The 115,343-nt window shown below is 37.9% G+C and carries 93 protein-coding genes and 2 pseudogenes (2 of these 95 only partly in view); 37 read left to right on the top strand and 58 right to left on the bottom strand.

The annotated features are described in order from the left end of the window. A protein-coding gene (locus CPS_RS08660; protein ID WP_011042779.1) for a Cd(II)/Pb(II)-responsive transcriptional regulator crosses the window boundary here: on the top strand, positions 1-279 show its 3' portion. It extends 108 nt beyond the left edge of the window; only the last 279 of its 387 coding nucleotides appear in the window; its start codon lies off the left edge, out of view; the stop codon is at positions 277-279. 53 nt (positions 280-332) lie between these two features. On the opposite strand, the gene trpB is transcribed toward CPS_RS08660, so the two are convergent. Then, positions 333-1,535 carry a tryptophan synthase subunit beta gene (gene trpB, locus CPS_RS08655; protein ID WP_011042778.1) on the bottom strand — a complete coding sequence of 401 codons (1,203 nt, stop codon included), beginning with the start codon at positions 1,533-1,535 and terminating at the stop codon, positions 333-335. A 410-nt stretch (positions 1,536-1,945) separates the two neighbouring features. On the opposite strand from trpB, the gene CPS_RS08650 reads away from it, so the two are divergent. The 5 genes from CPS_RS08650 to CPS_RS08630 all read left to right on the top strand — a co-directional run bounded on the left by CPS_RS08650 (position 1,946) and on the right by CPS_RS08630 (position 6,761). Continuing rightward, complete coding sequence (locus CPS_RS08650; RefSeq protein WP_011042777.1) at positions 1,946-2,683, top strand: DUF1538 domain-containing protein; 738 nt, start codon at positions 1,946-1,948, stop codon at positions 2,681-2,683. Next, complete coding sequence (locus tag CPS_RS08645) at positions 2,683-3,519, top strand: DUF1538 domain-containing protein (protein WP_011042776.1); 837 nt, start codon at positions 2,683-2,685, stop codon at positions 3,517-3,519. The genes CPS_RS08650 and CPS_RS08645 overlap by 1 nt, the downstream gene beginning before the upstream one ends. Before the next feature lie 34 nt (positions 3,520-3,553). Continuing rightward, entirely contained in the window at positions 3,554-3,904 is a 351-nt protein-coding gene (locus CPS_RS08640; protein WP_011042775.1) for a P-II family nitrogen regulator, read from the top strand. Continuing rightward, positions 3,901-4,296, top strand: a complete 396-nt coding sequence (locus CPS_RS08635; RefSeq protein ID WP_011042774.1) for a CBS domain-containing protein — start codon at positions 3,901-3,903, stop codon at positions 4,294-4,296. The genes CPS_RS08640 and CPS_RS08635 overlap by 4 nt, the downstream gene beginning before the upstream one ends. 500 nt (positions 4,297-4,796) lie before the next feature. After that, positions 4,797-6,761, top strand: a complete 1,965-nt coding sequence (locus CPS_RS08630; protein WP_011042773.1) for a sensor domain-containing protein — start codon at positions 4,797-4,799, stop codon at positions 6,759-6,761. A gap of 57 nt (positions 6,762-6,818) precedes the next feature. On the opposite strand, the gene CPS_RS08625 is transcribed toward CPS_RS08630, so the two are convergent. The 3 genes from CPS_RS08625 to CPS_RS08615 all read right to left on the bottom strand — a co-directional run bounded on the left by CPS_RS08625 (position 6,819) and on the right by CPS_RS08615 (position 9,179). Further along, entirely contained in the window at positions 6,819-7,274 is a 456-nt protein-coding gene (locus CPS_RS08625) for a CoA-binding protein (RefSeq protein ID WP_011042772.1), read from the bottom strand. 1 nt (position 7,275) lies between these two features. Then, complete coding sequence (locus CPS_RS08620; protein ID WP_011042771.1) at positions 7,276-8,088, bottom strand: enoyl-CoA hydratase; 813 nt, start codon at positions 8,086-8,088, stop codon at positions 7,276-7,278. A 599-nt stretch (positions 8,089-8,687) separates the two neighbouring features. Further along, positions 8,688-9,179: a helix-turn-helix transcriptional regulator gene (locus CPS_RS08615; protein ID WP_011042769.1), complete on the bottom strand. Its 492-nt coding sequence runs from the start codon at positions 9,177-9,179 to the stop codon at positions 8,688-8,690. Positions 9,180-9,339: 160 nt separating this feature from the next. On the opposite strand from CPS_RS08615, the gene CPS_RS08610 reads away from it, so the two are divergent. From CPS_RS08610 to CPS_RS08595, 4 genes are read left to right on the top strand one after another with little or no spacing between them, the layout of a single operon-like run. Then, positions 9,340-10,416 carry a hypothetical protein gene (locus CPS_RS08610; RefSeq protein ID WP_011042768.1) on the top strand — a complete coding sequence of 359 codons (1,077 nt, stop codon included), beginning with the start codon at positions 9,340-9,342 and terminating at the stop codon, positions 10,414-10,416. Beyond that, on the top strand, positions 10,417-13,491 hold the full coding sequence (locus tag CPS_RS08605) for an efflux RND transporter permease subunit (RefSeq protein ID WP_011042767.1): 3,075 nt from the start codon (positions 10,417-10,419) through the stop codon (positions 13,489-13,491). Next, positions 13,484-13,786: a DUF3240 family protein gene (locus CPS_RS08600; RefSeq protein ID WP_011042766.1), complete on the top strand. Its 303-nt coding sequence runs from the start codon at positions 13,484-13,486 to the stop codon at positions 13,784-13,786. Before CPS_RS08605 ends, CPS_RS08600 begins: the two co-directional genes overlap by 8 nt. Positions 13,787-13,814: 28 nt before the next feature. Next, the gene (locus CPS_RS08595) at positions 13,815-14,534 is read left to right on the top strand and encodes a cytochrome b/b6 domain-containing protein (protein WP_011042765.1); all 720 of its coding nucleotides are present in this window, start codon (positions 13,815-13,817) and stop codon (positions 14,532-14,534) included. Between the two features lie 72 nt (positions 14,535-14,606). Here CPS_RS08595 and CPS_RS08590 read toward each other — a convergent pair whose 3' ends face one another. The 3 genes from CPS_RS08590 to CPS_RS08580 form a co-directional block, all read right to left on the bottom strand. Then, entirely contained in the window at positions 14,607-15,800 is a 1,194-nt protein-coding gene (locus tag CPS_RS08590; RefSeq protein ID WP_011042764.1) for an EAL domain-containing protein, read from the bottom strand. Continuing rightward, positions 15,790-19,800: a PAS domain S-box protein gene (locus CPS_RS22850; protein WP_049757813.1), complete on the bottom strand. Its 4,011-nt coding sequence runs from the start codon at positions 19,798-19,800 to the stop codon at positions 15,790-15,792. The genes CPS_RS08590 and CPS_RS22850 overlap by 11 nt, the downstream gene beginning before the upstream one ends. 94 nt (positions 19,801-19,894) lie before the next feature. Continuing rightward, entirely contained in the window at positions 19,895-20,467 is a 573-nt protein-coding gene (locus tag CPS_RS08580; RefSeq protein ID WP_011042762.1) for a response regulator, read from the bottom strand. Positions 20,468-20,687: 220 nt separating this feature from the next. On the opposite strand from CPS_RS08580, the gene CPS_RS08575 reads away from it, so the two are divergent. Then, positions 20,688-22,676: a methyl-accepting chemotaxis protein gene (locus tag CPS_RS08575; RefSeq protein WP_011042761.1), complete on the top strand. Its 1,989-nt coding sequence runs from the start codon at positions 20,688-20,690 to the stop codon at positions 22,674-22,676. A gap of 534 nt (positions 22,677-23,210) precedes the next feature. Next, on the top strand, positions 23,211-24,074 hold the full coding sequence (locus CPS_RS08570; protein ID WP_011042758.1) for a mechanosensitive ion channel family protein: 864 nt from the start codon (positions 23,211-23,213) through the stop codon (positions 24,072-24,074). 48 nt (positions 24,075-24,122) lie between these two features. Here CPS_RS08570 and CPS_RS08565 read toward each other — a convergent pair whose 3' ends face one another. From CPS_RS08565 to CPS_RS08525, 10 genes are all read right to left on the bottom strand, one after another. After that, positions 24,123-26,201, bottom strand: coding sequence for a sensor domain-containing protein (locus CPS_RS08565; protein WP_011042757.1), 2,079 nt, complete (start codon positions 26,199-26,201; stop codon positions 24,123-24,125). Between the two features lie 267 nt (positions 26,202-26,468). After that, positions 26,469-27,128, bottom strand: coding sequence for a response regulator transcription factor (locus tag CPS_RS08560; RefSeq protein WP_011042756.1), 660 nt, complete (start codon positions 27,126-27,128; stop codon positions 26,469-26,471). A 255-nt stretch (positions 27,129-27,383) separates the two neighbouring features. Then, positions 27,384-28,565 (bottom strand): porin, encoded by a 1,182-nt coding sequence (locus tag CPS_RS08555; RefSeq protein WP_011042755.1) that lies wholly within the window; start codon positions 28,563-28,565, stop codon positions 27,384-27,386. 417 nt (positions 28,566-28,982) lie between these two features. After that, positions 28,983-29,771: an ABC transporter ATP-binding protein gene (locus CPS_RS08550; RefSeq protein WP_011042754.1), complete on the bottom strand. Its 789-nt coding sequence runs from the start codon at positions 29,769-29,771 to the stop codon at positions 28,983-28,985. Then, positions 29,764-30,531 carry an ABC transporter permease gene (locus tag CPS_RS08545; protein WP_011042753.1) on the bottom strand — a complete coding sequence of 256 codons (768 nt, stop codon included), beginning with the start codon at positions 30,529-30,531 and terminating at the stop codon, positions 29,764-29,766. Before CPS_RS08545 ends, CPS_RS08550 begins: the two co-directional genes overlap by 8 nt. Positions 30,532-30,608: 77 nt before the next feature. Then, positions 30,609-31,607 carry an ABC transporter substrate-binding protein gene (locus tag CPS_RS08540; RefSeq protein ID WP_011042752.1) on the bottom strand — a complete coding sequence of 333 codons (999 nt, stop codon included), beginning with the start codon at positions 31,605-31,607 and terminating at the stop codon, positions 30,609-30,611. Positions 31,608-31,656: 49 nt separating this feature from the next. Next, complete coding sequence (locus CPS_RS08535; protein ID WP_138140259.1) at positions 31,657-33,804, bottom strand: TonB-dependent receptor; 2,148 nt, start codon at positions 33,802-33,804, stop codon at positions 31,657-31,659. A 132-nt stretch (positions 33,805-33,936) separates the two neighbouring features. Beyond that, positions 33,937-36,276 carry a TonB-dependent receptor gene (locus CPS_RS08530; RefSeq protein ID WP_011042750.1) on the bottom strand — a complete coding sequence of 780 codons (2,340 nt, stop codon included), beginning with the start codon at positions 36,274-36,276 and terminating at the stop codon, positions 33,937-33,939. A gap of 269 nt (positions 36,277-36,545) precedes the next feature. Beyond that, positions 36,546-36,710, bottom strand: a complete 165-nt coding sequence (locus tag CPS_RS23265; protein ID WP_081428709.1) for a CCGSCS motif protein — start codon at positions 36,708-36,710, stop codon at positions 36,546-36,548. Between the two features lie 166 nt (positions 36,711-36,876). Next, positions 36,877-37,926 (bottom strand): NAD(P)/FAD-dependent oxidoreductase, encoded by a 1,050-nt coding sequence (locus CPS_RS08525; protein WP_011042747.1) that lies wholly within the window; start codon positions 37,924-37,926, stop codon positions 36,877-36,879. 656 nt (positions 37,927-38,582) lie between these two features. Between CPS_RS08525 and CPS_RS08520 the strand changes: the two genes are divergently transcribed. Further along, entirely contained in the window at positions 38,583-38,897 is a 315-nt protein-coding gene (locus CPS_RS08520; RefSeq protein WP_011042746.1) for a c-type cytochrome, read from the top strand. A gap of 94 nt (positions 38,898-38,991) precedes the next feature. Here CPS_RS08520 and norR read toward each other — a convergent pair whose 3' ends face one another. The 4 genes from norR to CPS_RS08500 all read right to left on the bottom strand — a co-directional run bounded on the left by norR (position 38,992) and on the right by CPS_RS08500 (position 41,914). Continuing rightward, positions 38,992-40,530, bottom strand: a complete 1,539-nt coding sequence (gene norR, locus CPS_RS08515; protein WP_011042744.1) for a nitric oxide reductase transcriptional regulator NorR — start codon at positions 40,528-40,530, stop codon at positions 38,992-38,994. Between the two features lie 62 nt (positions 40,531-40,592). Continuing rightward, positions 40,593-40,850 (bottom strand): cytochrome C oxidase subunit IV family protein, encoded by a 258-nt coding sequence (locus CPS_RS08510; RefSeq protein WP_011042743.1) that lies wholly within the window; start codon positions 40,848-40,850, stop codon positions 40,593-40,595. Between the two features lie 8 nt (positions 40,851-40,858). Then, a complete protein-coding gene (locus CPS_RS08505; protein WP_011042742.1) occupies positions 40,859-41,473 on the bottom strand; it encodes a cytochrome c oxidase subunit 3 family protein in 615 nt (204 codons plus the stop codon). 81 nt (positions 41,474-41,554) lie between these two features. After that, entirely contained in the window at positions 41,555-41,914 is a 360-nt protein-coding gene (locus CPS_RS08500) for a hypothetical protein (protein ID WP_011042741.1), read from the bottom strand. Between the two features lie 413 nt (positions 41,915-42,327). Between CPS_RS08500 and CPS_RS08495 the strand changes: the two genes are divergently transcribed. Together CPS_RS08495 and cueR are read left to right on the top strand one after the other, a co-directional pair. Then, positions 42,328-44,703: a heavy metal translocating P-type ATPase gene (locus tag CPS_RS08495; RefSeq protein WP_011042740.1), complete on the top strand. Its 2,376-nt coding sequence runs from the start codon at positions 42,328-42,330 to the stop codon at positions 44,701-44,703. 1 nt (position 44,704) lies between these two features. After that, positions 44,705-45,115 (top strand): Cu(I)-responsive transcriptional regulator, encoded by a 411-nt coding sequence (gene cueR, locus CPS_RS08490; RefSeq protein WP_011042739.1) that lies wholly within the window; start codon positions 44,705-44,707, stop codon positions 45,113-45,115. Between the two features lie 26 nt (positions 45,116-45,141). On the opposite strand, the gene CPS_RS08485 is transcribed toward cueR, so the two are convergent. The 6 genes and pseudogenes from CPS_RS08485 to CPS_RS08460 form a co-directional block, all read right to left on the bottom strand. Beyond that, positions 45,142-46,155: a hypothetical protein gene (locus CPS_RS08485; protein WP_138140257.1), complete on the bottom strand. Its 1,014-nt coding sequence runs from the start codon at positions 46,153-46,155 to the stop codon at positions 45,142-45,144. A 138-nt stretch (positions 46,156-46,293) separates the two neighbouring features. Continuing rightward, a complete protein-coding gene (locus CPS_RS08480; protein WP_011042737.1) occupies positions 46,294-46,608 on the bottom strand; it encodes a cupin domain-containing protein in 315 nt (104 codons plus the stop codon). 131 nt (positions 46,609-46,739) lie between these two features. Beyond that, positions 46,740-47,429 carry a hypothetical protein gene (locus CPS_RS08475; protein WP_011042736.1) on the bottom strand — a complete coding sequence of 230 codons (690 nt, stop codon included), beginning with the start codon at positions 47,427-47,429 and terminating at the stop codon, positions 46,740-46,742. A 112-nt stretch (positions 47,430-47,541) separates the two neighbouring features. Further along, positions 47,542-47,676: pseudogene (locus CPS_RS24070) on the bottom strand (excalibur calcium-binding domain-containing protein); the annotation flags it as partial. Between the two features lie 323 nt (positions 47,677-47,999). Next, positions 48,000-48,605 carry a glutathione S-transferase gene (locus CPS_RS08465; RefSeq protein WP_011042734.1) on the bottom strand — a complete coding sequence of 202 codons (606 nt, stop codon included), beginning with the start codon at positions 48,603-48,605 and terminating at the stop codon, positions 48,000-48,002. Beyond that, complete coding sequence (locus CPS_RS08460) at positions 48,602-49,822, bottom strand: YbfB/YjiJ family MFS transporter (protein WP_011042733.1); 1,221 nt, start codon at positions 49,820-49,822, stop codon at positions 48,602-48,604. Before CPS_RS08460 ends, CPS_RS08465 begins: the two co-directional genes overlap by 4 nt. 199 nt (positions 49,823-50,021) lie before the next feature. Here CPS_RS08460 and CPS_RS08455 point away from each other — a divergent pair, with 199 nt between their 5' ends. Further along, complete coding sequence (locus tag CPS_RS08455; RefSeq protein WP_011042732.1) at positions 50,022-50,900, top strand: LysR family transcriptional regulator; 879 nt, start codon at positions 50,022-50,024, stop codon at positions 50,898-50,900. 169 nt (positions 50,901-51,069) lie between these two features. Here the strand turns inward: CPS_RS08455 and CPS_RS08450 are convergent, their stop codons facing one another. Then, a complete protein-coding gene (locus CPS_RS08450; RefSeq protein WP_011042731.1) occupies positions 51,070-51,543 on the bottom strand; it encodes a LysR family transcriptional regulator in 474 nt (157 codons plus the stop codon). 127 nt (positions 51,544-51,670) lie between these two features. Between CPS_RS08450 and CPS_RS08445 the strand changes: the two genes are divergently transcribed. The 6 genes from CPS_RS08445 to CPS_RS08420 all read left to right on the top strand — a co-directional run bounded on the left by CPS_RS08445 (position 51,671) and on the right by CPS_RS08420 (position 59,947). Beyond that, a complete protein-coding gene (locus CPS_RS08445; RefSeq protein WP_138140256.1) occupies positions 51,671-52,237 on the top strand; it encodes a cytochrome b in 567 nt (188 codons plus the stop codon). A gap of 52 nt (positions 52,238-52,289) precedes the next feature. Then, positions 52,290-53,057, top strand: coding sequence for a glutathione S-transferase family protein (locus CPS_RS08440; RefSeq protein ID WP_011042729.1), 768 nt, complete (start codon positions 52,290-52,292; stop codon positions 53,055-53,057). Between the two features lie 31 nt (positions 53,058-53,088). Continuing rightward, positions 53,089-53,991, top strand: a complete 903-nt coding sequence (locus tag CPS_RS08435; RefSeq protein WP_011042728.1) for an MBL fold metallo-hydrolase — start codon at positions 53,089-53,091, stop codon at positions 53,989-53,991. A 69-nt stretch (positions 53,992-54,060) separates the two neighbouring features. Beyond that, positions 54,061-55,608, top strand: coding sequence for a glutamate synthase-related protein (locus CPS_RS08430; protein ID WP_011042727.1), 1,548 nt, complete (start codon positions 54,061-54,063; stop codon positions 55,606-55,608). A 564-nt stretch (positions 55,609-56,172) separates the two neighbouring features. Then, positions 56,173-58,560 (top strand): TonB-dependent receptor, encoded by a 2,388-nt coding sequence (locus CPS_RS08425; protein WP_041736829.1) that lies wholly within the window; start codon positions 56,173-56,175, stop codon positions 58,558-58,560. An 88-nt stretch (positions 58,561-58,648) separates the two neighbouring features. Continuing rightward, positions 58,649-59,947 carry a hypothetical protein gene (locus tag CPS_RS08420; protein WP_011042725.1) on the top strand — a complete coding sequence of 433 codons (1,299 nt, stop codon included), beginning with the start codon at positions 58,649-58,651 and terminating at the stop codon, positions 59,945-59,947. Positions 59,948-60,116: 169 nt separating this feature from the next. On the opposite strand, the gene CPS_RS08415 is transcribed toward CPS_RS08420, so the two are convergent. From CPS_RS08415 to CPS_RS08375, 8 genes and pseudogenes are all read right to left on the bottom strand, one after another. Further along, the gene (locus CPS_RS08415) at positions 60,117-60,398 is read right to left on the bottom strand and encodes a hypothetical protein (protein ID WP_011042724.1); all 282 of its coding nucleotides are present in this window, start codon (positions 60,396-60,398) and stop codon (positions 60,117-60,119) included. 113 nt (positions 60,399-60,511) lie between these two features. Then, the gene (locus tag CPS_RS08410) at positions 60,512-60,889 is read right to left on the bottom strand and encodes a hypothetical protein (protein ID WP_041736827.1); all 378 of its coding nucleotides are present in this window, start codon (positions 60,887-60,889) and stop codon (positions 60,512-60,514) included. Positions 60,890-61,419: 530 nt separating this feature from the next. Continuing rightward, positions 61,420-62,193: pseudogene (locus tag CPS_RS08400) on the bottom strand (IS3-like element ISCps9 family transposase); the annotation flags it as partial. A gap of 35 nt (positions 62,194-62,228) precedes the next feature. Continuing rightward, on the bottom strand, positions 62,229-62,702 hold the full coding sequence (locus tag CPS_RS08395; RefSeq protein WP_011042719.1) for a GNAT family N-acetyltransferase: 474 nt from the start codon (positions 62,700-62,702) through the stop codon (positions 62,229-62,231). Positions 62,703-63,114: 412 nt separating this feature from the next. Further along, positions 63,115-63,897, bottom strand: a complete 783-nt coding sequence (locus CPS_RS08390) for an ABC transporter permease (protein WP_011042718.1) — start codon at positions 63,895-63,897, stop codon at positions 63,115-63,117. Further along, a complete protein-coding gene (locus tag CPS_RS08385) occupies positions 63,897-64,625 on the bottom strand; it encodes an ABC transporter ATP-binding protein (protein WP_041736825.1) in 729 nt (242 codons plus the stop codon). The genes CPS_RS08390 and CPS_RS08385 overlap by 1 nt, the downstream gene beginning before the upstream one ends. Further along, positions 64,622-65,626, bottom strand: a complete 1,005-nt coding sequence (locus CPS_RS08380; protein WP_011042716.1) for a YVTN family beta-propeller repeat protein — start codon at positions 65,624-65,626, stop codon at positions 64,622-64,624. The genes CPS_RS08385 and CPS_RS08380 overlap by 4 nt, the downstream gene beginning before the upstream one ends. 29 nt (positions 65,627-65,655) lie before the next feature. Then, positions 65,656-66,882: an ABC transporter substrate-binding protein gene (locus CPS_RS08375; RefSeq protein ID WP_011042715.1), complete on the bottom strand. Its 1,227-nt coding sequence runs from the start codon at positions 66,880-66,882 to the stop codon at positions 65,656-65,658. Between the two features lie 341 nt (positions 66,883-67,223). On the opposite strand from CPS_RS08375, the gene pedF reads away from it, so the two are divergent. From pedF to CPS_RS08340, 7 genes are all read left to right on the top strand, one after another. Continuing rightward, the gene (pedF, locus tag CPS_RS08370; RefSeq protein ID WP_011042714.1) at positions 67,224-67,664 is read left to right on the top strand and encodes a cytochrome c-550 PedF; all 441 of its coding nucleotides are present in this window, start codon (positions 67,224-67,226) and stop codon (positions 67,662-67,664) included. After that, positions 67,654-68,544, top strand: a complete 891-nt coding sequence (locus CPS_RS08365; protein ID WP_011042713.1) for a substrate-binding periplasmic protein — start codon at positions 67,654-67,656, stop codon at positions 68,542-68,544. Before pedF ends, CPS_RS08365 begins: the two co-directional genes overlap by 11 nt. 274 nt (positions 68,545-68,818) lie before the next feature. After that, entirely contained in the window at positions 68,819-70,582 is a 1,764-nt protein-coding gene (locus CPS_RS08360) for a PQQ-dependent methanol/ethanol family dehydrogenase (protein WP_011042711.1), read from the top strand. Positions 70,583-70,871: 289 nt separating this feature from the next. After that, a complete protein-coding gene (locus CPS_RS08355) occupies positions 70,872-72,392 on the top strand; it encodes an acetaldehyde dehydrogenase ExaC (RefSeq protein WP_011042709.1) in 1,521 nt (506 codons plus the stop codon). A 105-nt stretch (positions 72,393-72,497) separates the two neighbouring features. Continuing rightward, positions 72,498-74,645 carry a 4Fe-4S binding protein gene (locus tag CPS_RS08350; RefSeq protein ID WP_011042708.1) on the top strand — a complete coding sequence of 716 codons (2,148 nt, stop codon included), beginning with the start codon at positions 72,498-72,500 and terminating at the stop codon, positions 74,643-74,645. A gap of 447 nt (positions 74,646-75,092) precedes the next feature. Further along, positions 75,093-76,241 carry a nitric oxide-sensing protein NosP gene (gene nosP, locus CPS_RS08345; protein WP_011042707.1) on the top strand — a complete coding sequence of 383 codons (1,149 nt, stop codon included), beginning with the start codon at positions 75,093-75,095 and terminating at the stop codon, positions 76,239-76,241. Continuing rightward, the gene (locus CPS_RS08340; protein ID WP_011042706.1) at positions 76,234-78,798 is read left to right on the top strand and encodes a PAS domain-containing hybrid sensor histidine kinase/response regulator; all 2,565 of its coding nucleotides are present in this window, start codon (positions 76,234-76,236) and stop codon (positions 78,796-78,798) included. The genes nosP and CPS_RS08340 overlap by 8 nt, the downstream gene beginning before the upstream one ends. Positions 78,799-78,918: 120 nt before the next feature. Here CPS_RS08340 and CPS_RS08335 read toward each other — a convergent pair whose 3' ends face one another. The 6 genes from CPS_RS08335 to CPS_RS08310 are packed head-to-tail and all read right to left on the bottom strand — an operon-like array spanning position 78,919 to position 86,080. Beyond that, positions 78,919-79,500, bottom strand: coding sequence for a Tll0287-like domain-containing protein (locus tag CPS_RS08335; RefSeq protein ID WP_011042705.1), 582 nt, complete (start codon positions 79,498-79,500; stop codon positions 78,919-78,921). 29 nt (positions 79,501-79,529) lie between these two features. Then, positions 79,530-81,329, bottom strand: a complete 1,800-nt coding sequence (locus CPS_RS08330; RefSeq protein WP_011042704.1) for an amino acid ABC transporter ATP-binding/permease protein — start codon at positions 81,327-81,329, stop codon at positions 79,530-79,532. After that, a complete protein-coding gene (cydD, locus tag CPS_RS08325; protein WP_011042703.1) occupies positions 81,326-83,104 on the bottom strand; it encodes a thiol reductant ABC exporter subunit CydD in 1,779 nt (592 codons plus the stop codon). The genes CPS_RS08330 and cydD overlap by 4 nt, the downstream gene beginning before the upstream one ends. Before the next feature lie 51 nt (positions 83,105-83,155). Continuing rightward, entirely contained in the window at positions 83,156-83,287 is a 132-nt protein-coding gene (gene cydX / locus CPS_RS08320) for a cytochrome bd-I oxidase subunit CydX (RefSeq protein WP_011042702.1), read from the bottom strand. Positions 83,288-83,328: 41 nt separating this feature from the next. After that, positions 83,329-84,483 (bottom strand): cytochrome d ubiquinol oxidase subunit II, encoded by a 1,155-nt coding sequence (gene cydB, locus CPS_RS08315; protein WP_011042701.1) that lies wholly within the window; start codon positions 84,481-84,483, stop codon positions 83,329-83,331. A 10-nt stretch (positions 84,484-84,493) separates the two neighbouring features. Continuing rightward, positions 84,494-86,080, bottom strand: a complete 1,587-nt coding sequence (locus tag CPS_RS08310) for a cytochrome ubiquinol oxidase subunit I (RefSeq protein ID WP_011042700.1) — start codon at positions 86,078-86,080, stop codon at positions 84,494-84,496. 399 nt (positions 86,081-86,479) lie between these two features. Here CPS_RS08310 and CPS_RS08305 point away from each other — a divergent pair, with 399 nt between their 5' ends. After that, positions 86,480-87,784, top strand: coding sequence for a sigma-54 interaction domain-containing protein (locus CPS_RS08305; protein WP_011042699.1), 1,305 nt, complete (start codon positions 86,480-86,482; stop codon positions 87,782-87,784). Between the two features lie 50 nt (positions 87,785-87,834). Here the strand turns inward: CPS_RS08305 and CPS_RS08300 are convergent, their stop codons facing one another. Next, complete coding sequence (locus CPS_RS08300; protein WP_041736821.1) at positions 87,835-90,882, bottom strand: DUF748 domain-containing protein; 3,048 nt, start codon at positions 90,880-90,882, stop codon at positions 87,835-87,837. 415 nt (positions 90,883-91,297) lie between these two features. Between CPS_RS08300 and CPS_RS08295 the strand changes: the two genes are divergently transcribed. Then, on the top strand, positions 91,298-91,573 hold the full coding sequence (locus CPS_RS08295) for an HU family DNA-binding protein (RefSeq protein ID WP_011042697.1): 276 nt from the start codon (positions 91,298-91,300) through the stop codon (positions 91,571-91,573). 65 nt (positions 91,574-91,638) lie between these two features. On the opposite strand, the gene CPS_RS08290 is transcribed toward CPS_RS08295, so the two are convergent. The 10 genes from CPS_RS08290 to CPS_RS08245 form a co-directional block, all read right to left on the bottom strand. Continuing rightward, a complete protein-coding gene (locus CPS_RS08290) occupies positions 91,639-93,393 on the bottom strand; it encodes a Mur ligase family protein (RefSeq protein WP_011042696.1) in 1,755 nt (584 codons plus the stop codon). Positions 93,394-93,441: 48 nt separating this feature from the next. Further along, a complete protein-coding gene (cphA, locus tag CPS_RS08285) occupies positions 93,442-96,261 on the bottom strand; it encodes a cyanophycin synthetase (RefSeq protein WP_011042695.1) in 2,820 nt (939 codons plus the stop codon). 253 nt (positions 96,262-96,514) lie between these two features. Then, positions 96,515-97,339 carry a cyanophycinase gene (locus tag CPS_RS08280; protein WP_011042694.1) on the bottom strand — a complete coding sequence of 275 codons (825 nt, stop codon included), beginning with the start codon at positions 97,337-97,339 and terminating at the stop codon, positions 96,515-96,517. A gap of 8 nt (positions 97,340-97,347) precedes the next feature. Further along, the gene (gene iadA, locus CPS_RS08275) at positions 97,348-98,535 is read right to left on the bottom strand and encodes a beta-aspartyl-peptidase (protein ID WP_011042693.1); all 1,188 of its coding nucleotides are present in this window, start codon (positions 98,533-98,535) and stop codon (positions 97,348-97,350) included. A gap of 313 nt (positions 98,536-98,848) precedes the next feature. Continuing rightward, positions 98,849-99,880 (bottom strand): PTS sugar transporter subunit IIC, encoded by a 1,032-nt coding sequence (locus tag CPS_RS08270; RefSeq protein ID WP_011042692.1) that lies wholly within the window; start codon positions 99,878-99,880, stop codon positions 98,849-98,851. 668 nt (positions 99,881-100,548) lie between these two features. Then, on the bottom strand, positions 100,549-101,313 hold the full coding sequence (locus CPS_RS08265) for an NRDE family protein (RefSeq protein ID WP_011042691.1): 765 nt from the start codon (positions 101,311-101,313) through the stop codon (positions 100,549-100,551). A gap of 161 nt (positions 101,314-101,474) precedes the next feature. Further along, a complete protein-coding gene (locus tag CPS_RS08260; protein ID WP_187148294.1) occupies positions 101,475-102,722 on the bottom strand; it encodes a sensor histidine kinase in 1,248 nt (415 codons plus the stop codon). Positions 102,723-102,739: 17 nt separating this feature from the next. After that, positions 102,740-103,411: a response regulator transcription factor gene (locus tag CPS_RS08255; RefSeq protein WP_011042689.1), complete on the bottom strand. Its 672-nt coding sequence runs from the start codon at positions 103,409-103,411 to the stop codon at positions 102,740-102,742. A 28-nt stretch (positions 103,412-103,439) separates the two neighbouring features. Next, positions 103,440-104,879: an ArnT family glycosyltransferase gene (locus CPS_RS08250; RefSeq protein ID WP_011042688.1), complete on the bottom strand. Its 1,440-nt coding sequence runs from the start codon at positions 104,877-104,879 to the stop codon at positions 103,440-103,442. Next, positions 104,872-105,870, bottom strand: a complete 999-nt coding sequence (locus CPS_RS08245) for a glycosyltransferase family 2 protein (RefSeq protein ID WP_011042687.1) — start codon at positions 105,868-105,870, stop codon at positions 104,872-104,874. The genes CPS_RS08250 and CPS_RS08245 overlap by 8 nt, the downstream gene beginning before the upstream one ends. Before the next feature lie 147 nt (positions 105,871-106,017). Between CPS_RS08245 and CPS_RS08240 the strand changes: the two genes are divergently transcribed. Both CPS_RS08240 and CPS_RS08235 read left to right on the top strand, forming a co-directional pair. Further along, the gene (locus CPS_RS08240; protein WP_011042686.1) at positions 106,018-106,410 is read left to right on the top strand and encodes a GtrA family protein; all 393 of its coding nucleotides are present in this window, start codon (positions 106,018-106,020) and stop codon (positions 106,408-106,410) included. Positions 106,411-106,827: 417 nt separating this feature from the next. Then, complete coding sequence (locus tag CPS_RS08235) at positions 106,828-107,904, top strand: cytochrome-c peroxidase (protein WP_011042684.1); 1,077 nt, start codon at positions 106,828-106,830, stop codon at positions 107,902-107,904. A gap of 80 nt (positions 107,905-107,984) precedes the next feature. Here CPS_RS08235 and CPS_RS08230 read toward each other — a convergent pair whose 3' ends face one another. The 5 genes from CPS_RS08230 to CPS_RS08210 all read right to left on the bottom strand — a co-directional run bounded on the left by CPS_RS08230 (position 107,985) and on the right by CPS_RS08210 (position 113,360). After that, positions 107,985-108,959 (bottom strand): c-type cytochrome, encoded by a 975-nt coding sequence (locus CPS_RS08230; protein WP_011042683.1) that lies wholly within the window; start codon positions 108,957-108,959, stop codon positions 107,985-107,987. Between the two features lie 231 nt (positions 108,960-109,190). After that, positions 109,191-111,242, bottom strand: a complete 2,052-nt coding sequence (locus tag CPS_RS08225; protein WP_011042682.1) for a TonB-dependent receptor domain-containing protein — start codon at positions 111,240-111,242, stop codon at positions 109,191-109,193. Positions 111,243-111,385: 143 nt separating this feature from the next. Next, positions 111,386-112,189, bottom strand: a complete 804-nt coding sequence (locus CPS_RS08220; RefSeq protein ID WP_011042681.1) for a DUF4198 domain-containing protein — start codon at positions 112,187-112,189, stop codon at positions 111,386-111,388. A 147-nt stretch (positions 112,190-112,336) separates the two neighbouring features. Next, positions 112,337-112,771 carry a DUF2271 domain-containing protein gene (locus CPS_RS08215; protein ID WP_041736818.1) on the bottom strand — a complete coding sequence of 145 codons (435 nt, stop codon included), beginning with the start codon at positions 112,769-112,771 and terminating at the stop codon, positions 112,337-112,339. Between the two features lie 55 nt (positions 112,772-112,826). Beyond that, a complete protein-coding gene (locus CPS_RS08210) occupies positions 112,827-113,360 on the bottom strand; it encodes a PepSY-associated TM helix domain-containing protein (RefSeq protein WP_011042679.1) in 534 nt (177 codons plus the stop codon). Positions 113,361-113,526: 166 nt separating this feature from the next. Here CPS_RS08210 and CPS_RS08205 point away from each other — a divergent pair, with 166 nt between their 5' ends. From CPS_RS08205 to CPS_RS22845, 4 genes are all read left to right on the top strand, one after another. Further along, entirely contained in the window at positions 113,527-114,198 is a 672-nt protein-coding gene (locus CPS_RS08205) for a response regulator transcription factor (protein ID WP_011042678.1), read from the top strand. Positions 114,199-114,287: 89 nt separating this feature from the next. Next, positions 114,288-114,899 (top strand): MotA/TolQ/ExbB proton channel family protein, encoded by a 612-nt coding sequence (locus tag CPS_RS08200; protein ID WP_011042677.1) that lies wholly within the window; start codon positions 114,288-114,290, stop codon positions 114,897-114,899. Between the two features lie 10 nt (positions 114,900-114,909). Beyond that, positions 114,910-115,320 carry an ExbD/TolR family protein gene (locus CPS_RS08195; RefSeq protein WP_011042676.1) on the top strand — a complete coding sequence of 137 codons (411 nt, stop codon included), beginning with the start codon at positions 114,910-114,912 and terminating at the stop codon, positions 115,318-115,320. Next, on the top strand, positions 115,292-115,343 hold the 5' end (the start) of the coding sequence (locus CPS_RS22845) for a biopolymer transporter ExbD (protein WP_138140255.1). Its footprint extends 380 nt past the window's final position; 52 of the gene's 432 nt are visible here — the first part of the coding sequence; its start codon is at positions 115,292-115,294; its stop codon lies off the right edge, out of view. Before CPS_RS08195 ends, CPS_RS22845 begins: the two co-directional genes overlap by 29 nt.

The following is a 115,343-nucleotide window of genomic DNA, read 5'->3' as shown; positions in this document are numbered from 1 at the left end:
CGAGAGTACCGTTCTAGCGATGTCGATAATTTGATTTTTATTCGCCGATGTCGAGAGCTACAAATTCCTCTTGAGAAAATAAAAATTTTAATACAAGTACAAACAGACACCTCATCCTCGTGCAGTGAAGTAGACCTACTTATTAAGCAGCAATTGGAGAATGTTCGTGAGACGATAAACGAATTATCATTATTAGAGAAAACGTTGCATACGTTAGCAAAATCTTGTTCAAATGATATTGTTGGGGAATGTGAAATTTTGAAGAATTTGAAACAGTAAATTAGCTAAACAGGCAACAATAAAATTATTACCTGTTTTTGATAACTAATACTTTATTCAGGTAAACCAAAGGTATCAACAACGTAATCGAGATCTTTATCTCCTCGACCACTTAGATTAACGAGTACAGATTTTTCAGGGAATTTCTGTGCAAGCTTCATGGCGTAAGCAACCGCATGGGCACTTTCTAAAGCGGGAATAATTCCTTCTAATCGACTCAATTCATAAAATGCATCAATACACTCTTTATCGGTAATACTGTCGTAGGTCACTTTATTCATATCCTTCAACATACTGTGCTCTGGACCAACGCCTGGGTAATCAAGTCCACTGGCAATTGAATGCACTGGTGCTGGCTCACCATTTTCATCCTGTAAGATATAACATTTAAACCCATGGATGAGACCAGGCTTACCGAGAGTCATAGTGGCGGCATGTTCTCCCGTTTTAAAAGATTTCCCTGCAGGTTCAATACCAAACAATTGAGTCTCATCATCTTCTAAAAAAGAAGAAAATATTCCCATTGCATTACTACCACCACCAATACAAGCAACAACGCTGTCAGGTAACTCACCTGTCATATCTAAAAATTGTTCCCGCGCTTCAATGCCAATAACACGTTGAAAATCACGTACTATCATTGGAAATGGATGTGGACCCACAACTGAACCGATGCAATAAATGGTTGAAATAGGATCTTTAAGGTACGCTTCAAAAGCACTATCTACCGCTTCTTTTAAAGTTTTCAAACCATGCGTTACGGGGATAACAGTTGCCCCTAATACTTTCATGCGCAGTACATTAGGGTACTCTTTTTTTATATCAACTTCGCCCATATGTATTTCGCACTCTAAGCCAAAATAAGCCGCTGCGGTAGCCAAGGCAACACCATGTTGTCCTGCGCCCGTTTCAGCAATTAGTTTCTTTTTACCTAAGTGTTTAGCGAGCAATGCTTCACCCATACAATGATTTAACTTATGAGCACCAGTATGGTTTAAATCTTCTCTTTTTAAATAAATTTGGCCACCATATTTTTCTGATAAGCGTTGGCAATGATAAACAGGAGTCGGACGACCTTGATAATATTTTCTAATATCACGAAGCTCTGAAATAAATTTATGGGACTTACTAATAGCAAAGTAAGCATCATTAATTTTTTTCATTTCTTCTTCTAAATTTGGGGGAATAAATGCACCGCCATATTCATTAAAAAATCCGTCTTTGTTTGGGTACTTTTTAAAATAATTCTCTTTCATTTTATTCCTTTATGATTATGGGAAGAGTAAAAATAATAACCAGCGATAAATAATACCGCAAGGATAAATCTGCCTATTATCCCAATCTAAATCAAATAAATGGGAAAAATTTCATTAGGTAAAAAACTGGATGAAGTTTTTTAATTTTTAAATAATATTTATCAGAGTATTTTGGATGACATATAGATTATCTCAACGATTACTCTTTCCCTCTCCTTAAAATTAGTCGTCATAAGATGGTGCAATTACAGTGTTTTAGCCCAATTGTAAGTGCATTAAATCAGTGACTGGCAGTAAAGCCCAAAAAACACCTACTTTTAATGTTAATTAAACAATTACCTTGTGTTGAATCAAAGTAATTGTTTTAATTAATTTTATAATATCAGGTAATCCCCATTAATTTATTATTTATGAATCATCAGTTTATCGTTTTTCTAAAAGCATTATTAGGTAGTTGTAAAGACTTGTTACCTATTATCCTCGTTATTGCATTTTTTCAATTTGCTGTGCTGCAACAACCCATGCCTAATATTGGCGATATTTTAGTTGGTCTCGCATTAGTCGTTCTCGGATTAACCTTCTTTATTTACGGTTTAGAAATGGGCTTATTCCCCATTGGTGAATCGATGGCGCAAGCATTCGCCAAAAAAGGCAGCATTAGCTGGTTACTGACTTTTGCCTTTTGTTTAGGATTTGGCACCACTGTGGCTGAGCCTTCCTTAATCGCCGTAGCTAAAGAAGCAGCAATTGTTGCAGCATCCGGTGGAATTATTGCTGATACGTTAGAGTCACAACTTTCTTATGCCAATGGTTTACGTTTTACCGTTGCCTTTGCTGTTGGTTTTGCCATTGTTATTGGTGTATTACGCATAATTCGTGGTTGGCCTATACAATATTTAATTTTGGGCGGTTATGTTGTTGTGGTATTGATGACGTTAATTGCTCCTAGCTGGATTATTGGTATTGCCTACGATTCTGGCGGTGTTACTACGTCAACGATTACCGTCCCCTTAGTAACAGCATTAGGTGTTGGTTTAGCCTCAGCAATAAAAGGTAGAAACCCGATGATTGATGGCTTTGGTTTAATTGCTTTTGCCTCATTAACACCAATGATTTTTGTGATGATTTACGGCATGGTGATCAGTTAATGGATTTATTATTTGAATTTTTGACCACCTTAAAAAATACTGTTATTGATGTATTACCTATTCTGTCGATAATTTTAGGCTTTCAGTTGCTGGTTATTCGCAAACCTATTCCGCACATTAAACAAGTAGGTTTCGGTTTTATCTATGTACTTATTGGTTTAGCGTTGTTTTTGCTTGGTTTAGAAAAAGCCTTATTTCCGCTCGGAAAAATGATGGCAGAACAGCTAACCGCACCAGAGTTTATTCATGCTGGCGAGCAAGTGTTAACCAGCATTCATTGGACAGATTATAAGTGGGTTTATATTTTTGCCGCAGCTATTGGTTTTAGTACTACCATTGCAGAGCCCTCACTTATCGCCGTAGCCCTTAAAGCAGAAGAAGTTTCCGGTGGAGCGATTAATGCGAATAGCCTGAGAATTTCAGTGGCTATTGGCGTTGCTTTTGGTATCGCTTTAGGGAGCTACCGCATCGTCGTTGGTCATCCTATTCATTATTATATTATTGCCGGCTATATTGTCGTGGTCATTCAAACTTTTTATTGTCCTAAACTTATAGTGCCATTGGCATATGATTCAGGTGGTGTAACAACCTCAACCGTAACCGTTCCTTTGGTAGCTGCTTTGGGGTTAGGTTTAGCCAGTACTATTCCGGGACGTAGTCCTTTGATTGACGGATTTGGTTTAATCGCTTTCGCTAGTTTATGTCCAATCATTGCCGTAATGGCTTATGCGCAGCTTACTGAAGCCAAAACACATCGGACGAATAAAAAATTAGAAAAAAGAAAAAGAATTAAAGAAGAGAAACGTAATTTAAACAGAAATAACGAGGCTCCTTAACAGAGTCTAAAAGATAAATAAAACAGGTGATCATATGCAATTCAAACTAATTGTTGCCTTTGTTGACGACGCTGTAACAGACGACGTTATGAAAGGTGCAAGAATGGCCGGCGCAACAGGCGCAACCATAATAAACAATGCCCGAGGCGAAGGTGTTAAACGCCAGCGCACTTTTTTTGGCATGCAACTTGAGACACAAAGAGATGTATTGCTTTTTGTTGTTGAACAGCACTTAGCGAGAAAAATTCTTGAGCGAATTAGTAATATTGCTGGTTTTGATGAAGATCCAGGTAAAGGTATTGCTATTCAATTAAATGTCGAAGATGCAGTAGGAGTAGCTCATCAGGTGGAGCGCTTAAAAGGTAAAATTGAGGAAGAGTTATGAGCCATAAGTTTGTACAAGTTAAAGATGTAATGACCACCAACAACTATCAATTTGCTGATGGGATGATGACCGTTGCTGAAGGCATTAAATTAGCCAAAGAGCACAATATTAGTGCGCTAATTATTAATAAACGTAATGAACAAGATGAATACGGTTTAGTTATGCTTGCTGATATTGCCAAAGAAGTACTGGCAAAAGATCGTTCTCCAGATCGCGTGAACTTATATGAAATAATGACAAAACCATTGGTCAGTGTATTACCTGACATGGATGTAAGATATTGCGCACGATTATTTGAGCGCTTAAGTATTCACCTTGCACCCGTTATTGAAAATAAAAACATTATTGGTATGGTTGATTATACCAATATGGTTTTTAGCCAAGTTGAATAACGTTAGCTAAGACGGATAGTTTCCACAGCATTGTTGCAGTAATGTAGAGGCTCAATAATGCTCAAAAACCAATCTTATAGATAACTTAAATACAGTTCTCTTAGCAATCAAAAACCTATATTTGATTGCTAATGTTTTCTATGTCTTTCAATTTTCATACCCCATCATAACCAGTTCCACTTAGTTTTCAATTCCAAAACACCCAGTGATATTTCCTCGTGCTGAAAACAGTCGTTCTTGTATCTGTACACTTCCTCAATCGCGATCGTTTTGATAGAAAATTGGCGATAATAATTTAGAAGACGTTGCTCTTTTGTTGGCTTTTTATAGTTATGCGGTTGATCAAGGTCAACATGACAATGTGAAACTTAATTCATAATAATAAAGCTCATTATTGTTGTATCTAAGGGGAGAAATACTTTGGAATTTTCTGATGAGGAACTATTTGAACAAGGACCTGTTATTTTGTTTACCTGGCAACTTACGCCCGGGTTGGCCTGGTGGTAAAAATAACGAATAATGTTCATCAATTTGGCTATGAACCAGCGGAGTTCTTATCAAAAAAGCTAACATTTACTGACATTGTCCACCCTGAAGATTTAGATCGTATTGTCAAAGAAATGGTCGCTTTTTTAAAGAACGATATCGTTTATTTTGAACAGGACTATCGAATATTTACCAAAGGTGGTGATATTCGTTGGGTCTATGAAAAAACGATATTGAAAACAGATGATACAGGATTGCCAACTCTCGCTAAAGGTTATCTGCTTGATATAACTGAACGTAAACTAGCAGAGCAGCAGTTACGTGAATCCTCAGAAAAATACTACCAGTTGTTCGATAAAAACAAGGCGATTGAGTTACTGATAGATCCCAATACTCAAAAAATCATCAAAGCAAATGGTGCTGCTGAAATATTCTACGGCTATAACGAACAAGAATTTAAGAACTTATCTATCAGCGATATCAATATACTGTCAGTTGACAAAATAGAAGCGGAAATAGAACTAGCACTAACCGAAAAGCGTGACTATTTTAATTTTAGACATCAGCTTAAAAACGGCGAAATAAAGGATGTTTGTGTCTATTCAGGCCCTATAATAATGGCTGGCCGTAAGGTACTTTATTCAATTATCCATGATATTACCGATCAGCGTCAGGCCGAAAAAGCCCTTTTAGAAAGCGAACAAAAATTCCGCTCATTTATAGAAACAACCTCTGAAGGATTTTTAATTCTTACACCACAATTAGATATCAACTTTTCTAATACCGCTATTTGCCAACTAGCCGGTTATTCATTAACTGAAATGCAGGGAAAATCAGTATTAGTCTTCGTCACCTCTGAATCCCGTAAGCAATTACGTCAACAGTTGATTATGGCGCGTTCTCACTCGCACCTAGCCGCCGAGTTAACCCTAATGCACAAAAATGGCCATCATGTATTTATTCGATACAAGGCGACAGTTATGGCCGATGGTAACGGTTTTTTTACTTATATTACTGATATTACCGAACGAAAGCTGAAAGAAGTAGAACTAAGAACATTAAACAGTGCAGTAAAACATAGCGCCAGCTCAATTATTATCACTGATAAAAACGGTATTATTGAATACGTTAATCCTCGGTTTTGCGTGGTAACTGGTTACAGTGAACAAGAAGTTATTGGTCAGACACCAAGCTTAATTAGTACCGCGAAGACACGAACAGAACTACATACCGAATTGTGGAAAACAATTCTTGCCGGTGATGATTGGCATGGAGAAACCTATAACTGTACCAAAAACGGTGAATTTTATTGGTCGATGATGTCAATTTCACCCATTAGGAATGAGAATGGAGAAATAAGTCAGTTTGTTAGTGTTAGTCAGGATATAACTGAACATAAATCCAAGCATTTAAAAATGGAAGAATTAGCCCTCAGAGATCCCTTAACGGGTTTAGCTAATCGCCGTTTGTTTGATGATCGCCTTAACCAAGCGATTCAAATAATCAGCTATCAAAATAGAAATGGTATTGGAATTATTATGCTTGATCTTGACCATTTCAAAGATATCAATGATACCTATGGTCATGACGTCGGTGATTTAATATTAAAAGAAGTCGCACGCAAATTACTATTGTCTACTCGTAAAGAAGATACCGTCTCTCGTTTTGGAGGCGATGAGTTTATTATACTGTTACAGGATGTTAGTAAAGTCTCTGATGCTCAACGAGTGGCAGCAAATATTCTTAAGACTTTATCAGAGCCAATAGATGTAGGCGAGCATACTTTTTCTATCACCTGTAGTTTGGGTGTTTGTCTCGCACCTCAAGATGGCTGTATTCCAACTCAACTGTTAAAAGCCGCAGACCTTGCGTTATATCAGGCAAAAATAGCGGGTCGTAATAACATACAATTTTATAACACAGGTATGCAGCAATTGAGCGAAAGCAATAAACACTCAGAACAACTAATCTCTTCATAGCGTTAGGTGTTCTGTTTTTTACTTTCTATGCCAAGGTATGAGTTTATCTGGGCTATTTCAATCGGTATCAAGGGAAAGCTTTAATCGAGGTATTTCTATGGCTGGGCAGCGATTTACAATCATGGTGATACCGCTTTTTATCGCCAATAGCTCAGCACTTGCCTCAGTCACCCCCAGTTGAGTCCATATAGTGGTTATATTGGCTTGTGTAGCCTCAACAACTATATCGTACAGATATTTCGATTGGCGGAATACATCAAGCATATCAATAGGTGATGGTACCTCGCCTAAACAACCATAAACCTTTTGCTCCATGATTGTTGTTCCCGAAAGAAGTGGGTTGATAGGGAAAACTTGATAACCTTCATTTATCAAAAAAGACATCACCTTATAACTGTCGCGTTCTGGTTTTGAACTGGCACCAATTAAGGCAATCGTTTTAACCTTTTTTAACGTTTCAACAATTTTATGGTCTTCAAGATCATACCTATCATGAATAAGTTCAGTACTCACATTAAAGTCCTTGCCATTGCGGTGCTCTTTTATCAAAAAATGCACTGACACCTTCTTCACATTCATCAGACAACATAGCCTGCAACATAGCTTGACTTGCTGAAGTGTAAGCATCTTCAATTGACTCTTCTATTTGCTGATAGAAGGCAAGTTTACCTGAATGAATTCCAACCGCTGACTTTTGAGCTATCTTATTCGCTAACTTTTCAGTTTCGTTTTTTAAGTCTTCTATTTTTACTACTTTATTGACCAAGCCGAAACGCATGGCATCCTCTGCACTAAACATATCACCTGTTAATGCTATTTCCATGGCATGCTTACGATGCATATTACGACCAATGCCTACCAGTGGAGTGGTACAGAATGTTCCTATATTTACCCCAGGTGCACAAAATTTAGCTTGGTCTTGAGTAACCGCTAAATCACACATAGACACTAACTGACACCCAGCAGCACTTGCCGTGCCTTGTACACAAGCAATAATTGCTTTAGGAGATTTAATGAGTGACATCATCAATTGTGTGCAGTCATCTAAAACGGCTTTAACGCGTTTTTCATTATCAGGTTCACAGTGCTCTTTTCTGCCTGACATTTCTTTTAAATCATGACCCGCTGAAAAAACCCCACCTTCGCCTGTAATCACAATGACCCGAATGTCATCATTCTCACTCGCTTCTCTTATACGCCCATATAACGCCCGTAACATAGCTGAAGATAATGGATTTCTTTCTTTCGGACGATTCATAGATAACCAAAGCACATGATTATTGGTGTTTACTAACACATAAGGCTGATTTTCATTAGTTAGAGTCATGACATTCCTATTTATGTAAATTATTCCGTTTGATTACTTAATACTAAATCTGAAGCTGAATTCGAAAGTTAAACATTAAAACAAGTGTGATCACTACGCCTCTTTAGGCAGCTAAAAACAATGAACTTAACTGAGCGTTAAACCAGAAAACATGAGAATTCAACATCGTTTTTATACACATTATCATACATAACTTTAGCTTACATTGAATAGCGCAATCAATTCAAGTGACTGGTTATATACCCATTACCATTCAAAGTGCAGGATTTCAGTGGGATTTAAAATCATTTTAGGCAAGGAAAATAATTTAAGCATAGTCAGTCTATGGTTAAGTTATTTAACACGGCATAAAGTGATTTTAAACCCATCGAAGAAGCGCTTGAGCCATATCACTTCATCGTTGCAGTGACTGATAATGGAACAACCATTATCAGTCACAGCGCCTTGAATTGAAATTGCTCAAGCACTCTGAAACCTGCATCTTGATTGGTAACGGGTATAGTAGCCTATAGGGTCTCATTCAACGTCTCTAACAAAACGAACAATACTTCAAATTATGTGCTATTCCGCGTAGCCAACCAATAATAAAAGCCATTAATCTAGCCCATAAAGTCTTCTAAAAACCATGCAGCAAACTCATGTCGCCCTTCTACATTTGCTTTACTATAGATAACAGAGGCTTGTTGTCTAACCGTCTTTTCTTTGGTATTCCTAACGCCACTTATTTCTTTAAAACTGAGTCCCTTCAGTAATAACATGGCAACGTCTTGCTCACTAGGCGTTAAGACCCATTGTTCAAACTGTGTATGAATAACATTGCTATATTCATGACGAGCGCTTCTCATCTCTTCAGAGATATCTCTCAATTTATTATCTGAAAATACTAACTCTTGTTTTAATCGAATAGTATTTAATGTTCGAGCACGCATATCCCTTATTAAAAACAGTGCACCAAAACCTGAAACAAGAACAATGAGGCTTTCAGAGACAATATGCCAATTGGGTACGCCTAACGATATATCGGTGATCACATCAGAAAAATTTAATAACATTATTATTATCAAAACCAACAGTATAACTTTGTCCTTCATAAAACCTCTTTTAAATCAGACCATTGAGAAATCAATGGACATATGTACCATACGTAAGAATAAGTATAAATTCATTAGATTACGACCTATGCCCAATGACCTGGCATTTCAATTTAGTAATAATTACTCTACAAAATTTAATTACCACTGAACTTATTATATGCCGTTTTTACAGTTAAAAAAAACACCAAATGTTTTTACTAACAACTTTGTATTATTAACTTTGTTTTTTATTGCACTATGTCAAATACCATCAGTATTCGCTTTTGAGAAAAAGGAAATTATTGAGCTATCTGTACTGGGTGATTTTGAAATTAAATTTTCAACAATAGAAAAAGAAACATTGAAAGTCGGTCAAAATTTAATTGGAGAAGTAACCTACAAACCTGGGGAGAACTATTCTGTTGTACTACCGTTTGATGTTCAAAAAGTTACTTACCATATAAAAAATGGCAGTTATGTAGAACTCGGTGCAACCATTGCTACTGTAGAAGGATATGATGTCCATCACTTTCTCGACGAGTTTGAGTCAGCTAAAATAATACTGGAAGCGTCAGAAAATCATTTTCAAACCAATAAAGCTTATTTTGAGAATAAAACCATAAAAAGCACCCAATGGATTGAAATTACCAAAAGCTATTTCAAAGCTAAATTAAATTTTGAACATTTCCAACATCAAATGTCTTTTTTACATATTGATAAAAATGAAAAAATCACCCTTATTAGCCCTAAAAATGGCATAGTGAAAATACCTAGCTTTCAGAATATAAAGTCAGCAGGAGATCTCGCTTTTGATGTTATAAGTACTAATTCGGTAAAAGTAAAGATCACCACACCTTTGTCCTACTCTGCCAACTTATCCCATTTTATTATGTCATCGACTTGTGAGCTTGAAATTAACAGCTTTGAAAGTATTGTCGATAAGTATCACCAAACAGTATGGGCTTCCCCGAAGTCTGAACAGTGTAAATTAACATTGGGTCAATCGGTAAAGCTGACCCCCATACTCAATTTTGTTGGTTATAAAGTCCCTAAAAAATCACTTTTTGAGCTCAATGACAAAGACTATATTGCCATAAAATCTAAAGATAAAATCTCACTTACTTCTATCGTTATTGTTGGATCAAACAATAACGAGTATTACGTTACCGCTAAAGAGGATATCAGTAATAAGAAAGCACTTGTTAGTTCCGTAAGTATCCTTCAGGGAAAATTACTTGAGTTAGGGGCTGAATAAATGCTGAACTTCCTTATTAAATTTTCTCTCACTCAACGCTTGTTTGTCTGTATCTTTGTGGTAATTACTCTATTGGTTGGTGCTAAGTCTTGGTTAAGTATACCTATAGATGCCTTTCCAGAGATATCACCTACACAAGTTAAAATTGTGCTTAAGTTACCAGGAATGAATGCCTTAGAAATTGAATCTCAAGTAACACGAGTGATTGAAACAGAATTACTCGGTATACCATCACAAGAAATGCTTCGTTCAACAACAAAATATGCAATCACGGACATCACGATTGATTTTGAAGAGGGAACTGACATTTATTGGGCAAGACAACAGGTAAATGAGCGTTTGGTAAATATTCTCCCTTCCCTACCTTCAAACATAAGTGGCGGTATGGCGCCAATGAGCACACCATTAAGTGAAGTGTTTATGTTTACTGTAGAGAACCCTACTTTGTCACTTACACAAAGAAGAGAACTATTAGATTGGCATATTCGCCCATTATTACGAACGGTTTCAGGTGTCGCAGATGTAAATAGTTTAGGCGGCTATGTTAAAGCTTATGAAATAACACCTGACATATTGCTAATGCAACAATACAACATTTCTTTTAACGAGTTAGAAACGGCTATAACAGCCACAAACCAAAATGGCGGCGTTGGTCGTCTGGTAAAAGGTAATGATACCTTAATACTTAGAACCGAAGGTAAATTTGAAAACATTGATTCATTAAAAAATGCAGTGATAAAAACAACTAATAATAAGGTCATTAAATTACACAATATAGCGACGGTATCGATAGGTAGTTTAACGCGTTATGGTGGCGTTTCTAAGAATGGTGAAGAAGCAGTCCAAGGTTTAATTATTGCGTTAAAAAACAGTAATACCGCTAAGGTAGTTGAGAATGTAAAAAGTAAGCTGCAAACGATTGAGGCATCTTTACCTACAGGAACAAAGATCAACGTTTTCTATGACAGATCTAATCTTATCAATACCGCAATTAATACCATTACCAATGCATTAAGCCAAGCCGTTATATTGGTCATCGTATTGCTTGCCATTTTTTTAGGTGATATTCGCTCATCATTAGTCGTTGCACTTTCTTTACCAATGTCAGCATTAATGACCTTTATACTGATGAAAGAATTTGATTTATCCGCTAATTTGATGAGTTTAGGCGGGCTAGTAATCGCTATAGGCATGTTAGTCGACTCTTCTGTAGTGATCGTTGAAAACATTGTAAATCGACTCTCAAGTAATCAACATTTACCTCGATTACATGTCATATATCGTGCATGCAAAGAAGTCGCAACCCCGGTATTTTCTGGCACCATTATTATCATTATAGTCTTTTCACCTTTACTGATGCTTTCTGGCTTAGAGGGAAAATTATTCACCCCTGTCGCCTTGACGATTGTATTTGCCATGTTAAGCGCCCTACTTCTATCCTTAACTATTATTCCAATACTGGCGTCTTTATTATTAAAAAATGAGCCGGTTAAACAACCCAAAATAGTCACTTTACTGCAGCATTTTTATTCAAAAACACTTCGTAAAACCATCAACAAGCCAGCAGCCATCCTTGTGTTATCGGTAAGTACTTTCATCATTAGCATTATTCTTTTTCAAGGCTTAGGTAAAAGCTTTATGCCGGTACTTGATGAGGGCGACATCATAGTTCAACTCGAAAAATCTCCTAGTATCTCTTTGTCTTCATCTGTTGATATAGATGAACAAATTGAGAAAACGCTTTTAAAAAGTACGCCTGAAATAATACAGATTGTCGCTCGCACAGGTTCAGACGAGCTAGGCCTAGATCCAATGGGGTTAAACGAGACCGATGTATTTATGGAGTTAGCACCAAAGTCAACATGGCGGTTTAACACTAAATCCGAGCTTATTGAGGATATTCGCAATACACTGACCAATTATCCCGGCATGAATATAGGTTTCACTCAGCCAATTCAAATGCGCGTATCAGAAATGCTAACCGGTGGTACTGGAGATATTTCTATCAAAGTCTTTGGCAATGACATTGCCATACTGACCTCCCTTGCTGAAGAAATATCAGGGTTGGCAAATAAAATCCAAGGCGCTTCAGATGTGCAAATGGCCTTAATTGAAGGGGGGAAATACGTAAATATTAAACTTATTCCTGAAGTAGCAAGTCAGTTCGGTTTATCCACCCAAGCCTTAAGTCATTACTTGAAATATCAATTAGAAGGATTGCAAATTTCATCCTTACTTGATGGAAATCATGCGATTCCTATCGTATTTAATCGCGCAAAAGAAACATCATCTACTGCTGATGAAATATCGTCCATTCATGCACTAAAACAAAAGCTAATTTTAATGCCTAGTAACGTTTTACTCCCCCTTGAACAAGTTGCCAATATCAGCATGAAAAATGGTCCACTATTAATTGAAAGAGAAAAAGGCAACCGATTTTCCTCGGTAAGTGCAAATGTTGTTAACAGAGACGTTGTTAGCTTTGTTGATGAGTTAAACATGAAAATCCAGAATGAAATAACACTGCCTAGTGGCTATACTTTAACCTTTGGCGGTGAGTTTGAAAGTCAGCAACGCGCGACAAAAAATTTATTATTATTAATTCCTATCGCGCTTATTTTGATCTTTATAATATTGTTCACCACCTTTAATTCTCTTTCTAAATCGAGCCTGATTATTGCCAATATCCCTTTTGCCTTAATGGGAGGCGTTATTGCGTTATATGTGAGTAACGAATATTTATCCGTACCTGCTTCCGTTGGTTTTATTGCATTGCTCGGTATTGCGGTACTAAACGGTATTGTGATGATAAGTTATTTTGAACAAACCAAACAGTTTGCCGAGAGTTTGCATAACCGGATTATTGACGGAGCAAAGCGCCGACTTAGACCTGTTTTAATGACCGCAACCACAGCAATGTTTGGTTTATTACCCTTAGTTTTTGCAACGGGTCCTGGCGCAGAAATTCAAAAACCATTAGCGATTGTTGTTATCGGCGGCTTAATAACATCAACCGTCACCACCCTATATCTATTACCACTATTTTACTGCTGGCTGGAGAAACGAAATGCCTGAACAAGTAATATTTACCTTAAATGTACCAACGGATTTAAAAGATGATGTCGTTGATAAATTAATCACCTTTTCAAGCATTACCGGATTTAATTTAAAAACAATAAGTGGCTACAGCAAAGAACATAGTCAATTTGATATCGCTGAACAAGTCGAAGGGTATAGAGCTTTTTATCAAATAGAGGTGCTGATACCTTTAACAGATATTAAACAACTTAAGGCAAGTCTCAATCCTATTTGCCAACCAGCCAAGTTAAAGTATTGGCTTACACCCGTTATAGAAAGTGCACACTTTTAATCCTGTATAAAATAAAAGAGAGGTCGATATGAATATCAAAAGAGAACAGGTTTTCGTATGGAGTGGTAAAATTAGACTTTTTCATTGGATAAATGTTATTGCCATTTTATTGCTGATTGTTATCGGTGTTGTCATATTAAATGGCAAACTTTTTGGTGTAAGCACTGACGGAAAAATATTATTAAAAACAATACACGTGATTGTTGGTTATGTTTTTGCTACAAATTTAATTTTCCGTTTAATCATTGCTTTTATAGGTAAAACATATGAAAAATGGGGCAAGATGTTACCTTTTAACAAAGGTTTTACTGAGGAGTTAATTGAGTTTACCCAACAAAAAAGATTAACGTACAAGGGGCATAACCCAGCAGGTAAACTGATGGTATTAGCGCTGTTATCATTCATGAGTGTTCAAATGATTTCAGGCCTTGTCATCGCCGGTACTGATATTTATTATCCCCCCTTTGGTAACTATTTCATCCAGAGCATAGCTATTGATAAAGACAATTTAGCGGTGATAAAACCTTATTCAAAAGAAAATATCGATGAAGCCTCTTATCAAGCAATGAGAGATTTTCGAAAACCCTTTATTACCGCGCATGTGTATTCTTTTTACTGTCTTTTATTTCTCATTCCATTGCATATTATCGGAGTCATTGTTGCTGAAAGACGAGAACGAAGCGCTATTGTTTCTGCGATGTTCAATGGTTATAAGTATCTCCCTAAAGATGAGCCAACTGATCACTAGACATGGCAGGTAAATATTGACGATGCTCACTACAAAAATCGAAGAATTAACGTAGTGGGCATATCAAACTAATTATTCGTTAAACTGCCATTTATCAAATTGATCCGCAGGCATAGGTCTGGCGATATAGTACCCTTGAGCTATGTCACACCCTTCGGCCGATAATAAATCCCATGTTTCTTTATCTTCAATACCTTCAGCAACCGCTTCCATATTAAGCTTATGCGCTAACATAATGCAGGTTTCGACAATTGCCATGCTTTCCTTTTCTTGCTTCATATTAGTAACGAACGATTGGTCAATTTTTAATTCGGTAAAAGGTATTTTGTGTAACTGCGATAATGATGAGTATCCCGTACCAAAATCATCAATGGATAGTTGAAAGCCCTTTAATCTAAAACGAGTAAAAATATCTAATGAAGTCACTTCACTATCCATTAATGCACTCTCTGTTAATTCTAAAACGATCATAGAAGGGTCAATTTCATACTTTTTAACCAGCATTCTTAGCTGCTCAGGCAGTTTCAAGCTGGTGATGTTTTGTGCAGATATATTAATAGATAATCGAGTCGCTCTATTTAGTTTTTGCCAATGGACACTTTGTTTGATCGCTAAATGGATTACTTCTTCAGAAAGCTGTTCAATTAAGCCTGTTTGCTCTGCGAGTGCAATGAATTTATCAGGGTAAATCAATCCAAACTCAGGGTGTAACCAACGCACAAGTACTTCTGCGCCATGGAGACATTCGGTTTTCATATTAATTTGTGGCTGGTAATATAATATTAGCTGTTTTTTATCAATCGCTTCACGTAAGTCTTGTTCCGTTGGAATGAAGTCAAACTTACCTTGATTTGCTTTATCATTATTGAAGCTAACAAGTTCTCTTTGTGCCTGCCTATTCGACAGAGAGGTCAAAAAGCACGTCAATACCTCGGTATTAATTGGTTTGGTAAAAGTGTTAATAACATTCAGGCCACAACTTAGCGCTAATGTTTCAGCCGAGTGCAATACACCACTATCGTAACCACTGATTAAAATCAAACTTGCCGGTGATTTATGCTCTGCTAAGTGACGAATCACTTCAATGCCATCCATATCAGGCATCATTAAGTCTAATATAATAATATCTTGCTTGTTCAAGCTTAACGTTAAAAATGCGCGTGGATGCTGAAATGCTTCAACATTTCCAAAAATAGGCTCAACGATAGTTTTAAGTAAATTGCACGTTAAGGTATCATCATCGACTATAAAAACTCTATTCATCATACATATAACCCTCGGTATTTCCTTTTAAACCGCTGCCTACTTGCTCTTTGTGTTTCAAAATATACTTATGCAAAGGTTTATCCATTTCCATGATATGTTCAACTAGCCAAGTGCTCATATCGGTAATTAGCCACCTTAGAATTTCTTTGTCTGAACAGACCAAAACCTTTTTGCTTAATTGTTTAGCAATCATGCGGTGAACATCACAATGATTTTTAGCATAGGGATAGTTGATGTTATTCATCAATAATTCTTCGTTAACAAAATGGTCTTGAGTGTATTGCACTATCTCAGTAATAATTGCTTGTGCAGATTGGTGATCATCTTGCTCTTCTAACAATTCTTGACAACGATTGAGTAAAGAAAACATAAACTTATGGTCTTCATCGAGTTCGCCGCCATCATCAATGCTCATTTCATTCGTCCATATTATTCTTTTTATTGGTGAGCTTTTGGGGACGATTAGGTTGTTATTTTGATTACTCCCTTGAATAGTCTTGGCATCTTGTTTATCTAGGCACTCCCTGATGATACGAAGTAAACATTTGTTCTCGTAAGGCTTAGCTATGATAGGTTCATCCAAAATGATGTTGTTATCAATTTGATTACCTTGAAAGCCACTCGCTAATAATATCTTCAATTCTGGATACAGTTTTTGCGCTTTTTCAACCAAAATATAACCGTTCATTTTAGGCATAATAATGTCTGAAAACATCAAGTCTATTGAATTTTCTTCTAATACAGCTAACGCCTCTATACCATTTGTTGCGGTTAACACTCGGTAACCTTTGGCGGCTAAAATTGTTTGAGCTAAAGCACGAAGTTGAGGTTCATCGTCGACAACAAGAATGGTTTCATTGCCAAAAACACTAGATTGCTCTTCTTTATCTTCTACTTTATTTTCTGCTTTATAATCTTGTTTAGGTATGGGTAAATAAAGTGAAAACCTTGTTCCTGATCCTAGCTCTGAATACACATTAATAGCGCCCATAGAGGATTTAATGAATCCATAGACTTGTGCAAGACCAAGCCCTGAGCCCTGATCTCCTTTGGTAGAAAAGAAAGGTTCAAAAATTTTATCTTGTATCGCTTTACTCATCCCTTCACCATTATCTTCAATCGATAACTGTACGTACTTCCCCTGTTCAATATTAAAGTTAGCTGCTTGTTCTTTTGATAACTCTACTTCACAAGTGGATAAGTTCAATACTCCACCATGGGGCATGGCATGCATTGCATTAATTGCCATATTTAATAGTGCATCTTCAAAAGAGTTCCGATCAATATTAATCTTGTGAATTGCATCATCAAGGTTGAGCCTTAAATCAACCGACAATAGAGTCTTGCGCAGTACGTCTTTATTATTTTTAATAAGCCGATTGATGTCTGACTCTTGACTCGCATCAGGTGTTTGACGAGAGAAAGAAAGTAATTTACGGGTGAGTTGGGCTCCTCTATCGCCCGCTTGATGGATTTGTTCAACAAAATTAAGCAATCCAGGTTGATCTTTTAGCTGGGTTTTTAAAATATCACTATAGCCAATAATAACGCCGAGCATATTGTTATAATCATGAGCAATACCACCGGTAAGTTGCCCAAGCGCTTCCATCTTTTGAGTTCTATTTAGCAGTTTTTCATGCTGTTTCGTCTTTGATAAATCATGACAAACCCCGACAAATCGTTTTCGCTCATCTTTATTTTTAGGGAGCTCAGCAATGGTTAAATGTAAAGGAAATGCCTTCTGATCTTTATTTTTACCTACAAGCTCTCGACCTCTTCCTATTATTTTATTTTCACCGGTTAACAAGTAATTATTAATGTATTCATCATGTTGGGCAGCTAACTTTTCAGGCATAAGTAAACTAACATTGTTGCCAACTAATTCCTCTGCTGCATAACCAAACATGAGTTCTGTCGCCCTATTACAACTTAGTATTAAACCTGATTCATCAATGGTAATAACCGCATCAAATATAGCGTCAAGTGTTTGCGATAACTCCTTTTGTTGTTTAGATATTTTAGCAAGATTAGCAATATGTTCAGTCACATCATGACCAATCCCTATCACTCCACCAATATCACCATTTTCATTTCTTAAGGGAAACTTTGAGGTCTCAAGTACTTTATTGCCATCAAGCGGTCGACGGCTTGGCGTAATAACACAGCTCCCATGCAAGACTTTCTCATCTTGCATTTTGAAGTTATTTATTTGCTCGTCGGTATAATTAAACTGTTGATCCGTTTTTCCAATTAATGACTGCGATGATTGCTTTAAAGAGTGGGCAAAAGCATTATTCGCTAATATATATTGATGTTCTGTATTCTTAGCAAAAATTAAATCTGGTGTTGAATTAATAACATTTTGTATGATTGCATTAGATTGCTTTAATTTAAGTTCTACTTGTTTTTTTTCTGTTATATCAATAACAATACCTTGATAAAAAGCAACGTTATTATCTTCACCTCGTTCAATGGTTGTTCTATCTTCAACCCAATACATTGCTCCTGAAGGAGAAACAATACGGTATTCATGAATAAATTGTTTTACACCTTTTTCAGTAAAAGACCTAACTTCTTGCATCACACGAGCTAAATCTTGCGGATGCACCATATCGGTATATTTAGTTTTCCCCGAGAGTAAATCACTTGCCTTAACCCCCAATAAATCAACATTGCTTGATACATGTTCTACTGAGCAGTCGGGCTTCCAGCGAAAAGCAATAACTCTACTATTTTCAATAACAAGCTTTGATTTCTCGAGGTTGTCTTGATAGTGCTTTAGTTCGGTAATATCACGCGCATTTACCATAACACCATAAATATTACCGTCATTTTGATAATAGGGCGACATTTCTATATCGATAAACCATGCCTGACCCGAAGAGGATCTCATCCACTTTTCTAACTTAATAATTTCTCCTGCTAAACAACGCTCACTGTAAATTTTAAGCTCTGACTCAAAATAACCTTTACTATAAATATCACGAGGATGCTTACCTATAACCTGATCAATGGTTAAATTAAGTTTTTCTGCATAAGCTTGGTTCACCGCTAAATAAACAAATTTATCATCAAGCAACGCTTGCATGCCTGAAGATAAAGTCACCATAGATTTATATTGATGTAGATTTTTATTACTTTCATCTTGAAAAGACATCAATTTTTTAGTGACCAGCATGGCTATAAAACCACAAATTACCGCAAATAATATAAGAATGGTCGTCGATAAAAAAATAGAATTATTTACTGAACTGACTGCAAACATAAAGTGCTGAACGAGTCCTGTTATAAAAACACTGAATACCGTAAAAGGAGTAATAAAACGAATCAAAGCGGTAGAGGGTGACAAGTGAGTAAATGTTTTCATAAAATAATTTTTATTATCATTTACTATGAGTACTCCAGACACAGATAAAAAACCTAAACTGGTGGATAAAGCCATAGGTATTATATCTTGTGTATTATAAAAAATAGGTGAACGATAAAGGTAAGTAACTATAAATAATAAGGAAATTAACGATAGTATTGTTGTGAAAGAATTTTTTATTAGACCAATAAAATGGCTGACGTCACTCTTTTTATTGTGATTTAATAGTATGAATAAAACACAACTGGTGAGAAAAAAGCACAGCCCTGTTACTGGAGACATTCTGGCGATGGGAACACCATTTAAATCGCCATAATTCGGCACTATATAACTCTCAAAATTAAGCTCAACGCCAGTGAAATATTCAACAATTTCTAACAGCCCAAAGAGCGAAACTATTAATAACATTAAGCCAATAGACTTTTTATAACGATAAAATTGACGAGTACAGTTAACCCAAATAAACAAAGCTAAAAAAGTCACTAAAAGTAAAGCAGAAGTTGACGGGGCCATTGGAATAAAGCCTTCATCAATACTTAAGAAGAATTCAAATAAAGGTAAATATGAAATCCCCCCGAGTACAGCGAGGCTAAATATACTTGCAAACATAATTAAGTTTAATTTTTGTTTCACTTGTACTCCTTTACTTTTTCTCAAAACATCTAAAAGTTATGACTTCTTTGATATATTTTCCATCACCACAAAGCACTTATGTTCATAAAACCGATTAATTTAAAGCCAATTGTTTTAGTAAAACAGGAATATCTATCGGTTTATTTAAACAAGTTTCTGCACCAATATTTTTAAGCTTTTCAGCATCACTTTCACTAGTATTTCCAGAAATGGTAATCACCCTAATATGATTTTGAAGAGGATTTTCCTTTACCGCTTGGCAAACTTGAAAACCATCGAGACCATGCATTTTAAGATCCAACAACAGTATATTCGGAGTAAAATCGTGAAGTTTGTTCGCTGCATCGAAACCATCTAAACTAATTTCGACTTCAACATTTTCAATCTCTATTTTGAGAAGCGCCTTTAGAAATTCAGCAAAATGAATATCATCATCGACAATCAACACTTTAGGGTTTTCACTCATTTTTACATTAAGTTCTATGTTTCTTTTAGCCGCAAATTCTTTTATATCATCAAGTTTGAAGCGACGATGCCCGCCAGCAGTGACTCTTGCTTTTAAGTTCCCTTTTTCTGCCCACAAACGTACCGCGGCAGTAGAAACCATAAGTAATTCAGCGACTTCTTTAGGTGTTAAGTAGCTTTTTACTGATTTTTTCGATGACATGTAGATAACTTAATTGATAGTTGATGCATAATAATTATTCGCTAACATATAAGAAGCCCTTAAGCTTTTATATAGTTTTTTACCCTTTATGTGATGAAATGTGATCCATATCAAACGTAGTAAAGGTTTGTTGCGTTTTTTGCGATTTTTATTGTTTTTATGATTCTATTCCGTAAACTTTACTTTCATAAATAACATGAAACATTCATAGCAGGCTCTAATGAGACTTATAGATATATCCTTTAATAAGAAAATTTTTATTTTATTATTTTTTCCTCTATTGGGGTTTTTAGGGATCGGATTAAATGCCATTGTGTCTTCCCTTTCGACCAATAATGAAATGGAACAGCTGAGCAAGTACACAAAACTGTCTTCTGTGTATAGTGAACTAGTTCATGAGCTACAAAAAGAAAGAGGAATGACAGCGGGTTTCCTTGGCTCAAAAGGAGTGAAGTTCGCCTATAAATTACCAAGCCAGAGACAAAATACCTCCAGTATTGCGGGGAAACGATTAGATTACTGGCAAAATAATCAATTTGATAATAAGCAGGTTCAACAATTAAATGACAATATTAATCAGCGTTTAAATATGCTCAATCAAATTAGAAGTAATGTTGACAGTTTATCAATCCCTATCTCAGATGCATTAGCCTTCTATACCAAAACCAATGAATTACTGTTGAGTGTTTCAACAATCATTTCTTCGATTTCTACTGATGCCAAAATCACAAAAGAAACGGTTGCCTATTATAACTTCCTTCAAGGTAAAGAAAGAGCCGGTATTGAGAGAGCCGTATTAACGGGTACTTTTGCTTCAGGTAAGTTTAATCCAGGTATGTACCAGAAATTCATTCGGTTTCTTTCTGAGCAAAATACGTATTTTTATAGCTTTAATGCCTTCGCGAGTAACGAAAATAAAAATTATTTTAGTCAAAAACAAAATGCCCCTTCAATTAAAGAAGTGATAAAGCTAAGAAAAATAGCGATAGATAATGCTACTTCAGAAAACCTTAATGTAGACGCTTCTTTTTGGTTTGAACAAGCAACTAAAAGAATTGGCGTGTTAAAAGAGATTGAAGATGAATTAACACGTTCATTATTATTACTCACCAAAGAAACCCAAGGTAACGCATTCAACTCGTTAATTTATTACCTAATATCTTCATTAATGATTCTTTTGTTAGTTGCTATTTTTAGCTTCTATATTTTGAAAGAACTACATAATCAAGTGACAGATCTTACTTGCGTTATGTCAAAAGTCAGTGATGGAAATGATTTAACCGTTAGAGCCAAATTTACCGGTAAGAGCGAGTTAGGGCTCATTTCTACGGCATTAAATTTAACGCTTGAGAAGTTTGCTGGTGCCATGAGTGAAATTTCTACTTCAAGTACAATGCTTGCAGCCGCTTCAGAAGAAACATCACAAACATGTGAACATAACTCACGTTCTTTAGTTGAGCAACAAGATGAGATTACGCTTATTGCTACTGCGATAGAAGAGTTATCAGCAACGGTTAAAGAAGTTGCAGGAAATACTCAACTAGCGGCTGATTCAGCAAAAGAAGCGGATGAGCAAGCACAAGGTGGCGCGGGTGTTGTGCAAGAGTCTTACCACTCAATTGAACTTCTTGCTGAAGAAATAAATAATTTAGCGTTGAGAATAACAAGCCTTCACGAAAGTAGTAACAATATAACTAGTGTGGTTGATGTGATTAAATCAGTCGCGGAACAAACTAATTTACTAGCCTTAAATGCAGCTATTGAAGCAGCAAGAGCCGGAGAACAAGGGCGTGGATTTGCAGTTGTTGCTGATGAAGTGAGAACTTTAGCACAAAGAACTCAACAATCGACCAGTGAAATAGAAGGTTTTATATCGGCGCTACAATCAGATGCTAACTCAGCCTATAGTGTGATAGAAAAAAGTCAGAAAATGGCAGTGAGTGCAGTGGAAAATTCTAAAAATGTTGAACAAACATTAGGCGCTATCACCCATTCAGTCAGTACCATTTTTGCGATGACCGAGCAAGTTGCTGTTGCGGTAGAAGAGCAAGCAATGGTTACTCAAGATGTCGCTAAAAATGTTGTGACAATTGAACATAAATCAATGGAATCGGCTACAGGTTCAACTCAAATTACCACTACAGCCAGAGAACAAGCGATATTAGCTGTAACATTACAAGATATATCGACGATATTTAAAATATCTTAATGTTTTGACGTTAATTGATAAAGGTTGAAAGTTATTAATATTTACTAGAAATTATTGATAACTTTCACATAACTTAAATCGATATCATAGCCATTGTCCCAAGCTTGAAAATTAGCAAGTCTTAAAGCTCTCACTGTAAATCCTGCCAATAAATAACTCAATTTTCTTTTATTTATTCAGTCAGTCCCCCTACAAAAAATTATTTTTTTTGAAGGTTTTAACATACCCATAAAATAAATCTAAAGGGGCTAAACATGATATTTAAGGTTAACCTCCAAGCCACTGTTAAAACTGTATTTTTTGAGTTTTTTTCATTAAATGCTAAGCTTACCCCATTGATGGTATTATCTGTAGAGAATGTTACCTATGCAAATAGGCAAGACTAGACAGTGTATGAACAAACCAAAATTTAAGGTCGGCGTACTCAATTCACCTACGTTACTCAACACTCATAAGTGTAATTATTTGTTAGCCATACAAAGTAGTTCTTAGTTTTTTTACCCATTTTGATCATTATTCTATAAGGAGTGTCTGATGACATATGAACAACTGGTAAGTTTTTTAAACATTTCTATCGCTTCAATTGCAGAGCAACCTATTACTATTGGTGACATTTTGCTGGTCCCCACTTTTTTGATTATTGGTTTTTTCTTGACAAAATGGTCGGTAAAAATAATTACTCACCGCTTAACAACCAAAAATACCGATCCTAATATTATTCATTTACTGCAACGAGTATTCTATGTTGTGGCAATAACGATCATAGTGATCACCACGCTAGACGTTATCAATGTGCCCATCACTGCTTTTGCATTCTTATCGGGGGCTATCGCCATTGGTTTCGGTTTTGGTGCACAAAACATTATAAATAACTTTATTAGCGGTTGGATACTAATGTGGGAGCGCCCTATTCGCATAGGTGACTTTCTCGAAGTTGAAGATGCAAAGGGTATCGTTGAGCAAATTAACACGCGGTCAACACGGATAAAGCGTGTTGATGGCGTACATTTATTAATACCAAATAGTAAGTTAATTGAAAATACGGTGATTAACTGGACGCTTGTCGATAGTTTAATGAGATCAACGGTAAGAGTTGGGGTCGCTTATGGCACGTCAGCAAAAAAAGTGTCTGAACTTATTTTGCAGGCAACAACAGAGCAGTCACGAATATTAACTGATCCAAAACCTCTGGTTGTCTTTGAAGATTTTGGTGATAACGCCTTAATATTTGAAGTGAATTTTTGGATGAAGTCAAATGTTGAAGGGGGGTTGAGAGTGATGAGAAGTAACATTCGTTTTAGATTAGATGAACTATTTGAAGAGCATAATATTATTGTTGCCTTCCCGCAAAGAGATGTACATCTTGACGGTTCAATTACTATCCTAAACAAGGATTAACCAAGATATTAAGGCATTAAGGCATTAAGGCATTAAGGCATTAAGGCATTATTTATAGTGGACTGAAAAATCAAGAAGCTGCTTCGCTGGTATCGGTTTACTAAAATAATACCCTTGCACTAAGTCACATCCCAATTCCTCTAATAACGTGAGTTGCTCCTTCGTTTCAACACCTTCAGCAACCACTGTCAGCCCTAAACTATGTGCCATTGCTATGATTGTATTAACTAACTCACAATCAGCCTTATTTAGCGGTATACCACGAATAAAGCTCTGATCTATTTTCAGTACATCAAAAGCATATTGTCTTAAATAGCTTAAGGATGAATACCCTGTACCAAAATCATCCATTGATAGTTTTATACCCAACTCACTAATTTCAACTAACGCATCATGAATATGAGATTGCCCACTCATTAATACTCCCTCTGTAATTTCAAGCTCCAGATGTTCAGCAATAACATTTGTTTCACTCAGTGAATCCTTGATAAAGCCAAGTAATGTTGAATCTCTGAATTGGCAAGGAGATAAATTAACTGCCATTGTGAATTTTTGCTGATGAATATTTTGCCATTTATTTAAAAAACCGAGGGCTTGCTTAATAACAAATCGCCCAATAGGAATAATAAGCCCAGTGTGTTCTGCAATGGGAATAAACTCATCCGGCGTTACATTACCTAGTACTGAATTGTGCCACCGCAACAACGCTTCCACCCCCGTGATCTTTTGTTTTTTAACGTCAAATTGAGGTTGGTAATATAATTCAAATTCATTACGCTCCAAGGCCCCATGCATTTGTTCTTCAACTTCAAAACGACGGAGCATCATGGTATTCATTTTCTTAGAAAAAAACGAATAAGTATTTCGTCCTAAATCTTTTGCTTTATACATAGCGGTATCTGCATTTCTCAACAAATCAGAAGCACAACGGCCATTTTCAGGTGAAATGGCAACACCAATACTCAAGGTCAGCATTAATTCTCTACCATCTATTACAAAGGGTTCCCTAAAACTTTTAAGTAAATTTTCAGTAATAACTAACGCATCATGATTTTCAGTTACACCGCGTAATAGCACAATAAACTCATCACCACCCAAGCGCCCTACAGTATCTCCTTCTCTTAATACTTGCTTTAATCTATGGGCTGATTGTATGAGTACTTTATCGCCTATCTCATGACCCAATGAATCATTAATTTTCTTAAAGTCATCTAAATCAAGAAAAAGCACTGCGATTTTTTCATTATTCCTTTCAGCTTCAGTAAGCATTTGAGATAAACGGTCGAGTGCTAAGAAACGATTGGGTAATGAGGTTAATGTATCAAAATAAGCCTGATGCCGTATTATTTCGGCAGATTTATATTGTTCACTAATATCACGAATGATGAGTACTATTTGATTATACTCAGGCAAATAACTCATTCTTGCCTCAAAATGCACCAATCCATGCGGCATAGTTAACTCATATTCAAAGGTTATCATCCCCTCTTGCTGTAATATTTTATCAACATGGGTTTGAAATTTACTGACGACCTCCTGAGGTAATAAATCTGTCATACGCTTACCAATAAACTGGTGTGGCGCAACGTAGAGATTCTTTTGGTCACCCGTATGATAATCAACAATCATCCCATCTACTTCCATCAAGAAAAATAAATCAGGTATTGCATTAAAGATTGTCTCAAGCATATGCTCTTTAAATAGTGCTTGGGATTGGGCATGTTTCACATCAGCTAAATTGACGTCAATACAATACATTTGCTTTTTATTATATTGATTAGTAAATAGCGCATGACTTGAAAAAACATTTACATCATTACCATTTTTATGACATAGGGTAATTTCTGAAGCAGGGATTTCAATGCCTTTTTTGATCCAATCACTGTGCGCACCAATAACTATCTCACGCATGGGCTTAGGGATAATTAAATCTTCTAATTTTTGCCCTAGTGCTTCTTTTTGGGTGTAACCATAAAGTAATTCACTTCCGACATTCCAATAAATTACCCGACGCTGTTCATCATATCCCTGTACGGAAACAATATTTACAGCATCAAATAATTGGTGAAGTGAATCATTAAGAACATATTGATGAGTTAGTTCCTTTTCAGCTTTGCTTGATTTCATATTAAGCTAAATCCAAGAATTCCTTTACTTTTATAATAGACTTACATAATCAATTTGACACAACTAATTGATTATTTTTTCATCTACGCCAAAATATTAAAGCGCTGCCCTGCTAATCCTTTGGCGTGTAAAACTGGAGATTTCAATTGAATATTTAGAAATGGAGATAGAAATTGCTTTGTCGATTTATCAAAGCACCGAAACTTATATTTATGACATAGAATAATTGAGGTACTTACGTCCTCAATTATTGGAAGGAAAATAAAACTAACGCTTTAAATATTGATTAAAATCGATATCGCTACAGCCGAGTACTACTTTCACTCGATTAGATGCACCTAGCTTTTTAAGAATGGATGAAACATGTGATTTAACGGTTGTTTCAGAAATATGTAAATTAAAGGCAATTTGTTTGTTAGCTTCACCTTTAGTTAAGTGTTGTAACACAATCAATTCACGCCGAGTCAATAAGGAAATACTTTCAGGTAAGGCTTGAAACTCATTTTTAGTCACTGTTGAGTTCGTTGGCGAGCGCATAATATCTGATGGTAAATATACGTTGCCTTGAAAGATACTGTCTAGTGCATCGCCAATAACATCTTTCGAAGATGATTTGGCTATAAAACCAACCGCACCATAAGAAAGGGTTTGTAGAATTTTTTGTTTCTCTTGCTCTGCTGAAACAATAACAACAGGCGTTGTCGGGCATTGATTACGTAGATCTAGCAAACCGCTGAGGTTTGACATACCAGGCATATTCAAGTCTAACAATATTAAGTCAATCTCATCATTATCTTTAACGAAAGCGAGTGTCGATTCTACATCCTCAGTTTCATAGGTGGTTGAACCGGGATACTTTATGCCGATAATATTTACAATGGCATCTCTAAACAACGGATGATCGTCTGCGACTAAAATTTTATACATAAGGCTAACTACCATGCGATTAAATTAACTATTTAAACTTAACATGTTACAAGTACTTAGTTAACCCTACGTTAGTTGTAGGTAACTCATCTTTTAGTGCAACACTTACCCAACAATAGATCAATAAACACCCAAGCCATTTAAAGGTGCCTGTTGCTAATTATAGCTAAAATCTGCTTAACCATAACGCTTGGGTGTAAATTAATATTCATCACCTTCCCCACACACTAACGAGGAAGCATGATGAACTGCGCGTTAGAAAGTTACCACTGCGCCAATTGAGAAGGTGTTATTATCTTCTGCTATCAGTGAGTTAGTTGCATCAACTTCGGTATTGTTATATTCAAATACCGCTGTTACACCAGGAACAATCGTTCTAAAATAAGCCACACCGGTATTACTATGTACCGCATCACCAACAATGCCAACAACCTCAACATTACCAGCATTTGTTGTTTCAGATTCACCGTAAGTTAATACAAAACGGTTATCATCCATTGTGTAGGCTGCTTGTACTAGATAACCATCAGATTCAATCGTATCAACCCCAACAATATGATCTAAACCTGCAACATGACCTAAACCTTTTGAACTATAACCAGAAGCAGTTAATGATAAGCCTGAAAACATAACGTTAACGCCGTAGCCAATACCTGATTGATTTTGTTCAACATCATTTATTTCACTAGTTTGCGCTACACCACTAACCCAGGCTTTCATTGAACTGTTTTCATTAAAGCTTGTGTTGTACATTAATTCAGCTTCAAAACGCGGTAATTCTTCAGATGAGTCTCCCGCTGTTTTATTAGGGTCCATAATACCTACCGCTAATTTAAAGCCGTTCATTTCAGGTGTTCTATAAGTCATTTGTGCTTTTGGCATTGGGTAAGTGTAACCCGTAGCAATGTTACCGAAAGACACATTACCGCCATCAACTAAACCAAAAAAGTCAGACGTTTGACCAAAACCAAGTAACAGTTCATCACCTAAAATATTAGCACGGTTATAGAGACCAAAATCTTTACCAAGTAAAACTTCACCCCAGCTACCACTTACCGTTGCATAGAATTGACGCACATCAATTAGTGAACCTGTGCCCAAATCAGCTGGCGATGCATCACGATTATTATCGCTATCACTTAGAGAAACCCAAAATGAAGAGCGCATACCAATTTTCACATCTGATAATTGCTTAGCAAAATTAAAACCAATATTACTTGGTAGGAAGCCTGTGCGAACACGCGATTGAGTACGATCTTCTTCCATGCCAGCAGCATTGGTTGAATCAATTGAGCTGTTAGAATAAAAGACATTGACTAAGCCATCAGCACTAAATGACATGCCATCTTTTTCGTAAATTTCAACTGCTGCATTTGCGTTGAATGCTGCCATAGTCATTGTTGCTGTAATTAAGCTTAATTTAAATAGTTTAGTCATTTTCATGCTTCCCGTTTTATCGTTATTATTTAGTACATCCATGATAAAACCATCCAATAGAAAGAGAATGAGTCAACTTACCCAAATAGCTTGTTATTTAGTCGCATACAAAAGGCTTACTACTTTAGGGGGAGCAAGGATGAGAAGTGAGTAATTGCTTTTGTTAGTTGGAATAAACGGACTAATTTGAGGGAGTAATAGAGCTCTAAGCGGGAACTAAAAGACAAATAAATGAGCAATATGACGACAAGGCTGACTTTATTTAATTAAGATATTAATATTTGTTACTATGAAAAACTAAGTAAAGGTAAGTAAAGGTAAGTAAAAGTAATAACAGAGTCGACAATATTTACAGCACTGATTGTTCATCCTTTTAAATTGATCTTATTATTGCCTCACGCAAATAAATATCGCGCGTTAGTCAATTTGCCCCGCAAGTAAGCCTGGGTACTTAGATAAAAGCTTTGCTTGCCATGCTAACTCAGACACCCCAGACTCTTTACGCGGCCTAGGCAAATCAACAATGCTCTGATGAACTATGGTACTAGGAGAGTCACTCATAAAAATAATGCGGTCAGCTAAATAAACAGCTTCTTGCAAATCATGGGTTACAAACACAACGGTAGTACCTCTTTGTTCGCACAAATCAATTAACAGTTGTCGTAATCGTGCTGCAGTAGGCGCATCAAGAGAATTAAAAGGCTCATCTAATAACAGCAACTGTGGATTTATTGCAAAAGCACGCGCGATGCTTACCCGTCGTTGCATGCCACCAGAAAGTTGACTTGGAAAATACTCCCCTTCATTTGCTAAACCAACTTGCGCTAATAAATCATCAATTTTGTGAAACTGGTTCGGTTGTAATATCAGCTCAATATTCTCTCGAACGGTAAGCCAAGGCATTAACCTGGGCTGTTGAAAAATATAGCCGAGTTGATGTAACGCTTTATTACTTTCACCCTCTTCTTGCAAAGCCCGTTCATTATAAGCGTTCTCATTATAAGCGTTCTCATTATAAGAGATGTGCTGGCCCGAACAATTTTCAAGACCACTAATCATATTGAGTAAGGTCGACTTTCCACAACCCGACGGGCCTATGAGGGCAACAAACTCTCCAGGCTTCACAGTAAAATCCAATTGCGCTAATACCGCTTGGTCACTGTTTGCATAATACTTATTTTTTATAGCGACATTGAGTTCAATCAAAACGGGTTCCTCTGGCAACAAGTTTATCAAAGGGTTTAAAAATCAGCGCTTCAATGAGTAAAATAATCACAACAAAGACAAGGGTATAGGCAAGAATTCCTGCAATATCAAAAAATTGAAACAAGGTATTCAGTGCAAAGCCGACGCCATCACTTCGCCCTAGCAACTCAACCACTAATACTATTTTCCAAATTAAAGATAACCCTGAGCGGGCAGAAGCAATGATAAAGGGATAAAGTTGCGGTAAAAATACATTAAAAAAGGTTTTACTGGCTGACAGTTGGTAAATTTTAGCAACCGCCAATAAGTCTTTATCGACCGCTCGCGCTCCTTCTCGTATCATCACAACTACCGTAGGGATCTTATTAATAACCACTGCAGCAATGGCCGCAGATTCAACTAAACCAAACCAGATATAACAAAGTAAAATAGTCACCAAGGCTGGAATATTAAGCATGATAATAAGCAGCGAATCGCTTAGTTTATTAATCCGAGCATTAACCCCCATCATTATTCCAATAATGCCGCCTAACAGCATCGCAATAATAAAGCTCAGTAATACACGTCTAAGCGTAATCAAAATATTAGTCACCATCTCACCTTCATTGAGGTGAAACTGTACACTGTTAATCACGGCAAATAGTGAAGGAAAATCTGGGCTAGCAATTACCCATGCCAAGCCCTGCCATAATGCAGAGATTACAATAATAACGCCGAGCCGCAATAATAAAAATGAAAACAACTCCCTTGAAAATCTCATGGTCAAAGCGCCTTTGTGTAAAGGGATATTTTTAAAAAAGCTTTTTGGTGTTGCAACATTTTTGTTGAAAAAGAGTTTCATTGAATACTCTTAGCACGACTCGTTTTATCCAGCGTATTGTTTCGCCAGAAAGTTCCCTCGCTTAATGCCGTCGCTTTACCAACCAAAGTACTGCCGCCCTGCTCTGCTAATATCTCAAAAACCTGCTGACTCGCCGCTATTTCTTTGTCACCAAATTCACGTAACAAACCTGCGCGATAATCTTTTTTCAATAGGGTAAATACGTCTTCATTTTCAGCTTTAATCAAGGGACGAATACGTTGCCACTCTTTATCAGATGATAATAATATTTGCTTGGCTTCTAGTGACGCTTGCAAAAATCGTGTTATCGCCTCGGGATGTTCATTTGCCCATGTTTGATCAAATACCCAACCTAACAAAGGTATTTTAGTTTCAATTCCAAGTTCCGCAAGCATTTGAGGCACAGTCACTAAGGTCTCATAACCTGCCGCTTTCAGTCTAGCGCCATAGTGCCAAAAGTTAATTGCGGCGTCTAAATCACCGCGTAGCATTAGTCTATTTAACAAAGGTGGCACGGCAAAAGTAGGTTCAGCTTGCTTCTTTAAATCAAGTCCATATTTTTTTTGACTGTAGGCTTGCAATAACAACCAACTTTTATCAACAGCTCCGCCAGCAATACCTACTTTTTTTCCTTTAAGGTCGGCCAAAGATTTAACTGCAGAATTAGCAGAAACATAAAGTCCTCCAGTCGCCATTGAGGTTGGGTACATGGTATACATTCTCTGTTCAAAACGCTGACGGTTCACCCAAAGCCAATCACTGAGGATAATATCAACCGCCTTACTTTGTAAGGCAACCGCAGAGGCATTTTTACTGGCTAATGCCATTACGGTTAAATCAAACTGAAACTTCTTATCGAGTTGATGATGTTTAATCACATCAATTTCCCAGTTAACCGTGCCGAACTTTAAAACACCAACACGTACCTCAGGTTGGGCAACGACATAAGAAGATAAGAAAAAACATACCATCAAGCCAATAAACCATTTACTCATCTTTTTTCCTTTTCTATCGATTCAATATTAATTCTAGTCTTAGTCTGGACTAAAAGTTGGCACTAACACCAAAATGAATAGCGCGCGGTTGACCACCAAAGAAGCGATAAGAGCCAAACGCATAATCAGCACGACTAGCGTATTTCTCATCGGTTAGGTTCTCAATACGGGCAAACAAATTAACATGACGATTTATTTGAACAGCACCACGAAGTTGCCACAAGTTATGCCCTTTATACTTATGCTCATTAGCTGGGTCTAAGAAGTAGTCCCCCATATGTAACCATTCTAGTTCAAGGGTTGTGTTCGTCGTTGGTAACCAGCGTAATCGTGTATTGGCAAGGTTTTTAGGTGCGGTATCAATCTCATTACCTTTTACCACGCCACTGCTTGGACGGTCGAATTCGTATTCATGCTCGCCATAGCTGTAATTAATAGCCAGATTGATGTTTTCGGTAAAGTCATAGTTAACGCCGAGTTCAAGACCTTGATGTGAAGTTTTACCATCGGTAACATTGAGGCCACTAGCATCGCGGAAGAAAACGTTATTTTTAGTCATGGTATAAATAACAGCTTCATAATGAAATTTGTCAGTTACGCCACGTACACCTATCTCAGTACTGCTAATTTCCTCTGAGTCTATTTCTCCTACCACTTGTTGATTTTGTAATCGATACAAGTCTGTCGTTTGTGGCGCCCTAAATCCTTGCGACCAAGCGCCAAACAACGCGGTATCATCAGCAAATTGATAATTAAAGCCAAGCTTGGTACTAGTATTATTAAAGTGATCATCGCTATCACTCGGTCTAAGATACAAACAAGGGGTCGCTTCGCCTGAGTTATTAACACAACTGCTACCATCAGCTTTAGTGGTGCCGTCAGCAATGAGATTATTGTAACGATACTCGGTGGCATCAAAACGGATACTACCGGTGAACTTTAAAATATCGTTCACTTGCCAGTCTGCTTGAATATAGGGCGCTATCGTTGAAGCCTCAACCTCATAATCATAATGTGTGCCTTGTTGTCGTGCTTTACCAAAACTAAAGGTATCTGGCTTTTGTTGCGTTTGGGTCAGCTCTCCCTCAGTCCACTCAGCATCAATACCCATGACTAACGCTAGGTTAGCTTCTAGTTGCCAATAATAATTACTGGTAACTCCGACACTGTAATGACTATTTTCTTCTATCGCTTTTGACGGCAAGTAGTGTTGGCGAAATTCCATTTGATTGACCCGAAAGTATGGGGTAATACTGAAGTGAGTTTTAGCACTTAATAGACGTTGCCAGTTAGTAGCAATACGTAATGATGACCACTTACGATATGCATCATCATCACAATTTTTTTCCATTGCATTACGGTCTTGATAAAGGTTTCCATCTGCATAGTCAGAACTATAACAATCACTTCCATTGTCACCTGAAGAGATAAAACCAGCGGTATCTTGATCTAGTACAAAACCTGAAATAAGCGTGCTAATTTTATCAACACCTTCTTCATAATCATGTCTGCCATTGACCTTAAATGAAGTAAAGCCACTATCATCTCGATAGCCCTCTTCGTCAATAACTTGAAAATTACCACTGACACCTTGCTGATCCATTTCCCGACCTAGCGTGCCTTGAAGTTGAACGCGTTCATTCGGACCAAATAGTAATGAAACGTCCCCTTCATCACTCGGGGCTTTTGTTAAGACATTAATCACACCATGCACGGCATTAGAGCCATAGACAGCACTAGCGGGTCCTCTGATAACTTCTATTTCACTGGCTTGCGCAAGGTTCAGCTCTGATAGACCATTATTATTGGCAAAACCAGCAGATCGCGTAGCAATACCATCTTCGAGGAACAAAAAGGCGCCAGCAGCTCCCGGTCCTGTTAGCACAGGAGAGCGCATTGAAGGCAATGATTCCATGCCATTATTAGTTTGAATATGAACGCCAGTTGCACGATTAAGAATGTCGCTAGGGTGAACAGCGCTAACAATGTCGATATCTTCAGTGGAAATGCGATCGACATTGCCGGCAAAACTCAACAAGTCAGAGGCTTGTCGACTGCCGGTAATGACAATAACCTCGGTATGAGATGAATTGTTTTGCTCGATTTTTATATCATCATCTGCCAGCGCTATCCCACTCAAGCTAGTTAGTGATAAGGCGCAATAAGAAAGGTAAGCAGGATAAGAGTTTTTGTACATCGATTTGATCTTATAAGAGATAAAATACATACCCTAATCCTATTCTCACTGCTGCAACAATGCTTTCCTCCTTTAGTATGACAAAGCTCGTCTTTTAGTGAGTACGCCAGTATTCTACCGATTCAAATAAATTTAGAACTGATAGTTAATACTGACGCTGATAGCACGTGGTCTTGATGGTCCGACAAAGTATTCATCAAATTCCGTATCTGGGTATAGTTCGCCTAGCACTTCATCGGCTTCGCCATAGGTTCCAAACGTATCAAAATGACGGTCAAATAAATTATCCACTTTCGCAGATAAACGTAGTCGCTCATTGATTTGATAATTCAGATAAATATTGGTTACTGCATAACCCGGTATTTTCTTATTATCGTTTGCTTCATCACCTCGATAATAGGATGAAGAGGCATATAAAAATTCTGTGCCGACATTTATCTGGTCGTTGAACAGCCAATTTATATGGAATTTAAACTGGTTTTGAGGTTGTCCTGGTATTTCATCACCTGGATTAACTTGTCTGTTCGGTCCTAAAGGATTAACAGGACTAAAAGAGACAAAGGGAGATTCAAACGTTGCTTTTAAATAGTTATAACTAGCACTAAAATCAACATCGCCAACTTGGGTGGAAAACGCAAGCTCTACTCCTTGGCGCTGAGTTTTATCAAGGTTGATAAAGTAACCTTCATTAGACTTTTCACCCGCCTGTTGGAAGATAATATCTTGATAACTCAAGGTTGAAAAAACCGTGGCTAGCGCTGAAAAATTGGTATTATCGTAATGTAAAGACGCTTCTGTTGTTTTGGCAACAACTTGCTCAAGAGGCGGATCGGCAACAAAAGCATTGGGTAATTTACACGGGTCTTCTTCATCCGCACAACTCAATTCAGCAGGGCTAGGTGTACGTGAAGATTCACTGTAACTTAATTTAACCGAGTACTCTTGATTAAGCTGATAGTTAACAGAAATTGCCGGATTAAAACGATGAAAAACATGCTCACCGTTTAGTGAGCCTTTGCCAGTCTCAATTTGATCCTTCATGCTCACATCGGCGTAATTGTAACGACCAGCGAGGTTAAGGGTAAAATTCCCCCCGAATGTCATCGCATTTAAAAAGTAAAGATATTGCTGTTGAGTTTTCACCTTTAAACTTACACGTGATTCACTATCATACAAACCAATACCGGTTACCGAACGGTCATCATCTACTGTTTCATTATTAAGTATGCCAAATTGGGTATCGCTGTTGAAACTAATTTGAGCTTGATCTACACCCAAGCCAAAAATAAATTCATTATCAACAGCGTAGAAAGATTCAGAAGCATCAAAATGACTTAATCCAACCCATTGCAGCGCAGCACCATAACTTTCATTATCCGTTAAACCTGTATTCAAAGTACCATCTATATCGTCTGCATCAATATCACTTAGTTCGCTTAACCAAGTATCTTCATCATAACCAACAAAATGAACTCGCTCTAAAGAGTCATCTTCCCCCTCTTCACACAAGCTATAAAGCGAGCCAGACTCACACTCTTCATAATCACTGTCATCACCATTTAAGCTGTTAATTTCGTTTTGGCGATAATAAACATTTGCCTGCCATGACATTTGATCGTTAATAACATTGTCGGCCTTAACAATGAACTGTTGAAAACTCGTGTCGGTTTTATCTGGCTGGGTATAAATAGCGCTTCTACCCGCTAATCCAGCAAGTTTTTCTGGCACTGCGCCATTACCAAGCATTTCGTTATTATTGGCAGAAACAATAAAATCGATGGTACGACGTTCACTCGCATAAGTAAGGGTTGCAAGCATCTGTTGTAATTCACTTGCAGAATGATCTCGCCAACCATCCTCTTGATACTTGTTGGCAACAAAATAATAACCCCAATTGCCCTTATTACCGCCAGATTGCACCGTATATTGTTGTTGTCCAAAGCTACCAAAACGAGCCTCAAGCTCATTTTGTGTATAGCTAAAGCCATTTTTTGTCTGTAACGCGAGCGCACCGCCTAAGGTGTTTTGGCCAAAAGCAGGGTTTGAACCAGAATATAAAGAAACAGTGTCAAGCGCCGCAAGAGGTATTAAATCCCAATTTACGGTATCACCAAAGGGTTCATTAAATCGTACGCCATTTAAATAAACAGAGATGCCCTGAGGTAAGCCTAATAGCGGTGAAGCGGTAAACCCTCTGTATTGAACATCAGGCTGAAATGGATTATTTTGCACGTCATTTATATGCAAACTCGTCAGCTGATTCTTCATATGTTCGGCTAAAGAGATAGCTTGCGATTGAACAAGCGCTTGCGCATCTATCGTTTGAACACTGCCAAAAGCACTGTGATCACTGACGACAGTACTCGACAGTGGCGTTTGACCATAAACATTAATTTTTTCCATATCATTTATATCTTGTCCTAATACGGGCAAGATAATAAAAAAGCTTAGACAGGCTGAGACGCTTTTCATAAACATTCCTGAGATCATAATTAACGCTGATGATGGTGCAGTCTTCGTCAAAAATCAATCAGAGTGAAGTCAATTACAAAGCAACCACTACACAATAAAGACTTACATTACAACAAGTTAAAAAACACCAACTTAATCATTGTCATGCTAAAGTATGAGTGATTTACTCCTCTATGTTTATACCTTTATTAATTGAATATCTATTTAAGCAATGTCAGCTCAAGCGTAATCAGCCGTTAATTTCGTCTATTGTTATCGATGACTCTGCACTATTCTCCTCCACAACCACCACAACATACGCCATCTTCGCCATGCACTTTTTTATTCTCTTCCTCTTCAGTTGAGTTATTTTTTACAGCATTATCGTGTTCGTTTGATTGTGCGGATACGTTATCGTTAGTTTGCGCTTTGTTAGTCTTGAAAATATTAAACATGATGTTTTCCTATTATTTGGTTGAACGGTTAAGTAAGTTATTTTTAGCTATTTATCTGGTTTTAGTTAATTTAGTTAATTTAGTTAAGTTTGATTTGATTTGATTTGAAAAGATGAGCACTGAGACCATCTGATCTGCATTTATGCTATCTGACGGTAATCAATGACTAACTCAACATCGCTTCCAGTGAGTGTTCTACTCCCAATCGTTGATGTACTACCGGACTCGTCGTTGTGTATAACGTGGGAATACGGTCTTTCTCTAAAACGGTTTCGGCAATAGAAAAGGCTGCTAACGCTGCCTCATGAAAGCCGCTTAGAATAAGTTTTCTTTTACCGGGGTAATAATTAATATCGCCCACGGCATAAATGCCAGTTACTGATGTTTGAAATGATTGCGTATCTACTTTTATTTGGTGTTGATGCATTTCAAGTTGCCAATTATCTATTGGTCCAAGTTTGGGTGACATCCCAAAAAGAACGACGAGTTCATCAAGTTCCACTCTGCGGTTAACGCCATCTTTTGAGGTAATAGTCAGTCCTGTTAGCTTATTTTCTTTTTCTTGAAAACTGCTCACTTGGCCACATAAAAACTGCATTTTTAGTTGCTCACATAACTCATACATTTTATTAACGCTGCTTTTTGCTGCTTTAAAATTACTACTTCGATGAATAAGAAGCACACTCTTAGCTGTTTTTTGCAGCGTTAAGCTCCAATCCAAAGCAGAATCACCACCGCCTAGCACAACCACATTCTTATCTCTGAAATGTTCAATATTACTAATACGGTAAAACAGTTGTGTATCTTCAAATTTATCGATTAACGGCAGTTTTAATTTAACAGGTGAAAAAGCGCCATTACCCGCCGCAATAACGACTGCGCGGCAATGAATTTGTGTCTGTTTATGAGTCGTGACGATGAAAGAATGCTCTGAGACTTTCTCGATATGCTCTACCCGTTCAGCCAATAAAAATGTAGGGTCAAAAATTGCAGCCTGTTGCCAAAGGTTATCTATCACTTCACTTGCTTTTGCGTTAGGCAAGGCAGGAATATCGTAGATAGGTTTATCTGGGTATAGCTCACTGCATTGACCCCCTATCTCCGGCAAACTATCAATTACAACAGTACTTAATCCTTGTAAGCCAAGCTCGAATATCTGAAATAAACCAACGGGACCTGCACCGATAATAGCAACATCTGTAGTTAGGGTTTTCATAAGTACCTCCTTGGTACAGTTAGCATATTCTCAGGGTTGCCTCAGCAACTTGAAGAATTGGTATTTTTTAAATAATGAAATATGTGGGTTAATTCATGGTGATTTTCACTTATACCCAAGCCACTTGAAGAGGCGTGTTTCAGGACGCTTGAGGAACTCATGGTCAAGGCGCCTCTTTTTATTAAGGGTTATTCCCTTAAAACAAGAGGCAACGAAGAACATGTTTTGCTCAAGCGTCCCCGCAGGGCTGGTTTATAAACGCTTTACGCTACGTTATTGATTTCGACAATAGAATAACTATTCTCTTCAATCAATGCCTTGCCCAAAGGCATTTATAATTCCAGCTGAAACCTGCATCTTCAGGTCGCTTGGGTATATCAACAATGTTGACTCCACTCATGTAACACATATTGCAGTAATGGTACTGCAGAAGGCATGCCATAATAATAAAAGCTTATAAATCATTAAGATAAATAAAACAGTAATAATAATATAGAACAAACGTGTCCATATAACTCAAGATACCGAGTCTTTATGACATCAAACTAAATTAAACAAATCAAAAAATTTAAAAAATCTTATAAAAACAAGTAGATATAATATGGCACAGTGGTTGCTATTATTTGACTAGGTCTAACATTAATCTAAGGAAAATTATGAAAAAATTACTATTGAGTTCAGTAACACTTGCACTAGTTACATTGTCTTTTAGCAGTTTCGCTGGAGATATTGCAGCTGGTAAAGCCAAATCAGGTATGTGTGCAGGCTGTCACGGTGCAAAGGGCAAAGCAATAATTCCCACTTACCCAAACCTGGCTGGACAGAACCAGCAGTATTTGGTTAGTTCTTTAAAAGCTTATCGTTCTAAGAAGAGAAATGGTGGTCAGGCGGCGGTGATGCAAGGCATGGCTGGTGCATTATCTGATAGTGATATAGAGAATCTTTCTGTCTATTTTGCCAGTTTAAAATAACTAACTTCTTTAAATAGGTGAGCTCTTGAAATAAGCAGCCTAAAAAAATGAAGCCAATAATAAACTATTGGCTTCATGCCGTTCATTATAAAACTTAGGTTAACCCTAGACGTTTCGCTTGACGATATAAATTGCCTCTATCAAGTTGCAGTTGACGTGCAGCTTTTGCCCACACATGATCATTATCTTCCATTGCTTGTGTGATCAACTGACGTTGAAAATCCGATAGTATTTCGTTAAATGATTTATTGTCAGTAGAAATTACTGGAGTAATACTGCCACTTTCAACAGCGCTATCCGCAACAAAATCTGAACCTAAATGTTTAAGTTCTATCACTGCTACTTTTCCTTCTGCGCTGGCTGCAGCTCTCAATGCTGCACGCATAAGCACGTGTTGCAGTTCTCTGACATTGCCTGGCCAATCGTATTGCATGAGTTGGTGCATAGCCGTTTTACTCACTCTGACATTGTTGGTGCCAATTTTTCCTTTAATATTATTTAAGATAAAGCCACTCAACTGTGGAATATCATCAATTCGTTCACGTAAAGACGGTACATTAAGCGGAAATACACTTAACCTGTGATAAAGATCTTCTCTGAATCGTCCTTGGGCAACTTCTTTGGATAAATCTCGATTAGTGGCAGCAATAATTCGCACATCAACATAGAAATTTTTATCCGCTCCAACCCGCTGGATCTCGCCCTCTTGAATAGCTCTTAATAGTTTTGCTTGAAGATTTAAAGACAGTTCACCTATTTCGTCTAAGAATAATGTACCGTGATTGGCGAGCTCAAACTTACCCATGCGATCTTTATTGGCGCCAGTAAACGAGCCTTTCACATGACCAAATAATTCACTTTCCGCGATATTTTCTGACAAAGCCGCACAATTTATTTGTACGATTGCTTCTTCACTTCGACGTGATTGCGCATGAACAGTACGTGCGACAACCTCTTTACCCACGCCAGTTTCTCCGGTAATTAATACCGAAAGCTCTGAATTGGCGACTACCTTGATCTCATTTTTTAATTCCAACATCTTCGGGCTTTCACCAACAAAATCGTCACCTTTGGCTTTATGAGCGTCTTTCACCAATTCATTAGTTAAACACAATGCTTTCTCATTTCTTTTCTCTAACACAGCGATACAGTTAGCATTACGTATCGTTGCTGCTGCAAGTGCAGCTAAAGTCGCAACGGTAATATCATCGACATTACTAAAGGCACCAACTTGTAACGCATCCAGCGTGAGCACGCCAACAAGGTTTTCCTCAACATATAAACAGCAGCCCATACAATCGTGTACATCAAGTACACGTTTGGGGTCTATCGATAGCAGACCATCATAAGGGTCAGGGTAACTTGAGTCAGCATCAAAACGAATGGGTTTACGCGAAGATAAGATAGCTTTTAATCTTGGGTGTTCTTCAGGAGAAAAGCGCATTCCCAGTACTTCGGGTGACAAACCGTCAACCGCGACAGGAACCAAATAATCATCTTGTAATACCAATAAGGCTACTGCATCACAAGGCATTACTTCATTAACGGCCAGCATTAAACGCTGATAATGGGCTTTTTTAGGTAAACTTAAACTCAGATCTAAAGCAATTTTTAGTAACGTTTTTTCAAGCACAAGCAATATTCCAACGTGGGGAAAAAGAATAAATCATTAGTAATTCAATGATTATAGCGTGATTAGATATATATAATGATAGCTAATATCGTAGGGACTAAAATAGCGTAACTTAACAAAAGCCAGCGCCATTTAGCTTGTGCCCTCTTTAGCTCCATAAAAACATCGACGATCTGCTGGCCTTTTATCACTACTGACAGGGTAACTAATATCGCAACTAGATTTGTCTGACTATTTGATTGTGCCAATAAAGTACTAACCAGTGTTAGTACTATCAGAATAATTGCTGAAAAATGCACATTATTAATTAAGCGATTCATAATTTATCCTAGTGAATGATGTAAATAAGAAAAAAAACAATAATCCAAACAAGATCAACCATATGCCAGTACGAAGCTCCTGCTTCAAAACCATTACTATCCGTCGGAATATAAGAATCTTTGCGTGCTTTAAGTCCCATATAAGCCAAAATAATCATTCCTAATAAGACATGCATAAAGTGAAAGCCAGTAATGAAAAAGTAAAGGGTATAAAAGGTGTTCGTTGATAGGTCATAACCAAGCCCAACCAAGGTTGTATATTCACTCAGCTTTAAGACCAAATATACGGTAGCACTAAGTAGAGCAAGTATCAGTCTTCGACTTGCCACAAAATTCTTACCTTTCTTCACTGCTTCAACAGCTAAGGCAACATAATAACTGCTAACAATTAAAGCTAAGGTGCAAGATAGTCCGATGGAAGCATTAAGTGTGGCTCTGCCCTCAATAAACATTTCACTTTGTATCCGCTGCGTAACGGCAAAAGTAATGAAAAATATAGCAAAAACAGTAAGTTCCATAACAATGAAAATCCACATTGCTAAATCACCAGGCAACTTCTTTTCTGAAGCATGATTCGTTACAGCTACCTTGTTAATTTCATCAAAAAGTAGAATATTAGTCATTTAACGTCCTTTGGTTTAGCTTGAGTTTAGTTTGAGACTTTCACTGAAAATTTATTACTCATCAAAAATAACGAAGCTGTACTATTCATTAGTTTCAATCGGTATAGCTCTAAGTCCTACTATTTTGACTTTATCGCCCACTTGAAAAGTATAATTTGGCGAGCGAATTAACACCTCTTCATCATTTTCTTGCTTCACTACGTAAGAGTTACCGCTAGTACCTGATAATTTTTGCACGCCACCACCTGCCCAAGCACCGACTAAGCCGCCTGCAATAGCACCTACAGGTCCGCCTAAAACCCCACCAATTAAAACAGAACTCCAACCCCCAATAACTTGACCGACACTATTATCAGGTACGCTTTGCACAACTTCATCAGCATTTGAGTAACTACTTACTAGCAACATTGGGATAAGAAGCATTGATTTTATTGTTTTCATATAAGTATCCTATAACTTAAGTTTTTGTTTAATGTTTCTTATATAGCAAAAACAGAGCCAATAAAATAAATACCTATATATCAATAAGATAAAAAAAACACTTGTATTCACAAACCAAATCGATGTCATATAAACATCAATAAAGCTGGAGGTAGGCATCAAATACACATCAAGAATAGCGAGTTGTTAATTGCACAACCTTACGTAAATAGAGAGCGGCTTGAAAACCAACGAGTCGCTGATCTGACAAAACCTTCACAATAATGATTTCCCCCCCTATTCGAGTACTGTGATTGCACGTCATACTGTCAATTTTCATTGAAAACATCTTTTCTCCCAAAACGGTTGACCTTACTACCGTGGTAAGCTTTATCCTCAGCTTAGTTCTACAATTCAATTAAGATGAGAAGCTTATGAATACAACTACACAATTCAAAATTGACGGTATGACCTGTGCTTCATGTGTAGGTCGTGTTGAAAAGGCGTTACACAAAGTGATTGGCGTGACAGATGTTACAGTCAACCTAGCTACAGATACGGCAACTATTCAAGGTACTGCCAGTCATAGTGAATTAATTACGGCTGTTATTGAGGCGGGTTATCAAGTGCCAGTAAAGGTAAAGCAATTTGGTATTGGAAAGATGAGTTGCTCCTCTTGTGTGAAGCGGGTCGAACAGGCATTGCTAAAAGTAACCGGTATGGTCAGTGCATCGGTAAATTTAGCCACAGAGCACGTACAAGTAAAAACTTTATCCTTTGTAACCGATGAACAACTAGCCCAAGCCGTGACACAAGCCGGTTACCTTTTTATCCCGTTGAACAATGACAGCGTGATAAAAATAACCAGTCAACATCAGCCTTTTTATACTAAAGCATGGTGGCCCGTGTTGGGAGCAGGCCTACTTACCTTGCCATTGGTGTTACCCATGTTAGGCATGTTGTTTGCGCAACAATGGATGTTACCGCCTGTTTGGCAATGGTTGTTAGCTACGCCAGTTCAGTTCTATTTTGGCGCTCGTTTTTATCGTGCAGGCTGGGGGGCATTAAAAGCGGGTATGGGCAACATGGATCTTCTTGTCTCCATCGGTACCAGTGCAGCCTACGGACTATCTTTGTATTTGTGGTGGAGCTTTGATAGCGCTCATGGCATGCCGCACTTGTATTTTGAAAGCAGTAGCGCAGTAATAACCTTGGTTCTGCTGGGTAAATATTTAGAACACAAAGCAAAACGCCGAACAACTGATGCACTTAGAGCATTGGAAAATTTGAAACCTGTTGAGGCGACAGTGCAACGCTTAGGTAAATGGCAAAAAGTGGCCGCTTCATCAGTGCAATCAGGTGAAAAAGTTAAAGTAATACCGGGCGAAAGCGTCCCTGTTGACGGTGAGATTTTACAGGGGCAAAGTCATCTGGATGAAGCGTTAATTAGTGGAGAATCGATTCCGTTAAGTAAAAAAGAAGGGGATATTGTCACGGGTGGCTCACTTAACTTGGACGGTATTTTAGAGATCCGTGCCACTAATGTTGGTACCGAATCTACCTTATCTAAAATCATTGAATTAGTTGAGCAAGCCCAAGGTGCTAAAGCCCCCGTACAGGCAATAGTAGATAAAGTCAGCAGTATCTTTATTCCTGTGGTGTTATTGGTCGCACTTACCACCTTATTGGTGACAGGTTTAGTATTTGATGACTGGACCAATGGCATTCTCAATGCAGTAGCCGTTTTAGTTATTGCCTGTCCATGTGCACTTGGTTTAGCAACTCCTGCAGCCATAATGGCAGGCACAGGAACCGCTGCCAGATTAGGCGTATTGGTTAAAGATGCAGTGGCATTAGAGCAGGCAAAAAAAATCGATTTAGTGGTATTTGATAAAACAGGTACCTTGACCCAAGGCAAACCTGTTGTAAATGAAATGACGGTCATCAGTGGCAGTGAAGAAACAGTATTGCAGTTGGCCTATTCCTTACAAATAAATAGTGAGCACCCATTAGGCAAGGCAGTGGTTGAAAAGGCATTAACCAAAGGGACACAAGCATTACCTGTCAATGAATTTCAGGTTGTCGCGGGTTATGGTGTCAAAGGCAACATTGCTGACAATTTAGTATTGATGGGCAGTAGTCATTGGATGCAAGAGGTAGGCGTAACACTGCCAACCGAACAAATAAAAATAGCGGGAGCTTCTGTTTCTTGGTTGGCTTGTCAGCAACAAGATCAAATAACATTACTTGGGCTATTTTGTTTTAGTGATAAATTAAAATCTGATGCGCTGCAAGCTGTGAAGCTATTGCAACAACAAGGTATAAAGGTTGCTATGCTTACCGGTGACAATCAAGCGAGTGCAACATCGGTGGCGACAGAATTACAGTTAGACGATTTTAAAGCTGAGGTACTGCCAGCAGATAAAGCAAAATATATTATTCAATATCAAGAGCAAGGTTATCAGGTTGCTATGGTTGGTGATGGCATTAATGATGCGCCAGCACTAGCACAAGCAGATTTGGGCATGGCAATGGCATCGGGTACTGATGTTGCGGTTAGCGCTGCGTCTTTCACTTTAATGCGCAGTAAGCCAAGCCTAGTACCCACGGCATTGATCATTGCAAGACTGACTTATCGTAAAATACAGCAAAACCTTTTTTGGGCCTTCATCTTTAATGCAGTGGGAATTCCACTAGCAGCCTTTGGTTATCTTGACCCCATTATTGCCGGAGCTGCAATGGCATTTAGTAGCTTATTTGTTGTCAGTAACGCATTGTTATTGCAACGCTGGACACTTAAGGAGAAATAACATGGATAAACTTGTCACCATAGGCAAAGCCTCCGGTTTAACGGGAGTGTCGGCCAAAATGATCCGATACTATGAAGAGATTGGCGTGTTGAAAAAAGCGAGTCGTACAGATGCAGGTTATCGACTATACAATCAAGCGCACATACAACAACTGGGATTTATCCGTCGTTCGAGAAACTTAGGCTTCTCCATGACTGAAATTCAGTCACTGCTCAAGTTCTGGCTCGATACTGATAGAGAAAGTCGACACGTGAAGCAACTAGCGCTGAGTCATTTACAGGAGATAAATGAAAAAATATTGGAGCTAGAGCAAATGAGAGAAATATTACAAAAACTAGCGGATAAATGTGATGGTGACGATAACCCTGACTGCCCTATTTTAGAAGGTTTAGCTCAATTTTCATCTGAATAAAGTAGGAAATGAAGATGAACCAGGCATTAAGTATCGTGTGCGGATAAAGACTTAGACACGATCATAATATCCAGTACATAATAGAGTGACTCCCAACCCCAAGGTTGGCGCCCCAAGTTATGAAATATCATGCCAGTAGCAATATCTTCGGCAGAGAATTGTTGCTCATGTTCAGCAAAGTATTGGGCAGCTTTTCCCATTTCAGTGTCCGTGAGTAATTTTGTCATAGCGCCAATCCCTGAGTGGTAAGATTGAACTAAAAGTATATCGAAAAGTGCTTGTTGTTTTGCCTTCTCAAGATGCCCAAATACCGAGGAAAATACTGGCTGAAGGTTTCTGCTAATCATCACGTATAACCGTACAGCGCAATCTACCTGTGCCATACGATGTTGATAGAAGCGCTTTTCAATACCACAATCATTCAAAACCTCAGGTTTTAACTGCAGCATCCCCAAAGCATTGTCGCTTGAACGAACATGTTTTTTTGCACCACTTTCAATAATCAACTGGGCGACAAACAACCTTAATGACAAGGTATCTATTGGCTTAACTAACTGTGAATTTCGGTGTTGAAACATTAATCCGACCAATGCCTCTAAGCTAATAGGATTGGACTCTGTACCGGCCTTAACACCGTCCCAAGTGCCCCATACTTTCGAGTCCGGCGTTATGCCTTTTACTCGGTCAATAGCCGCACGAATATCAACCCATGGCTGATCACAACTCAGCGCAAAGGGATAACCTATGGTAGACATGCTCCCTTCAATCCAGCGGTTAACCTTTTTATTTTGATGTAATTGCAGACGAATTTTATTTAACTTTTCCTGTGTCGCTATGCCCGTATCTTCATTATCCATCCAGGTTAAGAATTGACCCCGTTGATCAAAAAACACATGTCTGTCAGGGAATTCGCAATAACCATTCGACAGTAATACCCAGCGGCGTAATTCTGCTAAGTTTTTGGACGCCCCTTTACTAAAAGAATAAGGAGTATCGCGAACAATTTTTTTCCAATCGGAAGTCGGCGCTGCAATAGTCATTGCACACCATAATAGAAAGAATATTGCTAAGGGATACTTTATTCGCACGATAATTAACTCACTAAAAAATCGACTATTACTATAACTATTCCGAGATGATAATAATAAATTTAATCTCTGTTCAAGGTTTAAATATTTTTATGTGTTGTCTTTAAACCAAAATTCGATTTCATCAGTATCAACGTCAAAATGAGCTGAGTGCTCTACATGTGCAGGCACATGATACCAATCTCCTGTTGCCACATGCGTCGTTGTACCATTCATTGTTAATAGTAATTCACCGCGAGTAATAACCCCATGATTATCAGTACCATTAGTATGCGATGGAATTGATGTTCCTGCTGGGTACGAAGCAAATAAGACTTCACTCTCTTTTGCTTCCAGTTTATAAGCATCAAACCTACCATCATATAACGGTAGACTCTTTATTCTACTTGGATAATTACCAGACATGAACTGCATCCTTTTTGAAATACATAACGCCGCGATAAGCGGATAAAAAACGTTGGCTAAAATGTGAAGCGAACCATAGCCAACTGTTGAAGTTCCTGCTTGAACTGCTTATTAGACCTATATTACACCGTTCAAATTCTAACCCCATAAGTAAAACTACAATAAGGAAATACATGATGTTTATCTACTGGTTTTAATTCTATTATCTCTACTTTACTTACTAAATCTATGTCTGTTTTTTTTTGTATTTCAAAATAAAATGACCACATTTTATTTGCAGATACTAATTTAATATACGGATAACTTGGTATATGCCATTTCCCTGTTAAGTGCTCTGGTTGACTGAAAGGAACATCTGAATATGACAATTGGTATGTCTCATCTCTATTTAAACGAAGCTTAACTGATATTTCGCATTTTTCTGCTTCATAATCATTTACAAGATCTTGAGATAGTAATTTGTCACTTTGCTTTAGTCCATCAGGAAGAAGAAGCAAGCCAACACTATTTTTTGTATAGTAATGATTACCCGCAAAGAGAGGTTTTACTATTGGGAGTCTCCAACCTAAATTTTCTAGCGAATCGATTAGTATATTTAAATTATCTTCCCCTTTTACAAACGGAGAATAAAGTAATGTCGATTGTTGAACATCATCAGGAAAAGCTAATGTGTTAGCTATAACTTCAAAGTCATGTTCTTCAAGGGTTTTAGTTATTTTATCTGTTTGTTGTTCAGACAAATAACGAGAGTAAAGATGAACTTTTGTAGAAGAACAAGATAATAGAAAGAAACATATTAATGCAATACTTAAAATTTTCATTTAATTCCAATCCTTTGAAATATTCCTAACGCCGCCATAAGCGGTGAGTAATAGTTGGCTATAATCTGTGAGGAACGAAGCTAAGCCAACTATTAGCCGTTCGTTTTAACACCTATCTTTTTTTGTACCCTTCACATGGAATGCCATCATTATCACCATCCATTTTTGTATTAGGACAATGTTTTATAAAGTACTTAGCTTCTTCAAATGATCTCATTTGAGAACAATGTTGCCTACCATCACATTTAAGCTTCGGCTTCTTTTTCGATTTGTTAACCGCGTATTTTTTAGATTCACTGTTATACCCCTCTTTAGCTAAACTATCAGAGGAAAAAAACAAAAAAAACACGATTAAAATTGGAAAAAATATTTTCAATTTACACAATCCTTATGAAACCTATAACAGCTTATTATGAGGAAAAATCCCTTCTTTCTACAAGATGGGAAAAATCGTCCATAATTTTATAATGGACTGAGATTACTCGATTGTTATAGATAGATCAATGAGTTAAAAGTATTGGGCTAAGTGGTTAATGTATTAAGGAATCTATTCAGCCTAATAAGCGCTTTTTATTCAAATGCTGTTTCTTTAAAGCTTAAACGTTTACTGATGTTACTACGCCAGTCCTCTAACTTTGTATAGCTATTGGATATTCCAAGTTCTGGTAATCTAAACGCTAGGTAATCTAAGGCTACGGCAACAGCAATATCACCAATAGAAATGGTTTCAAATGATATATAACACTCTACATTGTTTTCTAAATGTTCAAGAGTTCGTTGAATTTCTCTTAAACCTCGTTGACTTAAAACAGAATCATTGGCCTCGTTATTTAAGTACTTAGCTGAAATTACCGTAGAAAAAGCAGCATCCATTAACCCAACACCTAAACCCGCAACATGAAGAGTCTCCTCTTTACGATCAGCTGTAATGAGCGGTCGAACTGAACATTGTTCATCTAAATAAAGCGCAATGAGAAGAGATTCAGATATTGCCATACCAACATCAGTCACTAATGTTGGTATTCGCCCAATAGGATTTTCCCTAAGGAGCGCTTCATCATCACTCCAAGGATCGCACCAACACAGTTCAACGTTACCTTCTAATTGTTTTTCTAACATAATAATGCGCACCATACGAGCGTATGGCGAGGTTGCATTTAGATATAATTTCATCATAGTTTCATCTCATTAAGTGTTGTGGATTTATTTTGTTTTGATTTGTTTGTTGCGATGACTATTTCTCCTATAAAGAGAAGAAAAAAACCACAAACTATCGCTGTGCTGCCTATGTAAAATAGATAAATATAACTTTCCCAAAGGTTATAAATTAAAGACATTCCATAGCCTGAAATCGCTTGCGCTATAGCGAAAGTAGCCGTAGCTAATCCCCAAAATTGTTTGTGTTTTCGCGCTCCAACTAATTCGGCTATTCGACCTGAGGCAAGTGCAACAACTCCTGGAACCAAAGCGCCAACAATAAAAGAGGATATTGTTAAGATAATTAAACTATCTGATAAAGTGGGAAGGAATACGGCAACTGCTTTAAACAAAAAAGCAATGAGAAGTGCATAGCTTAGTCCGACTTTATGCGCAGTAATGCCAACAAAAATGGGGCCTAACATTGCGCCTATGCCAAAAACTAACCATTGTGTAGACGCAATATTAATTCCTAATCCTAACTCTCGTGCTAGATAGTCAGCCCAAAATACTGTGTGTGGGATAAAGCCTACGGCATCAAGCGCGTAAGCAGCTACCAGCAAAAATACGATAGTTTTAGTTTTATGGTTATCGGTGGTTTGTTCAGAAGTTACCTCTTTTTGAAATGCTTTATTAGGCAGCTTTTTAAGGGCAAAATGACAGAGTATGCCAATAAAAATTATGATACCTCCAAGAGAAATCCATGTAATAAATAAATTAATCTGTAAGAGCAAAGGCACAGTTATCGCTGATATTACAGCGCCTAATCCAATGCCAATAAAAACTAAGGTACCTACACTTGTACGGCGAGAAAGAGGTGTACAAGCCAGAGCTTCTGCTGGGCCAACAACCATAAGAATAGCGCCAGCTATCCCAGCTATAAATCGCCAAATAAAAAACCATTCGAAACTATTTGGCTGAGCACAAAAAATGAAACTCAAACAGATGCTAACTAAACAAAGCCTTATCACTGATGAAGGATCAAACGATTCTGATAGTCGAAAAGCAGAGAGAGCACCAATCAAATAACCTAACAAATTTGCAGCCCCCAAATAAGCAGCTTGACCTCCACTGAACCAGCCTTGTTGTACTAACTCGGGCAATAAAGGGGTGTAAGCAAAGCGGGCTATGCCAATCCCTGCAAGCGTTGCCATAATGCCAACAACTATTGCAGGATGGTCTTCTTTTTTAATCATTTTTATAACTCACTATGATAGGTGCAATTTACTGTGCTAATTAAAAGTTACAGTAAAACAACTTACTGCACTTTATTTCGCTCAATTTGGCGACTCTTACCACGTTATTGTATTACGCCAATGCACACCATTAAAAGTGATTTGTAATGAACTCAAGTATCATATATTGTGATAGATAAAGTTAATAAAGAAAAATAAGATGCAAATAAAATCACTTCGCCTTTTCATGGATGTAGCAGAGACTGGAAGTTTTGTTGCCGCAGCAGAGCGTCAACACACTGTTCAATCGAACGTAACAGCCCATATCAAGAAGCTAGAGGAAGAGTTAGGTGCTCTACTATTTCACCGTAAAGGTGGTGCTCGTTTGACTACAGCAGGTAGAGATGTGGTCACTTATGCAAAACAAATACTCAAATCTCATGATGATGTTTTAGGGTTATTTAAAGGTGATGAGTCTATACCTAGTCGACTGCGAATTGGCGCAATGGAGACAACAACAGCATTACGTCTACCCCCTGTATTAGCTGCCTTTCATGCCCGTTATGCTCAAATAGATATTACCGTTGAAACAGCTCCAACAGCCCAACTGCTAACTCAGTTAATAGAAGGTGATGTAGATGGTGTTTTTATTGCTGGAAAACCAAAGCACAAGCGCTTGCAAGTTATAAAAGCATTCTCTGAAGAATTGGTACTTGTCGGCCCTAAAACATTACAAAAATTCCCCACCGCTGAACAATTCTTAGAAACAACTTTTCTCGCGTTTCGTCAGGGGTGTAGCTACCGCCAACGTATTGAGCAATTACTTTCAACTTGTGGAGTCAATGCAACGCGTATTTTTGAATTCGGTAGCATAGATGGCATATTAGGTTGTGTGGCATCAGGTATGGGTTATTCAATTATGCCCTTGTCCACAGTGGAGGCTCATCGCCATCGGTTCGACATTGGTTATCTCAATCTGCCCTCGTCTATCGCTAATATAGATACCTATTTTGTTACAGCTAAGCAGTCAACTTGGACACCTTCCCTTACCCGTTTTGTAGATATTTTGAAAACAATTAAGTCTGATGTTAAGCAATGAGTAAAGAGTGTTTAGATACTTATTAATGAAAAGGGGTCGCTATTGAAAAATCAGCGCCTCTTAATTATTTAAAATAACCAATGTCTGACGTTTCACAAATATAAATACAAACCATTTAAACATTCAATACTAAACAAATAACCGCTCAGATAAATAATCAATCAACATTCTAATTCTTCGAAAGAGGTTTCGATTTAGCGGATATAAGGCTTGAGTCTTCCAGTTGCCCCACTCTGAGTGCAATATTTATCCCCTCTTCCACCAAATCTTCAATACGCCCACTGGCTATTACTTCAAGGTCTATTTCTGGATATTGAAGTTGAAAATCTATCAACAATTGGCCAAAACCAGAAATGATAAGACTTTGAGGCATTGTTATACGAATGTTCCCCCTTGGCGCTCCTTGGCTGTCCATGACTTCGGCACGAGCATTTTCAGCTTCAGCCATGATTACCTTACAGTGCTTATAGAATTGGCTCCCTTCGTCAGAAAAACTCAATTTTCGCGTGGTGCGGTAAAGTAGCCGAGTTCCCAGATCTTCCTCTAAAAACCAATTTTTTTTGCTGATAAATGATTTGGAAAGTCCAAGTTTATCAGCCGCCGCAGTAAAGCTTCCAGTTTCCATCAGTGTTAAAATATTCACATTAATACCTGTGAGTGAACAATAAGTTGACTAATAGCACGTATATCAACCCATAAAAATACAATAAGCTATACATAAGTGATTATACATGGCATTAGTTGCCAACAATGAATCTGAAAGGTGACTTATGAATACTGAAAATATGAAAGAACAAAGCTATGGCAAGTTTGCTAAGTTTTTGCACTGGGTAATGGCCCTGATGATAATAGTACTCATTGCAGTGGGTACTTACATGGCAGGATTAGATAAAGCGGATCCCAACAAAATGCTACTCGTGGGTATGCATAAATCTTTTGGCGTTATCTTCATGCAGTTCGCGATTCTCCGTGTGATTTGGAGTCGACTTAATAACTCACCAAAATTGCCAGACGTATTGGCGAGTTGGGAGAAATTACTCTCAAAAACAATAACAGGCTCATTATACTTATTAATGTTGGCCATTCCGTTTAGCGGCTATGCCATGACAAATTTATTTGGTTACCCTGTTAGCTTATTCGGCTTAATCGACCTACCTGTTTTGTTTGGTAAAAATACAGAAATGGCCCTATTGGCTAAACAAGCGCATTTTCTACTGGTATATACCCTAATGGCTGCATTATTTGCCCATATTACAGGGGCACTAAAACATCGATTTCTAGATAAGCCTGAAGCTGATGTTCTGCCGCGCATGATGCCAATAAAACCGCGCATATAAGAAATAATTTAACGTTATCTGCTCAACTTTCGAATCAATAGGAATTAACATTATGACCTCATTCATGCTTTATCATCATCCTTTATCCGTGTGTTCAATGAAGGTTCGACTAGTACTTGAAGAAAAAGGACTTGCTTGGTCGGGACGGGTTATCGACATTGTACAAAAGCAAGACCAACTAGACCCATGGTATTTGAAACTAAACCCAAAGGGAGTCATTCCCACGTTGGAGTTTCGAAACGGCACAACAAAAGTATTGACTGACTCTGCTCATATCATTCGGTTTGTCGCTTCTGTTTCTGAAGGTAACGTCTTGTTGCCTCAAGATGAAAACGATCTTCAGTTAATGGAGAGATTAATTGACTTGGCAGATGATATTGATCTTCAAATTCTCAGTTACGCACGTCACCCTTCAATGGAAAAATCTGAAAAGATATTGAATGCTCGAGTTACAAAATCACTTTTAATGTCTAAACAACTCCCTGAACTTAGCGATAATTACCTTGTTTGTGCTGAGCGTTCACAAAAGAGCAAAACGTTTCGGGTTGATAATACACATATCGAAAATATTGAACAAAGTGCATTGGAAGCCATTACATTTGTTGAAAAACTCTTACAAGATAATGAATTTCTAATAGGCAATACCTACACCTTAGCTGATGTAATTTGGACGGTGATACTCTCAAGACTAGATTTGTTGGGCTACAGTAAATGGTTAAACAATAATAGTTTTCCACAGATAGCTAGCTACTATTTAAGAATGCAACAGCGAAAAAGTTACACCCTTGCTCAGATTCAAAACGAGTGGTGGGACAAATAATCATCTACATTTATTTTAAAAGGAGTAGCTTATGAAAACAACAATACAAACAATCACCTTAATATTGGGATTGTTCATTTCATCATTAGCAATAGCATCGCCAGAATTTCCAACTCAGGAGCCTATGGGTGGGAAAACTTTTGGCCACAGTGTTAAACATGTTGGTAACGGAATTTATGTATTTCGTTGGTGGGTTTATCGTAATTTTTTTGTCGTCACTGATGACGGTGTAATTGTTTCAGATCCCCTTAACCCAAAAGCAGCGAAGCTACTACAAAGTGAAATTAGAAAAATAACGGATAAACCCGTTAAATATGTTGTTTATAGTCATAACCATCATGACCATATTTCCGGCGGTAATATATTTAAAGCTGAAGGTGCGAAATTTATTGGCCATAAAAATCTATTAAAGCAGCTTAAAGACCATCCAAGTCCTGTATTGCCAATACCTGACATTGTTTTTGAAGATACCTACACCTTGACCCTAGGTAACCGAACATTAGAACTATCGTACTTTGGGCCAAACCACGGTGATAGCCTTGTTGTGATGCGATTCCCTAAAGAAAAAATTCTCTTTGTTGTTGATATAGTCACACCTCGTCGAGTTGCTTTTAGAGGCATGCCAGACTTTTGGCCTGATGAGTGGGTTCGTTCTTTAAAAGAAATTGAATTAATGGATGTTGATTACGTTATTTCTGCTCATGGTCCGGAGAATCAACCGGCCATTGACCCCGCCTCTGTTATAAAAGAGCAACGAGTCTACATCGAAGATTTAATGGCCGCAGTTAAACTAAAAATGGATGAAGGAGTTCACAGCCCCGATGCATTGAGGAAACAAGTAAAACTACCTAAGTATGAGCACTGGCAGTACTACGAACAATGGTTGCCAATGAATATTGAGCGCATCTGGGCTTATTACCATATGGGATGGTAATACAGAAAAGATGGATTGGAATTAAGTAGAACTATAGAACTATATAACAGGCAGTAAAAGGAAACTAAAATGACTAAACCTATAATTGCAGCGATAGCACCAAAGAAAGTGAGTCTAAATCAGGATGAGGAATATTATTTTTGTACCTGTGGCCGGTCAAATAACCAGCCATTCTGTGACGGTTCTCATGCAGGTACAGATTTTAAACCTAAGCCTTTTTCCGCCCAAGAAAGCGGTGATGCCTATTTATGCCAATGTAAGCATACCGCCAATAGCCCTTTTTGTGATGGTAGTCATAAACAATTTGATAAAGACCAAGTGGGCAAAGAAGGACCTGGCGTGCAAATTCAAGCAGTTGATGTAAGTAATATGCCTACCGCTAACGCAACTAAGGAAGAGCCAACCGTTGAATTTATTCATCAATTGGCTCGAGAGGGTTTATCTAAATTAGGACATCATGGTCCCATGACCTCTATGGGTGTGCCACGTTATCAACTACCTCACTGGGATGATCTGCAGGTAATGGTTGCACAGATGGCCACCAAACCGCTGATGGAAGATGTAGTGGTGAATACAGAGTTAGTGATTGGCCCTAAAGCGAAAAAACCACTTAAACTCCGTATTCCACTGTTTGTTTCGGATATGAGTTTTGGGGCTTTATCTGAAGAAGCCAAAATTGCCCTAGCAACAGGCGCCGAACTTGCAGGAACAGGTATTTGTTCTGGCGAAGGAGGCATGTTACCTGAAGAACAGGCGGCTAACTCAAAGTATTTTTATGAGCTGGCAAGTGCTCAGTTTGGCTATGACGAGTCTAAACTCAAGAATGTTCAAGCGTTCCATTTTAAGGGTGGTCAAGGGGCAAAAACGGGTACAGGTGGTCATTTACCCGGTATCAAAAATATAGGGAAGATTGCCAAAGTGCGAGGTATAGAAGCAGGTACTTCCGCTATATCACCTCCAACGTTTAAAGATTTAATCACAGTAGAAGATTTTAAAAAATTTGCTAACCGCGTACGTGAAGTCACAGGAGGTATTCCCATTGGATTTAAACTCAGTGCCAATCATATCGAAGAAGATATTCAATTCGCATTAGATGCTAGTGCCGATTACATTATTTTAGATGGTCGAGGCGGCGGCACAGGTGCTGCTCCTGAAATATTTAGAGATCACATTAGTGTACCCACTATTCCTGCACTTGCTCGTGCTAGAAAGTATCTAGATGAGCAAGGCGCTAATGGTCGAGTCACGCTAATTATTACAGGTGGATTACGAGTGCCAATAGACTTCGTTAAAGCGTTAGCTTTGGGTGCTGATGGTGTTGCCGTTTCGAACAGTGCTATGCAAGCAATAGGCTGTGTAGCCGCAAGAATATGTAATACGAATAACTGCCCAGCGGGTATTGCAACGCAGAATAAAGATTTACGTCAACGCTTAAATATAGAAAAATCTTCTGTTCAGCTCAAAAACTTTTTTGAAGCATCTACTGAATTAATGTCAGTAATGGCGAGGGCTTGTGGTCACGATTCTTTTGAACAATTTAATAGTAATGACCTAGCTACTTGGCATAGGGAAATAGCACTACTTTCAGGAGTAAAATATTCAGGGATGGGTAATTAAAAAGCCATAGTTGTTTAATGATTTTTTGTTTATACCTTCCTTGATATAGCTTTATTTCAGAATAAAGCTTCCAGTGAAAAAGTCGCCCTGTCGAGGCGACTTTTTTACACTAGAAAAGTGTATGTGCTGATAAAGCTTAGTGACTGAATTGAGTTTGAATTAACAGACAGATACTTTCAGCGTAACGAGATAAGCTTAGATGTTATCACTTATAGCTCCTACTTCTAGCTTCCACTTATAGATAAAAAGAGACATAGAGCGTGAGTTATATTGCTCACCCCTCCCCTTACCTACGATCACCTGATAAGAAAATAAACCTAACAAAATTAACATCAGCCCACTGATGGTTCAATCAATAACTAAACCGTAATAGTACGTCTACATCGGTTGCATTTTGAGGTTTAATATCGCAATTTTTAATTGTTACAGGTAACACCTTTTAATAAAAAAACAGCCATAAAGTTACATTAAATATATAAGACGTTTACACTTGTTGCTTTTTATAATGTGATAATATAACATTATTGAAATTGTTACATTATCACATTGGAATCTAGTCTCAACATGAATAAGTTTACATTACTGGCAAGTGCATTTGCCTTAGCTACTTCAAGTACTCAAGTACTTGCTGAGCAAATAACAGGTTTGATTACCAACGAAGAAGGCAAGATTATTAGCGGTGCCACGGTTAAAGTTATGGGCACCAACATTGTGACTAGCACTGATAATACCGGTAGGTTTAACCTAACGGTTGAGCTAGGAAAGTATGAATTACATGTCGTTGCCAGCGCTTACGTACATAAAAATATTCAAGTCGACTTAGCTAAAAATCAGAATCCCGAACTCACGGTACAATTAGATAAATCAGCACTAGAAATTATTGATGTTAGTGCTACTCCTTTTCATAGCTCAAATATCGAATCAGCATTACCTATCACTGTATTACACGGTGAAAGCTTACGTATGCGCCAAGCGAATACCTTGGGTGATACGTTAAACAAAGAAGTGGGAGTTCATAGTAGTTTTCATGGTGGTGTAGCCAGTACCCCCATTATTCGAGGTTTAGACGGACCACGAGTATTAATTACACAAAATGGTTTAGATGCTGGCGATGCTTCACGTGTTGGTCCCGATCATGCTGTTTCTACTGAAACATCAACCAGTGAGCGTATTGAAGTTCTACGCGGCCCAGCAACCTTGTTTTATGGTAGTGGTGCTATTGGTGGTGTAGTGAATATTGTTAATGAGAGTATTCCTAAAAGTACAGAGACTTCAGGTGAATGGTTAACAGAATACAATAGTAATAATGAGCAGACATTAGCGTCTGGCTCGTTTACCAGTGGTACCGGTAATATTGCGGTACATGCAGATGGCTTTTATCGCGACAGCGAGAACTATCAAATACCTGAAAAAGATGGTGTTGACGAAGTAGCTAATTCAGCAGCGGAATCAAGTGGCTTCACCTTAGGTACCAGTTATTTATTAGATAACGGCTTTGTTGGATTGTCTTATCAGAATTTAGAACAAGAATACGGTATACCAGGCCATAGTCATGGCGATGAAGACATAGAAGTTTCTGCCGACTTAACCCAAAATCGCTTTCAACTATTAAGTGAACTTAGTTTTGATAATAATGTGATAAAATCACTTAATACCAAGATTGGTTATACTGATTATCGTCATACAGAAGTAGAGTTGGGTTTGGTCGGCACTACCTTTGATAACGAGTCGATAGAAGCGAGAGTTGAACTATTGCATCAAGACTTCTTGGATTGGCGTGGTGGCTTAAGTCTTCACTATAAACAAAGTGATTTTACTGCAGTTGGCGAAGAGGCATTTACACCCCCATCAGAAACAAATTCACTCGGCTTAGCCTGGATAGAAGAACGTCATTTTGGTGACTTTTTAGTACAACTTGGTGCGCGTATTGAACGTACTGAAGTGACCGCGGCTAAAGTTCGTTTGCCAGAACTTGAACTCGTTAAGTCTGCTCATGATGATCACGGCGCAGACGATGATGCAGGACACGACTCGCATGATCATGGGGCTCATGAAACACAAGGTTATACCCGCAATTTTAATGTCGAACATGTTTTTACTCCGATTAGTCTTTCTGCTGGTCTAGTGTGGGATTTCATCGATGGTTATAATGTAGGTTTATCATTATCTCATTCAGAACGTGCTCCATCTGCTGCGGAACTATTATCTTTTGGTCCTCATATTGGTACCGGTTCATATGAAGTAGGTGCTTTGTTTGCATTACATGATGACCACGGCGAAGCTGCTCACTTTGGTTTGACTGATCATGATATTGTCATGGAAACCGCCAATAATATTGATCTAAGTTTACGTAAGTTTAAAGGTGACTTCGGTTTCATCTTTAATGTTTTTTATAACCAAATAGATGATTACTACTATGAGCAAGCGACTGGTTTCTCGGCTGGTGATGGTCATGATCACAGCGGACACGGACACGGCGGCGAAGTAGAAGAAGCCCATACGTTACCGCTTTATACCTTTACCGCTCAAGATGTATCCTTATATGGATTTGAAGCACAGCTTGTTTGGCAAGTGACTGATGAGTTTACTTGGCGAGTACAAGGTGATGTGCTTCGTGCACGTTTAGATGAGGGGGGAGAATTACCTAGAACACCACCTGCCCGTATTGCGACCGAATTAAGTTATCAAGGCGAAAGTATTTCTGCCGACTTATTTGTCAGCCACTATTTTGAACAAACGCATACTGCCGAACTAGAAACCTCAACAGACAGCTATGTCATGGTTGATGCCAACGTTAACTATCACTTTTCTTTAGGACAGCATGACTTAGCTGTGTATCTAAAAGCAATAAACTTAACAGATGAATACGCACAAGTGCACACATCATTCTTAAAGGATTTAACACCGCTAGCAGGACGTTCAGTGGCGCTGGGTTTACGCGGTTCATTTTAAATCAGCAAATCAATTCAATCCTACATTCAATTTAAATTTAGCGCCTTTCAATAGAGGGGCGCATCACTCTATATTTTAAAGGACATTCATGAAAATCATCTCGTTAAAAAGCTTATTATTGGCCTGTGCTGCGACAGCACTTGTTGGTTGTGGTGGCAGTGAAACTACTATTACCGAAATAGAAAAAACGCCAACACCTATCGATAATGACCATGACAATCACGAAGAGGAGTTAGGTAAAGGTCGCTTAGCTATTGCGGATAGTGAACAAGCTGTAGTACATATTTTTGATCTTGAAAATAATGCCTTAGTTGAATCTATTTCGATTACCAACCCAGCTGAATATTTATACGCAAGCCCTGAAAACCGTTATGCGGTAGCAGTGCAGCGCTCGTTTGATACGGTTGAATTTATTGATGGCGGCTTATGGCAAGAAGCACATGGTGATCACTTTGATCAACATGCCGATGCACCTGAGCTTACAAGCTTTACGTTAAATAGTGTAAAACCAACTCACTTTGTCCCACGTGGTGAACAAGTAGCAATATTTTTTGATGGCAACAAAGATACAGGTGCTAATGCATCATTAAGTTTGTTAAGTGACGAGAGTATTGCGGCAGAAAAAACGATTGCAGAGCATCACTTTGAAACTTATATGCATGGAACTGCTGAGATCCGCGGTGAATTTGTATTAGCTACTCATCGAGAAATTGATGCGGAAGGTAGTTTGCCTGATCAGGTAGCACTGCTTGAAGTACATGATGACCACTTTCACCAAGAACAACTATTTGATGTTAAATGCCCTGACTTACATGGTAGCTTTCAAACAGATACCCATATTGCTTTTGCCTGTAGTGATGGAATTTTAGCTATAGAGCAGCAAGGTAGTGTATTTACGGCACAAAAGATTGTTAACCCTGCAGACATGTCAGAAGGTCTTCGCATAGGTTCACTAAAGGGCAGTTCAGAAAATAATGTGATGATTGGTAATGCACGTGGTAGTTTCTTTTTAGTTGATTTAATAACGCAGCAAATCAGCCCGTTTAATTGGCAAAAAGAAGAAGCACTTACTTCCGTAACCTATGGCTTTGATGGTCATAACGAGCATATGCTTATTCTCGATAATACGGGACAATTAAACGTATTTTCAGCAGAAAATAATTGGCAATTAGATAGTCGTATTAAAGTATTTAGTGCCCTAGCGGAAGATTCAAAACCACTCATTATTTCTTCAAAAGCCCACGAGATTATTTATATCGTTCATGAGCAAGAAGTTACTGAAATTGATTTACATGAAGGTGTCGTAGTTGGGCACTTTGATTTAACATTCACACCTGGTAAAGCAGCGTGGTTAGGTGTTGCTGGTGAAGAGGAGCACGATCACTAAAGCTCAGATTTAACTTACTCACATTTTATTTGTTTTTATTTTAGCCACATTATATGTGGCTTTTTTTTAATTAATTCGACTTACATTATTAGACATATTCTAACTATGAAGGTGTCCACTAAAACGGAGGAACTTCATTGTCCTTGTTTAACAGCTTGTTATGTGTAAACTACTTTAACTCTAAAGCCCTGAAAGTTATCATTTTAATAACTCTTTCATTACTCCGAATTAAGCGTGATTCCAATTCTGGATTTTTATCCATAAATTTTAACAACCCTTTGGAATATGAATCTTTATCATCTGAAACCCATAATCCCTCAGCATGGTAATGATAAACGTGGCACGCCTCATTTAATAAGAAGCTTAGCTCTTTAGCTTCATCGCCTTTCAAGCCGAAATTATATTCTATGTCATCCAATCCATTATTCTTAGGATGTTGCCAACTACTCATCATAATCCTTTACACATAACGCCCAGTTAACAGGCAATAAAATTGTTGGCTAAAATTAGCGACGAAGGAGCAAAAGCCAACTGTTTTTTGTCCTTGTTTAACAGCTTGTTAGGCTATTTTGACTCTGTTCTTGATAGCCAACGACGAGCAAAGCAAGCGCATAGTAAAATCACTACCCACTCTACAAATATTGCTCCAAGTTTAACATTAAGTAAAAACGATATTTCTACAACCAATAAAATCATAAGAGTAAAACAAAGCAAGGTAATAGCTTGCACTCTTGTCGATACAATTTTTAAATTGAGGATTAGCATGCAAGTAATGATATGAGGCAGATAGAATACAAACCAGATAGGAAAATAGAACCCTAGAGATGTTCCAAGACCTTTATCGAATTTAGAATCTCCTAGTTCAAAGATATTGACATTAATGACCATCAAACCAGCAACACCGATTAGAAATAACAAAAAATTAAGAATGAGATATTTCAAATTACACCCTAGTTATATAAAGAGCCTAACGCCCTAATAATGGGCAAAAAATTGTTGGCTAAAATATTGAGGAACGAAAACAGCCAACTGTTTTTTGTCCTTATTTATTAGCTTGTTATATTTATTTTTAGCTATCTATTTTATTAGAAACGCTAATGCTAAATGTATTAAATTTTTTGCTATTAATCACCCTGCATTGAATACCAATAGTGACTGGAATCCAGAGCAAATTAATTAACAAAGTTGCATATGAATCTGTAATACCAAATCCTTTAACAAGTAACAGATTTATGAAAATTAATGGAAATACTCCAATTAAAATGCTTCTCCAAAACACAGACCACCATAGAAATGCGGACTGCTTATAACTCATTTTATTATTAGACTCATCATCCATTATTAAGCACTAACCTCGAGATAAATATAACGCCCAAATAATGGGCAAATTGCAGTTGGTTAAAATAAGCGACGTAGGAGCAAAAACCAACTGTAATTGTGATCTTCCCCCGATAAAGTGGACACCATCCACTTTAATTCACCGCCAATTCAAACTCAGCAGGTGTTTTATATCCTAAACTTGAATGCAATCGTTGTCTATTGTAAAAATAGTTCATGTAACCTTTTAATTTTGAATGTAATTTATCAGTAGTCGCGAAGACATTCCCTCTGATTAAATCAGCTTTTAATGAATGAAAAAATGATTCAACTTCAGCATTATCAGTACAACAACCTGGACGGTTCATACTCGCCGTAATGTTATGTTTAACTAAGAACTGCTGCACTACATGTGCTCGATATTCAGCGCCTCTGTCAGTATGAAATAACAAGGGTTGTGTCGGTTTACGCTTCTTTATTGCTAGCTGCAGCGCTTTCAGTGTCAGCGCTGTTGATTTGTTCTGACCAAAAGCCCAACCAATGATACGACGTGAAAATAAATCTAATACAACGGCTAAGTAATACCAGCGCGATCCTACTTTCAGGTACGTAATATCTCCCGACCATTGCTGATTGATAGCATCAGGCTTACTTATGTTTTTACGATTGTTTTTGATCGCTTTATAAAAGAACTTCACCTTAGCTGGCCTGCTATAAGTCTTGAGCGCTCTAGCGCGTAAGCCATTTTCTCGCATCAACCGTGCAACACGCTTCTCACTCGTTGTAATACCTTCACGCTTTAATGCATGAAATACGCGTGGGCTGCCGTAGGTTTGATGATTGTTATTAAAGACTTGTTTGATATTTAAAAGTAAATCCGCATCATTAATAGCACGCATTGAACGTGGACGTCGTCGCCATGCATAAAAGTGATCTTCCCCCGATAAAACGGACACATTTTATTTTACGCCAGTGCTTGTCTCATTTTACGACCACCAACAGGAATTAAACCATTTTTTTGATAGAAATTTAATGTTCTTTCAAATTCAGGTAGAGGTGGTGTGCATAATTCAATGCATGACCAATCGTGCTGCTTTCCGTATTTTTTAACTTGTTCGATTAATGTAGAACCAACACCTGAAGCTCTAAGTTCAGGTGAAACATAAAATTCTTGAATTACACCAATTTTACCACCAGCATATAAAGCATATGTTTCTGTAAAAGTAACAACCGCAACAGGCTTATTTTGATATTCACCAATAATGGCAGCGTAATGACCATCACTAATTAATTCACGGCAACGCTCAATTGTACTATTAAGATTAATATCAAAATGCTGAGCTTTTGTTAATTCACAAATTTCATTTGTAAGGTCAACAACCAAAGATCCTATGGTTTCTGAATCTTCGTATTTGGCCACTTTAAATTTAATTTGCATACAGACTCTTTAATATTGCTAACAGTTATTATGAGACAAAATTCCTTCTTTCTACAAGATGGGAAAAATCGTCCATAATTATATAATGTAGTGAGATTACTTGATTGTTATTGATAGATCAATGAGTTAAAAACAAAGCTTAAAGTGGTTGATGTGTGAAAGGAGGCAATTTGTACGCTTTGTTGTAGAAAGAAGAAATCACGAATAATTGTGTAAATAAACAGCTGTAATTAAGGTAAATATAAGACTATTTTGTTATTAAATAAACATTATTAGAACGAATTAAATTAATTCCTCACTTAAATAAAAAATGTGACTTAATCTACAGACAATAACATCACCAACTTAATAAAATGGCTGTGCCCTTAAGGTTAATAATTTTACCTTAAGGGGGGAAAGTAGTCGTTTAATGCTATTTACGACCATGTAACGGTTTGAAACTCATCAGAGCAAAAAACGACGCTATGCTTGTGGCGATTAACACTGTCGTCAGTGCAGCAAGATTCATTTGTCCATAAAGCGCAAATCGTAATAGCTCAACACATGAGGTAAAGGGATTAAACTGACAAAGCCAATATAACCACAGACTAGCTTCTTGCATTTTCCACAGCGGATATAAGGCACTTGAAAGAAAGAACATTGGGAAAATAACAAAGTTCATCACACCGGCAAAGTTTTCTAATTGTTTAATAAGATTAGATAACATTAACCCTAACGCACCAAGGAAAAAGGCAATTAAGAAAATTGCAGGTATTGAACTAACATAACCCATTAGCGGGATATCAACGTCAACTAGCCGAGCGAAAAGTAAAAATATGACTACCTGTAAAAGTGACAGCAACGCACTAGCAATTAATTTACAACATAATAAAAAAGGTCGCGGTAGCGGGCTCATCAATAGAACTTTCATACTGCCCATTTCACGGTCATAAACCATAGAGAGCGAGCTTTGCATGCCATTGAATAAAATGATCATGCAACAAAGCCCTGGGGTAATATATTGCTGATAGGTAATATAAGTACCGTAGGGCTCCATAATAGAAACACCTAATGCGGCTCTAAAACCGGCAGCAAACACAACCAACCAAAGTAGTGGCCTGACTAAGGCACTTAATAAACGCGAACGTTGTTGGAAAAAACGTAAAACTTCACGCTTAACGATGCCATTAAAACAATAAAGATAACGATTATTCATCAAGTGAGCTCCGCGTTAGCCGTTAACGAGCGATAAAGCTGGTATACATCGGTGACATTATGCTTTTTACATAATTCTCCACTAATACCCTGTGCTTTAATTTTTCCTTCATCAATAATAATTAATTGATCACCTGCTGATATTTCATCGATTAAATGCGTTGCCCACAACACACAAATACCTAATTTTTGACTAAGCGAACCAACGTACTCTGTGATCATTTTTCTGCTATCAATATCTAAACCAACCGTTGCCTCATCAAGCAATAATACTTTGGGTTGATGAATTAATGCTCGAGCAATTTCAACACGACGGCGATGTCCGCCATTCAATGATCTGACTTTATCATCGAGTCGCTTTGTTAATTGCAGTTGGGACAAAATCTCACTGATATTGTCGAGCGCTTGTGCTGATGAAATGCCATGTAGCGCAGCATAATAGGTTAAGTTCTGCTTAACCGATAAATCTAAATCTAACGTACTTTGCTGAAAAACCACGCCCATTGATTGCATAATGTTCAACTTATGATGTTTATAGTCATAACCATTGATTTTAATATCCCCTGATGCCGCCTGATAAAGGCCCGTTAACATGGAGAACAAAGTACTTTTACCTGCGCCATTGGGACCAAGTAATACATTAAAACCACTGGTAATACTGAGGTCTAAACCATCGACTGCAGGCTTTTTACCGTAATAAAAACTGAGACCCTTTGTGACGATACTCATGGCACATTTCGTATCACTACGCCCCATGGATAACGTCCTACTTTAATTGATTTTGTAACTTTCATGCGTTTTACATCAATCACTGATACATCACCACTAATACCATTGGTGGTTAATAACTTGCTTTCATCCTGATTAAAAGCAAGTTGCCACACCCTACGGCCAACTAATAAATATTCCTCAACTTCCATTTTTTTACGATCAATAACCGCGACATGATTTGCTGGTCCCAAGGCCACGAACGCATATCGTCCATCCTTTGTTAATTCGATGCCAACAGGTTGCACACGGTCATGATGAATACCTCGTATATCAAAGGTAAATTCCTTAATGATTTTTTGCGTGGCAACATCAAGTATCACCACAGTGCCGCCAATTTCAGAGCTCACCCATAAATATTTATTATCGTCGGTAAACTTTGCCGACCTTGGCCGTGCACTCACTAACGTATTAGCAAAATTTTCATGGGTTTTGGTGTCAATCCAATGCACCATGTTGGTCGTTTCCGAGGTTACCACGACAATTTTTCCATCGGGACTTACCGCTAAACCTTCAGGTTCAACCCCTACATCTATCTGTGCGATAACAGCCGCAGAGTCAATATCAATCACTGTAAGCAAGGCATCATCTTCATTAGAGGTATAAATAATTTTGCCATTTGGGTGTAATGCAATCGTTTCAGGATCTTCACCTGAAGGTAGCTCACCGATAATCTGGTCTGTTGCTACATCGAGTATTTGAATCCTATCTGACTCACTCGCACAAATATAAGCAAGTGATTGTTCCTTATTGAAAATGATGCCTCGAGGTCGTTCGCCTATCGCGATTGTTTTTATGACTTTATTAAGGCTTAAATCGATAACCGAAATATTGTCATCTTTTTCATTGGTGACATAAGCAAATTCAGTGGCATAACCAGCGGTAGCGTTAAACAAAACAGCTACTAACGATAATCTAAATAGTTTTCTAAAATTTTCTCTAAAATAAAGTGTCTTTTTCATAAGTTACCTTAAAAATTTACCGTGAATATTTACCGTGATAATTCGCATTGAGATTCTTGTGCATCAAAACCAAGGGTATCAAGTTCGGTTATGGGATGAAGCATGCCTGGCTGTGGTGACTGCGATACCAAAGCGTGAGGATGAACCAAGGCCAGCGGCATTCTTAATTGTCGACTCCAAGCACGAAAACTAAGCTTTCGCCCTTTGTACGCGGCCAATTCAAAATCCGTCGAGTTAATATATTCGATGAGCTTGTCACTGGTGTTTGAATGAAGTTTGTGCACTGATTGAGCAACACTGCGCACGGCAAGATAACCGGCAAAGTCTACTTCGTTCATTTTCCTATCAGCCATTTCTATAAAACGATTTTGCAATTGAGTAGCGCCCCACTGCTCAATCGCACTATGCCATGCCAAGGCTTCTAAACCAGCCGAGCCTATAACAGGTCGAGGTAAATAAGTATTAAAGGGTAAAAATTCAGCAAACGCTTTTGACTTGTCAGCAACATAAACAACATCATAATCTTGTACGGTTTGAGTGAACAAAGGAATTTCTTGTTGTGCACTACGTCTTAGATCGGTATTAAAATCCCACTGTTTCTCATCTATAATTTTCAAACCAAAACGTTTCGCCGCCCGTTTAAACGAAGTGGCCAGCTGAATATCTTCGGCTTTACTCCCTTGTATTAATAATACTTTATTCATCCTACGATAAAGTAACCACTGAGCAAGGGCATCAGACTTCATTGCATTACTGGGTATGGTATGAAACACGGAAGGTAAACACTGGCTATTGCGAAGTTCATCAGCAGATTCACTAACATTAAACAGCAACACTGGTTTTTTTTTGGCCCAGTGATCTACTTGAACCAGTTGTGCTGACGGCGCTTGAAGAATAAAAATGCGTCGGCCCTGTTGGTATTCTTTCTCTAGATAATCTAAAAATTGCGTTGTTTTAGTCGCTATAAAATAGTTTAGCGTAAAGTGCTGCTGTAAAAATTTTCCGGTCGTATTAGAGTCACTGATCGCAAGCTTAGCGCCCATATAACCACTATCTTCTGGCTTTTTAAAAAGAGTAGATACACCAGGAGCTTGTTGCTGCGCTAATTTCACATAACTGATATCAAGGGTAATTGGACTTGATATTGCCTCAGTACTTGAGATTGCATTAGTACAATAAAAACACAAGAGCCCTATGCAGCTAGCTATCCTTTTCACTAGATACTTTTTAAACCTTACTCTTGTCACAATAAACATGGCAACCCCAATTAATAAAATTCAATAACTATCATTCAACTGATGTGTAGCTAACCACTTCACACTGATTCATGCATTCATGCATTCTTAAAATACTTCTATCTTTATAAGCATATAGAAAAATCTCATAAAGTTAAAAAGCTAAGTATTCCAATAAAACACCATAATGAATTGATATATAACAAAATAAAATAAATTATGCAGTTTTCTATCCTTAAATTCATACTAAAGGATGAGGCTTAACCGCGCTAAAGTACAATTCTTGAAGCGCCCTAACCTCGTTAAGATGGTTCTATCAGAATTAAACACCACAATTTTCACGTGAAAGAAGGTACACAGCGATGATAAAACTTAACTTAGGCCGCAGCCATTTAATTGCATTCATATCAATATGTTCATTTGGCGTAGCGGCTCACGGCCCTGTGACCCCACAAGCAATAAACACCTCAACATTACCGACCTTAGGCGAAGAATGGGAAGACACTAACCCTTACCGCACAAAAGATGGCGAAGTAATGACAGAAATTTTACGCGTTGGAGCATCAGCCTATAACCAAAATTGCGCTCGCTGTCATGGTTTAGGCGGAATATCTGGCGGTATTGCTCCTGATTTACGTCAATTACCAGCAGATTTTGATGGCGATGAGTGGTTTATTTATCGTGTACAAAATGGCGCGGTGCGTAATGGTGCTGTTTACATGCCGAAAATGACAGAGCATTTAAATCAAGAAGCACTATGGTCTATTCGTACTTGGTTAGAGTCAGTAAGTGATGAAGAATAAATTTTATTATCTATTTTTGTGGTTAAGTTGTTGTAGTCTATTTTGCTCAACAACTTTTGCGCGATCTTATGATGATATTATTGAAAGCAATGAAATCACCGTTGCTGTTTATAGCGATTTCATCCCGTTTTCATACCAAGAAAACGGAGAAGCAAAGGGCATTGATATTGAAGTCGCCAAACATATTGCCAAACAGTTAGGCGTAACACTTCATTTTAGGTGGGTAACCGCTGATGAAAATGTTGAGGATGACTTACGCAATAATTTATGGAAAGGACATTTCCTTAAACGCAGTGTTGCAGATTTAATGCTTAGAGTTCCCTACGATAAAGCATATTCTGAGCTGCGTGACGATATTGGTGAACGAGTACATGAACAGGTACACATGTTCGCTCCCTACCATACCGAGTCATGGAAAATCGTTTTTAATGCTAAAAAAATCGACGATGTTAGCACCATGGCCGTCTTTCAATATCATGACATTGGTGTCGAAGTAGACTCCATTCCACAATTTTATCTTCTATCGGTCTTCAATGGTCGAATGCGCAATAAAACCAAACAGTTCCCTTCATTAGCCTTAGCTATTTCAGCAATGTCTGAACAGAAAATTGATGCTGTCATGGGACTTCGCAGTCAGGTGAGTCATTACCAACATCAGCTTGATTCTTCTACTTATCAGTTAGCAACGAATGCTTTTCCAATGTTAGGTAAACAACAATGGGATATAGGCATGGCGGTCAAGAGTGACTATCGCCAATTAGGTTACGCCATTGCTGATATTGTCGAGGCTATGGTAAGCCAAGGACAAATGAAGAAAATATTTGATCAACACCACGCTGTTTACCAAACTCCTAACCTGTACTCAGTGAGTGATAAATAGCGAGTAGTAATGAACAGCGTTCAAACTCATCCTTTTTCATCATACTAAATGATGAAAAAAACGCTACTGCCGTGTAATAGAGAAGTAAATAGAGACGTTTTAATATCGTTATAGCCTGCTTAATTGTTTTACTGATGTCGCGAGACGACATGTAAATTCATTGACGTTATGCAGGAAGGTATAGCCAAACTACATGAATATTAGTGTTTCAGGTAGCGTGGGTAAATAGAGAAGAATATCTTTAACCAAATTTACAACCCGAGAGGAAATAACAATGATAACAACATGTAAAACAAAGGTATTGTCATTATCCATGGCAGTTTCTTTAGCGTTAACCGGCATAGCAAGTGCTGAAGTAACCGATAAAGATATTGCCAATGACCAAATGACAACTGATGATGTTGTGTCCTATGGACTTGGTCTAAGAGGACAACGTTACAGCCCTCTTGATAAAATAAATATCGACACAGTTAAAGAAATGCGTCCAGTGTGGTCATTCTCATTAGGCGGCGAAAAACAGCGTGGTCAAGAATCTCAGCCTATGGTCAAAGATGGCGTCATGTATATTACTGGCTCCTACTCTCGTGTGTATGCTATAGACGTTCATACTGGTGACGAACTTTGGCAATATGATGCAAGATTACCTGATGGTATTATGCCTTGTTGTGATGTTATCAACCGTGGTGCCGCGTTATACGGCGACCTAGTTATTTTTGCTACGCTTGATGCAAAACTAGTCGCGCTTCATAAAGACACAGGTAAAGTCGTTTGGAAAAAGAAAGTAGAAGATTATAAAGCCGGTTATTCAATTACAGCTGCTCCTATTATTGTTAAAGGTAAAGTCATCACAGGTGTTGCCGGTGGTGAATTTGGTGTAGTAGGTAAAGTAAGAGCTTATGATGCTACCAATGGCAAACTAGTTTGGGAACGCCCAACAGTTGAAGGCCATATGGGCTACATCTGGAAAAATGGCAAAAAAGTTGATAATGGTATTTCTGGTGGCAAACCAGGACAAACATGGCCAGCAGAACTTTGGAAGTCAGGCGGAGCGGCGCCTTGGTTAGGCGGTACTTATGATGCCGATGTTGATTTATTATTCTTTGGTACTGGTAACCCTGCACCATGGAACTCTCATTTACGTCCAGGTGATAACCTTTTCTCATCATCACGTTTAGCTATTGATCCTGATACTGGTAAAATTGTTTGGCATTTCCAAACCACGCCACATGATGGTTGGGATTTTGATGGTGTTAACGAGCTGATTTCTTTCGACTATAAACAAAATGGTAAAACCGTTAAAGCTGCAGCAACGGCTGACAGAAACGGTTTCTTCTATGTACTTAATCGTGAAAATGGTGATTTCATTCGAGGTTTCCCATTTGTTGATAAACAAACATGGGCTTCAGGACTTGATAAAAACGGTCGCCCTATTTATATCGACAGTAATAGACCTACGGATCCAAGCAAGTCAAAAGATGGTAATAAAGGTAGCACAGTTGTTGCCGCCCCTGCTTTCTTAGGTGGTAAAAACTGGATGCCAATGGCTTACAGTCAAGACACTGAGTTATTCTATGTACCATCTAACGAATGGGAAATGGATATTTGGAATGAGCCGACCGCTTATAAAAAAGGCGCTGCCTATCTAGGTGCTGGCTTTACTATAAAAGCGATTAATAAAGACTATATTGGTGTATTAAAAGCAATCGACCCTAAAACAGGTGAAGTTGTATGGCGCTATAATAACTATGCTCCATTATGGGGTGGCGTATTGGCTACTGCTGGTAACTTAGTATTTACCGGTAACCCTGAAGGATACTTATTAGGTCTTGACGCTAAGACGGGTGAAGTTAAATATAAGTTTAATACCGGATCAGGCATTGTTGGTTCACCGATCACCTGGGAAATGGATGGCGAACAATACCTTTCAGTTTTATCTGGTTGGGGTGGCGCTGTACCTTTATGGGGCGGTGATGTTGCTAAGCGTATCAAGCACTTAAACCAAGGTGGTAGTGTGTGGACGTTTAAATTACCTAAATAATGTAAACAATCTTATCAAAAGGCTTTTGAATTTATTCAAAAGCCTTTTTTGTTTTAAAAACCTATACTTTCAATTGGTTAAAACAACACTTCAACAGAATTTAAATCAACTCATTCTAAAGTATGATGTTTTCTATGCAAAGGGAGAATAGTGTACTTGCCGTACTGCTACTAATATGGATACATGAAAGAACGCTTTGGTAGTTATCAATTTGATAAGTATCAAAGTAAATATAAACAGGGCCACGGAAAAGAGTTTTACTCTGGCTGGTCTAGATACGAGGTGATATATGATCTATGCAAACCCAGGCAGTGAAGGTTCTGTCGTTTCTTTTAAACCTAAATATGAAAATTTTATCGGCGGTAAATGGGTTGCTCCAGTAAAGGGAAATTATTTTACCAATACCACCCCTGTAACCGGCGAAGCAATTTGTGAAATACCACGTTCAAGCGCTGAAGATATTGAGTTAGCACTTGATGCTGCTCATGCTGCAAAAACGGCATGGGGAAAAACCTCAGTACAAGATCGTTCAAACATTTTATTAAAAATTGCTGACCGTATTGAAGCAAACCTTGAGTTAATAGCAGTAGCTGAAACTTGGGATAATGGTAAACCAGTACGTGAAACACTCAACGCTGATATTCCATTAACGGTTGATCATTTCCGCTATTATGCTGGTTGTATCCGTGCTCAAGAAGGCACTCTTTCACAAATAGATGACGATACTGTTGCGTATCACTTCCATGAGCCTATCGGTGTTGTTGGTCAAATAATTCCGTGGAACTTTCCTATGCTAATGGCTGCATGGAAATTAGCTCCAGCACTTGCTGCTGGTAACTGTATTATTCTTAAACCAGCTGAGCAAACACCTGCAAGTATTCTTGTATTTATGGAGTTGATCGCTGACTTATTACCTGATGGTGTTTTAAACATTGTTAATGGTTACGGTAAAGAAGCTGGTGAAGCACTAGCAACTAGTACGCGTATTGGTAAAATTGCCTTTACTGGTTCAACACCTGTTGGCCAACATATATTGAAATGTGCTGCTGAAAACTTAATCCCTTCTACAGTAGAGCTTGGTGGTAAATCACCAAACATTTTCTTTAGTGATATCACTCAATTTGAAGATGACTACCTTGATAAATGTGCTGAAGGTTTTGCTTTAGGTTTCTTTAACCAAGGTGAGGTATGTACATGTCCTTCTCGTGCACTAGTACAAGAAGATATTTTTGATGTGTTTATGGAAAAAGTGCTTGAGAAAACCAAAAATATCGTTCGTGGTAACCCACTTGATGTTAACACTATGGTTGGTGCACAAGCGTCTAAAGAACAGTATGATAAAATCCAAGGTTACCTACAAATAGGTAAAGACGAAGGTGCTGTTGTACTTTCTGGCGGTAGCGCTGAAAGCTTGGAAGGTTCACTTGAAACGGGTTACTACATCCAACCAACTATTTTGAAAGGTAATAACTCAATGCGAGTTTTCCAAGAAGAAATTTTTGGACCGGTTATCTCTGTTACTACCTTTAAAGATGCTGAAGAAGCCCTACAAATAGCTAACGATACTGCTTTTGGTTTAGGTGCTGGTGTTTGGACGCGTGATGCTAACCTTGCTCATCGCATGGGTCGTGGCATTGAATCAGGACGAGTGTGGACTAACTGTTACCATTTATATCCTGCTCATGCTGCCTTTGGTGGTTATAAGAAATCAGGTATTGGTCGCGAAACTCACAAGATGATGCTTGATCATTATCAGCAAACTAAGAACTTATTAGTAAGCTATAGCACAAGTCCTTTAGGTTTCTTTTAAGCGTCTATTTTAATTTTTAAGTCCCAGGTTAATGAGTGTCCCTTTATAAAGTAAGCGACACTCATTTTTTTTATACAGCTCACGACAATTTATTCAGGTGTTAACATGCCTTTTAAACAATTAAAAAACCTAAAAACATGGCTTCTCCTTAGCCTACTTTTAATGTTAACAACCTCCTTTTATTCTGTTGCTCTTAATACAACCACTCATGCCAATGTCACCGCAATCTCCGATGAAGTAGCTCAACTCTTTCCTAGTGCCACACGTGTAGGCCCTATAGATAAAAAAATTGCCGTAACTCCTGTTTATCAATTGAATGAACTACTGGGTTATGTTTTTGAATCAGATGATTTTGTCAATTTCATTGGATTTTCTGGTCAAACAATTAACCTGTTAATCGGTATTGATACCCAAGGCGTTTTTACTGGTTTAAAAATACTCGCCCACAATGAACCGATTTTTTTGCACGGTTTAGGCGAACAGCCTATGTTTAAATTCATCAAACAATATCAAGGGCATTCAATTAAGGAACGATTTATTGTTAACGCTCGCGCTAAAACGTCTCTTGATGCAACCTATATTGACGGCGTCACACGCGCAACAATATCAGTACTAGTAATCAACGACACCATTACCGCTTCAGCACTTAAAGTCGCACGTGAAAGATTATCCGGCTTTGTGGCGCCATCACAAACCAGCATCAACCCCGACTACTATCAAACACTTACGTTTGAAGAACTCGTTAACAAAAATCTCATTAAACATTGGCAGCTTACCCGTGAGCAAGCACTCACAATGACCAAAACATCACCGACAAATTTAGCCGATGAAATTAACCAAATTAGTGAAGAAGGAGATGAGTTTATCGACTTATACTTTGCCTTCGTCAATATTCCTATCATTGGTAAAAATTTATTAGGTGAACAAGAATACCAGCGTTTGCTCGAGAGTTTAAAACCCGGTGAACACGCCTTAATGATGTTTAGTGGCGGTGAATATCATTTTGTTAGTGAAGACTTTATCCCACAAACAGTGCCTAACCGTTTAAGTGCACAACAAGCGACTCTGCCAGTTGATATTCGAGATATCGACTTTTACAGTTTCTACGATCCGTCATTTTCGCTCGCCGTGCCTGACTTCAATGAAATTAAGGTGTTTAGAATAAAGTCTCAATCGGGTTTTGAGTTAAACAAAGAATTTTCTTTATCGTTAATGCTGAGTTACAACAAATCGTTTTTATCTAAGCAACAACACAGTTTTACTATCAATAACACCTTACCTGACAGTTTATTTATTCATAAAGAGCCCGAGATTAACTTGGAAGAAAATAGGCCTTTGTGGTTGAAAATTTGGATAAGTCGTAGCACTGATATCATTATACTTAGCATTTACCTTATCTTTTTGGTTTGGGTATTTATCAAACAAGAAACACTCGCCAAAAATGCTAAAACCACTCACAGAATTCGATTTGCCTCATTAATCTTTGTCATTGCTTTTATAGGATTTTATGCGCAAGGCCAATTATCAGTGGTCAATATTTACACCTTGTTCTTATCAATCTGGCAAGGTTTTAATATCAATGTATTCCTACTTGACCCGATAATTTTTATCTTATGGGTATTTGTCTTTATTAGCCTTTTCCTCTGGGGAAGAGGTTTGTTCTGTGGTTGGCTGTGTCCCTTTGGTGCATTACAAGAGTTTGCCGCGTTAGTGGCGAGTAAACTCAAAATAAAACAAATCAAAATAAAACCTCAACACCATAAAAATGCACAAAAAATAAAATATGTGGTGCTAGTTTTACTGGTTGGTAGTTCATTTTATTCACTCACACTTGCAGAGCAGCTCGCAGAAATTGAACCCTTCAAAACCAGTATCACGCTCAATTTCGTGCGTTATTGGCCGTTTGTCTTGTATGTCGTATTACTGCTTGCGCTTAGCCTAAAGATTCACAAAGTTTACTGTCGTTATTTGTGCCCGTTAGGTGCAGGACTTGCGGTTATTGGCCGATACCCACTTTTCAAATGGCTAACACGACGTCAAGAGTGTGGTACACCTTGTCAACTATGCCGTAATAAAAAGTGTGGTATTGATGCCATCAATAAAGACGGTTCTATTGACTATGGTGAGTGTATTCAATGCTTGGAATGCTTAGTTACCATCAAAGACCCAAATGAGTGTGTCGTAGATAAGTATTCGAAAAAAAGAAAAGCGGTCGTCGTAACACCCAATACTGATTTTATAAATCAGCTTTAATGAAAGTAATGCGATCAAGAGTATTCAATAATATTTTTTCAGACAATGTGTAGAAAATTACTTATAAGTTAGCGTGTTAATAGCAAAGTTAGCACATGCAAATTAGGGTAAATATGGTTATTCTATATTTCATTCATTTTAAAAATGTATCAGGTAGCATTAGGGGCTGCTGATCTTTTGAGATTACTTTTGCAGCTTTTTGTTTGGTGTTTATACAAGGCAGAGTCTTTGTAATGTAGTTTATCTACATAAAAAGACGATAACGCCGTAAAAATGACCAACAAACGCTGCCCGAAGGGTTCGGCTAAAAGCGTTTTATTCTTTGTTGAGTAATGTTTGCGTAGAATGACTAGGCTACACACTACTCGCCGTGATTAAAATGCTTTTACCTCGAACAAAACTTAACCGCGAAAGGTCAGCACCCCCTAGGCTGCCAATAGGAATTATATGAGTACAATTAAAACAATTACCGCGGTCAGTAATGCCACTGATCCCTTCCTTGCAAGCCAGGAATTGTACCAACAACTTAATCAAGACAATATCTGCTTTGTGCTGTTTTATTGCTCCTCAACTTATGCGCTCGATACACTTGCAAAAACGATGGAAGATACCTTCAAAGAAACTAAAATTGTGGGTTGTACTACGGCAGGAGAAGTAACACAGCAAGGGTACGAGCAACATTCTATTGTTGCCATAGGCTTTTCTAGTGACTACTTTGCTATTAGTGCCCAACTTATCGAGTCGATGGAAAAGTTCGATACGATCAATGCACAATCAACCATAAATGAGTTAGTAGAAGATTGTCAATCACGAGATTTAACCGCAATTAAAAACAACAGTTTTTTACTTACCTTACTCGATGGGCTTTCCTCAAACGAAGAACAATTCCTGGTTACCCTAAACTCTGCGACCCGAGGTATTCCACACTTTGGCGGCTCTGCTGGAGATGATATTAACTTAGCGAAAACCCATGTCTATTATCAAGGTAATTTTTATCAAAATGCCGCTATTGTCATTATGGTCAACACCACGTTATCTTTCGAGGTTTTTAATTGTCATCATATAGCACTACCGACGGAAAAATTAGTGGTGACAAGCGCAGATGCTGATAGTAGAACGGTCTATGAATTAAATGCTGAACCTGCTGCGCTTGAGTATGCAAAGTTATTAAATATGGATTTAAAGGATTTGAGTCCTGAAGTGTTTTCGCTCAATCCTTTAGCCGTAAAAGTCGGCGGTCAATACTATATTCGTTCCATTCAAAAAGTGAATGAAGCTGACTTAAGCCTCACATTCTACTGCGCTGTAGATGTTGGCATTGTACTCACTGCGGTAGAAATGGGTGACATATTTGATCCCGTGACTCAAAAGTTAGATGAGATTTCACACCGTTACGGAAAACCAGAATTAGTACTCGCTTGCGATTGTTTTTTAAGACGCTTAGAAATCGAACAAAAAGGCTTAGAAAATAAAGTAAAAAAATTAAATGCTAAGTACAACATTGCTGGATTTAATACCTATGGTGAACACATTAATGGCACCCATTTAAATCAAACCTTTACCGGTGTTTACATCGCGGGAGGTATTAATGAGTGATCAATCCCTAGAAGAAGAGTTAGCTGAATTAAAAAAGCAAAATACCAAGTTAAAGAAAATCAACGACGCTTTGATGCAACGGGTAGAAGACAGCGGAGAAAATCAGTATGCGCCTTATACTGCCTTTGAACATTCGGTGCACCTGGCTGAACAAGTAAGAGAAAAAACGCAAACCTTAAATGAAACACTGGCAAAACTTGAGCGAAGTAATCACGCATTAAAACAAGCAAATGCTCAAGCTAATCTGTTCAAACAACGTTTCATTGATGCAATAGAAAGTATTTCAGAAGCCTTTGTTTTACTCGACAGTAAAGGTCGAATTATTCTACAAAACAGTAACTTCGCCAATTTTTGGCTCGACTCAGGTTTACCCATTACAGAAGGCGTCAATCTCAAAGATTTAAAAGATTTAGCGAAAACCCGCGGTATTATTCAACGAGCTTCTCCAGGTGATGCGTTTGCCAGCCCGGTATATCAATTATCAGATGGTCGATGGTTTCAATTAAACGAACACCAAACCAGCGAAGGTGGTTGGGTAATGCTCTATACCGACATTACCGCAGTGAAAACGGCCGAAAGTGCCCGTTATGAAAGAGGCATGGCGCAAAAGTCGCTGTTACTACAAAACTTGATTGATAACATTTCTCAAGGTGTTGTGTTGATCAGCAGTCATAACAAAATCGAAGTATGGAATACGCGTTTTGCCCAGATCAGTCAATTATCCCCTCACCTGTTACGAGGAACGCCCACCACTGATAATATGCAACATTTAACGGAACTCGATTTAGCACAAAAATCAAGTACCAATAACTATTCTTACACCCAAACATTGATTAACGGAACCGTATTAGAAATAAAAAGTCACCGACTTAAAAACGGAAAAACCATTAAGACCTATAGCGATATTACCGAACGTCATCGTTACGCGGAATCCTTAAGAAAAAGTGAAAGTTGGTTACGATTAATCACGGATAACGTACCCGCTATGATTGCTTATGTCGGTAAGGATCTAAAGTATCAGTTTACCAATCAAGTGTACGTTGACTGGTATGGTTGGCCACAGGGTGGCCTTAATGGCTTAGAGTTAGAACAAAGTCGTGTCCATTCAAACTTTACTAAAATAAGACGTTACGTTGATCGCGCTTTGGAAGGTGAAAGTGTTAGTTTTACCATTGATGAAAAAAATAAATTTGGTGAATCGAGCTATTTATTAAAATCTTATGTGCCTAATCGTGATGTTAACGGCGATGTCCTTGGATTTTTCGTACTCATTCGTGATATCACCGAACGAAGAAAGAATGCCTTAGCCCTACAAAAAGCTCATGACCAACTGGAAGTTAGGGTACAAGAGCGAACCTCTCAATTACAAAATTTAAATGACAAGCTGCAAGTGGAAGTAGAAGATCGACGCCAGGCGCAATCCAATCTTGTCAAAGCCAAAAGCGAAGCAGAGTTTGCCAACGTTTCAAAAACAAAATTTCTTGCCGCTGTGAGTCATGATTTATTACAACCGTTAAATGCTGCGCAATTGTTTACCAGTTCATTAATGGAGCGTCCTTTAGAAGATAAGACTAAAAATCAGCTTAACTCAGTCGCTAATTCATTAGACGATCTAGAGAATTTAATCTCAACATTGGTTGATATTTCAAAACTTGATGCTGGTGTGGTTAAAGCTGATAAAAGCTCATTTAAATTGTCAGAGTTACTCAACAATCTTGTGAGTGAGTACCAACAAATCAGTGGTCAATTTCAGGTAGAATTGCACTATGTCAGCAGCGATGTTGTCGTAAACAGCGACAGTGTTTTACTTGCCCGTATACTGCGTAATTTCCTATCAAACGCCTTTAGATATACCAACAACGGTAAAGTATTATTGGGCTGTAGACGTCAAGGTAACCATGTATCTATCGAAGTATGGGACAATGGTACTGGCATTGCTCAAGACCAAATTAAAGAAATATTTAAAGAGTTCAAACGTCTTAAAGCTTCTCAAACGGCGTTTCGTAATGGCCTTGGTTTAGGGTTAGCCATAGTCGATAAAATTTCTAAAGTACTCGAACATCCCATTAATGTTAACTCTGCCTTAGGTAAAGGTTCGGTGTTTTCAGTAAAAGTACCGCTTGGAAAGATAAGTGATTTACCTCAATCAAGTGACCCGCTTAATTATATTATGGATACTCCAGTGTTAGCGAAAAGTAAAATCTGGCTTATTGATAATGATGCAAGTGTTTGTGCTGGTATGTCACAACTTTTAGAGGGTTGGGAGTGTGTGGTAATAACTGCCACTAGCCTTGAGGACTTGCAACAACAAGTGGATATCAGTCATGATCATGCTGATATATTAATCGTCGATTATCACCTGGATGACGGCGTAAATGGCTTCGATGTAGCAAAAGAAATTAACCAAAGTCGAGATAAACCATTACCCGTGATGATGATCACCGCTAATTACAGTAAACAGCTGAAAAAAGAAGTCAAAGATAGTGAAATTTTATTATTAAATAAACCCGTTAAACCGATGAAATTAAAAACTTCAATGCTGTATTTATTGAAATAATGGCTTATTTGTACGTTAGTTAAAAACTCTATATTTAGTGCTCAGCGAGTATTAGAAACGCCTTTAAGCTTCTAATACTCACTAAGGACTGCTGAGCATAATCTGATTTTAAACAAATGATTAATTCATTATTTTTTGTAAGGTGAAAGCCCCTCGAATATCACCAACCTTAAATCCTGTCGCCTGATCGTTAGGATATAAGGATTTCACCTTCGTAGTAATTTCTTCAGCCACATCGCTCCCATGACAAGTTACACATAAGCCAGCAGTAGGTATTGGCTTCATATAGCGGTAGACTAATTTGTCGCCTTCTTTTACCGTTTCAGCGTATTCCATAGTTTTTAAATTTTCGCCTGCAGCCTTACGTTGTTCAAATTGACGCAGCGTTTTCATCTCCCACTCATCAGGGGTATTTTTTTCGTTTCGAACTTTCAATGAAGTCCTGCCGATGTCCCAACCTGATGAAGAAGAATTCTTTTCGGCAATTGGACCCGCTTGAATATTACACTGCGCTAATGCTTTTATAGGGCCACCTGATTTCATAGACGTTTTTAATACGTGCTTTAAATCACTGCCGAACGATTTTACTAACGAACGTGCTTCTAAAGTATCTGAGCTAGCCGCTATCTCTCCGGCACTTGCCAGCAATGGTAATATTGATAATGTGCTGACTAAAAACACCTTAATGCTCATTGATTTCATTTACTTCTCCATAGTTATGTAAGTTGTGTTTAAAAATAATTTAGTAGTTTTTGATAATAATCGTTATTGTTAACCAGTTGACTGTGGCTGCCCTGAGCAACAATTTCTCCTTGCTGCATGACGATTATTTTATCCATTTTTTCTAACATCAAAGGTTTGTGAGTGATCACCAGTAAGCTTTGTTGCTGTTGCTTCACATGGGCTAATATATTACGCATAATCTGTTCTTCATTATGACGGTCTAACCCTTTTGTTGGTTCATCTAAAATCAGCACACTGGCAGAGCGCAGTAGTAATTGGGCAATTTGTAATCGCTGAGCTTGACCACCTGACAACCCTGCACCACTGGTTCCTAACCAAGTATCTAAACCTTTGGGTAAGCCCTCAATAAAATCAATTATGTTAACTAATTGACAGACTTTACGCATTTCTTCATGCGTAGCATCGTGTTTAGCTAAACGTAAATTATCCGCAATACTTGCCTCAAAGATATGCCCTTGCTGGCTCATCAAGGCAATATGTTGGCGCAGAGACTCATGTTCTATCAAGCTCAAATCACAATCGGCAATAGTAATCCTGCCTTTGTTATTTTTACTTTCGGTGGCATTTGATGAGGGGTTCGTTAAAGAATTAAAAGAAGCATTTATTGATGAAAGAGCCTGGCCCGTCGGCCAAAAGCCCATCAGTAAATTAACTAATGTTGACTTCCCTGCCCCACTTGCACCAATAATTGCAACTTTTTCGCCGGCTTTTATTGATAAGTTTATATCAATTAAACTAGGCGTTTTTTTCTCTGGATAACTAAAAGTGAAGTTCTCAAAATGAATATCACCATGTTTCACTCTCTCAACGCCAATATCTACAGGTATTTCTTTATCGATAATAGCGAATAATCTTGCCGCGCTGGCTAGGCTTTGCGGTAACAACTGCAATGCCAATGGCATGCTACTCACGGTTTCAAAGCTCACCAATACCAATAAAATAACCGCGACTAAAGACTTACTGTCAACTTCGCCCGTTGATAACTGTGGTAATAACAGTAATAAGCACGCTAACGCTGATAAATGAATAAGTAGAAAAATTATCGCTGTCAATCTGGCATTAATTTTAACTAAGCGATAACGCACACCATAATATTGTTTGGTAATGTTTGCTATTGAGCGCTGATAACTGATGCTTACTTGGTACACCAATAGCGTTTTAATCGCGCCAATACCATTAACTAACTCTTCAGTGAGATGACTTTCTAGGTGAGATTTTTCTTGCGAGAGTATTGTTGACGCTAAATAACTGATCACCGGGAAAACAAGTCCGACAATCAAAAATGCCGCTAGCATGACCCAAGCAATAGTGGGTGAGAAAATAGCAAGTGCATAACAAACAATAGGGACTGATATTAGGGCAACCACAATAGGTAGCAGTACCCGTAAATAGAAATTATCAAGATTATCTATATCTTGCTGCAACCTTGCTAACAAATCACCCGAGCGTAAATTAATCCGGTAATAAGGTAGTAGCGGCTCTAGCTGTTGATAGAAGTAATGGCGTAAATGTGCCAGTGCATTAAACGTTGCTCGATGCGTTAACATCCGTTCTGCGTAGCGACCCGCGGTGCGCACTATGGCTAAAAAACGAATAATTGCCGCAGGGGTAAAGTAATTGACCGTGATACCTGTTGTTCCGGCAATGGCCATCAAGGTAATAAACCAGCCTGACACTGCCAGTAAACTAATATTGGCTAACACGGTAATGACTGACAATAATGCGCCAAGTAACATTAACGGCAACTGCGGTTTAAGTAAGCAAATTAAGCGTATAAAGACCTTCATACATTCACCTGCTGCGCGTAATAGCCATCATGACTTAACAGCTCTTGATGTGTGCCCGTTTCGATGACTTTCCCTTGCTCAAGCACAATGATTTTTTTTGCGTCGATAACAGTATGTAAACGATGGGCAATAACGATGACAATATGATTTTCAGCATAGGCATTGATTGAAGAGGTGATGATTTGTTCCGTTTGTTGATCAAGGTGGCTTGTTGGTTCATCTAGTATCAAAACATCAGGTTGATGATAGAATACTCGCGCAAGCGCTAAACGTTGTGCTTGTCCACCTGAGAGCCCTGCTCCGTCTTCGCCAATTTCACTCTCAATACCTTGTTCAAGGGTTTGCACAAAGCTGGCTAATCCTGCCTTTTCTAGTGCTTCGATCACTAAGTCATCTTGATAATTATCAGATAAGGCAATATTAAAAGCTAATGAGCCATAAAATACTTGTGCTTGTTGGGAAATCCATCCGCAATGTTTCAACCAGTGATCACGATTAGCAGCAGTTAACGGCTGATTGTTGACGACTACCTGCCCAGAATCTGGTTGAACAAATCCTAACACCATATCTATCAAGGTTGACTTGCCAGAGCCACTTTCACCTATGACGGCATATAAACCCTGAGATGAGAATTCAATATTTACTTGAGTTAAAGCATTACTGCGGTCAGGGTAAGCAAACTCTGCCTGCACAAGGCTGATAGAGAATGGTGCTGTAAATTTTTCTTCCAGCGAATAATGTACTTGTGGCTGACTCAGTACTTCAACCAAGTCTTCTGCTGCTGTGACGCCAGCCATCTTTGCATGATACTGGGTCCCGAGTTGTCTAAAAGGCAGATAAAATTCAGGTGCGAGTAATAGAACCCATAGCGCAAAAACGTAATCAACATCGCCATAATACAAACGAAAGCCGAGTACCACCGCCACTAATGCGATTGAAATAGAGGCTAAAAACTCTAAAACAAATGATGACAGAAAAGCAATTTTTAAAATGCCCATAGTTTCATCACCATAGTCATCACTGATTTTTTTTACGGCAGCGATTTCTCTACGTGAAGCGTTGAATATTTTAAGTTGTGTTAATCCTTGAATAATATCGAGAAAGTGACTGCTCATCCTTTGTAACTTAGCCCAATGTTCTTGATTTAAACGCTGTGCCTTATGACCAATGAGTATCATGAAAAATGGCACCATGGGCGCAGTAATTAACAAAATTAATCCTGATTGCCAATCAATGGGAAATACAGCGATAAGTATTGCTAGAGGTATAACCGCGCAGTAAGCAATTACCGGAAGATAACCCGCAAAGTAATCCTCCAATGAATCAATACCTTGATGCAATAAGTGACTTAACTTGGCACTGCCTTTAGTTTGCGTATAAGCAGGACCGAACTGAAATAAGCGATTGAGCAATCGTGAACGAATATTGGCTTTAATATCCATAGCACCACGACGACTATAACATTCACTAAAATACCCTAATGCCGCACGACAAAAAATAACGGCGACTAATGCCATGCTTATTAGAGTGGTCTCTGAAAAAAGAATACTCTCTGTGGTTACACTGTTGCTTAAGCTATTCGTTAAACTCAGATCTTCACTCGGAAATATCACTAAATCAATAAGGTAAGCCAGCATTGCTGTTTGTATTATCATTAATAATCCATTTAATGATCCTAAGGCAATAGCGCGACTTAACTTACCGTGAGCGTATTTTTTCTGATATTTGAGCCAGTCGTTAACTTGCTTTTTTTGTTGTTCATTTTTCTCTGTCATTTCTACCAACTTATTACCGGCTCATTTTTAATGCTACGCACTCATTTTCTTTTACGCTTGATCGTCAGTGTCTTGGTCTTTAGCAACATTATCTACATGCTGCTCCATTTCATACCACATCACATTAATGATGCCCAATGACACCGCCAGTAATACGCCTAAAATCCAACTGAAATACCACATAATGTTTTCCTCTGCTTTTGTTTAGTTTCATGCCCACCAGATTAATAGGCGGTGTGATTATTCTGCTCAATTTCAGCGATGGTAACCGTACGCCACATTTTTTTGTAACACCAAAGGGTATAACCGATAATGATAGGGATAAAAAAGGCAACGACCATGAACATTAACCCTAACGTTCCTTCACTAGAGACAGTATCCCACATCAATAAACTGTGATTTGGAACACTGCTCGATGGCATAACAAATGGAAACATAGCAACGCCAGCGGTTAAAATAATACTGATAATAGTTAAAGAACTCCCGATAAAAGCAAATACTTTTACTGAGGTACTCTTACTTTTTATGCTCAACAAAAGTGCCACAAAAAGTGGTGCAACTACCCCAACAGCAGGTACTAGCCATAACAATGGAGTCTCTTTATAATTATTGAGCCAAGCCCCTGAACCTGTTGTCACTTCTTTTATTGTTGGCTGTGCTTGTCCCATGGTATCGATAGTACTAACAACCAAGTAACCATCAATATTTTGCCAAATCATCACCCCTCCCAATGCAAAAGAAAGCGATAATACGACGGCAACCACACGACCAATATTGGCTGAACGCTGAGCAACATCAGCATCTGTTCTCATGACTAACCACGTTGAACCATGCAGCAACATCATGGCTACGCTCACTACACCCGTTAATAACGTAAAAGGGGTAAATAAAGCAAAAAATGAACCGGTATACGTTACCCGCATGAGCGAATCAAAGCCAAAAGGTACACCTTGTAATAAATTACCAAAGGCAACACCGAACACTAAGGGTGGCACCATAGAGCCAACAAATAATGCTTTGTCCCAGTTAGTTCGCCACTTTAATGAGTCAATTTTACTACGGTAATCAAAGGCAAGAGGACGTAAAAACAAACTAAAGAGTGTTAACATCATGGCAAAATAAAAACCGCTAAATGCCGTTGCATACACTAAAGGCCACGCCGCAAACAAAGAAGCGCCTGCGGTAATAAACCAAACTTGGTTGCCATCCCAGTGCGCACCAACCGTATTGATAACCACTCGACTCTCGACATCTTTTTTAGCAACAAAGGGTAACAAACCACCTACGCCCATATCCATACCATCGGTGATTGCAAAACCGATGAAAAGAAAACCGATAAGACACCACCATATAAATTTTAATGTTTCGTAATCAAACACATCTTTCTCCTTAAGAATTCTGGCTGCGAAGACCAGACGTTAACTCTGGTGCTTGTTCAAAATGATAACGTCCAGTGTGTAAAGCACTGGGACCCAAACGCGCAAACTTAATCATCAAGTACATTTCGATAACAAATAAAATGCTGTAAACAACAATGAAGGCAATGAGAGAAAACAGCACATCGCTTGCCGCTAACGATGAAGTAGATAAGAAGGTCGGTAAAATTTCACTAATTGCCCAAGGCTGACGTCCAAATTCAGCAACAAACCAACCCGTTTCTATCGCTATCCAGGGTAGCGGTAATGCATAAAGTATTGATTTTAGTAACCAACGTTTTTGTTCGATTTGACGTCGCGCATTAAAATAAAATGCTAAACAAAATAGCAGTAACATAATAAAGCCGGAAGCAACCATCATGCGAAATGCCCAAAAAACAGGCGCTACCGGTGGCGTAGAATCTTTAACAGCCATTTGTATTTGTGCTTCGGTCGCATCGACTACCTTATCGGTATAACGCTTAAGTAGTAAACCGTAGCCAAGGTCATGTTTAGTTTCATTAAATTTAGCAAGGTTTTCAGGCGTGTCTTCACCATTACGTAGCTTAACTAAGTACTTGTAAGCGATCATGCCATTACGAATACGCGGTTCATGCGCTTTTTGTAAGTCTCGTAAACCAGTCACTTTTTCGTCTAAAGAGCGCGTGGCAATAAGGCCCAACGCATAGGGGATTTTTACTGCATAATGGGTTTCCATTGCTTCATCATCTGGTATGCCGATTAAGGTAAATGCAGCAGGTGCTGGCTCGGTATGATATTCCGCTTCAATAGCAGCAAGTTTAACTCTTTGTACTTCACCTACCTCATAGCCTGATTCATCACCCAATAAAATAACGGAAAATATCGCTGCTAGACCAAATCCTGCGGCAACTGAAAAAGAACGTTTTGCGAACGCAATATCTCTGCCTTTAAGTAAGTAATAACTGCTAATGCTCAACACAAACATTGAACCAGCAACGTAGCCGCCCGCTACAGTGTGAATAAATTTAACTTGAGCAACCGGATTGAAAATAATTTCGCTAAAGCTCACTAGCTCCATACGCATTGTCATGTAGTTAAATTCACTTCCCACGGGGTTTTGCATCCAACCATTGGCAATCAAAATCCATAACGCAGAAAAATTGGTACCTAACGCCATAAGAAATGTGCCCATTAAATGCTGACGTTTACTTAATCTATCCCAACCTAAAAAGAACATTCCGACAAAAGTAGATTCAAGAAAAAAGGCCATTAGCCCTTCAATTGCTAACGGTGCGCCGAACACATCGCCGACATAATGAGAGTAGTATGACCAATTAGTACCAAACTCAAACTCCATCGTTAGACCGGTAGCCACACCAATCGCAAAATTGATACCAAATAGCTTGCCCCAAAACTTTGTCATATCGCGATAAATTTCACGCCCTGTCATGACATAAACAGCTTCCATGATAAATAAAATCCATGTTAAACCGATGGTTAAGGGAACAAACAAAAAATGGAATAGTGCGGTAACAGCAAACTGCCATCGCGATAATTCAACTAAAGCTTCACTTATCATGTTAATTACTCTCACTTCTGTGCTTTTGTTATTAAAAAGTTGTGCTGATGTGCATTCAACTAGCGTTCAATTTTCTAGAATGACACCGGATTAAAGTAAATATAGCTGATCGTTATAACCACGGTAGTTTTAATCACAAGCAGATGGAGAACGATTAAACAGCTGGCGGTTTAACCTCGTTGTTTCACCGGCAGTTATACAATTAGCTCTACTTATTACTCAATGAGTATTTAGCAATAAGTACGCCATAAAAAACAAAAACCTAACTAACTGAAAAATAACGCAATATAGGTTAGATACAATAATAAATTCAAAATGACTTTCATTTGAGACATAAATGACATTAAATAATGACAGCCAGCGTCAATTATGACGTAAAAACCAAAGGGTTCACAGCAAGTGGTACACCAAACTATTCAAGCAATTATCGAAGCTGTAGAGAAACCAGCAATATTCATTACCCATGATTACTCAATTGAAGCAGTTAATCAGGCTTATCGTGATACCTATACGACAGAAGTAATGCTAGGGAAAAGTAAGTGTTACGGGGTATCACATAATTTCACTAAACCTTGTGACCAAAAAGGCGAAGCCTGTCCCCTTTCATCATGTAAAGAAACAGGGAAAAACAGCTCTGCTTTGCACATTCATAAAACAGGCTCTGGTGATATTTATTGTAATATTCTGATGAAACCTGTTAAAGACAACAACGGCATGACCATTGGCTTTTTAGAAATACTAGAAAAGGTCGATTTTGCAAGTAGTGTTAGTAGCGATCTAAAATTAATTGGTAAAAGTGAGCCGTTTCAAGAGCTCCTCAAAATGATCACGCGTAGTGCAAAAAGTAATATCAGCATATTATTACAAGGTGAGACCGGAACAGGTAAAGAACTCGCGGCTTTATCAATACATCAAGCAAGTAAGCGAGCTGATCAGCCTTTTATAGAAGTTGAATGTACCGGGCTCAACGAATCCTTATTTGAATCAGAGTTATTTGGCCATGAAAAAGGCGCGTTTACGGGCGCAAACACCAGTAAAAAAGGTTTAGTGTGTATGGCAAATGGTGGCACCTTATTTTTAGATGAAATAGGCGACGTGCCACTGAATTTGCAAGTAAAATTATTACGATTACTTGAAACAGGTCATTATCGACGTGTCGGTAGTGTTGAAAAGCAAATGGCCAACTTTCGGCTAATTTGTGCCAGTCATAAGAATTTAGAAAAGATGGTTGAAGACGGTGAATTTAGAGAAGATTTATATTACCGGATTGCCGCTTTTCCCATTAGTTTGCCAACACTAAGACAAAGAAAGTCTGATGTTTCGTTATTAGCAGAGCATTTATTATCAAAAAGTGAATTTTCCTCGAAAAAGTTTACCTCTGAAGCCCTAGTCGCATTATCTCATTATCATTACCCAGGTAATGTCAGAGAGCTTAAAAACATAGTGCAACGAAGTGCCTTATTAAGTGATGATGACTTAATAAGCATTGAACACTTACCCAAAAATCTTGTCGGTTTAAACGAGATAGAAACTCACTCAAGCAATCTGCTATCAAACGAAAAAGAGCACATAACCAAATTGCTTAACCAATATGGTAACCAACCCAAAACCATCGCTGATAACTTAGAAGTTAGCGTTAGAACCTTATACAGAAAACTGCAAAAGCATCAGTTAAACATCAAAGACTTTTCTTCGACTAAATAAAAATGCCTCTTATTCTTAGAGGCATCGGTAATCCATTTAACCAATGAGCGCTATTTGGCTTTTAGACTAAGGGGTAGCGTTATTTCTGATTTCTCAATATTGGCAAGCTTGTTTTCGATTTCAATACTACTGTCGAGTAAGAACACATTAACAGTTGGCACTTGAGCCGTTTCAATCAGGTGCTTTTGAATTTGTAATGCGCGTTGTTTTGCCAGCATTAAATATTCTGCGTCTGTTATCGGTGTTTCAGCAAGCATAAACTTAATCGCCTCATTAAAGAGTTTCTCTTTAGCTAGTTCCTGATCTTCTTTAGTTAACGTAGGAGCAACGTCTACTTGATTTGAAGGTTCTTCTTTCGGATTTTCTTGCGCTGTTTGTTTATTCAACGAATGGTAATAAGTAACTAACGATGTTTTCTCATCTTCGCTGAGCACGCCCGATAAGGTTTTAGGCGCAATTTGCAATTGTTTTAATATTTTTGCATACGCCATTTCGTCATGATCAATTAAGTTTGAACTTAATCCTCTTATTTCTATGTATAAAGAAGGTCGCTGTAATAATGCTTTGGCGAGTGAATTAAGTTTGCCCTGCTCCGCCTCATTAAGTTCAAAACTATTTGCGGTAAAAATTACATGATCTAAATTGTCATTATCTCCCTCAACCAAGCTTGCTAACGCTTTAAAAGGAGAGCTTATAATACCGGTAATCAAATTCCCCAATGCACCCCAAACCAAACTTGAATATTTAAAATCTGGGTTATCGATGTCACCTCGAATAGGCAAGTTAAATTCTATTACCCCATCGCTATCTTTTAGCAGAGATAATGCAAATTTTATCGGTAAGCTGGTGGCTTCTTCGCTGTTAACAACCTCACCTAAAGTGAGCTGATCTAACGTTACATTATTTTCAGCAACCAGCTTATTATTAGACAATTTATAATTTAACCCTAAACTCAGTTTGCCTTTATCTATTGCATAGCCAGCAAATTTCCCACTATAAGGTGTAAATGTCGTTAACTCGATTCCATTAAATAACATGTCAATATCAGTGAAGGCATCATGACTTAGCGGGTTCACGGAACCTTTGATAATAACAGGCGCATATTTATCGACTTTACCTTTTAAATCTATTTTTGCTCTGCTGTCTTCATTGGAAGATAATCCTGTGATATCGCCATTTAGACTATAAATTCCAGCACTGAATTTAGGAGTTAGTGAGCTATCTGAGAAATCCAATTTCCCATTAGTTATATTGATTTCATTAATATCTGCTGTAAAACTTTGCTCTGCTGAGCTGACTTCATTGTTAACCTCAGACTTACTGTTTTTCGTCTCTGAATCTGACGCATCTGCTTGTTCCACTTTCATCAATTGTTGAATATTGGTAGTACTACCTTCATTAATAACTAGACGTAGAAAAGGTTCATTAATATTAATCGCAGACAAGTTCAAACGTTGCGCTGGGTAACTAAATTGCATATCGTTTAAAGTTAAATTTTCCCAACTTAAAAACTCTTCATTTAATGTTGTCTCAATGACATTTAGCGAACTTACTTTAATATCACCCTTAATATTCAATAAAGGAGTAACCTTAGCAGCGTCAATATCTATCATTAAGTTTGTCGCTAACTCACCATTAAGTATTTTCATGTTAGCAACAGAGTTAATATAAGGCTGGAAATCTTTTAGCGATATTTGCTCGGTATCAAGGGCTAGGGACAACTGTTTAGATTCAGGTTTTATTGTGCCCTTCAGGTTAATAATACCTTGAGTGTTCAAGCCTATAGTTGAGGATAATAGTGCTAATTCGTCGGTAAAAGGTTTTAAATGTTCAATTGTTAATGACTTTATTGTGACGTCATGAATTGCTATGGGTGATACTGAACTATCGTTAATGACAATATTATTATTACTTGTACTGATGGCCTTTATTTCTAGATCCCAGTTCTCACGCTTATTATCCTTATGTTTTACGGCTTCATCTTTTTCAGTCGAACTTTCCGTTGAAACTTCAGTTTCATCAGTACTAACTGATTGATTTAGCTGCTGTAGTATAAATAATTTTTCTATATCAAACTGCGATAACTTGTTCCGGTTCACCGCAATAAAACTGCCTGTGTTAGAAATACTATTAATTACTATTTTTTTATCCGATGAACTCAATTGCTCAAGGTCTACACTTAGTTCATCCGAGGTAATTATTTTTTTGTTGTCATCTCTACTGCGGATTTCTAATGCTGAAATTGAAGCCATTAAATTATTGATAATAAATTGTGGCTGTTCACCTGCAAAGTTAAAATCATAATGACTATTAACCTTCAATGACCCTTCAGTAATATTGAATAATATTCTTTGCTGCAAATAGTCTGAGACAATCTTTAATGGACTGACAAAACTAATATCACCTGAAGACTTAAGCGGAGATAAACTAAATTTTCCGTGCCAGTTGAGCTCAGTACCTTGTGATGTTTTAGCTTTAACAAGGTGCATATTATTGTCACCCGCTTTAGTGGAGAAATTATCCAACGCAACATTAATTTCTTTAATTGTATGGTGGTAAGCTGTTTCTCTATTCTGATCACTGAAGTTGATAATCCCTTCATTATGACGAAACTTATCTATTGATAAAATCCAAGCAGCTTCATTCGTATTTTCACTGTCAACTTCACTATCGAGAGCGGTATTTTTAAGGATAATATCTTGAAAGTTGAATTCACCATTAGCAAGTATGATTACGCTAACTTCGGGTTTATTAATAATTATTTCGTCAAAAGAAATCGTTTTTTGTAAAAGCGGAAAGGCTTGTAAATTTACCGTTAACAAATCGAAATCAAGTAGTTTATCGGTATGCTTACCGCTAATACTGAAACCTTTTAAGGTAATTGATAAAGTGAACGGGTTAAATTCGATAACGTCTAATTGCGCTTGTCGTTCTAATTTTTCTGTCACTGTGTCAATGATGAGTGGTTTTACTATAAGAGGTAAGATAAAAAAGCCACTTATGGCATATAGGAACACCACAATGCCACTATAAATGATGGCTTTAATACGCTTATTTAATAAAGAAAACTTTTGCCCAAAGGTCATAATAAAACTCATTTAATATACTTATTCAAACACGGGTTTGGATATGGAAAATAGTCACTATCTAATCATTTTATCCCGTAAATTACCATTATTTTCAAAAGTTTAAATATCATAAAACGATAAAGTATTAATCGCTCTACTTTTGAGGTGCTGATAAATTGAAATCAGGCGACATAACATTTTATCTCGATGAAATGTTATGCCTAAAGACTTAGTATAGAAAAAGTTAACTATTTATCGAGAAAACAATGATTGTTCATGCACTCTGAGATAAGCATATTGCTTGAAAATTAGTATACATATTGCTTTAACTAACCGTAAAACAAATAAAATGTCGACATTTCGCACAAAATTTACGATTTCTATTGCTCAATTCACAGTTATTTTTTAGTATGTTAGTGACAACCATAATTAAGGAATAATAATAATGAACAAAAGTGAATTGGTAGAGAAAATCGCTGAAGGCGCAGACATTTCAAAAGCTTCAGCTGGCCGTGCTTTAGATAGTTTAATTGGTTCTGTAACAACTGAATTAGCTAATGGCGGTGATGTCGCATTAGTGGGTTTTGGTACTTACAAAGTAAATGACCGTGCTGCTCGTACAGGTCGCAATCCTCAAACAGGTGCAGAGATCCAAATTTCTGCGGCGAAAGTACCTGCTTTTAAAGCGGGTAAAGCATTGAAAGACGCAGTAAACGTTTAGTCATTTGATGTCAAATAAGCCCCCCTTAATATAGGGGGCTTATTTGTGACTGATACAGAGTTTCCCTATCTAAAAAAAGCTTTATCAAGCAAAAGCTCGATTATCTCTTCTCTCTCTGATAAAACCATCAGTAATGCTAAATCCTTTTCTCGTAACTGTTCTACAATATAGTTTGCGCCTTTAAAAGGACTATCTGCAATATAAATGTCACTTCTTTTCATGCCATAAGCAAGCGCCGTATCTACAATAAGCTGAGGTATTTCTCCCAATGTTCTCCCTCGTAAATAAGGAACTAACTCCGCAGCAACGATGAAATCAGGTTTCATTTTTAATGCCGTTTTAGTCATATTGATGATCTCATTGTCAGTTCGATCTCCCGCATGACTTAGCATTAAAAATTTACGCTGTGCTTTCATGTTCGCCGTGGTTACAGCCATCGCTTCCATGCTATGAACATTATGTGCAAAGTCCATAATCACTTCTGCACTTTTAACAGTAAAATGATTACCTCTGCCGGGATTATCCTCAACATTGCTGGCAAAATTTGATAGCGCTATTTTAATAGCCTCATTCTCAACATTGAGACATTTAGCTAACGCGATAGCGCCAAGGGCATTTTGAATATTGTGCAAAGCCGCACCGTTTAGCGTCATAGGAATGTCATTAACCGCAATGATTACCGACTCTTCATTACCGACTGAATAAACCAAGTGTTGTTCTCTAACAAAACAAACAGCGCCACCTTTTTGTTTATGTTGCTGTAATGTCGCATTATCTTCATGTAAGGAAAACCATGACTTAGTAACGGGTATTTCAGGCGCTAAAACAACTAAATTTTCATCATCTGCATTGAGCACCAACCTGCCCTTATCTTGCCTATTATGCTCCTGCCCTTTATCTTCTAAGTTAGGTAACAACCCTTTAGCAACAACAGCTTTAGCTTGAGCCAATGCTGAAACAGTATTAATACCATATTGCCCTAGGTGATCCTCGGCAATATTAGTGATCAATGCTGCATCTACATTATCTATCGGTAATCCTCTACGTAAAATTCCACCCCGAGCAACTTCTAAAATAGCGGTTTCTGTATCAGGGTGTCGTAATAACATTCTTGCACCTCCCGGACCAGAATAGTCGCCATGATCAATAATATTATCGCCTACCCGGATAAAATCGGTTGAGGTAACACCACAACATTTACCCGCTTGTTTGATAATTTGCGACATAATGCGAACACTGGTCGATTTGCCATTAGTGCCTGTTACATAAGCCAGTGGAATCGATTTGTATTGTGACCAGTTTATAGTTGATACCTCAGGCAATGCTGATATTGGCCAACTTTGTGCCGTAGTACCATAACCCAATGAAAATTCATCATCATCAACCAAATAGACAATATTTTTAGACGTTGACTGCTTAATTAACTCAAGTAACTCTGGATTGACTTCCTCAGCTATCACTTGGTTTAAACGACTTATTGCTGCTGAAATTGATTCTTCATTGGGTGTTTGAGTTAATTCATTACAGGTAAGCTGCCATGCTAACTCATTCAAATCACACGCAGCATAAAGTGCATCTAAGGGTGCGCTAATGGCAATAGATATTCCATCTTCGAAAATTCGAGAGAAAGTTTTATCCTCTAACCAGTTAACGGCGTTGAGTAACTGTTGAGCATACTTTGACCAAACATTTACCACGGTAATTTTATCAATACCTGATACAAAAGCATCAATGATTGCGCCAGGCTGATCGGATAATAAATTTCTACCCGTCAGCCGACGATTATCATCTAAGCTCAGTGTTATATTTTCTTTTAGCATATATTACTTCGCTTTTGGAACTGTGTTTATCAATGAGAAATCGAACGATTAATCACTATCTTCGTCGTGTTCAGATACCACACGAACACCTCGTTCATCGGTAACAATTTTCATACCGCTTTCCAAAACAAAAGTATCTGGCTCGCTGGTTTCTAGCATAGAAACAACGGTTTGAACGGCTGTTTTTTCTGCTTCTTGCTCAGGCTCGTGACCACTATTGAAATTAATAATTTGTTTCCAACAGCGTGTAATAGCATCACCAAAGATCATCAATAAGTCATCAGTATTTGCGAGTTCAAGCCCTTTGTTTATTGCCTCTACTTCATCTGAAATACAATATATTTGTGATTCATCAATTCCTTCAGCTCTTAATGACGACGCTAAGAGTTCTGGAACTTCATTGACTCCTCGACCACGTCGATTATCATCGGCCTTACAAATGTAGATATCGAAATGCCCAGCTGCCGCTTTAGCAATATTCACTATATCTTCATCACGACGATCACCTGGGCCTGCCAGCACAGTAATACGCTTACCTTTAACTTCTAACTTACTCGCCAGTTCACTCATGCAACGCACACCATCTGCATTATGAGCATAATCAAGTATTACTCTAAAGTGATGTTCATCAAAAACATTCATTCTTCCGGGTGCTTGATAAAAGGTCGTGGTAAAGGTTCTTAAACCTTGTTGAATTGCCTCGAGCGGTTTATCTAAACAATAAGCTAAGGCTGCAGCAAACATAGCGTTTTGCACATTGTGCAGTGCTTTACCTTCCAAGGTCGCAGGAATTAAATGGGTCCAAAGTAAGGGAATATGAGTGCCGTTATCAAAAATGGTGATCATGTCACCGTTGATACCTTTTTCTAATACTACCGCACGACCGCCTGCACGAATATGCTCGCGGACTAAACTATGGCCGGTGTTCATAGTGACATAGCATAAGTGTTTAGCTTTGGTATGTTCAGCCATTTTTAAACACTGAGGGTCATCAGCATTAAGAACAACACTATCTTTGGCTACTTCAACAACAATACGTTTAACTTCAGCAAGTTGATCAAGCGTATCTATGCCTCTAAGGCCTAAATGATCTTCTTGAACATTAATACAAGCTGCTACATCACATTCATTGTAACCAAGACCTGAACGAGCAATACCCCCACGTGCTGTTTCTAACACGGCAATATCTACCGAGGGATCGCGTAAAACAATCTGAGATGAAACAGGACCAGTCATGTCACCTTTAACAGATAATTGACCATCAACATAAACGCCATCGGTAGACGTCATACCGACCACATGCCCAGCACTTTTTAAGATATGAGCTAACATTCTAGAAGTTGTCGTTTTACCATTTGTACCGGTAATTCCGGCAATAGGAATGCGCTTAGGTATCGATGGCGGGAACAACATATCAATGACTTTTCCAGCCACATCTCTTGGTTTGCCTTCACTTGGCGCTACATGCATTCTAAAGCCAGGTGCAGCATTAACTTCAACAATACCGCCACCAATATCTTTGTAAGATTGAGTGATATCAGACGTTAAAAAGTCAACCCCGCCGATATCTAGACCAACAGCTTTTACTGCACGTTCAGCCATGGTCTTATTGTCAGGATGAACCACATCAGTCATATCAATAGCGGTACCGCCAGTCGACAAATTAGCGGTTGAACGTAAGTAAAATATTTCACCTTTGGGTAACACAGTGCCTTGTGTATAATCGGCTTCTTCTAATAACCGTTCGGCTTGGGTGTCTAATTCTAACTGGGTCAGTACTTTTTCATGACCAACGCCTCGGCGAGGGTCTTCATTGACAATATCAATCAACTGACTGATATTATTAACGCCATCACCAATTATATGACCAGGTACACGTTTCGCAACAGCAACTAATTCGCCGTTAATAACCAGCATGCGATGGTCTAATCCTGTTAAGAAAGATTCAACTAAAACGGCCCTACTGGTACCCTGTTCTTTGGCAAAGGCAAAAGCGGTAATGACTTGCTCTTCCGTGTTTAAATCAATAGAAACACCACGACCATGATTCGCATTTAACGGCTTTAATACCACTGGATAGCCAATGCGTTTTGCCATTCTTACCGCTTGCGTATCTGAATACACCATACGTTGCTGAGGAACCGGTAAGCCGAGATCATTTAGTAAATTATGGGTGTCTTCTTTATCACAAGAAATCTCAACAGCAATATGCTTAGTTTCACTGGTGATGGTTGCCTGAATTCGCTTTTGATATTTACCATGACCAAATTGAACTAGGCTGTACTCGTTTAAACGTAACCAAGGAATATCACGCTCTTCTGCAGCATCAACTAATGATTGGGTACTAGGGCCAAACTCTTTACGTTGAGCAAAACGAATAAAATCAGCTAACTCTTGCTGAAAATCAAAGTCGTCTTCAATTTTGGTTTGTAACTCAACTTGAATAGCAACGGGCATTAATGAAATTAATAGATTTCTCGCCAATATCGCTGCTTCAAGGCCGACATCACGTTGTTTGTACTGGAAAACCATGTTGTATTCAGCGACTTTACCTGTGCCACGTGTTTTACCAAACGTGACTTCTGTGCCTGCAATACATTGTAATTCGAGGGTAACATGCTCCCAAATATGAGCAATCCAGGTACCGTCATCTTCTTTTAAGCGTCTGATAAAACCACCAGGTTCTCCATAAGAGCAACCATGCTGGTCTAAACTTGGCAGGTGAGTGAGTAATCCTTGAATAAATTCATTACCCAGTCTAACTGAGGGATATTTTTCCAAAATGCCGATATCTACTATATGGCGAATCACAGGAAAATGAGCATAAACATTAGGGCCAACATACACGTTGGAAGATTGTATTTTCATAGTGATTTCCTTTATTACTCTGACGAGAACTTTATATTATCCAATAACAACTAGACTACGATTACAACTACATAAAACGTCGTTTAGAAAAGATAACACGGTTTTATTGAAGCGCAAACTACTTGCTAAATAATATTTTTAGAGGGAATATGAAAACGTTGGGGGTACGGTTAAATGGATGAAATATAAAAATAAAAGCCTGACAACTAAAAAGGTGGCAGGCTTTAAAAAGAAGGATAATTTACCTGCTGGTCTAAGTTGCAGGTTTCGCTATTCTTTCGTTGATACAATAAGTTGCGCCGGGGCTAAGCACGTGCAACTTTAGTCCAATTAACGTTATGGCTTCGCCTCTATTAGCATCAGCCATTGAACTATGGGTTAAATCTGAAGGGTCAACCACAGTAATGCTACCGTGACCAACGACTTCCAAAGTTCCTGACGGATCAATAAAGGCAGCTGTATTTTCACAAATACCAAGACCTGAAGCAAATGGGTTGTAAGAGATGGCCGATAACAAACGTCCTAATCGGTTTCGTTGGCTAAAATGCTGATCAATTATGACTTTATTAATCAATCCCATACCTGGTGCAAAAGTAACCCCTTCTTCATTGGGTAAAGCCCCAGTGCGTCCGCCGGCAATCATATGGCCAGGCATAATAGCTGCTCCTGCAGAGGTACCGGCAACATGAACACCTGCAGCATTAAGTTTACGAATGCTTTGAGCCACCGGAGTACCACCTAAAATAGTAGACAAGCGTAATTGGTTACCACCAGTGATAAAAATGCCAGTGGCATTGTTTAATTCTGCTAGATAGTCTTCACTATTTGCCTGCTCACGATCATTAATAGGCAAAGAAACAGCTTTCTTCACACCTAATTCATGAAAAACAGTTTCATAATTTGACCCTGTATCATCGAGTTGTGATGCGGTTGGAATAATAACTATATAAGCATTCTCTCCACCACAAAGCTCAACAAAACGCTTTAAAATAATAGGATCATTTACGCGTTCTTCTGCCCCCCCGATTGGGATTACGAATCCCCTTTGTTGACCGTCAGTCGTTTTTGCTGGACACATATTTACCTCTATTCGAATGTACCTTTAATCATTGTTTGATTATTTTGCTTATGCCATACACCTTGTGCCATGACATCAGTAATTTCATACTTTTCATTCATCACCAATAAATCCGCATCAAAACCAACGGCGATTTGCCCTTTGTTTTTAAAACGTAAAATATTAGCAACATTGCTTGTTAACATAGGCAGAACGGTTTCAAGTGACAAACCTTTATTTAACGTTGCTACCAATGTTTCTCCTAATGTACTCGCTCGACCAAAATCCATATGTTGTAATTCACCTTGTGGGTCAAAACAAGGTAAGCAACCTCCGCCATCCGAGCTAAGGGTTATTTGTTCTAAGGGTAATTGCCTTTCAACAGCCATTTCAATTGCGTCACAAGCTTCCCAGCCTGGCTGAGCGGTTCCTGCGGGAAATGCTGTTAAGTCAATATGACAACCTTTACTTAATAATTTACAACTATCTTCAAACAAAGGTTTGTTACGATTAACATGCGTTGGATTAAATACTCGTGCAGGAAGTTCAGTTTCTCTTATTGCGCGTTCTATTAATTCTAAACGTCTTTCACCATCACCTAAATGAAAATGAATAACACCCGCTTTTCCAGTGATTAAGCCTGCTACATGAGTTTCACTCGCTAAGCGAATCACTTCTTCAAACGTTGGTTGGCTAGAGCGATGATCACTAATGGCAAACTCTCCGATACCAATAACGGGTTCAAGAAAAGCAATATCTGACTTTGCACTACCCGTGATAGTCGTTAGAGGAAAGTGGTAGCCACCAGTCCAACAATAAGCCGATAATCCTTCTTCACGCAAGCCATAAACTCGGCTTAATAAATTTTCGGTACTGCGGGTAGTATCATCAGTGCCAAGTAAACCAACCACTGTGGTTACACCAGCATGAGTAAATTCAGTTAGACCAACAGGAGGTACTTGCGTCGCAAAACCTGCTTCTCCGCCGCCACCGGTAATGTGAGCATGACTATCAATAAAACCAGGCGTTAAAATAGCGCCATCAAAATTAATAACCTTAACGGGCCATTGTTTTGGGATGGTAATTTCGCCTTGGCCATGATCATAAATTGCGGCAATTTTATTACCTGCAATAAGAACATCTTTAATACCTAGGGGATTTGGTGCATAAATATTTACATTACACAATAATATGAGCATCGTTTGGCTATCGTTCATGGTAGATATAATGAAGTTGTATTTAGCTTAACTCATTAGTTTTTATGATAAAAAACATAATAAACAACAAACCAAATCAACACTGAAAAAAGTAAACGCCAATTGTAACACAATTTACTAGACTGAAATGAAATGTATGAATACGTTAGGTTTTATTATTATGCTTTCTTTGAATGGTATGAGTGACATGCAGATTGTTCATGAGGATTGACAGAAACATAATAGGCAAGCTTAAGCGTTATCTCTAGCTTTTATAACCTACTTTATACTAGTGATAAAAGGCTGTGAACAGCCTTTTACCACATCAATCAATTTAAGTAGTTACCGGAGTAACTCCGCTAAGTTTATTGGCACGTTTTTCATCTAACTTTAGATGAATACTACTGCCAACATAACCTGCGGCAATACCACAAATAGACGCAGCCAAAACAGCCATTAATACAGTACTCGCTTCATTAAAGGCAAAAGGAGCAAGTAAACCAGGTATTGGAGCAGCAGTTCCCGGAGCATCGTTGATGATATTAAAATAAACCGCAACTAAACCAGATAAGGCTCCGCCGAAAAAGTTACAAGAATAAATCTTGAAGGCATTTCTTGTGACAATATCCGCTTGGGTGAGTGGCTCCAACATAATAGCGATAACTTTGTTTCTATCGCCTAATTTGAGTCTCTTCATTAAGATACCATTAGTGAAAGATCCGCCAACACAGGCAATTGCAGCTATTCCCATAGGAAGACCCGTCAAACCTAGGATAGCAGTAAGTGCCATAGAGCTTAATGGTGAAGTACAGATCATTTTGATTAAGCCACCAAGTAAAAAGCCCATAACATAAGGCGATGCAGAAGTAGCCCCAGTGATAGCTGAGCCTATAATGGCCATAATACTACCGACGACAGGCCCTGATGCATGAGCAATGATATAAGCACACGGTGCGAGAATTAAAGCGCCAACGATAACATCGATCCCCTCAGGAAGGTGTTTTTCAATAACTTTGGAAATAAAGTAACAAATATAGCCTGCAATAAAACCAGCCAATATACCGGTTCCTTTAGTGGCAATAGCAGCAACGATGGCAAAAACAGGATTAGCACCTAAGGCTAATGCGACAAGAGCTGCCGCAGCAGGCCCTCCCATAGACCCCGCAGCGAGGCCAGTTTCTCTTAGGAAATCAATTCCAAGAAAATCACCTGAGATGTAGGCATGAATAGCTTCAACGAGAAAACTAGCAACCGCCGCGGAGGCAAGTCCGCCCATGGCTTTTGTGCCGTAGGGCGCAAAACGACTAAATAAAGAAAATGCGGTTAACGCAGCGAGAAGAAGGGTAATACCCTTAAGTAATTCCATAAAAAATTCCTAAGCAAAGGCGGCATATGTTTTGTTTTTTTGAAGGTATGAAAAACTCAAATAATGATGAGCGTTCCCTTGTTAACATTGCCATGTAATTGTTGAAGCATTAATAATTCACTGTAGATATTTACTACTATCTAGCACCTATTAATAATGCTGTATTGATTATCTATCTGATCGATTATTGAGCTGGTTTTTAAATATCTAAAAATTTGACCTTTTCATTATTCATGTTTACTAAGATACAAAGGTTGAGATAGCGCAACAAAATACACTTTAAATGAAATAAAATCCACAATAGTGAATAAAGTTTCCTATAGGAAACTCGTTTATTTTGTTTAAATGGTCATTAAGCAATCAATTACATTGAGTTCATCACGAGAAGATACGCTGGGTGCATGGATAAACGTTGAGGGTTATTTTGTCTATACCCCTTTTATTATTGAAAAATACAGCAAGGTTACTTGTATTAGAAAGCTATTATTATTCATTATCACGAGGTCTACCTTTGATATAATAATGATCACTGAATAAGCTTATTTATTTTTCAGAGTTCAGTGAGAGTAAACACCTATCAATCAATAATCATGATGTATTTTGAATACTTCACATTTAAAATATCAACAACATAGCACTACTTTATTAATTCAATAATAAAGAATCAGTTAATCAAAAACCGTTGCTAAATTAAATTGTTGCTTAGTAATACACTCACCAGAGGGCGCATAACTACGGTCATAGGTTTCAACATTACCTTCGACATCTTGCGTGATAATAGTGGTTGTTCGTGTCCCATAGGTAGGTGATTTAATAAAAATGGCACTGAGTAGTTGTTCCCATTCCTCATCAAGGCCTGTTTCAGGCAATAAATGCGGTAAAGCTTGTTTGTCATTGGTCATTAAATCAAACAAGGCTTCAATGGATAAGTTTTTTTGTGAACGTATAGTCTCACTTAGCAGCTTTTCTCCTCTTGCCATTTTAGGCCAAATATCATCTAACGCACCATTACAAATGCTATGCACTCCATCACTAAGCTGATGACTTTGATTATTTACACTGTCATAACAGTACAGTTGCTTCAAAGAACCATAGATGAGGTTAAAGCCGTGATATTGGCTTGCTTGCTGAGCCAACTCAGCTGTCATGTTTATTTTAGTGTCGGCTAAAGCCTGTAAAACAAGATCGCCCCTAGATTTTTTAGGTGCCTCACTTAAGGGGAGTTTTCTAAAGTTAGTTAATGCGGCAAATTTTCCCGTTGACGATAAACCTAACCAAGTCCCGCCTGCTTGCAGATCTTTTCCTGCCAAGATATTGGACTCTTGCCAGACATGCATAGCCTGCGTTGGACGTTGATGAAACTCATCTCTATTAGCACAAATAATCAAGGGATACTTTGGGTGTTGCTCGATAGCAATAAATAATATGCACATGAATGAATTCTTAAATCGGCTTAAGTTAAGGCTTAACCTGATTATTGCACCCTACCAAGGTAGTGACTATCTAATAATTGTTAATCTAGGTAATAGACTTAACAAATAATTGAGTAAAAAATAGATGCCACATTACTATTTCTTATCGTTGTTAGAAGTAGTTAGAGTTCACTTACAGCAGACTCTTGATTAAAAATAACCGAGGCTGTACAACCATCACCTTGGTTATTTTTGATATTGAATTGCCAGTGGTATTTTTCGCAAATATCCCGAACAATATTAAGACCTATGCCAAAACCTTCATAACCTCGAGGTTTTGCATCAAGCCCAACACCATTATCAATAACATCAATTCGTTGTGGTGAAATAAATAAACTAACGTTACCTTCAACACTACAATTAATGGCATTTTTTAATAAGTTTTTAATGACTGCAGCAAATAATAGCGGTTGAACATTTAGGCTAAAGTTACATTGTAATTCTTGATGGAAACTAACCTGATTTGCTTTTATTGTAGATTCAAAGTCTTGTACTATTTGTTGAATAAACTCATCAGAAATATCAACATTGATGGTATCGCTATCTTCATTTCTCGCCATTAACAAAAAAGTGTGGATTAACTGTTCCATTTCAATAACCGCATTATCAATTCGGCTAGACTGCTTTTTGACTTTTTCATCGTCTAATCGCCGTAAAATGCTTATGCCACCACGGATAACTGTCATAGGCGTACGTAACTCATGACTGACGTAGCGAGTAAAAGCTTGCTCTCTCATAAAAGCATCTCGGATCCTGCTGCGATAACTATTGATGCTAGTCAGCATCTGCACCAACTCTAATGATAATTCGCCCTGAATTGATAATGGTGTATATTTTTCGTTATCATGACTCTCTAATTTATTGGCCAAAGTCGAAAATGGCGTACTAATACGTTTAGCCATTTTTATAATAAAGAGTGCTGCGATAATATAGATGAGCAGGCCAAGTCCAAATATCACCGTTTGAAAAATAGCGAACTCTGTATCGTCCCACTCAATCGCATCAACATCTTCCAAAGCATAAACGATGGCCAAACCTTTGTTCGTCATAACTTGTTGCGCAAACACACTGTATTCACTGTCATCTTCAAAATGAAAACTGATACTTCCCTGCCAGTTTTTATTGAGTCGTCGTTTTATTGATGAGGGCAAAATATCATATTGATCATAAATTTTTAGCATGGGGTCAATTTGTATTTCACCATCAAAACCTTGGCCAAATAACTTAAAATGGTAAGGTGAAATTAATGCTAAACGTCGCTCACTACTTTGATTTTCAGTGTATAGGACAGTATGGTAAAAAATAGCCCCATAAAAAACCAGCAGCACCATCGCCCCTAATAAATAAACTCGTATAATTTTACTACTCATAGGTTTAGCGTTATTCATTAAGCTGGCACCAAGCGATAGCCCAATTTAGGTACCGTCTCTATAATATTGTCTGTAAAGGGCTTATCTACCTTATGACGAAGCTGATAGACATGTTTTCGTAATATATCTTGGTCGGGTAAATCATCAGACCACAATACTTCTTCTATTTCTTGACGAGAAACCACATTGGGTGAATTTTTAACTAACAGATTCAATATTTTAAAACAAATAGGGGTTAATTTTATTTCTTGCTTACCCCGCCATACTTGATGGGTATTTATATCGAGAGTAATAGGGCCACAAGTCATTTGTGTGATAAAACCTGACCCTGAATGACGACGAGTAACACTGTGAATGCGTGCTTCGAGTAATTCTAAATTGAAAGGTTTTACAATATAATCATCGGCTCCTTGGCGAAGTCCTAGTAACATATCATCATTAGTATCTCTTGCAGTTAACATGATAATTGGCGTGTTATTGCCCTCAGCTCTAAGTTGCTGACAAAGACTAATACCATCAAGACCTGGTAACATGATATCTAGAATAATACAGTCAAACTTTTGAGATTGTGCTAAGGATAATCCCAAATTGCCAGTAGCAGCATAATCGAGGTCAAAATCTGATTCTTCAAAGTAATCAAAAATAACTTCAGCAACACTTTGACAATCTTCTACCAGTAATATTTTCAAACGATAATCCTTAACTATATTTATTTTATTAATTGCACTTTAATAACAGACGTTTTTTTGTTTGATTAGTTCCAACACAGATAGGGTCTAAAATAGGTTTTAATACTTCAAAATCACTATGTATTATCCCAATAAAAAAAGATTCGTCCGACGTTAACAAATTAATTAACTCATCTTTATCTGTAAGTAATTGCGCTTGGCCTTTGGAGTAAAATTGAGCACTAAAAGGTCTTTTGTTCCAATAATACAGTGGTGTATATTGGGAAAAAGTTCGATTAACCCCAAGTAGTTCAGACTCACTCTTTTTGTTAATAACCCCAAGGTTTAATAACGTGATGACTAAACCTAATAAGGCAAAAGAAACTAAAGCTAAGTAGTTACTAGTTTTTGTCAATCGACAGTTTAATGCAACAAGCACTGCTAGCGCGCTGAACCCAGGTAATACATAAATAGGTAAAATATTACCAGCTAAGGTAAACAACAATAATGGCGATATCATCCAACAAATTAGATATTTATTTATGCCTAAGGCCTGGAACCTGTTAGAAGGTAACTCGACACCACGATACCTTTTAATGATTAACCCTATGACGATAAAAGACCATGGGCTAGCACAAACCAGCCAGTACAACCAAATAATGCCTCTTGGTTTAATATGCGCCGTACCGTATAGATCACCTTGCCAGCCTGACACAAGGAATCGCTGAACATGTTCGCCAATTATAAAATACTCTAAAAATCCTGGCGTGCGTATCTCAGCCCAAACGTACCAAGGTAAGGTCAACAGCAAAAATACCATCATACCGGTTAACCAAGGCAAGCTTTTGATTGCGAGCTTAAAACAACCTTGCCATAAGCTCCAACTGACCAAAGATATTCCAATCAGCACCACAACAACAGGACCTTTAATTAGCATACCTAATGCTAGAGCGACAAAAAATAAATGCCCAGAGACAATTTTATCTTTTTGGCTATAGCATTGCCAATAGCCAACCATAGCTAGGGTGTATGACATTAATAATGCGCTATCCGTCATCACCATGCCTATAGCGATAATAAAACCAAGGCTTGAAGTAAGTATCAGCAGAGAAAAAACAGCCGTGTTTTTGTTTGTCAGTGATTTAGTAAAACGATAAACCAAATAACCCGTGATTAACCCACAGGCAAAATGGGGTAAACGCGCACTAAACTCACTAATGCCAAACCAAGAAAAACTTAATGCACTGAGCCATGTTTGAAATGGGGGTTTTCCCCAAAAAGGAATGTTGTAGTCAAATTGAGGAGTCACCCAATTATTGGTTTCGAACATTATTCGTGCCATTTCACCGTATCGCGCTTCAGTCGTATCATAAAGTGGAAATAGCCCTAAAGAGACAAGTCTAATGACAATCAATGATAAAATTAATGTTGCAGCCCAAAATACCAACGACGTTGTTACATTACTATTATGATTCTCTGAATCAACCATGCTTTTCCACCATCGAACTGACGAGTGTATTTCGTTCTTTATCCATAATTAAATATATGGGTCTAGCCTTGGCTTCAGCATATATGCGTCCTACATATTCGCCTAAAACACCAATCGCTAATAGCTGTACGCCACCTAAAAATAATTGTATTAACATCATTGAAGGATAACCAGCAACGGCTTCACCAAAGACTAAGGTTTTCAACAAAATCCAAAGTCCGTAGCCAAAAGCAGAAGCTGAAATCAATACACCGGCCCAAGTTGATATTCTTAATGGTTTAACACTAAACGCGGTGATACCTGATAATCCTAATTTAACCAATTGAATAAAAGACCATTTAGTTTCCCCTGCTACGCGTTCTGGACGCTCAAAACTAATAGTGGTTTGTTTATACCCTGGCCAAGAAAGAATGCCTTTCATATACCGACTTCGTTCAGATAGTTTTTTGATATCTTCAATAACTCTGCGGCTCAATAACCTGAAGTCGCCAACATCTTTTTGTAAAGGTACTTCTGATAAATGATCAAGCAATCGGTAATAAACGTGCGCTGACCAACATTTAAATTTGGACTCGCCAAGTCGTGCACTACGTTTCATATTAACGACATCGAAACCTTTACGCCAAGCGGTGAGCATGTCAGGGATCAACTCAGGCGGATCTTGTAAATCAGCATCTAACAATATAACAGCTTGGCCTTTCGCATTATCTATACCAGCAGTCATGGCCGCTTCTTTGCCAAAATTTCGACTTAGGTTTATACATTCGATATTGGCGTAATGGCTATTTAAATCCAACATAACATCCCAGCTATCGTCACAACTCCCATCATTAACATAAATAACTTCAACGCTGTCTTCAGAGAGAGTACTAAGTACTTTTGCTAAGTGATGGTGAAATATTGGTAGCATTTCTCGCTCATTGTAAACGGGCACAATGATGCTTAGGGTTATTTCATTTTTAGTCGATGACTCATTATTTACAAGTTGCATTTTTCTCTCCAAAATTTATTCTGGAGCTACTTTAAAACAAGTGAAGTCTAAAAAAAGTCACTATCATCTCAACAAGGTTAGTGACACTTTTTAGACCTTACACAGGATAAGCTTGGCTCATAGTTATAGTCATTGATGTGGGAAGTTATGGAGCAGTTTAAAAAATTTTGTCTTATTGGTGGTATGGGATTTATTGTTGATAGCCTGTTTTTTATATCTTTAAGCGAACTCACTGACAATATAATGTTAGCAAGATTATTATCATTTTGGTTAGCCGCCTCTGCGACTTGGTTTGGCAATAGAATTTATACCTACGGTCACCAAAAATTTACCAATGTCATTGCTCAATGGTGCAAGCACTTATTAACGGCTCATTTCTCTGGTTGCTTGAACTTGCTGGTATTTTGGTACGCAAAAGAGGTGACATTTATTCCCATTGCATTTTGTCTTGGCATTTTGGCAGGTTTATTTAGCAATTATTTCATTACGAGTCGATACGTTTTTGTAAGCACAAAAACATCTCGCGTCAATACCGATTAATCAACTTACTAATATGCGTACATTTGATACTCATATACCTAATTTATACCCGTTATAGTTCAAAGTGCAGAATTTAAGTGGGAATTAAAATAACTTTAGGCAAGGTAAATAATTTAAGCATAGTCATTCTACGGGTTAATTATTTAACGCAAAATAAAGTCATTTTAAACCCAGCTAAGAAACGCTTGAACAACATCACTTCATCGTTGCTGTGATTAATAAGGGACAACCATTATTTCATCACAGCGTCTTGAATTGAAATGGCTCAAGCACTCTGAAACATTCATCTTGATTGGTAACGGGTATATAAGACATTTCATAGACCTACAGCCTGACAAACTTACAACCTTTGTTTACCGCTAACTTGACTCTGCCCTAGAGTCTACGCGTTTTAAACCAATCATGAGGTAGTTTCATATGAAACGATTACACTTTAATTTAATCACGTTGGCTTGTGTCACTTTATTTGGCTGCGAAAATCCTGACGGGATAGCAGATGATGCACAAACTAGAGATTATTCAACAATTTTTACTCCCTTACCGTCAAAAACCATCTACCCGTCAAATAACCCTTACAGTGAAACCAAAGAACGACTAGGTGAATTACTTTTTTGGGATCCAATACTCTCAGGTGATAAAGACACATCATGTGCCTCATGTCACCATCCTGATTTTGGTTGGGCTGATGGACGTATATTATCTATCGGTTCCGACGGTATTGGCTTAGGACCTCAAAGATACGGTTTTCAGGTAACGTCCATTCATGCTCCTACAATCATGAATGTTGCTTATACTGGTATCAAAAACAATGAAAGCGATAGTAGCTTTGTTTCTGGCGGATATTTTTGGGACTTGAGAGCTGATACTTTAGAAGAGCAATCCTTAGGGCCAATTAAAAATCCAGTCGAAATGCTTGGCTATAATAATAATGAAAAAGAAATTATGGCCGACATTGTTGAACGCTTACGACTTATTCCTGAATATGTGACTTTATTTGAGCAAGCCTTCGGCGTAACAGAGGCTGTATCCAGTGAAAACATAGTAAAAGCCATAGCAACTTTTGAAAGAAAAATAACGAGTCCAAACACACGATTTGATCGATTTCTTTCTGGAGAGCAATCAATTTTCACCCAACAAGAAATAATCGGTCTCAACAAGTTTATCGATGGAGGCTGTGCTCGTTGCCATTTAGGACCAATGCTGTCAGATAACATATTGCATCTTGGTGAGGCTATTATTGGAACAGATATTGTTCGTACACCAAGTTTGAGAAATATATCCTATACAGCGCCATACATGCATGATGGTTCACGTGCTAGATTGATTGATGCAATAGCTGATTATGAAAATAGAGGCGATCTAGACGTAACAATTGGCGAAGATGATTTTGCTGATATAGAAGCATTTTTGCAAACAGTTAATACCGATGACTTTTACAAGGGAATACCGACTATTGTGCCAAGTGGTTTGACCGTTGGTGGCAATATTAACTGAGAGTAACTGAATTATACTGGAGTTAGCTGAGTAAATTACAGCAACTCCAGCTTATTTGAGTTTGAGATCATTAGCCAATGTTAGTTAACTGATAAAGACGTTAAATAAGCTGAAATATCAATAATATCTTCATCTGTTAAGCCATTTACTACACTTTGCATCATCACTGCTTGCCCGCCATTTCTAGTTTTACCTTTAAATCCGTGTAATTGACGAACAGTATAACTACCAAAGTTACCTATTATCGAGGGAGCAATAGCGCTACCGCTCAAATCGACCCCATGACAACTAGCGCAAGGCGGGGTTTTAGCATTACCTGCGCTGACTAAGGCTTTACCTCTTGCTAAGCTGCCTTGAGGGACATAGCTAACAAAAATGCTGTCAGGGTTACGCTTATTCACTTCTATGGGGTGATCGGGAATTTCAACGATACGATCACCTATTACTTCCATAACATAGGGCTGAGCAACAAGTCTCATGCGAGTATCATCTATATAGGTTTTAAGCACCTGCGAAGTTTCAACAACTGTAGTGACTTTTTTGGGTGGAAGTGCTGAAAACCAATCACTAACCTGTTTAATTTCTGCATTATTTAACGTCTTGGCCATTCGATTCATGTTTCCAGAATAATCGAGTCTCGAGCCGTCGGCAAAAGCTTTCATTTGCCGTTGTAAATACATACTATCAAGACCAGCTAGACTTGCAGATTCAGGATGTCCTCCCCCTGAAGCTAGGTGACACAAAGCACATGCCCACACGTTAGGCGCTTTCCCCATTTTGACGATGCTCGGCATCTTTTCGTGCTTATTCGGAAACCAATCAGGTGCATTAAATTTATTATCAATTTGTTGCTGAGTATAATGCTGATCACTTCCTACAATACTAAATAGCGCTTTATCATTATCTTGATCGGTCTTTTTACTTTCATGTACAACTCCCCGTTTGGGAGTAGACCAATCAGGAGCTCCCGTTATTGGATTGTCTGCATACGAAGTAGAAATCATTAAACTTACAGCAATGAAGCCATAAAACTTTATATTTGAACCATTACTCATCAAAAATCAACCTGAACATTAAAAATAAAAGGACAGTAATAATAGACTTCGCCACGTCATATAAATGTCCACTTATTACAAGTTTTTGATTAAATGATTTCAATAGTTAAGTTGATGCAAAAAAACAATTGAAGGGATTTAATTTAAAGATGCTATGCACCATAGAGTTCACATTAATTACCGCTACTAATCATTATGTTGATAGCGGTATTGCTTAGTTTACCTCGACACTTAAAATGCGTAGCTCATTTTCACGTTGATACTACGACCTTCTTCATAAAACTCGATTGGATTTTTAGGGTCACCATTTCTCTCAAAATCCATTCGCTGTGCATAACCACGATCAAAAAGGTTGGTAATTGATAAATTAACTTTAAATCCTTTTATTTTCTTTGGTTCATAAGTTGAAAATATATCCATAGTAAACCAGCTTCCTACACCTTCTGATGGGATATCTTCAATTTCTCCACCAGCGACTAGTTGCTGGGTTGGTGTTTTATCATGAGTAAAAGCAAAGGTCGCACTCGTACCTAAAACAAGCTCATCATTAACGTTATAATTACTAATAAGGTTAATTTTATCGGATGGCATATCAGTTAAATACCACCCGGTGTTTTTATCTATTCCTCGAGTTTGTCCATAACTTGCTGATAAGTCCCAATCTCCCAAGTGATAATTTGTACTGAATTCAAAACCTTTTAATTGTGCTTGACCGATATTTACTCGCTCCCCGTCGGGCCATTCAGTACTATAGAGATCGGTAATAAAGTCTTTGATATCATTTTGAAAAATATTTACTCTGCTAACCCAAGAGTCGCCTTCAGAAAAAATGCTCTGGTAGTCAAAAACCACACCTAACTCTTTGTTATCCGCTCGTTCCGATTTCAGCTCTGGGTTTGGTTTAAAACCTCTGCCAGACGTAAATAACGAGCCATTACCTGGGGCATTCAACGCTTCAGCATATGAGGCAAAGAATTTTATTTCATCATTAAAGTGATAAAGCATATTCAAAGACTTAGAGACTCTACTTTCAGTACGACCATCTCTTAATAAAGCCTCGCCTTCTAAACCAATCGCATTGGAGGATTCAATGTAGAAAGAGTCATATCTTACGCCTGGAATAATTTCGAACGAATCACCGACGGGCAATTGCATGTTAATCCAGGTGGCGAGCTTGATTGAATTGCTTGAAGCCTCACTACCGGCACTTTCATCTTCAATGATCTCTCCTGTCTGCGTATCAGTTTTGAGAATAGCGCCTGTGTGGGTGGTAAAATGCCCTGAAGTCCCATAATGTAGTAATCCAAAATCCACTAGCGAATTATTGCCGATACTGTAGCCAAAACTCTTATCTTGTATATCCTGAGTCCCCTCAACATCACCTCTTTCTTCTTCCCATGAGAATGAATCTACATTATTGAAATACACAGATGCTTGTAAATCGAGTAATTCATTATCACTTGCCTGGTCGGTCCAAACTAGTGAACTACCGGCATATTTAGTATCACGATATCCAACATCATTTCTCACTTGAAAAGTGCGGCTGTCATCATAGTTTACAGTGAAGGTTAAACGTTGGTCGGCATTAAACTGATTACCAATTTTAATTAAACCTGATTGTTGATCCCCTCGTGTTTTGTCATAAGTCCCGCCAACACCACCGATTTCATATGCGTCTCGCTGGCTTGTTTGACCAGACACTAAATAGTCAAGCGTATCTGATTTACCAAAAAGTGATAAACCATAATCTTGTTGTGCATTATTACTGCGATAACCTAAATCAATCTTAGTGCCAAAAGTGTCACCTTCCGCCAATAGGTCAAGGGCTGATAATGTTTCAATAGTAATCTTACCCGCAGCAGCGCCAGAGGTTGGACCCGCTGTAACCTTAATATTTTTTATAAAATTAGGGTTCAAGTACCAACTACCTCGCTTAGTGGCGAAATTACTTTGATAAATACCATCAATAGCAACATAGGCATGGGATTGTGGTAAACCACGAATAGAAACATTCTCATTACTTGGCGTGGGCCCTCCCAATACATCAACATTAGGTAAAATTTGTATAGCGGCAGGTACGTTTTTACTGCTGATATTGCTAATCGTTTTAGCATCAACTGCAGTAATGGCTTGAGGAGATCGTACGGACTCTTGTATATCGGTATCACTGGCAATTACGGTGATACTATCAAGTAAATATTTATCTTCGTCTGTGACTTCTGCTATCGCTAATTGACTACTCAAGGCTAAGCAGACTGCCACTGAAACTTTTGATGTATTCATTTTGGTTTAATCCTTATATTACAAATAAGAATCATTATGATCTAAAGCCTGTAACTCAATTGTCACAACTGCGCTGGAATAACTGGAAGAGTCGACGACGAGTACAACAGTTGCACTCGTCGATTTTAAAATTCTAGTTCTTTTTACTGAGTAATTTCAAAAGTTAAAAATTTTTCAATAGATCTAAAGTCTGCTTTTACATTGTTTTTTAAGGGTAAACCATATTCAACACCTAATAAATAACGTCCTGGATGTTTAGGATTAAACGTTACCTGACCTTTGTCTTTTGATGTTATGTCCACTTCAATTTTATCACTGTCTTGGTAATAAAATTCATTCAGGCTTTTCAGCGCAACTTCAGCTTCAGGGATAGGTTGACCATTATAAGTTAAGGTAAAGCTTAATGGCTCACCCGCCCTTAATTTGTTAGGGTGCTGCATTAATACGATTTGCAAACCATCTTTACTGGTTTGTTTTACGTCACTAAAGCCGTTATAGCTTACGTATGTTTCGGTGATAATTTGCTTTTCTACTGTTTTTTCAGGTTTAGAGCCTTTAGGTAAGGTGTGATAGTCTGTTTTTGGCATACGAATTTTATGCTTTTTACCTGCTTCATCAAAATAAAAAGAAAGAAAAACTTGTGTCATTGGACTTTCAAAGTGATAAGTACCCGCTTCATTGAACTCTACTTCAAAAACTTCTTTAACCTTACCTGAATAATCAGCAATAATTTTTTTAGATTGCCCGTTCGGTGAACTCATTTGAAGAGATTTAATACCATGATTCGCTTCTGCAATGTAGGCTTGAGCAGAGCGAGATACGTCTAATGCAAAAACGCTCTGTTCATCATTGTTTATTTCATGAGTATCTGCTTTTATCCAAATATCATGAGCTTGTAGTGAAAAACAGGTAGATAATAAAGCGCTTGCTAGTAAAGTTTTATTCATTAGGAGTTTCCTTTAATTAATAACTCCTGTCATTATTACGCAATCAGGATCACTGAATTATCACCCTGCTCTGACAAATTTTACATTCATAGGATTTTACACCGCAGAACTTAACTCACTCACTACAATTTGGTGAATAATTCTTTGCTAGTCGTTAATGGCTAACTGAGCGCAAAGCACGACTATTTCTACTTTTCCCTGAATACATGCATCCTTTGAGGATAGAGGAAAATATATTAACTCTCTGCTGCCATTTTCACGCACAACTTCTAGCGATATATATTGCCAAATACCTTCTATTTCATAGCTATAATTAAATTTCTTATTTATATTTGTTGCACTGGTAACAGCATCACTCTCACTTCTATTTTCACGCGCAATATCACGCCAGAATTTTTTTAAATCCCTTAACCATTTGACCTTCTCTCTGATTACAACGAGTGCTTTATGCTGCTTTTTATCATTACTTAACCACAGCGCAAAATAAGGAGGCTGATGTTTTGTTAGAAAAGGAGTTAGCTCAATTTGAACAAACAACTTCTGTGCGAATAAGGCTTCCGTGTTGGCTGAAGAGTTATTCATAAAAATTATTCCACACAATAAAGTTATGCAGAACGTCAATGCTGATTTCAATTTTTTACTCCATTAATAATATAAAAGTCGCTAGGCTTAACGATAAAAATAAAAGATAATTTCGACGTTTTTTATGGTCTCTCAGACTCAACCAAACTCCCGTAATGGCAATAAAAATGAAGACAACGGCAGTAACATCTGAAATTATTTTCCAGCGAATACTAGTATAGCGACCTTGATGCAACTCGTTCAGTTGACTCACTAAACCAAAATCACTCCTTTCGATAAATAACTGTTTGTCTTCGATATATAACTCAAGTCTTTTACCTGGACTGGGTAAAGAAAGCTCTTTGTTCAATATCAACTGCTCAAGTTCTTTCGTATTTAAAGCTAAAGGCAATTCGCGTAAGAGAAGTTGAATGCTTTGCACATCCTCCTTCTCGATGACATATTGACTAGTACTTTGTTTGGGCTCTGCTTCAAACATCACCCGATGATTCAAGCTAATTCCCGTCAATGAAAAAACTAATAGCAAAGTACAGCAAATTAAAGAGCAATAGACATGCAATTTCCGAAGGTGTTTGTTCTTTATTTTCATAAAATATGACTAACAAAAAGACTCATAAAAAGTGAAATATAGCATGAACAACTTCACACAAAGATCAATCCTCAGACCCCATACATCTTGACATTTTGTAGACATTCAACCAAGTAAAGTACAGCCACTACTACGATTGATAACAATTTACATTTACGATTCAACCATGATCCTATTAATTGAAAACGACATGCAATACGCTGAATCTATTGGCAACTTCTTAGCTGAACACAACACTGAACTTGACTATGCCTTCAATGGGATCTCTGCTTTTGAATTAGCATCATTAAATAAATATGACGTTATTATCATTAGTTACGAGATTGTTAAACTACACTCTCTCACTCTATGTCACAGGATCAGAAACGAACTTTTTGTTAGCACACCCATTATATTCTTGGGTGAAAAACATGACACTCAGAACAAAATTGCTGCATTTAAAGCTGGTGCCGATGATTTTATAAACAAACCAATATCCTATGAAGAGCTGCATTGTCGTATTAAGGCGTTGTCACTTCGTGGGCCTCGCAGAGATATTGGTAAACAAACCGTAGCTAAACTTCAAATTGACTATAACTTAAGAACTGTCACCTGCGATGAAACCACAGTAAAACTTCATTTTCTACAGATGAATATCTTAAAGGTGTTAGTGCAGCATTATCCCAATACCGTATCACGACAAATGCTTGAACAAGAGATATGGGGTGAAGAGTCTCCCGCAAGCTCTCCTCTTAGGACACATATTTATCGTTTACGCATGGCAATGGAAAAACCTTTTCGCCAACCAATAATCGACACTGTTTATGGTCAAGGATATCACCTAGCTCACCCCTTTTAGTTTACTTTAGCAACAGAACGTAATTTTGCTCACAATAAATATTGTGTGAACGAAAAACTCAAAAAATAGCAAATATTTCAGGAGATAAAATGGTCCCTCAATGGTTAGAACAAGGAGGCTGGAGCTTATGGGTATTAATCGCACTGTCCATTATTTCAGTGTCAATCGCGAGTTATAAACTTGCACAGTTCATCTGGTTTGGTGTCGCTAATAATCGCTTTTATGCGCTATGGTTAGAAAAATTGACTAACAATGCACTGTCGGCCAGTTATCGAAAAAAGCACAGTGACACTTATTTACTTAACCAAATTACAAATCATGGGCTTGCTCAGTCAAAAGCTCATCAAAATAAAGATGACTTTGAAGTAGTGATGGAACAATACGCTACCAATAAAATTGAAGAAATGCGTGGCGGATTAAAAACCCTCGAAGTTATCAGCATGACAGCTCCGTTACTTGGCCTTTTAGGTACAGTTTTAGGGATGATAAATGCTTTTGACCAGATGAAAAACTCAGGTATGCAAATTGACCCAAGCATTCTATCTGCTGGTATATCTCAAGCCCTGTTAACAACTGCAGCAGGACTCATTGTGGCATTACCGGCGCTATCACTTTGGCATCTTTATGAGCGCATGCTAGCTAAGGCACAACGTCAAATTGAAACGGTATTAACAGAAATATCAATCAGAACACAATGGTAAGCATAAGCGTATGAAACTATCAGTAAAACCTAAAATATCGCCCATAGTCAGCTTAACACCATTGATTGATGTGGTATTTATTTTACTGATTTTCTTTATGTTAGTCAGTCAGTTTATGCAACTACAAAAACAGAGCATTCCCTTAGGCACGATGGGACAAGCATCTACCGCAGCACAGGATAGTGTAAGTATTGACATCATCAAGAATGAAGATGCAACGGCTATAAGCTATCGCGTTAATCGTAGTGCGATGACCTTTTTACAACTAGCGTCATATTTGCAGAAAAATAAGGTTTATAAAGTGTTACTGAAGCCAGCCGCGAATATAAAACTGCAAACGTTTATTAACGTCAAAGAAAGCTTATCTAATTTAGGTATAAGAAAAATTAACAGTGAATTTATTGGCTATGAAGTTAACTAAAACAGTAATAGGGAATCCGGTAA

This window comes from Colwellia psychrerythraea 34H (genome assembly GCF_000012325.1).
Classification (GTDB): Bacteria; Pseudomonadota; Gammaproteobacteria; order Enterobacterales; family Alteromonadaceae; genus Colwellia; species Colwellia psychrerythraea_A.
The sequence above is the reverse complement of the archived record's forward strand: the minus strand, read 5'-3'. Positions and strand labels throughout refer to the sequence as shown.

Bases quoted from the DNA above. Each gene is read 5' to 3' on its own strand.
- trpB (WP_011042778.1), bottom strand. From the start codon at position 1,535: ATGAAAGAGAATTATTTTAAAAAGTACCCAAACAAAGACGGATTTTTT.
- CPS_RS08650 (WP_011042777.1), top strand. From the start codon at position 1,946: ATGAATCATCAGTTTATCGTTTTTCTAAAAGCATTATTAGGTAGTTGT.
- CPS_RS08645 (WP_011042776.1), top strand. From the start codon at position 2,683: ATGGATTTATTATTTGAATTTTTGACCACCTTAAAAAATACTGTTATT.
- CPS_RS08640 (WP_011042775.1), top strand. From the start codon at position 3,554: ATGCAATTCAAACTAATTGTTGCCTTTGTTGACGACGCTGTAACAGAC.
- CPS_RS08635 (WP_011042774.1), top strand. From the start codon at position 3,901: ATGAGCCATAAGTTTGTACAAGTTAAAGATGTAATGACCACCAACAAC.
- CPS_RS08620 (WP_011042771.1), bottom strand. From the start codon at position 8,088: ATGACTCTAACTAATGAAAATCAGCCTTATGTGTTAGTAAACACCAAT.
- CPS_RS08615 (WP_011042769.1), bottom strand. From the start codon at position 9,179: ATGAAGGACAAAGTTATACTGTTGGTTTTGATAATAATAATGTTATTA.
- CPS_RS08610 (WP_011042768.1), top strand. From the start codon at position 9,340: ATGCCGTTTTTACAGTTAAAAAAAACACCAAATGTTTTTACTAACAAC.
- CPS_RS08605 (WP_011042767.1), top strand. From the start codon at position 10,417: ATGCTGAACTTCCTTATTAAATTTTCTCTCACTCAACGCTTGTTTGTC.
- CPS_RS08600 (WP_011042766.1), top strand. From the start codon at position 13,484: ATGCCTGAACAAGTAATATTTACCTTAAATGTACCAACGGATTTAAAA.
- CPS_RS08595 (WP_011042765.1), top strand. From the start codon at position 13,815: ATGAATATCAAAAGAGAACAGGTTTTCGTATGGAGTGGTAAAATTAGA.
- CPS_RS08590 (WP_011042764.1), bottom strand. From the start codon at position 15,800: ATGATGAATAGAGTTTTTATAGTCGATGATGATACCTTAACGTGCAAT.
- CPS_RS08580 (WP_011042762.1), bottom strand. From the start codon at position 20,467: ATGTCATCGAAAAAATCAGTAAAAAGCTACTTAACACCTAAAGAAGTC.
- CPS_RS08575 (WP_011042761.1), top strand. From the start codon at position 20,688: ATGAGACTTATAGATATATCCTTTAATAAGAAAATTTTTATTTTATTA.
- CPS_RS08570 (WP_011042758.1), top strand. From the start codon at position 23,211: ATGACATATGAACAACTGGTAAGTTTTTTAAACATTTCTATCGCTTCA.
- CPS_RS08565 (WP_011042757.1), bottom strand. From the start codon at position 26,201: ATGAAATCAAGCAAAGCTGAAAAGGAACTAACTCATCAATATGTTCTT.
- CPS_RS08560 (WP_011042756.1), bottom strand. From the start codon at position 27,128: ATGTATAAAATTTTAGTCGCAGACGATCATCCGTTGTTTAGAGATGCC.
- CPS_RS08555 (WP_011042755.1), bottom strand. From the start codon at position 28,565: ATGACTAAACTATTTAAATTAAGCTTAATTACAGCAACAATGACTATG.
- CPS_RS08545 (WP_011042753.1), bottom strand. From the start codon at position 30,531: ATGAGATTTTCAAGGGAGTTGTTTTCATTTTTATTATTGCGGCTCGGC.
- CPS_RS08540 (WP_011042752.1), bottom strand. From the start codon at position 31,607: ATGAGTAAATGGTTTATTGGCTTGATGGTATGTTTTTTCTTATCTTCT.
- CPS_RS08535 (WP_138140259.1), bottom strand. From the start codon at position 33,804: ATGTACAAAAACTCTTATCCTGCTTACCTTTCTTATTGCGCCTTATCA.
- CPS_RS08530 (WP_011042750.1), bottom strand. From the start codon at position 36,276: ATGAAAAGCGTCTCAGCCTGTCTAAGCTTTTTTATTATCTTGCCCGTA.
- CPS_RS23265 (WP_081428709.1), bottom strand. From the start codon at position 36,710: ATGTTTAATATTTTCAAGACTAACAAAGCGCAAACTAACGATAACGTA.
- CPS_RS08525 (WP_011042747.1), bottom strand. From the start codon at position 37,926: ATGAAAACCCTAACTACAGATGTTGCTATTATCGGTGCAGGTCCCGTT.
- CPS_RS08520 (WP_011042746.1), top strand. From the start codon at position 38,583: ATGAAAAAATTACTATTGAGTTCAGTAACACTTGCACTAGTTACATTG.
- CPS_RS08510 (WP_011042743.1), bottom strand. From the start codon at position 40,850: ATGAATCGCTTAATTAATAATGTGCATTTTTCAGCAATTATTCTGATA.
- CPS_RS08505 (WP_011042742.1), bottom strand. From the start codon at position 41,473: ATGACTAATATTCTACTTTTTGATGAAATTAACAAGGTAGCTGTAACG.
- CPS_RS08500 (WP_011042741.1), bottom strand. From the start codon at position 41,914: ATGAAAACAATAAAATCAATGCTTCTTATCCCAATGTTGCTAGTAAGT.
- CPS_RS08495 (WP_011042740.1), top strand. From the start codon at position 42,328: ATGAATACAACTACACAATTCAAAATTGACGGTATGACCTGTGCTTCA.
- cueR (WP_011042739.1), top strand. From the start codon at position 44,705: ATGGATAAACTTGTCACCATAGGCAAAGCCTCCGGTTTAACGGGAGTG.
- CPS_RS08485 (WP_138140257.1), bottom strand. From the start codon at position 46,155: ATGACTATTGCAGCGCCGACTTCCGATTGGAAAAAAATTGTTCGCGAT.
- CPS_RS08480 (WP_011042737.1), bottom strand. From the start codon at position 46,608: ATGTCTGGTAATTATCCAAGTAGAATAAAGAGTCTACCGTTATATGAT.
- CPS_RS08475 (WP_011042736.1), bottom strand. From the start codon at position 47,429: ATGAAAATTTTAAGTATTGCATTAATATGTTTCTTTCTATTATCTTGT.
- CPS_RS08465 (WP_011042734.1), bottom strand. From the start codon at position 48,605: ATGATGAAATTATATCTAAATGCAACCTCGCCATACGCTCGTATGGTG.
- CPS_RS08460 (WP_011042733.1), bottom strand. From the start codon at position 49,822: ATGATTAAAAAAGAAGACCATCCTGCAATAGTTGTTGGCATTATGGCA.
- CPS_RS08455 (WP_011042732.1), top strand. From the start codon at position 50,022: ATGCAAATAAAATCACTTCGCCTTTTCATGGATGTAGCAGAGACTGGA.
- CPS_RS08445 (WP_138140256.1), top strand. From the start codon at position 51,671: ATGAATACTGAAAATATGAAAGAACAAAGCTATGGCAAGTTTGCTAAG.
- CPS_RS08440 (WP_011042729.1), top strand. From the start codon at position 52,290: ATGACCTCATTCATGCTTTATCATCATCCTTTATCCGTGTGTTCAATG.
- CPS_RS08435 (WP_011042728.1), top strand. From the start codon at position 53,089: ATGAAAACAACAATACAAACAATCACCTTAATATTGGGATTGTTCATT.
- CPS_RS08430 (WP_011042727.1), top strand. From the start codon at position 54,061: ATGACTAAACCTATAATTGCAGCGATAGCACCAAAGAAAGTGAGTCTA.
- CPS_RS08425 (WP_041736829.1), top strand. From the start codon at position 56,173: ATGAATAAGTTTACATTACTGGCAAGTGCATTTGCCTTAGCTACTTCA.
- CPS_RS08420 (WP_011042725.1), top strand. From the start codon at position 58,649: ATGAAAATCATCTCGTTAAAAAGCTTATTATTGGCCTGTGCTGCGACA.
- CPS_RS08415 (WP_011042724.1), bottom strand. From the start codon at position 60,398: ATGAGTAGTTGGCAACATCCTAAGAATAATGGATTGGATGACATAGAA.
- CPS_RS08395 (WP_011042719.1), bottom strand. From the start codon at position 62,702: ATGCAAATTAAATTTAAAGTGGCCAAATACGAAGATTCAGAAACCATA.
- CPS_RS08390 (WP_011042718.1), bottom strand. From the start codon at position 63,897: ATGAATAATCGTTATCTTTATTGTTTTAATGGCATCGTTAAGCGTGAA.
- CPS_RS08385 (WP_041736825.1), bottom strand. From the start codon at position 64,625: ATGAGTATCGTCACAAAGGGTCTCAGTTTTTATTACGGTAAAAAGCCT.
- CPS_RS08380 (WP_011042716.1), bottom strand. From the start codon at position 65,626: ATGAAAAAGACACTTTATTTTAGAGAAAATTTTAGAAAACTATTTAGA.
- CPS_RS08375 (WP_011042715.1), bottom strand. From the start codon at position 66,882: ATGTTTATTGTGACAAGAGTAAGGTTTAAAAAGTATCTAGTGAAAAGG.
- pedF (WP_011042714.1), top strand. From the start codon at position 67,224: ATGATAAAACTTAACTTAGGCCGCAGCCATTTAATTGCATTCATATCA.
- CPS_RS08365 (WP_011042713.1), top strand. From the start codon at position 67,654: ATGAAGAATAAATTTTATTATCTATTTTTGTGGTTAAGTTGTTGTAGT.
- CPS_RS08360 (WP_011042711.1), top strand. From the start codon at position 68,819: ATGATAACAACATGTAAAACAAAGGTATTGTCATTATCCATGGCAGTT.
- CPS_RS08355 (WP_011042709.1), top strand. From the start codon at position 70,872: ATGATCTATGCAAACCCAGGCAGTGAAGGTTCTGTCGTTTCTTTTAAA.
- CPS_RS08350 (WP_011042708.1), top strand. From the start codon at position 72,498: ATGCCTTTTAAACAATTAAAAAACCTAAAAACATGGCTTCTCCTTAGC.
- nosP (WP_011042707.1), top strand. From the start codon at position 75,093: ATGAGTACAATTAAAACAATTACCGCGGTCAGTAATGCCACTGATCCC.
- CPS_RS08340 (WP_011042706.1), top strand. From the start codon at position 76,234: ATGAGTGATCAATCCCTAGAAGAAGAGTTAGCTGAATTAAAAAAGCAA.
- CPS_RS08335 (WP_011042705.1), bottom strand. From the start codon at position 79,500: ATGAAATCAATGAGCATTAAGGTGTTTTTAGTCAGCACATTATCAATA.
- CPS_RS08330 (WP_011042704.1), bottom strand. From the start codon at position 81,329: ATGAAGGTCTTTATACGCTTAATTTGCTTACTTAAACCGCAGTTGCCG.
- cydD (WP_011042703.1), bottom strand. From the start codon at position 83,104: ATGACAGAGAAAAATGAACAACAAAAAAAGCAAGTTAACGACTGGCTC.
- cydX (WP_011042702.1), bottom strand. From the start codon at position 83,287: ATGTGGTATTTCAGTTGGATTTTAGGCGTATTACTGGCGGTGTCATTG.
- CPS_RS08310 (WP_011042700.1), bottom strand. From the start codon at position 86,080: ATGATAAGTGAAGCTTTAGTTGAATTATCGCGATGGCAGTTTGCTGTT.
- CPS_RS08300 (WP_041736821.1), bottom strand. From the start codon at position 90,882: ATGAGTTTTATTATGACCTTTGGGCAAAAGTTTTCTTTATTAAATAAG.
- CPS_RS08295 (WP_011042697.1), top strand. From the start codon at position 91,298: ATGAACAAAAGTGAATTGGTAGAGAAAATCGCTGAAGGCGCAGACATT.
- CPS_RS08290 (WP_011042696.1), bottom strand. From the start codon at position 93,393: ATGCTAAAAGAAAATATAACACTGAGCTTAGATGATAATCGTCGGCTG.
- cphA (WP_011042695.1), bottom strand. From the start codon at position 96,261: ATGAAAATACAATCTTCCAACGTGTATGTTGGCCCTAATGTTTATGCT.
- CPS_RS08280 (WP_011042694.1), bottom strand. From the start codon at position 97,339: ATGTGTCCAGCAAAAACGACTGACGGTCAACAAAGGGGATTCGTAATC.
- iadA (WP_011042693.1), bottom strand. From the start codon at position 98,535: ATGAACGATAGCCAAACGATGCTCATATTATTGTGTAATGTAAATATT.
- CPS_RS08270 (WP_011042692.1), bottom strand. From the start codon at position 99,880: ATGGAATTACTTAAGGGTATTACCCTTCTTCTCGCTGCGTTAACCGCA.
- CPS_RS08265 (WP_011042691.1), bottom strand. From the start codon at position 101,313: ATGTGCATATTATTTATTGCTATCGAGCAACACCCAAAGTATCCCTTG.
- CPS_RS08260 (WP_187148294.1), bottom strand. From the start codon at position 102,722: ATGAGTAGTAAAATTATACGAGTTTATTTATTAGGGGCGATGGTGCTG.
- CPS_RS08250 (WP_011042688.1), bottom strand. From the start codon at position 104,879: ATGGTTGATTCAGAGAATCATAATAGTAATGTAACAACGTCGTTGGTA.
- CPS_RS08245 (WP_011042687.1), bottom strand. From the start codon at position 105,870: ATGCAACTTGTAAATAATGAGTCATCGACTAAAAATGAAATAACCCTA.
- CPS_RS08240 (WP_011042686.1), top strand. From the start codon at position 106,018: ATGGAGCAGTTTAAAAAATTTTGTCTTATTGGTGGTATGGGATTTATT.
- CPS_RS08235 (WP_011042684.1), top strand. From the start codon at position 106,828: ATGAAACGATTACACTTTAATTTAATCACGTTGGCTTGTGTCACTTTA.
- CPS_RS08230 (WP_011042683.1), bottom strand. From the start codon at position 108,959: ATGAGTAATGGTTCAAATATAAAGTTTTATGGCTTCATTGCTGTAAGT.
- CPS_RS08225 (WP_011042682.1), bottom strand. From the start codon at position 111,242: ATGAATACATCAAAAGTTTCAGTGGCAGTCTGCTTAGCCTTGAGTAGT.
- CPS_RS08220 (WP_011042681.1), bottom strand. From the start codon at position 112,189: ATGAATAAAACTTTACTAGCAAGCGCTTTATTATCTACCTGTTTTTCA.
- CPS_RS08215 (WP_041736818.1), bottom strand. From the start codon at position 112,771: ATGAATAACTCTTCAGCCAACACGGAAGCCTTATTCGCACAGAAGTTG.
- CPS_RS08210 (WP_011042679.1), bottom strand. From the start codon at position 113,360: ATGAAAATAAAGAACAAACACCTTCGGAAATTGCATGTCTATTGCTCT.
- CPS_RS08205 (WP_011042678.1), top strand. From the start codon at position 113,527: ATGATCCTATTAATTGAAAACGACATGCAATACGCTGAATCTATTGGC.
- CPS_RS08200 (WP_011042677.1), top strand. From the start codon at position 114,288: ATGGTCCCTCAATGGTTAGAACAAGGAGGCTGGAGCTTATGGGTATTA.
- CPS_RS08195 (WP_011042676.1), top strand. From the start codon at position 114,910: ATGAAACTATCAGTAAAACCTAAAATATCGCCCATAGTCAGCTTAACA.